99 protein-coding genes (1 of these 99 only partly in view) are annotated in these 115,343 nt (G+C 35.5%); 41 read left to right on the top strand and 58 right to left on the bottom strand.

The window, feature by feature from the left end:
• From GN105_RS00770 to GN105_RS00760, 3 genes are all read left to right on the top strand, one after another.
• Positions 1-945, top strand: the 3' portion of a protein-coding gene (locus GN105_RS00770; protein WP_227977371.1) for a SusD/RagB family nutrient-binding outer membrane lipoprotein. Its footprint begins 897 nt before the window's first position; the window shows 945 of its 1,842 coding nt (coding positions 898-1,842); its start codon lies off the left edge, out of view; the stop codon is at positions 943-945.
• 218 nt (positions 946-1,163) lie between these two features.
• A complete protein-coding gene (locus GN105_RS00765) occupies positions 1,164-1,490 on the top strand; it encodes a DMT family transporter (protein WP_155283557.1) in 327 nt (108 codons plus the stop codon).
• A gap of 37 nt (positions 1,491-1,527) precedes the next feature.
• Entirely contained in the window at positions 1,528-2,223 is a 696-nt protein-coding gene (locus GN105_RS00760; RefSeq protein ID WP_155283556.1) for a metal-dependent hydrolase, read from the top strand.
• Positions 2,224-2,358: 135 nt separating this feature from the next.
• On the opposite strand, the gene GN105_RS00755 is transcribed toward GN105_RS00760, so the two are convergent.
• A complete protein-coding gene (locus GN105_RS00755; RefSeq protein WP_018278964.1) occupies positions 2,359-2,604 on the bottom strand; it encodes a hypothetical protein in 246 nt (81 codons plus the stop codon).
• 473 nt (positions 2,605-3,077) lie between these two features.
• Here GN105_RS00755 and pckA point away from each other — a divergent pair, with 473 nt between their 5' ends.
• Together pckA and GN105_RS00745 are read left to right on the top strand one after the other, a co-directional pair.
• Positions 3,078-4,658: a phosphoenolpyruvate carboxykinase (ATP) gene (pckA, locus tag GN105_RS00750; protein WP_155283555.1), complete on the top strand. Its 1,581-nt coding sequence runs from the start codon at positions 3,078-3,080 to the stop codon at positions 4,656-4,658.
• 170 nt (positions 4,659-4,828) lie between these two features.
• The gene (locus GN105_RS00745; protein WP_155283554.1) at positions 4,829-5,842 is read left to right on the top strand and encodes a hypothetical protein; all 1,014 of its coding nucleotides are present in this window, start codon (positions 4,829-4,831) and stop codon (positions 5,840-5,842) included.
• An 85-nt stretch (positions 5,843-5,927) separates the two neighbouring features.
• On the opposite strand, the gene GN105_RS00740 is transcribed toward GN105_RS00745, so the two are convergent.
• The 3 genes from GN105_RS00740 to GN105_RS00730 form a co-directional block, all read right to left on the bottom strand.
• Entirely contained in the window at positions 5,928-8,606 is a 2,679-nt protein-coding gene (locus GN105_RS00740) for an AsmA-like C-terminal region-containing protein (protein WP_155283553.1), read from the bottom strand.
• Between the two features lie 54 nt (positions 8,607-8,660).
• Positions 8,661-9,419 (bottom strand): carboxypeptidase-like regulatory domain-containing protein, encoded by a 759-nt coding sequence (locus GN105_RS00735; protein WP_155283552.1) that lies wholly within the window; start codon positions 9,417-9,419, stop codon positions 8,661-8,663.
• A gap of 181 nt (positions 9,420-9,600) precedes the next feature.
• Positions 9,601-11,361 (bottom strand): DEAD/DEAH box helicase, encoded by a 1,761-nt coding sequence (locus GN105_RS00730; RefSeq protein WP_155283551.1) that lies wholly within the window; start codon positions 11,359-11,361, stop codon positions 9,601-9,603.
• A 103-nt stretch (positions 11,362-11,464) separates the two neighbouring features.
• On the opposite strand from GN105_RS00730, the gene lpxK reads away from it, so the two are divergent.
• Both lpxK and GN105_RS00720 read left to right on the top strand, forming a co-directional pair.
• Positions 11,465-12,463, top strand: coding sequence for a tetraacyldisaccharide 4'-kinase (lpxK, locus tag GN105_RS00725; protein WP_155283550.1), 999 nt, complete (start codon positions 11,465-11,467; stop codon positions 12,461-12,463).
• Positions 12,464-12,504: 41 nt separating this feature from the next.
• Entirely contained in the window at positions 12,505-13,239 is a 735-nt protein-coding gene (locus GN105_RS00720) for a biotin--[acetyl-CoA-carboxylase] ligase (RefSeq protein ID WP_155283549.1), read from the top strand.
• A 71-nt stretch (positions 13,240-13,310) separates the two neighbouring features.
• Here GN105_RS00720 and ligA read toward each other — a convergent pair whose 3' ends face one another.
• From ligA to GN105_RS00680, 8 genes are all read right to left on the bottom strand, one after another.
• On the bottom strand, positions 13,311-15,302 hold the full coding sequence (gene ligA / locus GN105_RS00715) for an NAD-dependent DNA ligase LigA (RefSeq protein ID WP_155283585.1): 1,992 nt from the start codon (positions 15,300-15,302) through the stop codon (positions 13,311-13,313).
• Between the two features lie 69 nt (positions 15,303-15,371).
• The gene (locus tag GN105_RS00710; RefSeq protein ID WP_155283548.1) at positions 15,372-15,716 is read right to left on the bottom strand and encodes a DUF2853 family protein; all 345 of its coding nucleotides are present in this window, start codon (positions 15,714-15,716) and stop codon (positions 15,372-15,374) included.
• A 38-nt stretch (positions 15,717-15,754) separates the two neighbouring features.
• Positions 15,755-17,428, bottom strand: a complete 1,674-nt coding sequence (menD, locus tag GN105_RS00705) for a 2-succinyl-5-enolpyruvyl-6-hydroxy-3-cyclohexene-1-carboxylic-acid synthase (protein ID WP_155283547.1) — start codon at positions 17,426-17,428, stop codon at positions 15,755-15,757.
• A 15-nt stretch (positions 17,429-17,443) separates the two neighbouring features.
• Positions 17,444-17,905 (bottom strand): hypothetical protein, encoded by a 462-nt coding sequence (locus GN105_RS00700; RefSeq protein ID WP_155283546.1) that lies wholly within the window; start codon positions 17,903-17,905, stop codon positions 17,444-17,446.
• Between the two features lie 2 nt (positions 17,906-17,907).
• Positions 17,908-18,462 (bottom strand): hypothetical protein, encoded by a 555-nt coding sequence (locus tag GN105_RS00695; RefSeq protein ID WP_155283545.1) that lies wholly within the window; start codon positions 18,460-18,462, stop codon positions 17,908-17,910.
• Positions 18,463-18,504: 42 nt separating this feature from the next.
• Positions 18,505-20,040 carry a YifB family Mg chelatase-like AAA ATPase gene (locus GN105_RS00690; protein ID WP_155283544.1) on the bottom strand — a complete coding sequence of 512 codons (1,536 nt, stop codon included), beginning with the start codon at positions 20,038-20,040 and terminating at the stop codon, positions 18,505-18,507.
• A 69-nt stretch (positions 20,041-20,109) separates the two neighbouring features.
• Positions 20,110-21,513: a TlpA family protein disulfide reductase gene (locus GN105_RS00685; RefSeq protein WP_155283543.1), complete on the bottom strand. Its 1,404-nt coding sequence runs from the start codon at positions 21,511-21,513 to the stop codon at positions 20,110-20,112.
• Positions 21,514-21,652: 139 nt separating this feature from the next.
• Positions 21,653-22,477, bottom strand: coding sequence for a purine-nucleoside phosphorylase (locus GN105_RS00680; RefSeq protein ID WP_373279384.1), 825 nt, complete (start codon positions 22,475-22,477; stop codon positions 21,653-21,655).
• Between the two features lie 142 nt (positions 22,478-22,619).
• Between GN105_RS00680 and fmt the strand changes: the two genes are divergently transcribed.
• From fmt to lipA, 7 genes are all read left to right on the top strand, one after another.
• Positions 22,620-23,567, top strand: a complete 948-nt coding sequence (fmt, locus tag GN105_RS00675) for a methionyl-tRNA formyltransferase (protein ID WP_155283541.1) — start codon at positions 22,620-22,622, stop codon at positions 23,565-23,567.
• A gap of 35 nt (positions 23,568-23,602) precedes the next feature.
• Positions 23,603-24,601: a M28 family metallopeptidase gene (locus GN105_RS00670; protein ID WP_155283540.1), complete on the top strand. Its 999-nt coding sequence runs from the start codon at positions 23,603-23,605 to the stop codon at positions 24,599-24,601.
• A 212-nt stretch (positions 24,602-24,813) separates the two neighbouring features.
• Positions 24,814-25,725, top strand: a complete 912-nt coding sequence (locus GN105_RS00665) for a tyrosine-type recombinase/integrase (protein WP_155283539.1) — start codon at positions 24,814-24,816, stop codon at positions 25,723-25,725.
• Positions 25,726-25,766: 41 nt separating this feature from the next.
• Complete coding sequence (gene hpf / locus GN105_RS00660) at positions 25,767-26,057, top strand: ribosome hibernation-promoting factor, HPF/YfiA family (RefSeq protein ID WP_095894921.1); 291 nt, start codon at positions 25,767-25,769, stop codon at positions 26,055-26,057.
• An 80-nt stretch (positions 26,058-26,137) separates the two neighbouring features.
• A complete protein-coding gene (locus GN105_RS00655; protein ID WP_155283538.1) occupies positions 26,138-27,316 on the top strand; it encodes an OmpA family protein in 1,179 nt (392 codons plus the stop codon).
• 189 nt (positions 27,317-27,505) lie between these two features.
• The gene (locus GN105_RS00650) at positions 27,506-29,881 is read left to right on the top strand and encodes a glycoside hydrolase family 95 protein (RefSeq protein WP_373279383.1); all 2,376 of its coding nucleotides are present in this window, start codon (positions 27,506-27,508) and stop codon (positions 29,879-29,881) included.
• A 62-nt stretch (positions 29,882-29,943) separates the two neighbouring features.
• Positions 29,944-30,828 (top strand): lipoyl synthase, encoded by an 885-nt coding sequence (gene lipA, locus GN105_RS00645; RefSeq protein WP_155283536.1) that lies wholly within the window; start codon positions 29,944-29,946, stop codon positions 30,826-30,828.
• A gap of 48 nt (positions 30,829-30,876) precedes the next feature.
• On the opposite strand, the gene GN105_RS00640 is transcribed toward lipA, so the two are convergent.
• From GN105_RS00640 to GN105_RS00625, 4 genes are all read right to left on the bottom strand, one after another.
• The gene (locus GN105_RS00640) at positions 30,877-31,701 is read right to left on the bottom strand and encodes an ABC transporter permease (protein ID WP_155283535.1); all 825 of its coding nucleotides are present in this window, start codon (positions 31,699-31,701) and stop codon (positions 30,877-30,879) included.
• 5 nt (positions 31,702-31,706) lie between these two features.
• A complete protein-coding gene (locus GN105_RS00635) occupies positions 31,707-32,606 on the bottom strand; it encodes an ABC transporter ATP-binding protein (protein WP_155283534.1) in 900 nt (299 codons plus the stop codon).
• 105 nt (positions 32,607-32,711) lie between these two features.
• On the bottom strand, positions 32,712-33,590 hold the full coding sequence (gene fabD / locus GN105_RS00630; RefSeq protein ID WP_155283533.1) for an ACP S-malonyltransferase: 879 nt from the start codon (positions 33,588-33,590) through the stop codon (positions 32,712-32,714).
• Positions 33,591-33,808: 218 nt separating this feature from the next.
• Positions 33,809-34,954, bottom strand: coding sequence for an OmpA family protein (locus GN105_RS00625; RefSeq protein WP_155283532.1), 1,146 nt, complete (start codon positions 34,952-34,954; stop codon positions 33,809-33,811).
• Positions 34,955-35,219: 265 nt separating this feature from the next.
• Between GN105_RS00625 and nagB the strand changes: the two genes are divergently transcribed.
• On the top strand, positions 35,220-37,163 hold the full coding sequence (gene nagB, locus GN105_RS00620) for a glucosamine-6-phosphate deaminase (RefSeq protein WP_155283531.1): 1,944 nt from the start codon (positions 35,220-35,222) through the stop codon (positions 37,161-37,163).
• 84 nt (positions 37,164-37,247) lie between these two features.
• On the opposite strand, the gene GN105_RS00615 is transcribed toward nagB, so the two are convergent.
• Entirely contained in the window at positions 37,248-38,639 is a 1,392-nt protein-coding gene (locus tag GN105_RS00615) for an MATE family efflux transporter (RefSeq protein WP_155283530.1), read from the bottom strand.
• A 108-nt stretch (positions 38,640-38,747) separates the two neighbouring features.
• A complete protein-coding gene (locus tag GN105_RS00610; protein WP_155283529.1) occupies positions 38,748-39,920 on the bottom strand; it encodes a MalY/PatB family protein in 1,173 nt (390 codons plus the stop codon).
• Positions 39,921-40,066: 146 nt separating this feature from the next.
• On the opposite strand from GN105_RS00610, the gene GN105_RS00605 reads away from it, so the two are divergent.
• Complete coding sequence (locus GN105_RS00605) at positions 40,067-41,029, top strand: Gfo/Idh/MocA family protein (RefSeq protein WP_155283528.1); 963 nt, start codon at positions 40,067-40,069, stop codon at positions 41,027-41,029.
• Between the two features lie 51 nt (positions 41,030-41,080).
• On the opposite strand, the gene GN105_RS00600 is transcribed toward GN105_RS00605, so the two are convergent.
• The 7 genes from GN105_RS00600 to GN105_RS00570 all read right to left on the bottom strand — a co-directional run bounded on the left by GN105_RS00600 (position 41,081) and on the right by GN105_RS00570 (position 49,791).
• Entirely contained in the window at positions 41,081-42,418 is a 1,338-nt protein-coding gene (locus tag GN105_RS00600) for a TlpA family protein disulfide reductase (protein ID WP_173014946.1), read from the bottom strand.
• 116 nt (positions 42,419-42,534) lie between these two features.
• The gene (locus GN105_RS00595) at positions 42,535-43,812 is read right to left on the bottom strand and encodes a DUF2851 family protein (protein WP_155283526.1); all 1,278 of its coding nucleotides are present in this window, start codon (positions 43,810-43,812) and stop codon (positions 42,535-42,537) included.
• A 6-nt stretch (positions 43,813-43,818) separates the two neighbouring features.
• Positions 43,819-44,604, bottom strand: a complete 786-nt coding sequence (locus GN105_RS00590; RefSeq protein WP_155283525.1) for a diadenylate cyclase — start codon at positions 44,602-44,604, stop codon at positions 43,819-43,821.
• Positions 44,605-44,617: 13 nt separating this feature from the next.
• Positions 44,618-45,193: a hypothetical protein gene (locus GN105_RS00585; protein ID WP_155283524.1), complete on the bottom strand. Its 576-nt coding sequence runs from the start codon at positions 45,191-45,193 to the stop codon at positions 44,618-44,620.
• Positions 45,190-46,014, bottom strand: a complete 825-nt coding sequence (gene folP / locus GN105_RS00580) for a dihydropteroate synthase (RefSeq protein ID WP_155283523.1) — start codon at positions 46,012-46,014, stop codon at positions 45,190-45,192. The genes GN105_RS00585 and folP overlap by 4 nt, the downstream gene beginning before the upstream one ends.
• A 28-nt stretch (positions 46,015-46,042) precedes the next feature.
• Entirely contained in the window at positions 46,043-47,458 is a 1,416-nt protein-coding gene (locus tag GN105_RS00575) for an L-serine ammonia-lyase (protein WP_155283522.1), read from the bottom strand.
• A 101-nt stretch (positions 47,459-47,559) separates the two neighbouring features.
• Positions 47,560-49,791: a patatin-like phospholipase family protein gene (locus tag GN105_RS00570; RefSeq protein ID WP_155283521.1), complete on the bottom strand. Its 2,232-nt coding sequence runs from the start codon at positions 49,789-49,791 to the stop codon at positions 47,560-47,562.
• Between the two features lie 490 nt (positions 49,792-50,281).
• Here GN105_RS00570 and GN105_RS00565 point away from each other — a divergent pair, with 490 nt between their 5' ends.
• The gene (locus GN105_RS00565) at positions 50,282-51,673 is read left to right on the top strand and encodes a type III PLP-dependent enzyme domain-containing protein (protein ID WP_155283520.1); all 1,392 of its coding nucleotides are present in this window, start codon (positions 50,282-50,284) and stop codon (positions 51,671-51,673) included.
• Positions 51,674-51,740: 67 nt separating this feature from the next.
• Here GN105_RS00565 and GN105_RS00560 read toward each other — a convergent pair whose 3' ends face one another.
• Together GN105_RS00560 and GN105_RS00555 are read right to left on the bottom strand one after the other, a co-directional pair.
• The gene (locus GN105_RS00560) at positions 51,741-53,432 is read right to left on the bottom strand and encodes a DUF6029 family protein (protein ID WP_155283519.1); all 1,692 of its coding nucleotides are present in this window, start codon (positions 53,430-53,432) and stop codon (positions 51,741-51,743) included.
• 2 nt (positions 53,433-53,434) lie between these two features.
• Positions 53,435-53,917, bottom strand: coding sequence for a TlpA family protein disulfide reductase (locus GN105_RS00555; protein ID WP_155283518.1), 483 nt, complete (start codon positions 53,915-53,917; stop codon positions 53,435-53,437).
• A 116-nt stretch (positions 53,918-54,033) separates the two neighbouring features.
• Here GN105_RS00555 and GN105_RS00550 point away from each other — a divergent pair, with 116 nt between their 5' ends.
• The 3 genes from GN105_RS00550 to GN105_RS00535 all read left to right on the top strand — a co-directional run bounded on the left by GN105_RS00550 (position 54,034) and on the right by GN105_RS00535 (position 57,434).
• Positions 54,034-55,035: an Omp28-related outer membrane protein gene (locus GN105_RS00550; RefSeq protein WP_155283517.1), complete on the top strand. Its 1,002-nt coding sequence runs from the start codon at positions 54,034-54,036 to the stop codon at positions 55,033-55,035.
• Between the two features lie 339 nt (positions 55,036-55,374).
• Positions 55,375-56,289, top strand: a complete 915-nt coding sequence (locus GN105_RS00540; RefSeq protein WP_155283515.1) for an Omp28-related outer membrane protein — start codon at positions 55,375-55,377, stop codon at positions 56,287-56,289.
• Positions 56,290-56,429: 140 nt separating this feature from the next.
• Positions 56,430-57,434 carry a hypothetical protein gene (locus GN105_RS00535; RefSeq protein ID WP_155283514.1) on the top strand — a complete coding sequence of 335 codons (1,005 nt, stop codon included), beginning with the start codon at positions 56,430-56,432 and terminating at the stop codon, positions 57,432-57,434.
• 464 nt (positions 57,435-57,898) lie between these two features.
• On the opposite strand, the gene GN105_RS00530 is transcribed toward GN105_RS00535, so the two are convergent.
• The 15 genes from GN105_RS00530 to clpB all read right to left on the bottom strand — a co-directional run bounded on the left by GN105_RS00530 (position 57,899) and on the right by clpB (position 72,284).
• Complete coding sequence (locus GN105_RS00530) at positions 57,899-59,290, bottom strand: RtcB family protein (protein WP_155283513.1); 1,392 nt, start codon at positions 59,288-59,290, stop codon at positions 57,899-57,901.
• Positions 59,291-59,312: 22 nt separating this feature from the next.
• Positions 59,313-59,882 carry an RNA 2'-phosphotransferase gene (locus tag GN105_RS00525; RefSeq protein WP_155283512.1) on the bottom strand — a complete coding sequence of 190 codons (570 nt, stop codon included), beginning with the start codon at positions 59,880-59,882 and terminating at the stop codon, positions 59,313-59,315.
• On the bottom strand, positions 59,863-60,219 hold the full coding sequence (locus GN105_RS00520; protein WP_155283511.1) for a DUF6794 domain-containing protein: 357 nt from the start codon (positions 60,217-60,219) through the stop codon (positions 59,863-59,865). Before GN105_RS00520 ends, GN105_RS00525 begins: the two co-directional genes overlap by 20 nt.
• 11 nt (positions 60,220-60,230) lie before the next feature.
• The gene (locus tag GN105_RS00515; protein WP_155283510.1) at positions 60,231-60,539 is read right to left on the bottom strand and encodes a hypothetical protein; all 309 of its coding nucleotides are present in this window, start codon (positions 60,537-60,539) and stop codon (positions 60,231-60,233) included.
• 156 nt (positions 60,540-60,695) lie between these two features.
• Positions 60,696-61,379, bottom strand: a complete 684-nt coding sequence (gene prfH / locus GN105_RS00510) for a peptide chain release factor H (protein WP_155283509.1) — start codon at positions 61,377-61,379, stop codon at positions 60,696-60,698.
• Entirely contained in the window at positions 61,358-61,954 is a 597-nt protein-coding gene (locus GN105_RS00505) for a hypothetical protein (RefSeq protein WP_155283508.1), read from the bottom strand. The genes prfH and GN105_RS00505 overlap by 22 nt, the downstream gene beginning before the upstream one ends.
• A gap of 12 nt (positions 61,955-61,966) precedes the next feature.
• Entirely contained in the window at positions 61,967-62,731 is a 765-nt protein-coding gene (locus GN105_RS00500; RefSeq protein WP_155283507.1) for a hypothetical protein, read from the bottom strand.
• Between the two features lie 332 nt (positions 62,732-63,063).
• Positions 63,064-63,630 carry a 1-acyl-sn-glycerol-3-phosphate acyltransferase gene (locus tag GN105_RS00495; protein WP_155283506.1) on the bottom strand — a complete coding sequence of 189 codons (567 nt, stop codon included), beginning with the start codon at positions 63,628-63,630 and terminating at the stop codon, positions 63,064-63,066.
• Positions 63,631-63,639: 9 nt separating this feature from the next.
• The gene (locus GN105_RS00490) at positions 63,640-63,996 is read right to left on the bottom strand and encodes a diacylglycerol kinase (protein ID WP_155283584.1); all 357 of its coding nucleotides are present in this window, start codon (positions 63,994-63,996) and stop codon (positions 63,640-63,642) included.
• 30 nt (positions 63,997-64,026) lie between these two features.
• Positions 64,027-64,734 (bottom strand): polyprenol monophosphomannose synthase, encoded by a 708-nt coding sequence (locus GN105_RS00485; RefSeq protein WP_155283505.1) that lies wholly within the window; start codon positions 64,732-64,734, stop codon positions 64,027-64,029.
• A gap of 92 nt (positions 64,735-64,826) precedes the next feature.
• Positions 64,827-66,089, bottom strand: coding sequence for a cysteate-C-fatty acyltransferase (capB, locus tag GN105_RS00480; protein ID WP_155283504.1), 1,263 nt, complete (start codon positions 66,087-66,089; stop codon positions 64,827-64,829).
• A gap of 318 nt (positions 66,090-66,407) precedes the next feature.
• Positions 66,408-67,106 carry a DUF6261 family protein gene (locus GN105_RS00475; protein WP_155283503.1) on the bottom strand — a complete coding sequence of 233 codons (699 nt, stop codon included), beginning with the start codon at positions 67,104-67,106 and terminating at the stop codon, positions 66,408-66,410.
• Positions 67,107-67,464: 358 nt separating this feature from the next.
• On the bottom strand, positions 67,465-68,466 hold the full coding sequence (gene capA / locus GN105_RS00470; RefSeq protein WP_155283502.1) for a cysteate synthase: 1,002 nt from the start codon (positions 68,464-68,466) through the stop codon (positions 67,465-67,467).
• Positions 68,467-68,586: 120 nt separating this feature from the next.
• Positions 68,587-69,462, bottom strand: a complete 876-nt coding sequence (gene sucD / locus GN105_RS00465; RefSeq protein ID WP_155283501.1) for a succinate--CoA ligase subunit alpha — start codon at positions 69,460-69,462, stop codon at positions 68,587-68,589.
• A gap of 236 nt (positions 69,463-69,698) precedes the next feature.
• Positions 69,699-72,284, bottom strand: a complete 2,586-nt coding sequence (clpB, locus tag GN105_RS00460; protein WP_155283500.1) for an ATP-dependent chaperone ClpB — start codon at positions 72,282-72,284, stop codon at positions 69,699-69,701.
• A 260-nt stretch (positions 72,285-72,544) separates the two neighbouring features.
• On the opposite strand from clpB, the gene GN105_RS00455 reads away from it, so the two are divergent.
• Genes GN105_RS00455 through GN105_RS00445 form a run of 3 tightly spaced genes read left to right on the top strand, consistent with a single transcriptional unit; the run spans position 72,545 to position 75,537 of the window.
• On the top strand, positions 72,545-73,477 hold the full coding sequence (locus tag GN105_RS00455) for a thioredoxin-like domain-containing protein (RefSeq protein WP_155283499.1): 933 nt from the start codon (positions 72,545-72,547) through the stop codon (positions 73,475-73,477).
• Positions 73,478-73,519: 42 nt separating this feature from the next.
• Positions 73,520-74,779 (top strand): putative DNA modification/repair radical SAM protein, encoded by a 1,260-nt coding sequence (locus GN105_RS00450; RefSeq protein WP_155283498.1) that lies wholly within the window; start codon positions 73,520-73,522, stop codon positions 74,777-74,779.
• A complete protein-coding gene (locus GN105_RS00445; protein WP_155283497.1) occupies positions 74,779-75,537 on the top strand; it encodes a TIGR03915 family putative DNA repair protein in 759 nt (252 codons plus the stop codon). The genes GN105_RS00450 and GN105_RS00445 overlap by 1 nt, the downstream gene beginning before the upstream one ends.
• A 4-nt stretch (positions 75,538-75,541) precedes the next feature.
• Here the strand turns inward: GN105_RS00445 and GN105_RS00440 are convergent, their stop codons facing one another.
• The 3 genes from GN105_RS00440 to GN105_RS00430 form a co-directional block, all read right to left on the bottom strand.
• Positions 75,542-76,174: a Crp/Fnr family transcriptional regulator gene (locus GN105_RS00440; protein WP_155283496.1), complete on the bottom strand. Its 633-nt coding sequence runs from the start codon at positions 76,172-76,174 to the stop codon at positions 75,542-75,544.
• 125 nt (positions 76,175-76,299) lie between these two features.
• Positions 76,300-76,713, bottom strand: a complete 414-nt coding sequence (locus GN105_RS00435) for a DUF6691 family protein (protein ID WP_155283495.1) — start codon at positions 76,711-76,713, stop codon at positions 76,300-76,302.
• 1 nt (position 76,714) lies between these two features.
• A complete protein-coding gene (locus tag GN105_RS00430; RefSeq protein WP_155283494.1) occupies positions 76,715-77,266 on the bottom strand; it encodes a YeeE/YedE family protein in 552 nt (183 codons plus the stop codon).
• Positions 77,267-77,408: 142 nt separating this feature from the next.
• On the opposite strand from GN105_RS00430, the gene GN105_RS00425 reads away from it, so the two are divergent.
• Positions 77,409-78,503, top strand: a complete 1,095-nt coding sequence (locus GN105_RS00425) for a CapA family protein (protein WP_155283493.1) — start codon at positions 77,409-77,411, stop codon at positions 78,501-78,503.
• A 104-nt stretch (positions 78,504-78,607) separates the two neighbouring features.
• Here the strand turns inward: GN105_RS00425 and GN105_RS00420 are convergent, their stop codons facing one another.
• The 11 genes from GN105_RS00420 to GN105_RS00370 form a co-directional block, all read right to left on the bottom strand.
• On the bottom strand, positions 78,608-78,988 hold the full coding sequence (locus GN105_RS00420) for a VOC family protein (protein WP_155283492.1): 381 nt from the start codon (positions 78,986-78,988) through the stop codon (positions 78,608-78,610).
• Between the two features lie 144 nt (positions 78,989-79,132).
• Positions 79,133-80,671 carry an RNA-directed DNA polymerase gene (locus tag GN105_RS00415; RefSeq protein WP_155283491.1) on the bottom strand — a complete coding sequence of 513 codons (1,539 nt, stop codon included), beginning with the start codon at positions 80,669-80,671 and terminating at the stop codon, positions 79,133-79,135.
• An 18-nt stretch (positions 80,672-80,689) separates the two neighbouring features.
• Positions 80,690-81,286, bottom strand: a complete 597-nt coding sequence (locus GN105_RS00410) for a DUF6037 family protein (RefSeq protein WP_155283490.1) — start codon at positions 81,284-81,286, stop codon at positions 80,690-80,692.
• 72 nt (positions 81,287-81,358) lie between these two features.
• Positions 81,359-82,150 (bottom strand): AraC family transcriptional regulator, encoded by a 792-nt coding sequence (locus GN105_RS00405; protein WP_155283583.1) that lies wholly within the window; start codon positions 82,148-82,150, stop codon positions 81,359-81,361.
• A 190-nt stretch (positions 82,151-82,340) separates the two neighbouring features.
• Entirely contained in the window at positions 82,341-83,465 is a 1,125-nt protein-coding gene (locus GN105_RS00400) for a peptidylprolyl isomerase (RefSeq protein WP_155283489.1), read from the bottom strand.
• Positions 83,466-83,510: 45 nt separating this feature from the next.
• A complete protein-coding gene (gldI, locus tag GN105_RS00395; RefSeq protein WP_155283488.1) occupies positions 83,511-84,107 on the bottom strand; it encodes a gliding motility-associated peptidyl-prolyl isomerase GldI in 597 nt (198 codons plus the stop codon).
• Positions 84,108-84,128: 21 nt separating this feature from the next.
• Positions 84,129-85,124 carry a DHH family phosphoesterase gene (locus GN105_RS00390; RefSeq protein WP_155283487.1) on the bottom strand — a complete coding sequence of 332 codons (996 nt, stop codon included), beginning with the start codon at positions 85,122-85,124 and terminating at the stop codon, positions 84,129-84,131.
• Positions 85,125-85,199: 75 nt separating this feature from the next.
• Positions 85,200-86,294 carry a Wzz/FepE/Etk N-terminal domain-containing protein gene (locus GN105_RS00385; protein WP_155283486.1) on the bottom strand — a complete coding sequence of 365 codons (1,095 nt, stop codon included), beginning with the start codon at positions 86,292-86,294 and terminating at the stop codon, positions 85,200-85,202.
• Between the two features lie 3 nt (positions 86,295-86,297).
• On the bottom strand, positions 86,298-88,766 hold the full coding sequence (locus GN105_RS00380; RefSeq protein ID WP_155283485.1) for an SLBB domain-containing protein: 2,469 nt from the start codon (positions 88,764-88,766) through the stop codon (positions 86,298-86,300).
• A 79-nt stretch (positions 88,767-88,845) separates the two neighbouring features.
• On the bottom strand, positions 88,846-89,280 hold the full coding sequence (locus GN105_RS00375; RefSeq protein WP_155283484.1) for a deoxycytidylate deaminase: 435 nt from the start codon (positions 89,278-89,280) through the stop codon (positions 88,846-88,848).
• Between the two features lie 9 nt (positions 89,281-89,289).
• Positions 89,290-89,850, bottom strand: coding sequence for an L-threonylcarbamoyladenylate synthase (locus GN105_RS00370; protein WP_155283483.1), 561 nt, complete (start codon positions 89,848-89,850; stop codon positions 89,290-89,292).
• Positions 89,851-89,947: 97 nt separating this feature from the next.
• Between GN105_RS00370 and GN105_RS00365 the strand changes: the two genes are divergently transcribed.
• The 12 genes from GN105_RS00365 (at position 89,948) to GN105_RS00310 (ending at position 106,574) form a co-directional block, all read left to right on the top strand.
• Complete coding sequence (locus GN105_RS00365; RefSeq protein WP_155283482.1) at positions 89,948-92,146, top strand: FUSC family protein; 2,199 nt, start codon at positions 89,948-89,950, stop codon at positions 92,144-92,146.
• Between the two features lie 83 nt (positions 92,147-92,229).
• Positions 92,230-93,567 (top strand): trigger factor, encoded by a 1,338-nt coding sequence (tig, locus tag GN105_RS00360; protein ID WP_155283481.1) that lies wholly within the window; start codon positions 92,230-92,232, stop codon positions 93,565-93,567.
• A gap of 81 nt (positions 93,568-93,648) precedes the next feature.
• Positions 93,649-94,311 (top strand): ATP-dependent Clp protease proteolytic subunit, encoded by a 663-nt coding sequence (locus tag GN105_RS00355; RefSeq protein ID WP_155283480.1) that lies wholly within the window; start codon positions 93,649-93,651, stop codon positions 94,309-94,311.
• Between the two features lie 3 nt (positions 94,312-94,314).
• Positions 94,315-95,547: an ATP-dependent Clp protease ATP-binding subunit ClpX gene (gene clpX, locus GN105_RS00350; protein ID WP_155283479.1), complete on the top strand. Its 1,233-nt coding sequence runs from the start codon at positions 94,315-94,317 to the stop codon at positions 95,545-95,547.
• 92 nt (positions 95,548-95,639) lie between these two features.
• Positions 95,640-96,602 carry a type I phosphomannose isomerase catalytic subunit gene (locus GN105_RS00345; protein WP_155283478.1) on the top strand — a complete coding sequence of 321 codons (963 nt, stop codon included), beginning with the start codon at positions 95,640-95,642 and terminating at the stop codon, positions 96,600-96,602.
• A gap of 269 nt (positions 96,603-96,871) precedes the next feature.
• Positions 96,872-97,822, top strand: a complete 951-nt coding sequence (locus tag GN105_RS00340; RefSeq protein WP_155283477.1) for a D-2-hydroxyacid dehydrogenase — start codon at positions 96,872-96,874, stop codon at positions 97,820-97,822.
• A 43-nt stretch (positions 97,823-97,865) separates the two neighbouring features.
• On the top strand, positions 97,866-98,498 hold the full coding sequence (locus GN105_RS00335; protein ID WP_155283476.1) for a DUF937 domain-containing protein: 633 nt from the start codon (positions 97,866-97,868) through the stop codon (positions 98,496-98,498).
• 99 nt (positions 98,499-98,597) lie between these two features.
• Positions 98,598-99,044: a nucleoside deaminase gene (locus GN105_RS00330; RefSeq protein WP_095896732.1), complete on the top strand. Its 447-nt coding sequence runs from the start codon at positions 98,598-98,600 to the stop codon at positions 99,042-99,044.
• Between the two features lie 9 nt (positions 99,045-99,053).
• The gene (locus GN105_RS00325) at positions 99,054-100,904 is read left to right on the top strand and encodes a hypothetical protein (RefSeq protein ID WP_155283475.1); all 1,851 of its coding nucleotides are present in this window, start codon (positions 99,054-99,056) and stop codon (positions 100,902-100,904) included.
• Between the two features lie 327 nt (positions 100,905-101,231).
• On the top strand, positions 101,232-103,463 hold the full coding sequence (locus GN105_RS00320) for a TonB-dependent receptor family protein (protein ID WP_155283474.1): 2,232 nt from the start codon (positions 101,232-101,234) through the stop codon (positions 103,461-103,463).
• Between the two features lie 678 nt (positions 103,464-104,141).
• Positions 104,142-105,881 (top strand): TrkH family potassium uptake protein, encoded by a 1,740-nt coding sequence (locus tag GN105_RS00315; RefSeq protein ID WP_173014944.1) that lies wholly within the window; start codon positions 104,142-104,144, stop codon positions 105,879-105,881.
• A 9-nt stretch (positions 105,882-105,890) separates the two neighbouring features.
• On the top strand, positions 105,891-106,574 hold the full coding sequence (locus GN105_RS00310; RefSeq protein WP_095896736.1) for a potassium channel family protein: 684 nt from the start codon (positions 105,891-105,893) through the stop codon (positions 106,572-106,574).
• A gap of 173 nt (positions 106,575-106,747) precedes the next feature.
• On the opposite strand, the gene GN105_RS00305 is transcribed toward GN105_RS00310, so the two are convergent.
• Positions 106,748-107,110 carry a hypothetical protein gene (locus GN105_RS00305; protein WP_155283473.1) on the bottom strand — a complete coding sequence of 121 codons (363 nt, stop codon included), beginning with the start codon at positions 107,108-107,110 and terminating at the stop codon, positions 106,748-106,750.
• 218 nt (positions 107,111-107,328) lie between these two features.
• Between GN105_RS00305 and GN105_RS00300 the strand changes: the two genes are divergently transcribed.
• Positions 107,329-110,691 carry a SusC/RagA family TonB-linked outer membrane protein gene (locus GN105_RS00300; protein WP_155283472.1) on the top strand — a complete coding sequence of 1,121 codons (3,363 nt, stop codon included), beginning with the start codon at positions 107,329-107,331 and terminating at the stop codon, positions 110,689-110,691.
• Here the strand turns inward: GN105_RS00300 and GN105_RS00295 are convergent.
• On the bottom strand, positions 110,668-110,886 hold the full coding sequence (locus tag GN105_RS00295; protein WP_155283471.1) for a hypothetical protein: 219 nt from the start codon (positions 110,884-110,886) through the stop codon (positions 110,668-110,670). The two genes, GN105_RS00300 and GN105_RS00295, sit on opposite strands and share 24 nt — an antisense overlap.
• 90 nt (positions 110,887-110,976) lie before the next feature.
• Between GN105_RS00295 and GN105_RS00290 the strand changes: the two genes are divergently transcribed.
• The 4 genes from GN105_RS00290 (at position 110,977) to GN105_RS00275 (ending at position 115,245) form a co-directional block, all read left to right on the top strand.
• Positions 110,977-111,603, top strand: coding sequence for a class I SAM-dependent methyltransferase (locus tag GN105_RS00290; protein ID WP_155283470.1), 627 nt, complete (start codon positions 110,977-110,979; stop codon positions 111,601-111,603).
• A gap of 236 nt (positions 111,604-111,839) precedes the next feature.
• Positions 111,840-112,250: an endonuclease domain-containing protein gene (locus GN105_RS00285; RefSeq protein ID WP_155283469.1), complete on the top strand. Its 411-nt coding sequence runs from the start codon at positions 111,840-111,842 to the stop codon at positions 112,248-112,250.
• A gap of 322 nt (positions 112,251-112,572) precedes the next feature.
• Positions 112,573-114,084 (top strand): RagB/SusD family nutrient uptake outer membrane protein, encoded by a 1,512-nt coding sequence (locus GN105_RS00280; protein WP_155283468.1) that lies wholly within the window; start codon positions 112,573-112,575, stop codon positions 114,082-114,084.
• A 57-nt stretch (positions 114,085-114,141) separates the two neighbouring features.
• Positions 114,142-115,245, top strand: a complete 1,104-nt coding sequence (locus tag GN105_RS00275; protein WP_173014943.1) for a putative zinc-binding metallopeptidase — start codon at positions 114,142-114,144, stop codon at positions 115,243-115,245.
• Positions 115,246-115,343 lie beyond the last annotated feature (98 nt).

Raw genomic sequence — 115,343 nt, 5'->3', positions numbered from 1 at the left:
GTGATTGATGCCTTTGCTGAAGCAAAAAAAGATCTTCCGCCTCACGTTAAAAAGCACGTAAATTTAAAACCAGACAATACATTTGATAGCTGGAAAGCACCAGGTGAACCTTGGGTACGTTACGTGGGGGTGCCTATTTCACCCGACAAAACAAATGATGCCACTTACGATGAATATTTCAAACAAGGAGAACGTAATAAAATCAGTTTAAAAGGAGTTGAAAAAACATACGCGTCAACTTCTTCTTACTCAGAAAGAAATACACGTACGGGCTATAATTACTCTTATCCAACTAAACCAGGAGGACGTGTCATTGAGGTGAAGGATAATTACCCTCCCATTAACATCGTTTTGGGATCATCTGGGGAAACAAATTTATTTTTAGCAGAGTTTAAACTTTTGGGAGCAAATCTTCCTCAATCGGCTCAAGATTATTTCAATCAGGGAGTACGTTTATCAGTTCAGCGTATGGATGCTATTGCTAAAAATAACCAATTGGCTTATTATGAAGAAGATCCTGTATATGCAACGGAGGCAGACAGGCGAGCGGGAAGTATTAAACTCAAAGAAGGAGAAATAGATAATTTACTGATGCAACCAGCATACAATGTAACTACTGACGGATTGGAGAAAGTGTATATTCAGCAGTATATCAATTATGCTACCGCTGCTTCAGGAGATATTTGGACAACAGTTCGTCGTTCAGGATATCCTAAAAAGAATAGTACTTATTTGGCTTGGGGAGAGTTAAAATCTGCTGGAAACGATTTGGTGCTTCCTCGTCGCTTCTTGGTACGTACACCAACCGAAGATGACAAAAACTACCAAAACACTAAAAAGGCAATTGATGAACAAGGATTTACATCAGGTGTGAATGATCCTCAAATTCTCAACACACAACGTTTGTGGTTTGATAAGCAAAATCCAAATTATGGAGGAAATTAACATAGACTTTAAGTAATTCAGAAGTAAAAGAAGCTGTTCGATACTTTTCGGGCAGCTTTTTCTTTTTTAAAACCATTTAAAACTCAGGATTATGCTTGTAAGAAGAAATTTTGTTTATTTGGTTTGCTTGGTTTATATTTGCATTGAGATAAAAAGTAATTTTGAATATAAGTCAAACCCCAAAAGTTGTGGTTGTTATCAAAATATAATTAAACCAAATGAATTGGATACTTCTGATTATTGCAGGGTTGTTTGAGGTGGCGTTTACTTTCTGTTTAGGAAAAGCAAAAGGAAGTATTGGAGCAGAAGCATATTTTTGGTATGGCGGATTTGTCATTTGTACCATAATAAGTATGAGTTTGCTGATGAAAGCCTCTCAACATCTTCCGTTGGGAACGGCTTATGCTGTGTGGACAGGCATTGGAGCTGTAGGGACTGTATTAGTGGGGATATTTATTTTTAAAGAACCGGCTACTTTTTGGAGGCTATTTTTCATTTCAACGCTTATTGGTTCTATAATTGGATTGAAAGCTGTTTCTAATTAAACTGATAAATTTTTAACTTAAAATAAAAGATATAATTATGAAAGTAACCTATTTAGGACACGCTTGTGTCAATATTGAAATTGACGGGAAATATTTCCTCGTTGATCCGTTCATTTCGGGCAATCCGCTCGCGAAGCATATTGATATTAAATCCGTAAAGGCAGATTATATTCTTCTCACGCACGCTCATTTAGACCATATTTTAGATGCTGAGGTTATAGCCAAAAACACAGGAGCAAAGCTTGTTACCAATCCTGAAATAATGGCATATTACAGAGAGTTGGGATTGGACGGATATGAAATGAATATTGGAGGAACACAACAATTTGAAAACGGCGAAGTGGAGGTTAAAATGACAAAGGCTGAACATTCATCTGCTTTTCCTGATGGAAAATACGGTGGAAATCCTGCTGGATTTCTTCTAAAAAATAAAAATGTTACAGTGTATGTGTCTGGGGATACAGCTTTGTGTTTAGATATGAAACTCATTCCGTATCAATATAAAGTAGATTTGGCAATTCTACCGATAGGTGATAATTACACTATGGGCGTTCAAGATGCGTTGTTGGCTGCTAAATTTGTTGATTCATATCACACATTAGGAGTTCATTACGATACTTTTGATGTTATTAAAGTAGATAAAGAATTTTCAAAACAGAAATTTGCGGATTCACATCGTAAACTACATTTACTGCCCATCGGAAACACGCTTGACGTTACAAATCTTAACTAAAAGCCGAAGTGATTTAAAAAAGAATGGATAATTTTTTTATCTATTCTTTTGTTTTTTTAAGAAAAGAAAAAATCGGTAAGTGATTCTCACTTACCGATAAAAAATTAAACTAAAAAATTTTATAACTAAAAACCATTAAGCCTTTGCCTCTGGTGCCCAAGAAGAACATAACATCTCTGAGCTAGCTTTTTGAGGGTGAGCACATTTATCAGTTTTAAAACGAACACAAGTTCCGCAGCTGATAGCTTCTTTTGCAGCAACAGTCATATCAAAACTATCGCAAGTATATTTTGCTTCTACTTTTGTTTTGTGAACACTGCAAATGTTGTCTTTTTCTAAATTTTGGCAGTTTACACAACCGCTTGTCAATCTGATAGCCATAATTGTATATTTTTTAATTAATAATTCATTTATTTTACGTTGCAAAGATATGTACAGAAACACTTAGAAACAATTTAAATAGTTGAAAATGAATTATATGTATTTAGATTAACTCTATTGTGGTGTTATTTGAAATAGGAATAAATTAACAAATTGCTCTTAAAATGAGTCTAATATATTTCACTTGTGGTAGCTTATTTGAGAGGAATTGTTTTCAAAAAAGTAGAGAATAGAACAATTTTTGTGTTTTGATTGTTGTTTTTGTTGTCCTAATAAATTTGAATAAAGCATACCAATCAGAGTTACAATTAGTTTTACTTTCTAATGTTACGTAAGTATTAAATTTTCATTTTTAGGATAAAAAAAATGTGAATTTGATTTTTTATTTCAAGTTTTTTTTTTACTTTTACATCGCCAAATTAAAAAAGGCATTGCTTAGAATTAACAATATAAATAATTATAAAATCAAAATTATGAGTAAATCAAAAACAATTTCAGTTGAGAATTACGGAATCAAAAATGCAAATGTACGCTATCAACTTTCTGCCGATGAGTTACACAAAGAAGCCATCGCAAAAGGTGTAGCAGAGGAGGCTAATTCAGGTGCTTTGTCAATCAAAACAGGGAAATTCACAGGGCGTTCTCCACAAGACCGCTTCATCGTAAAAGACGATATCACAAAAGACCGCGTATGGTGGGGAAAAGTGAACATTCCGTTTGAGTCAGAAAAATTTGACGCTCTTTATGATAAAGTAATGGCGTACCTTTCAGGAAAAGAATTATTCGTTCACGACGGATATGTTTGTGCCGACCCTAACTACCGTACAAATGTTCGTACTATTGCCGAACTTCCTTGGAGTGCACAATTCGTTTACAATATGTTCCTTCGTTTGGAAGAGAGCGAAGTAGCAGGATTTAAAGAAGATTGGTTGGTAGTAAACGCTCCGGGATTCTTGGCTGATCCGGCTGTTGACGGAACTCGTCAGTCAAACTTCGCAATTTTGAACTTTACCAGAAAAATCGCTCTTATCGGTGGAACAGGATACCCAGGAGAAATGAAAAAAGGTATTTTCTCTGCTCTTAACTTCGTGCTTCCTGTATTCAAAAATACAATGCCAATGCACTGTTCTGCTAACGTTGGTAAAAATGGCGATACAGCGATTTTCTTCGGACTTTCAGGAACTGGTAAAACAACGCTTTCTGCAGACCCTAACCGTCACTTAATCGGAGATGATGAGCACGGTTGGACACCAGAGAACACCGTATTTAACTTTGAAGGTGGTTGCTACGCAAAAGTAGTAGATTTAACACCTGAAAAAGAACCAGAAATTTTTGGTGCTATCAAAAAAGGAGCTATCCTTGAAAACGTAGTAATGCACAATGGAGAAGTAGATTTTGCAGATACTTCAATTACTGAAAACACACGTGTTTCTTACCCAATTTATCACATTGACAATATTCAACCAGGCTCAATTGGAAAAAATCCTAAAAACATTTTCTTCCTAACGTTTGATGCTTACGGAGTGTTGCCTCCAATCTCTAAATTGACACCAGAACAAGCTGCTTATCAGTTCGTTTCAGGATATACTTCAAAAGTTGCAGGAACAGAGGTAGGAATTACTACACCACAAAAAACGTTCTCAGCTTGTTTCGGAGCAGCATTTATGCCACTTCACCCAGCTGAGTACGGAAAAATGTTGGCTGAAAAAATCGAAAAATCAGGCGTAAACGTATGGTTAGTAAATACAGGTTACAACGGAAAAATGAAACGTTGCAGCTTGAAAGATACTCGTGCCTTGATTACTGCAGCTCTTACAGGTGCTTTGGACAAAGTTGAGTACAAAGCACTTCCTATCTTCGGATTCCAAGTGCCACAATCTTGCGAAGGGGTTTCTGACCAAGCTATTTTGAATCCGGAAAATACTTGGGACGATAAAGCACAATTTGCTGCCAAATCAAAAGAATTGGCTGAGGCTTTCCTACAAAACTTCAAAGATAAAGGATTTGAAAAAGGTGCTGATGCACAAGTGCTTGCAGGAGCTCCGAAGTTGTAAATTCAATTAGGAATTAAGTTCATTAAGTCATATTTTTAATAAAAAAGATTGCCTCGAAGAAAAAGAGGCAATTTTTTTGTTTTTGATTTAAAATAATTATGATTTATTAACTAAATTCGGTATAATTTTTGCTTAATATTTTTTTATTAACATTTAAAAAACAAATAAAAATGAAGAAAAAAAATTATTTTAGTATGCTATTTATCTTTGCATTGCTTTTGGTAGGTTGTAAAGATAATGATGACGTAAAGGAAAGCGACGTTATTGCAATGCCTAATTCCGAAAGTTTTCAGAATTTAAGAAAGGCAGCTTTGAGTGAACTGACTCAAACAAAGGAGTTTGAGGTTGACGGAACTGGAAGTATTGAGTTTACATCTAAGAAAGGTGTAAAAGTAAATATTCCGGAAGGTTGTTTGTCCCTTAAAGGAGCTCCTGTAAAAGGAAAAGTAAAGTTTGATTTCATTGAACTATTTGACAAAGCATCATTGCTTACCACTGGTATTGCTACGATGGGGTGGGATACCAATGAAAATGTTGCCAGATTTTTGGTTACAGGAGGAGCCTTTTTTCTAAAATTAACTCAGGATAATCAGGAAATAGAGGCTTACAACTATTGTAATTATACAATTGAAGTGCCTACAAGCTTAACAGGAGGGGTAAAACCAGAAATGGGGCTTTGGTATGGAAGTTTCAATGATAAGGGAGAACTGATTTGGGAAGAAGTTGTCAATGAAGAATATCGAAACCCTGAAACAGGAGAGATAATGGAAGGACCTCCACCCCTCGGAGTTTGGGCTAAAGACGAAGTGTACTACACAGTCGTGAATAAATTTGGCTGGGTAAATTGTGATTATTTTTATAGCGACCCTCGTGAAAAAACCACATTAACAGTTAAGATACCTGTTGAGTATAATTATAAAAATTCTATGGTTTATATTTCGTACAAAGACGTGCCTGGACTTTCCACCGCTCGGTATAATGAAACCGAAAAAGTTTATGACGATTCCTATTTGCCAATTGGTTTAGACGTTCACGTAATTTTCGCTTCTGAAAGTAATGGAAAATGGGCTTATGCCATAAAAAGTGCAAAAATTACGAAAGACCATCAAATAGAGTTTTTGAAATCTGACTTGAAGGAAGCTACACAAGCCGAATTTGAAACAGCTATAAAGGCTATTAAATAAAAGTTAATTTGTTGATAATAAAAAAAGCTCGAATTAATTTCGAGCTTTTTTATATGTGAAAAAATCTATTGTTTATTCTTTGTTATTAACCTCCTAATCCTTTTAAAAAGTTGTTTATTTGTTTTTTAGCTTCTTTTTTCACCTCTTCTTTTGCTTTCTCTTTAACTTCTTCTTTTGTTTTATTAATGACGCTATCTTTATTATTGATTAATCCATCAACCATTTTGCCAGCTTTTCCTGCTGTTGTAGAGTCTGTTTTTGATGAAATTAAACTTTTTATTGCATCAGTTCCTTTGTTCTTTAAATTATTAATCTGACCTTCAGCTATTTGAGAGACTAAGTTTGTGACAGCTTGTTTCATATCAGTTGATACCTTAGGAGATTTAAAAGTTCCTTCAACAGAGGCAATTACAGGAATATTACTGATTTTCTTCTGATTCTCAGGAGTTAGTTTTGATAGTAGAGAATTAGCTTCATTTCCTAACATTTGAGGCGGAACATTAAATATTAGTTGATAATTCATCGTTTGGTCGAAGCCGTGTGAGCCATCTACATTAATCGCTACATCCTTGTATTTCAGAGTGAAAGGTTTGAATTTTACTCTGCCATTTTCAAACTGTAAAGACGCTTTCAAATCGTTCAAGTTTAGATTAGATAAATTTAAACCTGAAAAATGTGAATCTAAGGAAGAAAGCAAAGGTGATTCTTCACTTTTAATTCTGGAATTAATAAGTGAAGCCAACAAATCTCCTGAAATGGTATTCAAATTTGGAGTTAAATCGTCATTTAATTCTCCACTAACAGAGATGTTTGTATTTACAAAACCTTGAACAACACTGGCAATCGGAGCTATTTTCTTTAACATATCAATATGTGTGAAAGCCTCGGGTACATTCAATTTGTTCATTAATAGTTTAACATCAAAAGTAGGGACGTTTTCTTTAGTGGAAACATTTCCGCTTATGGCAATTTCTCCTCCAAAAATATCTGTTTTCAAATTTTCAAGTGAAACTTTTTCATCTTTGATAATTAATTTTCCGGCGACATTTTTTAGATGTAAATTATCGTAAATCACGGTATTGGCACTGGCAGAAAAAGTACAATCCAAGAAAGAAGGAACTTTTAATGAAGTTTTGTCAGTCTCTTTCGAAGTGTTTTCTATGGTTTTAGCTTCAGATTCTGTACTTTTTGAAGCTGATGAAGGTTGTAAAAAGTCATTTACAGCCAATTTATCTGATTTCATATTAAAATTTCCTTTCAAAATCTCTTTTTTGAATAGAAATCCGTAGAGATTGTCAAATCTTCCTTTCAGATTGATGTCTGATTCACCCGTTTTTGCCGAAAAGCTACTCAGTTCAATATGCGAAGGACTGAAATTTAATCCAGCTTCATTGATATGAAAAGGTTTTACAAATTCTTCACCGTCATATACAAATTGCTGTAATGAAGCATTTCCTTGACTTTTTATATTTTGATATTGTTGTCTTTCAACAGAATTCATATCCAATTGAGCAGAAACATCCATTTTTAAAATTCCTGATAATTTTTTATCCAAAGAGATAGGATATGCTTTAGAAAGATTAGCTAAGTTTATAACTCCTTTTAAATCAGTATCTACATAAGGATTTTCAATAAGGTTACTGACTTTTGCTCTGGCAGAAAAATGGTCTTGGTCAATGGTCATTGTAAATTTGTTCAGGTCGATTTTGGTGTCATTCAAAATTCCTGTTTCGTTATTTACCTTCAAATCGATATTAATATTTTGGATTGTTTTGGGCAAATCAGGATATTTAAGTGATGCGTTTTGTGAAAACATTTCAATTCCGAAAGCCGGAATACGTTCTTTGTTAAAATCTCCTTTTACTTTTCCATTAACCGTAAAGTTGCCCGTAGTTTTCACATTTTCAATACTTTTTGAATATTCTTCTGGAATTAAAGCCAAAAAGTTTTGAAAGGAAGAGGAAGGTGTATTAAAAGTTAAATCGTATCGTTGTCCGTTTTCTAATAGCTGAATAAATCCGTCAAACACCAAATCTAATCGGTTAATGACAGCTTTATTTTCCTTAAAAGTGTATTTTTGTTGGTTTAAATCAATTCCTAAAACAGCGTCTAATGAAATGGGAATCTTATTCATAAAGTTGCTTTTATCCATTGAAAAAGAGAGGTTTGCTGTGCTTTCTGTTTTCAAATCTAAAATTTCATTGGAAAAATTTCCTTTTCCTTTATGATTGATTTTATCAAGAGTTAAAAGTATGTTTCCATCATCATCTTTGAAGGTAAACTTCATATTTTCAACGGTATAGGATTGTATTTTTAAGTCAAAAGCACTTGATTCACTGTTTTTGTCTGTTGCGGTTTCAGAAGGAATGGCAATATCGTAATTTCCTCTTCCTTCTTTGTTAAAATGTATTAAAACAGAAGCATCTTTCAAATCAAAACCAAGAATATTATAATTTCCTGAAATTAAATCTGTTATACTTAGTTTTAAATTCATCTCTTTGGCTGAAAACAATGTATCTCCGGCAAAAGGTTCTTTGTTGATAATCTGAAAGTTAGCAAGAGAAACAGATGCTCTTGGAAAGTTTTTGAACAGACTTACGGAAACATCTTCCAAAGAGGCTGTTGCGTTTATATTTTTGTTTATGGAGGCGATTGCTTTTTCTTTAATCGTATCTTTGAAAAGATAAGGAATTGCTATCATTGCTAAAATGATAATAATCAGAATGATACCTCCGATTTTAAAGATTTTTTTTGCTGTTTTCATCTAAAATTGTGTTTTTGTAAAATTTTTTGAATAAGAAAGAAGACAATTTTTGAATTATTTCTTTTTTCGATTTAATACTCGATATTCTTCATAACAACTACTGATTGCCTCAAGTATTTGTAAATCATTGGCTGACATTATAAAATCGCTAGAATAATTACACGAACGAATGATTTCTTCAAGTTCATTTCGGTCTATTTGCAGAAGTTCCAACAATGTTTCTCGGTCGTATCTTGTGGCAAGAAGGTCGCTTAATTGATTGTCTTCCCGCATTTTTTGGAGTTTTCGCATTTCTCTTCCTTTTGAACCGAATGTTCGATAAAGTAAATCAACAGGATTGAATATGGAACTAATTACACGCCCCACAGCACCTGAACTTCCTCGACTTTCGTAACCAATTTCTAACCCTGAAATACTATAACGTTTGTTTTCGTTTATAGGAACGTTTTTTGCGTCAATATCTAAGAAACCAGTTAATTTATAAGGAGTTATGACTACTTCTTCCAAAGCGTACGCAAGTTCTGTCATTCCAATTTTTGTACCCGAAAACTTGAGCATATCATTGGTTACCTGCACTTTCATTGATTTGTGTCCTAAAAAAGAAAAATACAAGGTGTCATTTATCGCAGCACGAATACTGAAATTTCCATTGTTATCAGTGGTTGTCCCTCTAACCTTATTGAGGTTTAAAATGTGTACATTAGGAATTGGTTTATTCGTATGTACACTAAATACATTTCCTTGAACTTCAGTTTCTTGAGCAGTTGCAAGATGAGCAAATACAATTGTTAGTATAAATAGTATTTTTTTCATATAATGTTTTTTAACTTTAAGGTTCTATGATTTCATCACATAATCAAAGGATAAAGGTATAAAAATAAAAGAAATAAATTAGGAAATGGCTTTACTTTTTGTTTTTATTTAACAAATTTTGTAGAGTATTAAAAAAGAGTGAAGATTTCTCTCCACTCTTTGTTTTATCATTTATAGCTGATTATTTTCGTCTTTTCCTTTTATTGAAAGCTTTTTCAAAGGCTTGTGAGGTTTTTTGCTCTCTTTTTCCTTTTGGAGATTGTTTTTCAGCAGAACGAGATTTTCCATTGCGTTTTTTGCTTTTTGAATCTCTGTTTTTTTCTCTTTGACCTTTTCTGTTTCGCTCTTTTCCTTCTTGTTTTGAAGAAATTTCGACATTGATAAAGCGACCATCCATTTGAAAATCATTGAATGTATTCATCACTAAATCAGTATTTTCTGCTTCAGTGTTGAAAAAAGAGAAACTATTTTTCACATCTACTTTGAAAATATCGTCTTTACCTAAATCAAGAGTTGCTTTTAGGAAGTCTTTCAAAGTTTTCCAATCATAACCATCTCTTTCACCTACATTTATAAAAAATCGAACTTCGTCATTATTTGAGTTAGAATCTTTTCCTTCTGAACTGTTCAAATCCTTTGAATTTTTATAATAGTTGAAGAATCGGTTAAATTCCACAGCTACCATTTTTTTGATAAGTTCCTCTCTGTCAACTCCTTGTAGAACGTCATTTATAGCAGGTAGATAATCCTCAATTGCCTGATTTACAGTAACATTTTTGATATTATTAGCTAAATGATATAATTGTATTTCACAGATTTCGATTCCGCTTGGTAACTTTTTCAGTTCAAAAGGTTGCTGAATGATTTTCTCAATGGCTTTGATTTTTTTTACTTCACTCTTAGGGATAATAACCATTGAAACTCCTGATTTTCCGGCTCTTCCGGTGCGTCCGCTTCGGTGAGTATATGTTTCTATTTCATCAGGAAGTTGATAGTGAATAACGTGAGTAATATCATCAACGTCAATTCCTCGTGCAGCAACATCTGTGGCGATTAACATCTGTATTTGCTTGGCACGGAAGGCTTTCATTACCAAATCACGTTGGTTTTGACTCAAATCACCGTGTAATGCGGCTGCGTTATAACCGTCTTCGATTAGTTTTTCTGCAACAGATTGAGTGTCTTTCTTTGTTCTACAAAAAACTACAGAAAAGATATCGGGATTTGCATCAGCCAATCGTTTTAGAGCCTCGTATCTGTGCCGTCCGTTTACCATATAGAACTCGTGGCGTATGCTGTTGGAAGCCTGATTTCTTGTTCCTATTGTGATTTCCAGGGGTTTATGCATAAACTGACGAGCAATTTTTGCTACTTCATTAGGCATTGTAGCCGAAAAAAGCCACGTGTTTTTCGTTTCCGGAGTATGAGATAAAATTGACGTAATATCTTCGTAGAAGCCCATATTTAACATTTCGTCAGCTTCATCTAATACGCAAAATTCTATATTTGAGATGTTTACGAAATTTCTGCGAATCATATCCTGCATACGTCCGGGAGTAGCAACTATGATTTGAGCTCCTTTTTTTACACTACGAGCCTGTTCTTCAATACTTGCTCCACCATAAATTGCAACAACATTTATTTTAGGAATGTACTTTGAGTAAAGTTTTAATTCTGAGGCAATTTGCAGACATAGTTCACGAGTGGGAGAAAGAATAAGTCCTTGTGTTTCACGGTTGTCAGCGTTGATTTTTTGTAAAAGAGGAAAGCCGAATGCTGCCGTTTTTCCAGTTCCTGTTTGTGCTAAAGCAACCATATCAGTGTCTTCAGAAAGTAGTGAAGGGATTGCTTTTTGTTGTATTTCAGAAGGGTTTTCAAAGCCCATATCATCTATGGCTTTGATAATAGGCTCATTAAGCCCCAATTGTTTAAATGAATTCATATATAATTTTCTACGGGGCAAAGGTAATCAATTAATTGAGAAAAAATCATTAATTTTTGGTTTTTATTGTTCTAAATAATTTTACTTTTGCACAAAAACGAAAATGATACAATTTTTACGTTATTTGCTTTTTCCAGTTTCCATTTTATACGGAATGGTAATTCGTCTGCGTCATTTGGCATTTGATTATGGAATATTCAATTCTGTAACTTTCAATGTTCCAATTATTTGTGTGGGAAATTTGAGTGTTGGAGGTACAGGAAAAACTCCAATGGTGGAATATCTGATACGCAAACTCAAATCTCAAAAAAGAGTGGGAGTTGTTAGTCGTGGATACAAACGTAAAACGAAAGGCTTTGTTTTGGCGAATAAAAATTCAACGGTTTTTGATTTGGGAGATGAGCCATTTCAATTTTGGAAAAAGTTTCCTGAAATTATTTTAGTAGTTGATTCTGATAGAGTTAGAGGTGTTGGAGAATTATTGAAACTAAAAAATGCTCCTGAAATTATTTTGCTTGATGATGCTTTTCAGCATAGGAGAATAAAAGCTCAAAAAAACGTATTATTAACTTCCTATAATAGTTTATATTCAGATGATTATCTTCTTCCAACGGGAAATTTGAGAGACGTTGTTTCAAGAGCTGAAAAAGCAGATGTAATTGTTGTTACTAAATCTCCGACTAATATTTCAGAAAAAAAACGCATAGAAATTACAAAAAAATTACAAAAAAACGAAAAACAAAAGGTAGTTTTTGCAACTATTTCCTATTCTGAAAAAGTATATTCGCAAAAAGAAGTGATTGATTTACAGGATTTTTTAAAAAAGCCTTTTCTACTTGTTACAGGAATTGCAAATCCTCTTCCGTTAATTCAGTTTTTAGATGATAATCAGGCTAATTACAGGCATTTGGAATTTCCTGACCACCATAATTTTTCTTCCTCAGAAATAGAAAAATTAAAGAAAGAACCTCGAATATTGACTACTGAAAAAGATTTCGTACGCTTGCAAAATCAATTGCCTGAGATTCATTATCTCCCCATAGAAACTGAATTTGTGAGTAAATCAGATGAGGATATTTTCTGGAAAATGTTGAAAAGTTAATCGTAGTTTTTGTTAGTTTTGTCCGCATTTTGTAATTAAATATGAATATTATTAAGCTTGATACGGTAGATTCTACTAATAATTATCTGAAAAAGTTAGCAAATTCGGAAGAAAATTTGCCAAATTTCTTAACCGTTTGGACTCCAAATCAAACCAATGGAGTAGGGCAGTACGGAGCCAAGTGGCTGACAGAATCATACAAGAATTTGACATTCAGTGTTTTATTTTTACATAAAAAATTTCAATTAGAACGATATTTTCTGTTGAATATGCTTACGGCAATTGTGGTTGCACAAACTATCGAAGAAATGCAAATTCCGAGTGTAAAGATAAAATGGCCTAATGATATTTTGTTAGAAAAACATAAAATAGGCGGAATTTTAATCGAAAATGTAATTAGAGGTACGAATATAGAAAAAAGTGTCATAGGCATAGGGCTGAATGTGAATCAAACAGACTTTTCCGGCTTGCCAAAAGCGTCATCTCTTCAAAAAATAACTCAAAAAGAGTTTGATATAGAGTTGATTATGAAATCCATTATTCGTAATTTACGGAAAGAGTTCATAAATTTGGAACAGGTGCAATTTGCCGAAGTTTATCCAGTTTATGAAAAATATCTTTTTCAGTTGAATAAAATTTCTGCTTTCCGACCGAAAGAAGGAAAAGATTTTTCAGGAATTATACGAGGAGTGCTTCCTTCAGGAGAGCTTCTAGTTGAAATAGAAAACGAAGAAATTAAGCAATTTGCATTAAAAGAAATACAATTACTATATTGATTTTTAATGTTTTATAAAAAAATCGACCTCAAAAAAAGAGGTCGATGTAAAATAGAGAGGTTTAACAATTATTACAATTCAATCATTTGCTGAAAATCGGTTTCACTAATCATCGGGATGCCTAATTTCTCAGCTTTTTCTTTTTTACTTGGTCCCATATTATCTCCCACAATTACATAACTGGTTTTAGATGAGATAGATGAACCAACTTTCCCTCCGTTTTGTTCGATTAAGTTTTTAAGTTCATCACGTGAGAAAATTTGAAAAACTCCTGAAACAACGATAGTTAAGCCTTTGAGTTTATCGGTGTGATTTTGCATATTTTCTTCGGAAAGAGAAAATTGTAATCCGTGATGTTTTAATCGCTCTATAAGTAATTGATTTTGAGTGTTATTGAAGAAGGAAATTACGCTTTCTGCAATACGATTTCCGATTTCATCAACTTTTGTAAGTTCTTCTAAAGTAGCTTTTTGTAAATTTTCAATATTTTTATAATGGCGTGCTAATTTTTTTGCTACAGTTTCTCCCACATAACGTATTCCAAGAGCAAAAAGTACACGTTCAAACGGGATTTCTTTTGATTTTTCAATACCTTTTACCATATTTTCTGCACTTTTTTCAGCCATACGTTCCAAAGGCAATAATTGCGGAACGGTAATTTCATACAAATCCGCATAATTCTTTATAAGTCCTTCTCGGAAAAGCAATTCCACTGTCTCTCCGCCCAAGCCCTCAATATCCATCGCTTTTCGGGAGATGAAATGTTGTATTTTTCCGGTAATTTGAGGAGGACAAGTATTAGAATTAGGGCAGTAGTGTTGTGCTTCGCCATCATTGCGAATTAAATCTGTTCCGCATTCCGGACAGTTTGATATATAGATAGTTGGGATAGAATTTTCAGGACGTTTTTCAAGGTTTACACCCACAATTTTTGGGATAATTTCGCCTCCTTTTTCTACGTACACCGAGTCTCCAACGCGAACATCCAACTTTGCGATTTGGTCTGCGTTATGTAGCGAAGCTCTTTTCACGATGGTTCCGGCTAATAAAACAGGTTTGAGGTTAGCAACCGGAGTGATGGCTCCTGTGCGTCCTACTTGGTAGGAAATGCTTTCTAAAATGGTATCTACTTGTTCGGCTTTGAATTTGTAGGCGATTGCCCAACGCGGTGATTTTGAGGTATATCCTAATTCTTCTTGTTGTTGAATGTCGTTTACTTTTACTACCACTCCGTCAATTTCATAAGGTAAATCGTGACGATGCTCATCCCAATAATTAACAAAATCCATTACTTCTTGAGTGGAATGGCATAATTTAGATTCTTTAGGAACCTTAAATCCCCATTCGCGTGCCTTTTGTAAACCTTCGTATTGTGTTGATATCCCAGTATTTCCGATTAGAGAATAAAGCAAGCAATCCAGTGGACGTTTGGCTACTTCTGCTGTGTCTTGTAATTTAAGGCTTCCGCTGGCGGTGTTTCGAGGATTCATATATGGGTCATCTCCCGCTTCCACGCGTTCTTTATTCATTTGTTCGAAACCTTTTTTGGGTAAAATGATTTCTCCACGTATGTGAAATTTTTCAGGATAATTGCCTTGTAATTGCAAAGGTACACTTCTGATAGTGCGAACGTTAGCTGTAATTTCATCACCCTGAAAACCATCTCCACGTGTGGTTGCCTGTACTAATTTTCCGTTTTCGTAATGTAAGCTCACCGATGCTCCATCGTACTTCAATTCACAAGTGAAAGCGATTTTGTCAGTTCCAATAGCTTTGATAACTCGCTTTTCCCAATCTTCCAAATCTTCTTTAGAATATGAATTATCAAGCGAATACATCCGAAATTCGTGTACAATGGTCTTAAAATTTTTGGTGATTGTTCCGCCCACACGAACCGTCGGAGAGTTTTCATCATAAAATTCTGGGTGATTTCTCTCTAATTCCTGTAATTCCTGTAATTTCAGGTCAAATTCATAGTCGGAAATAGTTGGATTATCTAAAATATAATAATTGTAGTTATGTTGATTGAGTTCTGTTCTGAGTTGCTCGATTTTCGTTTTTATACTCATAAAATTGAATTTATAAATCAAAAAAAGCTATCTTTTTGATAGCTCTTTTCTAATTTTTAAGTTTTACTTTTCGTAAACTCCTTCTTTTTTGAAATGTTTTGCCAATAAGTAGTAAATAACTGCACGATATTTACTCTTGTTTGATTTTCCGTAAGTTTCGATTACAGATTCAATAGCACTATCCAATTCCGGACCGTCTTTTAAGCCAAGTTTTTTAATCAAAAAATTTTGTTTTACACGGTCTAATTCCGTTTTGTCTGAACCCGCAACTGTTGAAGCATCAGCGTTGTAGATTGAAGGACCTAAACCAATTGTTACTTTTTTTAAGAAATCTAAATCGGGAGTTACTCCACATTTCTCTTTTAAGTCTTTGGCATACAATTCAATAAGTTCGTCTCTTTTACTCATATTGACTTTTGTTTTAATAATTAAAGTGTAAAACTAAATCAATTTTTCAAGAAATGAAAGTAGTTTAACAAAACTTTATCGTTTTTCAATCGAGGTGTGTTGATTTCCAATAATTTAGGATGCTCAGAATCATCAAAAAAGTTTTTTAATTCAGCTTCAAGAGACTCTAAATCATTCGTCTGAGAATAGCCCCATCCGTACATTTTGCAGAGATGCTCTGCAGTAAGTTGGTGGGGCGTTTCGAAATATGTTTCAAAATTTTTGTCGGATTTATCCCCCGGTAAAATTCTGAAAATTCCTCCTCCTTGATTGTTAATCAGTATGATACGGAAACTTTTCGGAATATATTTATTCCAAAGTCCATTGCTGTCATAAAAGAAACTTAAATCTCCGGTAATCAGTAAAGTAGCGGATTTGCTTCCTACTGCGGCACCAATGGCGGTGGATATGCTTCCGTCAATTCCGCTTGTTCCTCGGTTACAAAAAATTTTCCAAGAAGGGTCTGATTTAAAAAGTTGTGCATAACGAACTGTGGAGCTGTTACTCAGTTGAACTAATTGATTTTTAGGGATTTTACTGAAAATTAGTTCGTATATTCTCAAGTCAGAATACGGAATTTCGGAAATATATTCCAAATGTTTTTTATGAATTTCTTCATTGATTTTAAGCCATTTACTTCTGTATTTTGTATTGTTTTTTTGCAATTCAGGACTTAAATTATTAAAAAAGAAATTTATATCTGTTTGAAAATGGTTTGTCAAGCAAAAATATGAATCGTATCCTTTTTGTAAATCAATATGATAGTGAAATTTAGGCTGAAATTTACGCAAAAATTGTTTTATTTTTTTTGAAACAACCAAACCTCCAAAAGTAAGTAATAATTCAGGGCGTAATTTTTCTTTTAGGGTTTCATCTTTTTCTGTGAAAGTCAATAACTTATCAATATAAGGAATGAAATTTTCGTTATGAAGATTTGAAGTTGTTTCGGTTAAAACTAAAACGGAAGGATCATTGGCTAAAAGATTTATGTATTTATTTTCCAAACTGTTAGGAGATAAAACTCCGACTAAAACCATTTTCTTTGATGATTGATTCCAATTTTTAATAAAATCCGCTTTTTGTTTGGGATTTATGTAAGGCTTTCTTTTTTCAATAGGCTGATTTTCAAAATAAAAAGATTCTTCTGTAGTTAAATACAAAGGTTCTTCAAAAGGAACGTTTATATGTACGGGAGCTTGACGTTCTATGGCAGTATTTAAAGCTCTATTTAGCTCATATTCATTACTTTTATTGCTAAATTTCCTGTCTGACAAATTTGCATTATAAGCACTGTGATTGGCAAAAATATTTTGCTGACGGATAGTTTGACCATCTCCGATATCGATTTTGTCCAAAGGGCGATCAGCAGAAATTACAACTAAAGGAATATCACTGTAAAAAGCCTCACTTACAGCAGGATAGTAATTCAACAAAGCCGAACCGGAAGTGCAGACCATCGCCACAGGATGTTTTATCTGTTGTGCAATTCCTAAGGCAAAAAATGCAGCACAACGTTCATCAACAACACTGTAGCACGTAAAAAAGGAATCGTTTGAAAATCCGATGGTTAAAGGAGCATTTCTCGAACCGGGTGATATTACAATATGTTTGATGTTTTTTGCTTTGCAAGCAAGAATAACCATTTGTGCAAGTTCTATGGCGGGTCGCTTCATAATATTTTGAAATGTTTAATCTTGAATGGATTCTTGTTCCAGATTTTTTAAAGGATTAAGGGGAGTTTCTTCTTTCTTATATTTTTTGAAAAATAGAAAATACAAACAAGTTACAAACCAACTTAACCAGAATAAATAGAAACCGGAATGGAAACTGAATTTCATCATTTTATGGCTGGTGGTTGTAAAATCAAGATATGTAAGATATGTTCCTATTATTCCTATGATAATGAGTAAAATACAAACGAAAAATTTAAATTTTTGATTTATCTTTTTTGAAAATTGCATCGTCAGGATTAATATAAATTGAACGGCAAAAAACAACAGAGCTGTTTTCCACCACGTTTTGAAAATCAAGTATTCACGATGCATTGTGCTAATACCAATTCGCCCAATGAAAGACATTTTTGAAATTAAAATGCTCGAAATGACACTTGAAAGAGCCTGAAAAAGAGTCAGAATAATTAAATTTTTCATATTTATTTTACAATTTTCCAGCCTGAATTTTCATCATATTTCAATTTGAATTTACGACTGATAAACGTCAATTTTGGATTTGGGTCTTTACCAAAATGGTAGAAAGGAGTTTTTTCCTTGTCTAAAATAACTGTACAGACAGCTGTTTTTTCGTTGTTTTTTTCAATATTTATTTGTTCTTCATTTAGTTTGTAAATGATTGTCTTTACAATTGAAGTTTTTTTGTTATGACTTATAATGTAAGGTAATGCCAGCTTTGTGAGCGTGGGTTCGATGATGTGTACGCTATCTTTTGAAAACCATTTTTTTCTGATTTTTTCGTTGTTGATTTCAACATAGCCATCATCAACCAGATTTTCAATAGCTTTGATGAGTTCTTTATCTTTTTTTGCTTCAAGACGTTGTTTGTCCGTGCTGAATTTTCCTGTTTCGTATAAGGGTTTTTCTTCCAAATATGCTGAAATCAGGTATTTGGCATCACTTGAACTTAGTTCTTTATCTGATTTACAAGATATTGAAAATAAAGCCAGAATGATTATTGAAAGATAAGTTTTCATAATATTTTTGGGTATTTAAATTAAAGTCAAAAATTTGAATTGTTATCCCAGCCAGCCTTCCCTGTCCAAACTTCGGTACTGAATTGCCTCGCCGATGTGATGTTGTTTCACACTTTCAGATTTTTCCAAGTCGGCAATGGTTCGGGCTACTTTTAGAATTCGGTCGTAAGCACGTGCAGAAAGATTCAGCCGTTGCATTGCATTTTTCAGAAGTTCTAACGAAGCTTCGTCTAATTTGCAATATTTTCGGATTTGTTTGGTATTCATTTGAGCATTGTAATGAATGTTTGGATATTCTTTAAATCGCTCAGTTTGAATATTTCTTGCTTCAATCACTCGCTGGCGGATAACGTTACTACTTTCGGCTTTTTGTTCACAAGAAAGTTTCTCGAAAGGAACAGGATTTACCTCAATATGAATATCGATTCGGTCTAACAAAGGTCCTGAAATTTTACTTAAATAACGTTGCATTTCGGCGGGCGTTGATGTTACGGGAGCGTCGGGGTCGTTGAAATAACCGCTGGGGCTGGGATTCATACTTGCCACCAACATAAACGAAGCCGGATATGTAACCGAAAATTTAGCTCGTGATATGGTTACTTCTCTGTCTTCCAAAGGCTGACGCATCACTTCCAAAACCGAACGTTTAAATTCAGGGAGTTCATCAAGGAAAAGCACTCCGTTATGAGCCAGTGAGATTTCACCCGGTTGAGGGTAAGCTCCGCCGCCTACTAAAGCTACATCCGAAATGGTGTGGTGCGGACTACGAAACGGACGATTGCTCATAAGTCCGCTGTCTTTTATACGCCCAACGACGCTATGTATTTTGGTGGTTTCCAAGGCTTCGTGCAAGGTCATTGGCGGAAGAATGCTGGGTAATCGTTTGGCTAACATTGTTTTTCCTGAACCCGGAGGACCAATCAAAATAATGTTATGCCCGCCTGCAGCTGCAATTTCCATACATCGTTTTATGGATTCTTGCCCCTTAACATCGGCAAAATCAAATTCGGGGAAATCTAAGTTTTTGAAGAACTCTTTTCGGGTGTCGATTTCCGTTTTTTCGAGTGTTTTTTCTCCATTGAAAAAATCAATAACATCTTTAATATTTTCAACTCCGTAAACTTCCAAATTATCAACTATGGCAGCTTCTTTGGCGTTTTGGGCAGGTAGGATAAAGCCTTTAAAACCTTCTTTTCGTGCTTGTATGGCAATGGGTAAAGCTCCTTTTATGGGTTGTAAACTTCCGTCCAAAGAAAGTTCTCCCATAATGATATATTGCTCTAAATCATTAGCTTGTACTTGTCCGTTAGCAGCCAAAATCCCGATAGCGAAACTCAAATCGTATGCCGAGCCTTCCTTACGCATATCGGCAGGAGCCATATTGATAGTAATCTTTTTACCCGGAATCTTGTAGCCGTTGTTTTGTAAAGCCGCCCCAATACGGTAGCTACTTTCTTTAATGGCAACATCGGGCAAGCCCACCAAATGATAACCTACGCCTTTGTCGATATTTACTTCAATGGTGATGGTGGTGGCTTCTACTCCAAAAACAGCACTCCCGTATATTTTTACAAGCATAAATTGAAAATTTAAGCACAAAAATACTCAAAAGAATACATAAAAACAAGCACTTTTTTAGAAAGACTTTTAATTATTCAGAAGAATTTTTTCTATGTTGGGGCTAAAGATACCTTCAAAAGCTGTAATAATCCGAGCATCTCGACCAAGAATAAAAGTTTGACTAATGTTATTGATGAGAAATTTACGTGATAAATCTGTAAAATCAGTTGCGTGGAACTGCTCAATTCCTTGAACTGAAGGAGCTTTTTTAAGCCATTCATCAACATTTTGCCCTACATCAATTCCGGTAAATTGAGCTTCAGGAAATAATGTTCGTAGCTGTAAAACTCTATTGAAAATCAAACTTGACATTTCAGGCTGATTTACAGACCAAAAGTAATAAACAGTAATTTCAGGTTTTACTATTTTTGATAAGGATTTACGATTTTTTTCAAGGTCAATAATTTCAAAATCAGGAGGAATACTTCCCGTTTGTAAAGCGATTGTACTTTTAAAGAAAGATTCTAATTCTGATTTATGTATGTTATTCTCATTATATTTATTAAATTCATCAACATAACATTGACATTCGCCATTGTGTTGAATATTAAATACATAAGAATAAGCAGCATTTCTGTACAAGTTATCTCTCATACTTCCAGAAGGGAAAATGCTATCGATAACTTTAATTTTCTTCAAATGAAAGTCTTCTTCTCTGTTTACATCGGTACGCCCCGATTTTAATCCTAATTTTTTTAAGGCTAAGTTGTTGGTAAACATAACCATATATCCATAATAAGGACGGAAATATTCTAAAAAATTATCATTAAAATTGATTTTCTTTCTGTGTTCGTAGAAATTTTTGGGTAGAAGAAAACTTGTAACAGGATTTCGATTATCTTTTTGAAATACAAACGCATAAGTCTCTATTTCCTTGTACAAAGGGAAAGTAGCACTCACCAAAGCTATATTTTTTGCTTTTTCAGATAATTTCGGATTATCTTTCAGAAGGGCGTCATACATCTGCATCTTAGCATTGTACACGGAATCCATTTTCTTTTTATAACTGTCCGGTTGCAACAGATTGAATTTCTTTAGAGTAAGGTTTTCCTTCTCATAGTCATTGATTTGTTGTGATACAAAGCTGTTAATAGCCGAACCTCTTCCAGAAAATGATATAGTTTGATGGAAATTTAGTGTATTAGCAGAAATAATTAAGCTATCGTTTGGCTCCAAAAATACGTATTGGTAGTTGTTATCAATCTCAAAATGATACAACTTAGCCTCACTAATCTCCAAATTTAATGAGAATTTCTTGTTTTCATTAAAGAAAACCGTATCAACAGGTTTATTGTTATGATACAATACTACTAATGAATCCTTTGCATTAGGGAAAAATCCTTTCAAAAAGGCACGATTTTCATCTTTAGTGTTTTTACAAGAAATTAAAAAAGAAGGGAGTAGTAGTAAAAGTAGTAGCCTGTTCATCATTTAATCATCTCATCAACTGAGGTGCAAACATAGAAAAAAGGTGATTTACCTTGTGTTATGGAAAAGTTAAAAAGAAAAATTCTGATGAAAGATTGTGAAATTTTATCTTTCATCAGAGTTTTTTAACATTTTATATGTATTATCTATAGTTTTTTATAAGATTCTTTACTAATAAAATCACATTGGGCATAGCTTTATTTGCAGCATTTAGCACCTCTTCGTGGGAAACATTTGGTGAAATTTCCGGACCTCCTAAGTCTGTGATTATAGAAACTGCACAAACGTCCATATTTTGGTGACGAGCGATAATCGTTTCAGGTACAGTACTCATTCCTACAGCATCTCCGCCTAAAATTCGAATCATACCATATTCAGCGGGAGTTTCAAACGAAGGACCCTGTAGCCCAACATAAACACCTTTATGTACCTTTATATTATTGTTTTTTGCTATTTCCTCCAGTTCGGCAATCATTCTGTGGTTGTAAGGTTTGCTCATATCAGGAAAACGAACGCCAAAATGGTCTAAATTTTTTCCTCGCAAAGGATGTTCCGGAAATAAATTAATATGGTCACGAATAATCATAATATCTCCGATTGAGAAGTTCGGATTTACTCCTCCGGACGCATTTGAAAGAATTAATCGCTTGATACCCAGTTTGTGAAATACGCGAATAGGGAAAGTAACTTCTTGCATAGAGTATCCTTCATAATAATGAACCCTACCAGCCATCATCAAAACGTAACGATTTTCAATCTTTCCGTAAATTAATTTTCCTGTATGCCCTGATACTGTTGATTTTGGGAAATTTGGGATATGTGAATATTTTATTTCAGAAATAACCTCCACTTCATCTTGTAATTTGCTAAGCCCTGAGCCTAAGATAACTGCAAATTCAGGAGTATGTTCTGAAATGTAAGATTGTATGATGCGTGCGGTTTCGTTTATTTTTTCGTTGATTGCCATAATCTTTATTTTTATACGATTCTATTCGCAAAGATAAGTAAAAATAAACACTTATACAAATAATAAGTTTCATAAAAAATAGTATTTTTGCAGAAGGTTAATTATAAATTTTACAATTTAAACTTTTTAAAAGAGATAATTAATGAAAAATCTTAGAATAATTTTTATGGGAACTCCTGATTTTGCATTGGAAAGTTTAAAACAGTTAGTTGAGAATGAGTACAATGTGGTTGGAGTTGTTACAATACCTGATAAAAATGTTGGTCGTGGACAAAAATTGCAATCTTCACCAGTGAAAATATATGCCGAAAAGAATCAAATACCTGTTTTTCAGCCAACAAATTTAAAAAATGAAGATTTTGTTAATTCATTAAAAGAATTAAACCCTGATTTACAGATTGTTGTTGCTTTCCGGATGTTGCCAAAGGTAGTCTGGCAATTGCCAAAGTACGGAACATTTAATCTACACGCTTCATTATTACCTAATTACAGAGGCTCTGCACCAATCAATTGGGCAATCATTAATGGTGAGGAAAAAACAGGAGTTACCACTTTTTTTATTGATGAAAAGATAGATACGGGAGCCATTATTCTACAATCAGAAACAGTAATTTCGGAGAAAGAAACCGCTGGTAGTCTGCACGATAAGTTAATGATACAAGGGGCAGAATTAGTGTTAAAAACTGTTGATGAAATAGAAAAAGGAAATCATAAAGTAAGGAAACAGCCTATGAATGATGTTTTTGCAGAAGCACCAAAGATTTTTAAGGAAACTTGCAGAATAAATTGGGAGAAAGAAGGAATTGCTATTGAGAGGCTGATACGGGGAATGAGTCCGTACCCAACTGCTTGGACGATTTTGCTTCACAAAGGAGAAGAAATGAATATAAAAATATATGATGCCACTTTTCAGAAAGAAAGCCATTCTCTTCCTAACGGAAAAATAAAAATACAAAACAGACAAATATATGTAGCTGTGAAAGAAGGTTTTGTTAATCTGTTGGAATTGCAAATTCCTGGAAAAAAACGTATTAAAGCCAGTGATTTGCTAAACGGGTTTTCTTTTGATGAAGAAGCGAAGTTCATTTGAAAATAAAAAATAAACAACCAAAATTAGTTTTAAAGATGAAATATATTTATTTATTTTTAATGTTTTGTTTTTCTGTTGGTTACGCTCAAAAATCTCTTCAAGATGGATTGAAAAGTATCAATAGACAATCGGCAGAAGCACATATTGATTTTTTGGCAGATGATGCTTTGGAAGGACGTGAATCAGGATTTCAGGGCGGACGCATAGCTCGAAATTACATTGTTTCACAATTGCGACAAATTGGGATAGAACCATTTTTCTCTGATGGATATTTGCAACATTTTTCTGCGTATAGAGTTGATAGTCAGTCTAAAGAATCGAAAAGATACACAGTGGTCGATTCTGTTATCAATCGTTTGAAAAACAATACTCATTATCGTTTGGAGATGGCAAATGTTTTGGGGGTGATAAAAGGTAAAAAAACAGATGAATATGTTATCGTCGGAGCTCATTATGACCATTTGGGAATGGATAAATATCTTGAAGGGGACCAAATATATAATGGTGCGGATGACAATGCTTCGGGTGTTTCGGCGGTGTTGCAACTGGCAAAAGCTTTTAAGATGTCAGGAGAGCAGCCTTTGCGAACGATTATATTTGCTTTTTGGGACGGAGAAGAAAGAGGATTGCTTGGTTCTAAGTATTTTACGAATAATTGTTCTTTCCGAAATCATATTAAAGCGTATTTGAACTATGATATGATTGGTAGAAATAATCGTCCGGAACAGCCCAATTACGTTGTGTATTTTTATACGGCTTCACATCCTGTTTTTGGAGATTGGTTAAAGTCAGATATTCAAAAATATAAGCTTGATTTACAGCCGGATTACAGAGCGTGGGATAACCCTGTTGGAGGGAGTGATAATGGTTCATTTGCAGTTCATAAAATTCCGATTGTGTGGTTTCATACTGACGGACATCCTGATTATCACAAACCTACTGACCATAGTGATAGACTTAATTGGGAGAAAATCGTAGAAATTACAAAAGCATCTTACTTGATTTTCTGGAAATTAGCAAATGACAAGTATTAAAATATTTATTTTTGCTAAGAATGTTGTTTTCTTTATTAAGTCAAATCATTTTTTTGATTACAAAGCGTTAATGTAATTTAAAAATTAATTATAAATCCTAAAAATTAACTATTTATTAACGCATAATTACTTTTCTATTTTCTATCTTCGTAGCAGAAAAATCCAAGTGAGGGAGGATATTATTTAATCGTATAATTAAAGTAGTTGAAGTAATGTGTGTTGAATTTATGGATTACCTCTCCATCGAGAAAAAATATTCAAAACATACGATAGAGGCTTATAAAAATGACCTTAAAGCTTTTGCAAAGTTTGTGAAGAATATTTATGGTGAGAGTGAAAAGGAACATAGTTTAGAAAATGTTTCCTATGAGGATGTTAGAAGTTGGATTGTTGAACTCTCAAATCAATCAATTGCGTTTAGGAGTATCAACCGAAAGTTATCAGCGTTAAAGGCTTATTATTCGTTTTTGAAGAAAACAAACCAAATTGAAGTTAGTCCGTTTGAAAAAGGAATAATGCCTTTAAAGATAGAAAAAAGAATAAAACTTCCTTTTTCAGAAAAAGAGATAGAAAAGGTGTTGTCTTGTTTTTCAAACAAAAACAAATTTGAAGAAATTCGAGATAAGGCTATTATAGAGGTTCTTTACGCGACAGGAATGCGGCGTTCGGAGTTGATTTTATTGAAAGTTAATGATTTGGATTTCAGTCAGAAACAAATTAAAGTTTTGGGTAAGCGAAATAAAGAAAGATTAATACCAATGCTTCCTCAAATTGAAGTTATTTTGGAAGAATATCTTAAAAAAAGAGAGGAAGTAGTTAATGAAAATAGTAAAGATTTCTTATTTTTAGCCAAAAATGGTAAAAAAATATATCCAACGCTTGTTTATAGAATAATTAATTTGTACTTTAGTGCGGTGACTACAAAGCAAGATGTTAGTCCGCACGTGTTAAGACATTCATTTGCAAATCATTTGCTCGATAATGGTGCCGATTTGAATACAGTTAAGGAATTGTTGGGGCATTCGAGTTTGGCAGCGACTCAGGTTTATACCAATACAAGCTTAGCCGAACTCAAAAAACAGTATGGAAAGGCACATCCCAGGGCAAGTGGTGGAAAAATATGAAAAATAAAGTAGATTGTTAAACCTTTTAAAAAGTTTAGTTTATGAAAGTTTATGTACACCCAGTAGATTTTACAGTAGATCAAAAATTGGTTGATTTTATTCAGAAAAAAATGGATAAGTTGGATCATTTTTATGATAGAATAATAGAGGCAGATGTTCATTTAAAATTAGAAAACACAAGTTCAAAAGAAAATAAAATTGTAGAAATAAAAGTACACGTACCAGGAGAAAGTTTGGTAGTGAAAAAGCAATTCAAAACATTTGAAGAGGGAGTTGATAGTTCAATAACTCCTTTGGAAAGAATGTTATTAAAATATAAAGAAAAACGTTAAAAAACGGTTAAAACATTTTTTTTAAGTTAAAAAAATGTATATTTGCCCCAATCAATAATTTAAAGTAATTTAAAAATAGTATGAAAAAACACATTTTTGCTTTGGCTTCACTGGTTTTTGTTGGGGCACAAGCTCAAGAGAATTACAATAAGTGGTCAATTGACTTCAACGGAGGAATAAACAAGCCTATAGCTCCTTTTTCAGCACAGCATTCGGCTTCTACACCAAGTTTGTGGGGAGCAAACGCGGGAGTTCGTTATATGTTCAATAACAAATTCGGGCTTCGTTTGGGAGGAGGATATGATTCTTTCAAAGAAGGAGATAATAGCAATAAATTTGAGTCGAATTTCTGGAATGTTAATTTGCAAGGAGTTGCGAACGTGGGGCGTGTTCTGTCTTTTGAAGAATGGACAAGCGATTTGGGATTGCTTGCTCACGCAGGGGTTGGATACGGACAGCTTAACAGCGACGCACTTTCAAGTGCAGACCAAGTTGCTTTCATCGTAGCAGGTTTGACACCTCAGTTACGAATCTCTAACAGAGTAACTTTATTGGCAGATGCATCTATCTTCTTCAATGCAAGACAACAAAGAACATTCGATACTTTCTCACAATCAGACAGAAGAGGTATTCAAGGAGTTAATGTTGCAGCAACTATCGGGTTGCAAATTGCTTTAGGAAAACACGGAAAACACGCTGATTGGCATCACGAAGGAAGCAAATTCGAGAAAATTGAAGAGCGTTTAGCTTCATTGGAGGGAGATGTTTCAGGATTGCAGCAAGAAGTTGCTAATAAGCAAAATAAAATGAACGATGCAAACGGAAATGGTGTTCCTGATGAGGTTGAAAACTATGTAAACGATAATTATGCAACTAAAGAAAGCGTAAAATCTTTGACTGAAGACGGAGATATGGCTGCGGACTTAATCAGAAAAGGTTATATAAGTACGTATTTTGACTTTAATTCATCAAAACCACAAATGTCTTCAACTTGGGCTGTTGATTTTGTTTCTAAGTTCTTGAAATCTAATTCTAATGCAAATATTAATATTGTAGGATTTGCTGATGAGCTTGGTGGAACTGATTACAACCAATTACTTTCTAACAAAAGAGCTGAAGCGGTTAAGAAGTTGTTAGTTGATTTAGGTGTTGATGCTTCAAGAATTTCTACTGAAGGAAGAGGAGAGGATACATCAGTTAATAAAACTTCTCCGAGAGCACGTCAAATTGCACGTAGAGCAACTTTCGAGTTGAAATAAATAAAAAAAATAATGACCGTATGTGTCAGTATGCGAAAATCCTAAGAAATTGTTTCTTAGGATTTTTGTTTCATTATTTATTTTGTGAAAAATTAGTCTTTAGCGGATTTTACTTAGGAATAAATTATTTTATCTATGGAAAAACCAACCTTACTTATTTTTTTGTTGTTGTGTTGCTTTACAACAAGTATGAAAGCTCAAAAACAAGACGTTTCTGTTGTATTTGATAAGCCCGCAAATTATTTTACTGAAAGTCTTCCTATTGGCAATGGACGTTTGGGAGCGATGATTTTCGGTAAAACTGACATTGAGAAGATTGTACTTAACGAAATTTCTCTTTGGTCGGGAGGACATCAAGATGGAGATAATCATCAGGCAAATTCTTACCTAAAAGAAATTCAAGATTTACTTTTGAAAGGCAGAAATTTGGAAGCTCAGCAAATATTACAAAAACATTTTGTTGCTAAAGGAAAAGGCACTTGTTTTGGTAAAGGAGCAAATTGCCACTATGGTTGCTATCAAATTTTAGGAGAATTAAAAATTGACTGGAAATCAAGTGATGCTGTAACAAATTACAAACGCATTCTTGATGTAGAAAAAGCAATTGCCAGGACTTCTTTTGAGCGAGAGGGAAATCAAATTCAACAAGAGGCTTTTGCTGATTTTGCCAACGATTTAATTTGGATTAAATTTTCAGGGACAAAACCGCTGAATTTAGATATATCGCTTTTCAGGAAAGAAAACGCTGCTGTATCTTACGAAAGTGGCAAAATAATTATGAAAGGAACGCTTCCTAATGAAGAGGAAAAAGGAATGCAATTTGGAACTATCGTTGAGTTACACACTGACGGAAATTTGCAAGCACAAACTTCACATATAGAAGTTATTTCTGCAAAAGAAATAGTTTTAAAGATAAGTGCTTCAACTAATTACAATAACGAAAGCGGGCAACTCAATAATGAAGATGTTTTGGCTAAAGCAAATAAATATCTTGAAAAAACAGCGAAGAATTTTAATCAATCTTTGATAGAAAGTCAAAATGAATATCAAAAAATATTTAATCGTAATCGTTGGGCAATGCCAAATAATGCAGAACTTGAAGGTTTGACTACTCTGCAACGATTAGAAAGATTTTACAAAGGAGAAAAAGATGCGTTATTACCTGTTTTGTACTACAATTTTGGTAGATATTTATTGATATCATCATCTCGAAAAGGATTATTGCCTGCTAACTTGCAAGGTTTGTGGGCAGAAGAATACCAAACTCCTTGGAATGGAGATTATCATCTGAATATCAATGTACAAATGAATTATTGGTTGGCAGAATCTACAAATTTATCTGACCTAACTGAACCTTTGCACCGTTTTACAAAGAATTTAATTCCTAATGGAAAAAAGACGGCAAAAGCATATTATAATGCTAATGGTTGGGTGGCTCACGTGGTTAGTAATCCTTGGTTTTTCACCTCTCCGGGAGAAGGTGCGGGTTGGGGTTCTACACTTACAGGAGGGGCTTGGCTTTGCGAGCATATTTGGGAACATTACAAGTTTACACAAGATACTAATTTCTTGAAAGAATATTATCCTGTTTTAAAAGGAGCGGCACAGTTTTTTGAGGATATTTTAATCAAAGACCCCAAAACAGGGTATTGGGTTACAGCTCCTTCAAATTCTCCTGAAAATGCCTATATTTTACCTGAACTGAAAGATGGCAAAAAACAAACGGGCTTTACTTGTATGGGACCAACAATGGATATGCAAATCATTAGAGAGTTGTTTTCCAGTGTGTTGGAGTCATCTGAAGTTTTGAATGTTGATGCAGATAAACGCAAACAATGGAAAAACATCATAGAAAATACCGCACCAAACACCATCGGTAAAAATGGAGATTTGAACGAGTGGCTTGACGATTGGGATGATGCTGAGCCTACACATCGTCACGTTTCGCATTTGTACGGATTGTATCCTTATGATGAAATTACTCCTTGGGATACGCCCGAACTTGCTAAAGCTGCACAAAAAACTTTGGAAATGAGAGGTGATGGAGGAACAGGCTGGTCAAGAGCTTGGAAAATCAATTTTTGGGCAAGATTGCAAGACGGAAATCACGCTCTTACATTGATAAGACAATTATTGAAACCTGTTAGTCCTGAAGTTAAAGGAGGTCAGCTTGGTGGAACGTATCCAAATTTATTCTGTGCACATCCGCCATTCCAAATTGATGGAAATTTTGGAGGAGTTGCCGGAATTTCTGAAATGTTGTTGCAAAGTCACGGAAAAAATAACACGATTCGCTTTTTGCCCGCATTACCTACACATCCTGATTGGAAAGAAGGGGAAATGAAAGGAATGAAAGCACGTAACGGATTTGAAGTGAGTTTCTTATGGAAAAATCATTCTTTGCAACAAGCTGAAATAGTTTCTTTAAGTGGACATAAATGCAAATTATTTCTACCTGCCGGGAAAAGTGTTTATTACAAAGGAAAATGTGTTGTTAAAAAACAAAAAAGGGATAGAGAAGCTGAATTTAAGACAGTGAAAGGAGCTAAATACATAGTTAAGTAAGTAATATTGTTATTTCAGAAAAAAGCTGTACTTTTGGGGATTGTTTACAAGAGTAATAAATTATGAGTATAGATAGTGCTACAATGGAGAAAAATGTTTTTCCTCCAAAAGGCAAACCGAAATGGATTCGAGTAAAATTACCTACAGGAAAAAAATATACGGAACTCAGAAATGTAGTTGATAAATATAATCTTCATACAATTTGTACCTCAGGAAGTTGTCCTAATATGGGAGAATGCTGGGGAGAAGGTACGGCTACATTTATGATTTTAGGAAATATTTGTACACGTTCTTGCGGATTTTGTGGCGTTAAAACAGGTCGCCCTGAGAGTTTGGATTGGGAAGAACCTGAAAAGGTGGCTCGTTCTATTAAGTTGATGAACATCAAACACGCTGTGATCACTTCGGTTGACCGTGACGATTTGAAAGATATGGGAAGCATAATGTGGGCAGAAACTGTTAAAGCCATCCGCAGAATGAATCCTGAAACCACATTAGAAACGCTCATTCCTGATTTTCAGGGAATAGAGAGGCATTTAGACCGTATGTTGGAAGTTTCCCCTGAAGTAATTTCTCACAATATGGAAACCGTACGCAGATTAACCAGAGAAGTACGCATTCAAGCAAAGTATGACCGAAGTTTGGGAGTTTTGAAATATTTAAAAGATAATGGGGCAAAACGCACAAAATCAGGGATTATGCTCGGTCTTGGTGAAACGGAAGAGGAAGTTATTGAAACGCTTCACGACTTGAAATCGGTTAATTTGGATGTACTTACCATCGGGCAATATTTGCAACCATCAAAAAGGCATTTGCCTGTTAAACAATTTATTACACCTGATCAGTTCGCTAAGTATAAAGAAATAGGGGAGTTGTTAGGCTTCCGACACGTTGAAAGTGGAGCTTTAGTTCGTTCATCTTACAGAGCCCACAAGCACGTTTTGTAATTAAAAAAGGGTCGGAAATTTATCAAATTTCCGACCCTTTTTCTTATCTTATAAATCTCTTCGTTTTATTAAAAAGTACGAAAAGTAAATAAAAATTCCTATCCAGATGGAAGTTATCATAACATCAATCAAGCTTACGCCATATTCGCCACTTAGTTCCACACCAACTTGATTCGCAGCTATTTGTACGCCCGACATTCGGGTAAAAGGTTCTTTTATGAGGTTGCCCATAGTTTTCAAAGGAAGAATTCGTACAAGAAAATTTAAATTATGGTCGTTATAAGAAGAAATTCCCGAAATAATACTTTCTGCAATGTACCAAAGTGTTAGAAATCCTAAGGAAAAAGCAGATTTTTGCGTGAGTACTGCAAAAAATAAACAAATGCTAAAAAAACCTACCAGTTTTAAAAAGTAGGCGGGTAAAAATTCCATTTGTGAGAAAATAATTCCTAATTCATCAAAACTTGAATATATCAGCCCCAAAATCATTGAAATTATAAACACCATAACAGTTGAAATTAAGGCGAACAAAACGGTGGTAAGAAATTTTGAGAGTACAAATTCTTTTTTGCTTAATCCGTCTATGAGGTTCTGTTTCAGTGTTTTATTACTATATTCATTAGCAATCATTGACACGATGACAATGGCAAGAAATAACTTGAAATAGTCGGCAATGTAAGTGTTAAAATGCCAAATGTATGGAAAATCAAAAATTCCTTGTTTTGCCAAATGAAATTCAAAATCGCCAAAATCAATCTTAACCATTGAAAATAAGAAAAGTAACATAAGTAATCCGAAATAGGAAATTATTAAAAATCGGCTACTTTTGTTGCTCCATATTTTGATAAGTTCAATTTGTAGTAATCGTACCATAATGTTTAATTTTGATTGTTGGTTAGTTTTAGGAATTGATTCTCAAGGCTTTCTTTTCGTTTTACTAAATGTGAAAGAAAAAATCCTTTTTCAAAAAGTAATTTATTTAAGTCTGAGGCATTCAGATTTGTTTTCGGAAAGACTTTGATAATTCCATTTTCTGAAATAATTTTATTAAAATCAGAGCTATTTCTCAAAAAATGAAGTAATTCTTCATTATTTTCAGAAGATAATTCAATGAAACCGTTACTGGTTACCATCTCATCAACCCGTCCGTTGTAAAGCATTTTTCCCTGTTGCAAAACAATTACGTGTGAGCATACTTTTTCAACTTCATCTAATAAATGTGAAGCCAAAAGTACAGTAACCCCTTGTGAAGCGATGTATTGTATTAACTCTCTGATTTTGTGTATTCCTTGAGGGTCAAGACCGTTTGTGGGTTCGTCTAAAATTAATATTTCAGGGTCATTTAGCAAAGCTGAAGCTATTGCCAAACGTTGTTTCATTCCTAACGAAAAAGCCTTGAATTTACGGTCTTTATATTCCCATAAACCTACGAGTTTCAGCTTGTTTTCGATTTTTTCAGCAGAAATTTCTTTGATTTTGCAAACCAATTTCAAATTTTCATAAGCTGACATATACGGGTAGAAATTAGGACGTTCAATAATTGCACCTATTCTTTTGAGAGCCTGTTGGTTAGAAACCTCTCCTCCAAACCACAGATACGTTCCGGAGGTTTTGTTTACCACATTAAGAATCATTCCTAAAGTGGTTGATTTTCCACTTCCGTTAGGTCCCAGCAAACCATACACATTTCCTTTTTCAATATGAAAGGAAATATTGTCAACAGCTTTGAATCTGCCAAAATTTTTAGATAAATTAGTAACTTCTAAAATTGTTTTCATATAAATTTTTTCAACTGATAAAAAAGGATATTTTTAAGTAAATCAAAGTCAAAGTCATAGCAAGATAACAATAACTTTGACTTTGATTTTGGGTTGAAAATGAGTTTATTCTGCAGAACTAACGATTGCTTCTTTATTTATTTTCTTAACCAAACCTTGTAGCACTTTTCCAGGTCCTACTTCAATAAATTCTGAGGCACCATCTTGAATCATTTGTTGTACACTTTGCGTCCATTTTACGGGTGCTGTTAGCTGATTAATTAAGTTTTTCTTGATTTCATCAGGATTATTAACCGCTGTTGTAGTAACATTCTGATATACTGGGCAAATAGGTTTGTTAAAGTGTGTACTTTCAATGGCTTTTGCTAATTCTTCCTCTGCAGGTTTCATCAAAACTGAGTGAAAAGCTCCGCCCACAGGCAAAATTAAAGCACGTTTGGCACCAGCTTCTTTCATTGCTTCACAAGCTTTTTCAACGGCATTAAGTTCACCGGAAATTACTAATTGCCCAGGACAATTGTAGTTTGCAGGGGTAACAATTCCTTCGATTTTTTTACAAACATCTTCAACAACAGCATCTTCCAAGCCTAAAACGGCAGCCATCGTTCCCGGTTGTGATTCACAAGCCTTTTGCATTGCCATTGCTCGTTTGTACACCAATTGTAATCCGTCTTCAAAAGAAAGAGTTTTATTGGCAACCAATGCAGAAAATTCACCTAATGAATGTCCCGCAACCATTTGGGGTTGAAAAGATTCTCCTAAAACTTTACTCAAAATGACTGAATGAAGAAAAATAGCAGGTTGTGTAACTTTGGTTTGTTTTAAATCTTGGTCAGTACCTTCAAACATAATGTCAGTGATTGAAAAACCTAAGATTTGGTTTGCTTGTTCAAATAAATCTTTTGCTTTACTTGATTTTTCGTACAAATCACGTCCCATTCCTACAAATTGAGCTCCCTGACCGGGAAAAATATATGCTTTCATATTCAATTAAATTTTATTTTTACAAACCTATTTTAAAAATTTTTTAAATACAAATTTTTTATGAAATAATTAAGAAAAACCACTTTTGTAAAGATTTCTGTTTTAGGAAATTTTAAAGAAAAAAAGTAATGTTATTATAAATAAAAAGGAAAAAGCCATCAAAAAAATTAATTTTTTGATGGCTTGAAATTTGCTTTAACTTAATGATAGAGAAGAAATTATTTTTCCTCTATTGTAGCGATACTCACACGATTCCACTCTGGTTCTGAGAACATATCACCAATACCATTTCCTTGAGCAGAAATGCGATTAGCATCAATTTTGTAACGTGCGATAAGGACTTTTTTCACAGATTCGGCACGTGCATTAGCTAAGGCGATGTTTTTTTCTTCATTTCCTTCCGGAGAAGCAAAACCTTTGATAACCACACGGCTATTCGGATATTTTTTCAAGTATGTTGCAATACGCTCAACATTAGGTAATTGAGAAGCATCAACAGTTGATTTTCCTAAACCAAAAGTAATAACAGACTCCAAAGTTTGTTTTGTTTTTGTTATTGTTTGTATTTCAGGTTCTTTGTTTTTAGCCTCTTCCAGTTCTTTTTCAAGTTGAGCGATACGTTCTTGAGCACTGTTAATCTCTCCTTCTTTACTGCTTACTTGATTTCGTAAATTATTGATATTGTTATTTAACTGGTCAATTTCAGATTGATTTCTTCCTTCAATTTCGGTAAAGTGATGTGCTCCGTTACTTCCTTTAAAACGATATACAATACCAACGTTTACTTGAGTCCAAGAGGTATTGATATTGAGGCTGTTAGCTGCGTCTGAACTTGGCGTGTCGATGCGATACAAAATCGACGGAGTGAGTTTTACAGCCCAAGCTTTGTTAGCTCCAAAATTGTACATAAAGTTAGCTCCAAATTTGGTTGTCATCGTGTTGTAATTGTTATTGTCTCCTTGGAAGAAGTGATGCATCCAACCTGGTCCGGCAAAGGCTTCCACTTCAAACTTACGGGGTTCGCCTTTGTAGCCTGCAAAAAGATTGTTTAAATTGAGTGCACCAATTACAGCTACATTTGTGTGTTCAATAACAAGAGGATTTCTTTCTTCCCAATTTCCATTTAGGTAAGCATTTGCATCAAAACCTAATCGGAATACGGGAGAAATTTGTTTGCTCAATTCTGCTCCGAAATTAAAACGAACATCTTCAATTAAGTCATAGCCTTTGGTAGGAACATATCCACCTACGTTTGCCCCTATTTGCCAATTGTCAAAAAATTTACTTTGGCTGAGCCCTTTTTCCTGTGCAGAGGCAGTCATAGCAATTCCAGCTATCATTGCCGATAAAATAATTTTTTTCATAAATAATTGTTACAATTAAAATTTTCTGCAAAAATACGAAAAAAAATAATTATAAAAAAAGAGTTTTGGGGATAATTTATTTAAAAATAAGTACTGATTTTTGAAAAAAAGAGATATTTCATAGTTGATATGATTGAGAGCTTTCAAATATTATTCTTAAATATTTTGTAAAAATAAATAGTTTTTAATTATTCATATCTGTAAATAATTTTGTATCTTTGACCTCGCTTTTAAGATAACATATATACAACCAAAAAAAATAAAAATGAGTACAACTATCCAAAAAAATGAACAATCCATTCAGCATCAACCAGCAGGATTGTTTGAAGACACACGTTATGAGAAAATCCATAATGTTATTTTTTCCGACTCTGTAGAGGCTTCTCAAGCAGTGGCTCACGAAATAGCGGATTTGATTAGAAGTAAACAAGCCGAAGGAAAAACGTGTGTTTTAGGTTTGGCAACAGGCTCATCTCCTGTCAGAGTATATGATGAATTGGTGCGTATGCATAAGGAGGAAGGGCTTAGTTTTAAAAATGTTATTACTTTTAACTTAGATGAATATTATCCTATGGAGAAGGATGATGTACAAAGTTATTGGTATTTTATGCACGAACATTTATTCAATCACATTGATATTCCAAAAGAAAATATCAATATTCCTGACGGAATGGTACCAAGGGAAAAATTGGTTGAATATTGTTTGAATTATGACAAAAAGATTAAAGGATGTGGAGGAATAGATTTCCAACTTTTGGGAATTGGAAGAACAGGGCACGTTGGTTTCAATGAGCCTGGTTCACACAGAAATTCAGGAACTCGTATCATTACTTTAGACCACATCACACGTGCCGATGCCTCAGGAGCTTTTCACGGAATTGCAAATGTACCGGAACAAGCCATCACAATGGGAGTAAGAACTGTGATGAAGGCTAAGAGAATTGTGCTTTTGGCTTGGGGAAGTAACAAAGCCGATATCGTAAAAGAAGCCATTGAAGGAGAGATTTCATCTGAAGTTCCTGCAACTTATCTGCAAGAACACGACAATGCTACTTTTGTGATGGATACAGAGGCTTCTGCTCAACTTACACGTATCAAAACTCCTTGGTTGGTAACCGATTGTGATTGGAACGAGGATTTGAAAGCCAAAGCCATCGTTTGGTTATGTGAACATCTTGGAAAGACAATTTTGAAACTTACCGATAAAGATTACAACGAAAACGGTATGTCAAAATTATTGGCTGAATCAGGACCAGCTTATGATTTGAATATTGCGATGTTCAATCGTTTGCAACATACAATTACAGGATGGCCGGGAGGAAAACCAAATGCAGATGATTCAAATCGTCCTGAGCGTGAGTATCCTCACAAAAAACGTGTTATTATTTTCAGTCCGCACCCTGATGATGACGTAATTTCAATGGGAGGAACTTTTGACCGATTGGTATCACAAGGACACGAGGTGCATATTGCTTATCAAACCTCAGGAAACATTGCCGTATCTGATCACGAGGCTTTGAAATTTGCTGAAGTTTTCAAAGATTTATTAAAAGAAAACGGAGGAGATGTGAAAGTTCTTCAAGAAATTATTAATGCTCTTAACAATAAGAAATCCAACGAGATGGATGCTCTTCCGGTGCGTATGTTGAAAGGGAATATACGTCGTCACGAGTCATTGGCAGCAACACGTTATGAAGGAGTTCCCGATGAACAAGTACACTTTTTAAATCTGCCTTTCTATGAAACAGGTGCCATTAAGAAAAGTCCGTTAGGAGAGGCTGATATTCAAATTATTATGGATTTGATTGAAAGAGTAAAACCTCATCAGATTTATGCAGCGGGAGACCTTGCCGACCCACACGGAACACATAAGGTTTGTTTAGATGCTATTTTCGAAGCACTAAAACGTATGAAATCAAAAGATTATATGAAAGATTGTTGGGTTTGGTTATACCGTGGAGCTTGGCACGAATGGGACATTCACGAAATTGAGATGGCTGTTCCGATGAGTCCGGCACAAGTATTGAAAAAACGTCAGGCGATTTTCTTCCACCAATCTCAAAAAGATGGTGTAATGTTTCAAGGAGATGATTTACGTGAGTTTTGGCAACGTGCCGAAGCACGAAATAGCGAAACTGCTAAACGTTACAGAAATTTGGGTATGGCGGATTATGCTGCAATTGAGGCATTTAAAAGATGGATTTTTTAATTCAAATAATAAATATAAACTAAAAAATCGGAGATTCTCAAAATCTCCGATTTTTTTTTGCATTATATTTTACTTTTAAAAATTTTATAAGCTATTTTGTCGGAGGATTAATCTTTTGGATATTAGGTTAAAACGCCACAAAAGCCAAACGGCAGCCACGGTAAGTCCGGCAAGGAGTCCTATCCAAATTCCCATTGTTCCCAATTCGGTTTTAAGTCCTAAAAAATAGGAAATAGGAAAACTTACAACCCAATAAGCTACAAATGTGATGTACATTGGTGTTTTGACGTCCTGTATGCCCCGCAAGGCACCCAAAGCCGTAACTTGCAATCCGTCCGAAATTTGAAAAATGGCTGCAATCAATAACAACTGAGCTGCTTCAGCTATCACTAAGGTATTGTTAGTCAGCTTTCCGATATCGTTCATATCCAAGTATAAAGAAGGTAGCCAATGCCTGAAAACAGCCAATAAAATTGCAAAGAAAGATTGTGTGAACAGTACCAATAAAAATACGGAAAGTCCAATACGTCTTAAATTTAAATAATTCTTTGCTCCTAATTGGTTTCCTACCCGAATCATTGCGGTTATTCCCAGTCCGTTAGCAACCATAAATGTCATTGTGGCTAAGTTTAGAGCTATTTGATTGGCAGACAGTTGGTTTTCTCCCAAAATTCCGCTCATCCAAATGGCAGTTGTGAAAATTCCTACTTCAAAAATCATTTGTAATCCTGATGGGATACCTAAGGCAGTAATTCGTTTAAATTTTGGTATTTCAAAAACACGCCAATTAAAACCAGTGACCAAATCTCGAGTTTTATTTAAATTTTTTAGCATCCACCACAGAAGTATGGGCATTGCAAAGCGTGAAGCTAAGGTGCCAATTCCCGCTCCGATAATTCCCAATTTTGGAAATCCGAAACTTCCGTATATGAATAAATAATTGAGAACTACATTGATAACATTTCCGGTCAGGGTTACGTACATTGACTGTTTCGTTAAGGAAAACCCATCGGCAAATTGTTTTAATGCAGCAAAAAATCCTAAAGGAATCAGGGAGAAAGCCACTAAATTGGTGTACGGAATGGCGAGTTTTATCACATTTTCAGGCTGTCCTGTCAGGTACATCAATGGTTTTGCAAACAATAACAATAGAAAAAGAAAGAGTGATAAAACAACATTCAGAAGAATACCGTGTTTTAAAATTGATTTTGCTTCTTCTTTGTTGTTCTCCCCATCGGCTTTTGCAACTAAAGGCGTAAGTGCGGTGGAAAAACCTATCCCGAATGACATTGCAATAAAAACAGCACTATTACCCAATGCCACAGCAGCGAGTTCCGTAACACCTACTTTTCCTACCATAACATTATCAATAAATCCTACAAAGGCGTGACCTAACATTCCAAAAATGACAGGATAAGCAATTTTGAGGTTATTTTTGAATTCTTTTGTATAGTCTGAAAACTTTTCTAATATCACAATTTGAAGTTTTTAAATAGCAAAGATAAATTATTTTTAAAAAAGATTAAAAAAGCCAAAGATTTTATGTCTTTGGCTTCGTTTAAGTTTTTCTGCATTATAGAAACTTTATGCACAGTCATCAACGGCTTTTTTAAGTTGGGTCAATGCTTTTTCAATTATACTTCTTGGACAAGCCAGATTAATACGCATAAAACCTTCCCCTTCTTTTCCGTACATAGCACCATCATTTAGAGCAAGAAAAGCCTTTTCTGTACATAAATCAACAATACTTTTGTGGCACAGATTTAAATCTCGAAAATCTAAAAACACCAAGTAAGACGCCTCGGGAACGATTGTTTTTACCCTTGGAATATGTTTGTGTACATAATCTACAAGAAAATCAATGTTTCCTTGTATGTAAGCCAATAATTGTTTTAACCATTCTTCGCCTTCTGTGTATGCAGCTATAACAGTTTGAAAAGCAAATACATTTCCATCACCAAGCATATTTCCATCTACATAGCCTTGAAATTTTTTACGTAATTCAGGATTTTCAATAACTGCGTATGAAGTTGAAAAACCGGCTAAGTTGAAGGCTTTACTCGGAGAGCCGAACATAATGGTATTCATACGGGCTTCCTCACTTACACTTGCAAAAGGAATGTGTTTGTGTGGAGGTAGAGTCAGGTCGGCGTGAATTTCATCGGAAACAATTACAACGTTGTTTTTGTGACAGATATGAGCTACTTTTTTGAGTTCTTCACGTGTCCAAACACGACCACCCGGATTGTGCGGATGGCAAAATAGGAACAATTTGCAACCTTTGATATCTTTTTCTAATTTATCGAAATTAATCTGATACTTTCCATCAATGAGTTCAAGCGGGCTGTTTATCAAAACTCGGTCATTATTCTCTACTACAAGTGAAAAAGGTTGATAAACAGGTTGTTGTATTAATACTTTATCTCCTTTATTGGTGAAGGCTTGTACTGCCATAGCCAAAGCGGGAACTACACCGGGTGAAAAAGAAATCATTTCGGGGGTAATTTCCCAGCCAAAACGGCGTTTTTGCCAATTTACGATTGAATCATACCAAGCTTTTGGTTTTGCCGTATAGCCAAAAATTTCACACTCCATACGCTTTTTTAGTGCATTGATGATGAAAGGAGGCGTTTTGAAATCCATATCGGCAATCCACATAGGAAGTAAATCATTTCTTCCCCAACGAGGTTCAAGTGCTTCTAATTTAAGGGCATCGCTTTTGCTACGGTCATTAATTTGGTCAAAATTATATATCATAGGTCTATCAAAGTTTATTATTTGGTTATTAATAGCAACCCCCAAAGATACAAAAATTAAATAATGTTGCAACATTTTTGAAAATAATTTAGATTTTTCAGATTTCTGCAATTTTCGTATCTTTGTCCTTATAAAAAGTAAAAAGAATGAAATTAAAAGCTGGGGTTTTGGGTGCGGGGCACTTAGGAAAAATACATTTACGATTATTGAATCAATCGGAGAAATACGAATTGGTAGGTTTTTATGACCCCAATTTGGAAAATGCTCAAAAAGTAAGTCAAGAGTTTGGTTATCAACTTTTTAATTCTATTGAAGAATTAATTTCAGCTTGTGATGTGGTGGATGTTGTTACTCCAACTTTAAATCATTTTGAGTGTGCAGAAAAAATTATAACAAAGGGGAAGCATTTATTTATAGAAAAACCAATCGCCAATACGGTTGAGGAGGCTGAGAAAATTATTGCTTTGGCAAAGAAATACAACGTAAAAGGGCAAGTAGGACACGTGGAACGTTTCAATCCTGCGTTTCTTGCTGTGAAAGAGACAATTACCAACCCGATGTTTATAGAGGCTCATCGTTTGGCTGAATTTAATCCGCGAGGTACGGATGTTCCTGTAGTGTTGGATTTGATGATTCACGATATTGATGTGATTTTGAGTGTAGTGAAATCAAAAGTGAAACATATTTCTGCAAGTGGAGCTTTGGTTATCAGTCAGTCGCCTGATATTGCCAATGCACGAATTGAGTTTGAAAACGGTTGTGTAGCAAATCTGACAGCAAGCAGAATTTCATTGAAAAATATGCGAAAATCACGATTTTTTCAGAAAGATGCCTACATTTCTGTTGATTTTTTAGAGAAAAAAGTGGAAGTTGTTCGGATGAAAGATGCTCCTGAGGTTCCTGGTGATTTTGATATGATTTTGCAAAATGCAGAAGGAAAGAAGAAACAAATTTATTTTGAAAATCCCGAAATAAGTGCCAATAATGCGATTTTAGATGAGTTGGAAGAGTTTGCTGATGCCATAAAAAATGACACTGTCCCCATAGTTACATTGGAACAAGGCACGGAAGCATTGCGAATTGCTAAACAAATTACGGAAAAGTTATAAGTAATTAAATGAATGAAATAAAAAGAGGGCTACAACAGCCCTCTTTTTAATTTATAAGTTATCGTCTATAAGTTTTTTAATTTCAGGTTCGGAAGGTCTTGGAGCATCGGCATTGATGATGTTTCCGTTTTTGTCAATCAATATGAAACGAGGAATGGTTTTGATTGTATATGCTTTGGAGAAAGTAACCTCTGCTTCAAAATCAGCGTGTAACTGAATTCCGTCAAGTTTTTTTGCTTTTTGATAATCAATCCATTTCTGTTTGTCCTTGTCCACTGAAATGCTTACAAAAACGATGTCTTTTCCGTGATATTCTTTTTCAAGTGCTTGAAGAGCAGGAAATTCGTTGAGACAAGGAACACACCAAGTTGCCCAAACATCAATGTACACCAATTTTCCTTTCAGACTTTCAAGTGAGGTTTTTCCTCCTGCAAAATTCTCAAAATTAAAAGAAGGAGAAGGAGCTTCCGGTCTTAACTTTTTGAAATTTAGGAAATCTGTTTCGGCAAGTGTAACTAATTCCTTATTTTTGGATAATTCCTTGATGGCATCAAATAAAATTTGGTTTGTCTCAAAAGAATTGCCAGCCGACATACCTTGAACCAGAAACTGAGATAAATGACTTTTGATATTTTCGGATTTCAGACTGCGAATATAACCAATTACAGAATTCCAGTCGGGGTTTGTAAAATCAAATTTTGAAAAGAAATTTTCATCAATCAGTCGCTTGTATTCATCAAACATACTGAAATCATCGGCATTGTCATAGTCTATTTTTGCTATTTCAGCTTCAAATTCTGCTGGAAGTTTAATTTCCGTTCCGGTGAGGCTATAATGAAATTGAGGATAAATAACTTTTAAATGTAAATCTATGAATTTGTTTGCTCTTTCTTCCAAAGTGATGAAATCTTCCGGAAGCCCTTTGTAATTTTTTAAGAACTCACCATATTTTTTGTTTATTTCATTCAGGGAAGATTTGAAATTCGAAACATTTTTTTCAAATAAATCGTTAAATGTATTTTGTAACTCTTTTGTTAGTTTACTTTTTTCCCGTAAATAGACGCTTGCGATGGTGTCTTTCCCTAAAAATTTGGTTTCGAGAGGATTTTGGTCGTCGATAACGATGTTTATTTCTCCTCCTTGTGGCAGATAAACAGGAACATAGTGTCCGGATTGACCGGAAATCGTGTAGTATCCTGCTTTTGTCAATGTATCGGAAAAGCTGCCATCAGGGTTAATTTTCAAATCACGTTCAATATCTCTGCCAATTAATTGAAAATTAGTACCATTATGGTTTTTGATTTGCCCCGAAACAGTAATATATTCGTTCTTCTTTTCGCAGGCAACAAAACTCAGTGTAGCGAGTGTTACAATAAATAATTTTTTCATAATGCTGAAACTTGTCATATAAATTTTAGGCGAAGGTACAACAATTTTCGTTATGTACAGGAAGAAATCAATAGATTTTGTGAAAATAATTTATTAGTAACTTATTTACAAAAGAATCATACGATTGGTTCGTCTTTCAAAAGAAAAATTCCGATAGCACAATCAAGGCAACGTTTTGGTAGACAGTAATTTTTGTATTGTTGTAATATGATTTGAGTGTCAAAAGCTGATTCTGAATGTTTTCCCAATGTGCAGAATTTTTCTATGATAGTATTTTTTTCCGGTGCGATATTTTGTAGGCTCATCATTAATGATTTAGAAATATCTTTGCCTATTGATTTGAAGTACAGGTATTTTATAGGAACTATGGTGTTTATCCAGATAAGCTCAACAAGTGAAGAAGTTATTTTTTTCTTTGCTTTTGGGGACGTTTTTCCGAAGGTATAGTGAGTCTCCCAAAATTCAGAAGTACTTACGGAAAAAATCTTCTTTAAATCATTTATTTCCTGAATTTCAATAATTTTTGAGAATAAACTTTCCGTTTTTTCGTACAGTTGAGCCAATTGCGATAGCCTGATAGTAGGAAAACTCTGCGGTCTTAGCTTGGAAAAATATACGCTTGTTACGGAGGATTTTAAATTGTATTTACTTTTTAGATATTCATATTCTTTGGATAAATTTTTAAAATAGAAATCTTCGTATTTATCTGATAATAAGTTTGATTGACCAAAAAAGAGAGCTTCCAAATTAAGAGGAATGTTTTTTTCTTTACGAATAATAGAAAAGTCAATGGCTTTTCCCATTTCAAGAAAAATATCGCCATTTACAGTTCCTCCAAAATTCTTTAAAAGCATCAAAAACAGCACTTTTTCCCAGTCGGAGTGTGTTTGTAGCAAGAGTTTCGTTACGTAGTCGGATTTGTGTTTTAGCCGTTCCGAAAACAAAAGTTCATTCCACGAATCAGAAACCATTTTGTCAGCTTTTGAATAGTATTTTTCACAACTGATGAAGTTATTCTTCGACAGAAAAAGTTTCTCATATTTATTTATAATTTCTATATCAATTTGATTTTTAAGCTCTAAGGTAGGAATTGTTTGATGGTTACTGTTAAAAATTTCAACATCGTGCTCCCAAACCACGTGTAAAATTACGTTATTGTAAGTCTTATCCTGTTCGTGCCGATGTGCATACCAATATGATGATTTTAAGTGTATTTCAACGTTTCCTGCCCATAATTGCTCGCCGATTTGTAGTCGGGCATTGAAAAAGTCAGGACCTGAAAGGCGATTGCATTCTCCCACTGAAAGAATGGATAAATTTTCTCCTGAGGTTAAGGTGCAACTTTGCGGAATTTTTCCATATTTCCAAAGATATTGAAGAAAATCTTCTCTCATATAAGGTTAGTTCAAATCTTTTTCAATGATTTTGATGAGCTCCTCATCGTTTTTGAAGGTTACGAAATTACCATTTTTGATGTACGAAATTTTTCCTGTTTCTTCGGAGACGACAATTGCACTCGCATCGGTTTTTTCTGAAATTGAAGTAGCTGCTCTGTGTCTTAATCCGTAGTGCTTAGGAAGTTGGTTTTCTCCGGCAACGGGTAAAATTACTCGAGTTGCCACGATGAAATTTCCGCTAATTACGATGGCTCCGTCGTGTAATGGGCTGTTTTTGAAGAAAATACTCTCAATAATAGGTTCTGAAACCTGAATATAAACATCATCTCCTGTTTTTTTTATAAAATCCAGAGGAATATTTCGTTCCAACACAATTAACGCTCCTGTATGTGAAGAACTTAATTTTTTACAGACATTGATGAGCTTCTGTACATTGAGGTTTGATGTGCTTTTGGCAGCTTTTAACGACTGAAAAACTTTAAAAAATTTGTTTCGAGCGGCAATATTTGTAGAACCAATCGTAAGTAAAAATTTTCGTATTTCTTCCTGAAAAACCACAATCAGAGCGAAAACTCCCACACCGATGAATTGCCCCAAAATACTGCTGAGCAATTGCATTTGCAAAGCTTCGGTAATTTTCCAAATTAGATAAATAATCACGATTCCCATAAAAATATTAATAGCAACCGTGCCACGAGCTAATTTGTAAACGTAGTAAAGTAATAACGTAACTAAAAGAATATCAATTACATCTACTGCGGTAAAATCTAAAATATCAAATATTTTCAAAGGATTTATATTTTTAAATGATAATTATATTTTTGAAAAAAATACCTTCATCTTGAATTTTTTGTAAAAATACAATAAAATCTTGAAAGGAAACATTTCCACTTATTGAAATTGTATCAGATATATTGATTTTTTTGTTTTTAATATTGCCAGAAAAATCGGATAAATCTTTTTCTTTCAATATGTTATCTGTATTATTTTTATCTTTCGAAAGTGAAAAATGTGTTTTGGTAAACTCAAGAAATTTCAATTTTTTGTCGTTCATATCAGCTACCGAGAAAAAGTTTCTGGAATCAGGATTTTTGTGAATGTTAGGGGCGTCTTTTTTTTCTTGAAGTTCAACAATGTTTTTTCCTGCTTCGGTGAGTGATAAACGTCTGTCGATATTGAAAACCCAATGAGTTGAAGTTATCAAATTGTTTTTGTTTAAGTCAGCTTTTTGCGTAGTTTCATCAAAAAAAATATAAATTACGGAATAATCGTTGATTTCTGTCATCAAATTGCATTGATGAACTTGCGGGAGCCAAACATCACGTTTGTTGCAGGAAATTAGAAACAATATAAATATGATAAGTGTAATTTTTTTCATTTGATAACGATTTTATTAAAAATTTTGACACACTGCTTGGCTTCTTTTACATCGTGCACTCTGAGAATGTTAGCACCTTTCATCAGAGAAATAGTGTTTACAACCGAAGTAGCATTAAGAGCTTCATCTTGATTGATTTTCAATAAATTGTAAAGCATTGATTTACGGGAAACTCCAACCAAAATAGGGCAATCCAATGTTTTGAACAGATTTAATTTCTGTAATATTTCGTAGTTCTGGTCTAATGTTTTAGAAAATCCGAAACCAGGGTCAATGATAATATCATTAATACCGAAACTTTGAGATTTTGCTTTAAGTTTAGAAAAATAATAAATCATTTCGGTAATGATATTTGTATAATTTGTGTGGCTCTGCATTGTTTGTGGCGTCCCAATCATATGCATAGCTATATAAGGTACTTGAAACTCTGCTACAACTTCAAATATTTGATTGTCAAGGTTTCCTCCAGAAATGTCATTGACAATACAGGCTCCCTCAAGTAGGGACTGACGAGCCACTTCACTTCGGAATGTATCAACAGAAATTTTTATTTTTGGAAAATGTTTGACCACCGATTTCACAATGGGAGTTACTCTTTTCAGTTCTTCTTCCTGTGATACTTCTTTTGCGTTGGGGCGAGAGCTATATCCGCCAATGTCAATAAAATCAGCTCCTTGCGAAAGCATTTCTTCTACCCGATTTAAAACATCAATTTGAGTAACACGACTGCCCTGAAAAAAGGAATCAGGTGTTACGTTCAGAATTCCCATCACTTTGGGAGTTTCCAGTGAAATCAGTTCTCCGTTACAATTGATATACATTTTTTTGAAAAATCAGAAAGAAATAACATTAACAATCCGCAATATTCACAGCTACAGCCAAACCACCTTCCGAGGTTTCTTTATATTTGGAATTCATATCTTTGGCGGTTTCCCACATAGTGTTTATTACCTTATCAAGAGGCACTTTTGCATTTTTTGGGTCGGTTTCGATTGCCAGTTCAGCAGCATTAATAGCTTTGATGGCTCCCATCGCATTTCTCTCAATACAAGGCACTTGCACCAATCCTCCAATAGGGTCACACGTTAATCCTAAATGGTGTTCCATCGCAATTTCGGCAGCGACCATAACCTGTTCGGGTGAGCCTCCCATTACCTCGCATAAGCCGGCGGCAGCCATTGCTGAAGAAACGCCTATTTCGGCTTGGCATCCTCCCATTGCAGCGGAAATCGTAGCTCCTTTTTTGAACAGACTGCCAATTTCGCCTGCAACCAGCAAAAATTGTTTTACATCTTCCTCCGTAGCATTGTGATTCTCAATGACTAAGTAATACAAAAGCACGGCGGGAATTACACCTGCACTTCCGTTGGTCGGAGCTGTAACCACACGCCCTAATGAAGCATTTACTTCATTGACAGCCAGAGAGAAGCAGTTTACCCATTTTAAAATTTCTCGAAATTTGATTTCGGTTTTTTTGATGGAAGTGAGCCAACTTTTAGGGCTGTCGTAGGTAACTACCCCAATCAGGTTTTTGTGAGTATCGTAAGCACGTCGGCGTACATTTAGTCCTCCCGGAAGAATTCCTTCGGTATGGCAACCGATGTAGGTGCATTCAAGCATTGTATTCCAAATGCGAAGCAATTCGTTATGGATTTCTTCATCTGAACGCAATGACCTCTCATTCTGATAAACGATTTCAGAGATTTTTTTGCCTTCTTTGTGGCAGTAATCTAAAAGTTCAGTGGCTTTTTCAATAGGGAAAGGAAATCTTTTCGTGTCCTCAGTGATAGGAGCGTCTTCTCCCTCTTTGACAATAAATCCCCCGCCAATGGAATAGAAAGTAGATTGATATTCAAAACCTTCACCCCAAGCAGTAAAAGAAATTCCGTTGGAATGAAAAGGCAAAAAATTTCGATTAAAAACGATGTCTTCCGCGGGGTTGAATTTGATAATGAATTCGTTACCCAAACAAATTTCTTGATTTTTATTTATGGCTGTGATGATTACATCTAAACTTTCAATGGGAACATACTCAGGGTCAGCACCGCTAAGCCCGAACATTACCGCCAAATCCGTTGCGTGTCCTTTTCCTGTTAAGGAGAGAGAACCGTACAAATCCACACGTACTTTTTGGGTTCTATCGAGTAGTTTTTCCGATTTTAATTCTTTCAGAAAGGCTTCGGCAGCTCGCCAAGGTCCTAATGTGTGTGAACTTGAGGGTCCAACACCTATTTTTAACATATCAAAAACGCTGATACATTCCATAAAAATCAAAGTTTATTTACGAAGAGGCAAATATAAAGTTAAAAGTTAAAATTGAAAAGTGAAAAATAAAAAGAATATAAAATATTTTCCATCTATTATTTTTAAAACCAATAACCTACGTTGAAAAACCAGATAGCTTTCTTAATTTCAGGAGAATAGGTACATTTCAGTTCAATAGGCCCTAAGACGCTATCAACACTGTAACCGATTCCATAGCCCGAAAAGTCAGGGTAGGACTTCCAATTTAAGCTATCGAAGAGTTTGTTATCTACCTTGGCAAAATTTGCGTGAAGCAATATATGATGTTGCTTGAAGTGATTGATATCAAGCGTAATATCAGCTTTTAAATAATTCTTTTCACCAAAACTTAAAAAGTCATATCCGTAAAAAGGAATGTAATTACTGAAAGCATTTTTGTTGTATCCTCCGAAAAAGAAATCCAAGGAATACACATTTGTTCCTCCGAGAGTGAATCCTCCGCTAAAATCCAAACGTGTTGAAATCCTTGAAGATAAAGGAATTGCGAAACCTAATTCTGTTTTTCCCATTGAAAATTGATTGAAGTTCTCGTACGCACTTCCTAATAAATACAAATTAAAAACCGAGTTGAAATAAATTCCTTTGGTCGGGAAAAAAGCATTGTTGTACGAGTCATATTTCAGATAGGCGTACGTGCTTCCGAAGTGTGAATTTTCTCGATAGGAGGAGTTGTTATAATTTGTTTTTGAGTAAAATACGTTTTCAGTTTCGATTTTAACTTTTCGATGTTCCAAACCTAATCCGAAAACAAATCCGTTGCCTAAAAGTGTCTGAAAATAAACTTGGTTAATCCAATCGGCTGCATCAACGTTCAATTTATTGATGTTTGAAACCTCAATATCGTAATTAGCAACTAAACTGGGATTGATTTTTCTGTCAAATTGACTGAATTTTGACCGAATTCCGTAACTGATATAAAAACCCTTATCTACAAAATAATCAAACTGATAGCGTAAATTATCTCCCAAAACAATATCTAACGACAGAAAATCATCGGTTTGCAGAGCGTAATGCTTTGTATAGTTGAACAGAAAGCCTGTTTTGAATAAATTATCGTAATGTAATCCGAATTTCAAGAAAGTGCGTTCAGGATTTTCTTTTATCACAAAATCAATGTGTTCGCCCTCGTACGTATGCCGAATTTGATGATTGATAGAATGAAAATTTCGGGTAGCCATTAAGTTGGAAATTCCTTCTTCAAGTTCTTTGAAAGAAATTTTTCTGTCGAGTTCTTTCAGGTGTAGTTTTCCTCTTAAATAGCTTCGGGAATAGTGCTTATTTCCGTGAAAATGAATGTTTTTTAAGTAAAAAGAATCTATTTTTTCAACTCTTTCTCTCGTGTAATTTTCCTTTTTTTGAAGAGAAGCGATTTTCTTTAGGCGTTCTAAAAACTGTCTTCCGGCAATCTCTCCGTTTTTGATGATGGTATTTCCTTTGTCAAAAGAAACTACATTGAATCCGTGTATGTCAGGTTTTATGTAAATATCTGTTTTCTCGGCTTTTTCGGTCATATCGTTTACCATTGGGAAAGAGCTTATTTGTGATAATATCCCGAAAACGGAAGCGAGTTCTTCCCTTGTATATAAAGGACTTTGGACGTCAACTCCTATGATAATATCCATTCCTTTGGCTTTAACTTCATCGATAGGATAATTATTTACGATTCCGCCATCTGTCAGAAATTTTCCGTCAATTTCCACCAAATCAAACAATGAAGGAAAAGCACCACTTGCCATAATGGCTTTGGGCAGAAAACCTCCTTCCAGATGCATTGCTTTGCCCGTTTCGATATCCGTTGCCACACACAAAAACGGAATGGGAAGCTTTGAAAAGTCGTAAATATCGCTCACGGGATACAATAATTTAACAAATTCGTTGTATAAATTTTGCCCTTTTGAAACGGAACGAGGGAAGCCCAGTTTGAAGTTGTTGAACGGAAGAGCCACAGCATATCTGTCGTGTAAATATCTCTCGTGCAGAGATTTCGCTCGTCTGGAGGTTTGGTCTTGCAATAGTTTTTTAAAGTCCAATTGCTGAAAAATAGAATCCAATTCTCGTGCCGAGTAACCAGCGGAGTACATTGCCCCCACGATGGCTCCCATACTTGTCCCTCCGATGTAGTCAATGCGTACGCCTGCTTCTTCCAAAACCTTCAGAACGCCAACGTGAGCCAATCCCTTTGCACCGCCACCGCTGAGAACAAGCCCTACTTTTAAGTCTTTTTCGGGTTTAACATTCTGTGATACAACGAAATTGGAGATAAAAAAAACGAATATGAATAGAAATTTTCTCATCTTTTTAAAGATTTATGCGAAGATACAAAAAAATGATTGCAAAAGCAAAATTTTTTTAAGTGTGATTTGTTTTAAAAAAGTAGAAAGACAAAGGGTTATACTCTCTCAAGTTCGAAAAACAAGTAACTTAGTGAAAATAAAATTTATATGGGTTTTATTTTATTTTTTGAAGAAAATATTTAATTTTGCCTCGCGTGTGCTGTAATGTCACTATTTTTATGTAGAAAATTGACAATCAATTGAATAATAGCTTAAAATGAACGTTGTATTTTTTGAAAAAATAAGCATATCTGATACTGTTTTTAAAATAGATTGCTCATTTAATTATTTTCGTTCGGATTTGATTGAAAAACAACGAAATCAAGCCCGAATGAAAGGTTTGTCTCCTTTGCGTATTTGAATGTTTTTCAGGATTTAAAGGATTGATTTCCTTTGCAAAAATGATTGAAAAACAATTGTTTATTTTATTCTTCAAATTATATTTAAAACAATGAAAAACAAATACATAGACTTAATAGACCAAACTTATTATTTTCCGCAAGAAGAGTTCAGATTAGAAGGAGATGAGCTTCGCTTTCACGACATTGATTTGATGGAGCTTGTTCGTCAGTATGGGGCACCACTCAAATTTATGTATCTTCCAAGGATTTCCGAAAATATTCAACGAGCAAAACGCTGGTTTGAAAAAGCTATCAAAAAACACAGATACAAAGGAACTTACAATTATTGTTATTGTACTAAAAGTTCTCATTTTAAGCACGTTATGGTGGAGGCTTTGAAAAATGATATTCATTTGGAAACTTCATCTGCCTTTGATATTGATATTATTAATAATTTAATAAAAGAAGGACGAATTACCAAAGATAACTATATCATTTGCAACGGATTCAAGCGTAATGGCTATATTGACGGTATCGCCGATTTGGTAAATCGCGGGTTTGATAAATGTATGCCGATTATTGATAACTATGAGGAAATCAACCTTTTTGATAAAAAGATTGAAGGACAGTACAATATAGGTATCCGCATTGCTTCAGAAGAAGACCCGCGTTCAGAGTTTTATACCAGTCGTTTGGGAATTGGTTATAAAAACATCGTTCCGTTTTACAACAGAGAAATCAAAGATAATAAAAAGGTAACACTTAAGATGTTACACTTTTTTATCAACACGGGAATAAAAGACAATGCTTACTATTGGAACGAGCTTTTGAAATGTTTGAAAGTATATATTCAGCTCAAAAAAGTAGCTCCTGAACTTGATAGCCTAAACATAGGAGGAGGATTCCCGATTAAGAGTTCTTTGGCGTTTGAATACGATTATGCTTATATGGTTGATGAGATTATCCGTCAGATAAAAATCGCTTGTGAGCAAGAAAAAGTTCCTGTACCTAATATTTTTACAGAATTTGGAAGTTTTACAGTTGGAGAAGCGGGCGGAGCAATTTATGAAATTATGTACCAAAAGCAACAAAACGACCGTGAAAAGTGGAATATGATTAATTCATCTTTCATTACCACATTGCCTGATTCTTGGGCTATTAACAAAAGATTTGTGTTGCTTCCAATCAATCGTTGGTATGATGAATATGAGCGTGTATTACTTGGCGGGCTTACTTGTGACGGAGACGATTACTACAACAGTGAACAGAATATGAACGCTATTTACTTGCCTAAATATAACAAAAACAAGCCTTTATATATTGGGTTTTTCAATACGGGGGCTTATCAGGATACTATTGGTGGAGTAGGCGGACTACAACACTGTTTGATTCCACAACCAAAAATCATTTTAATTGATAAGGATGAAGAAGGAAAAATAAGTACACATTTATTTATGGAACAGCAAAAAGTTGAAGAAATGCTGAAAATATTAGGATACTAAAAAATGTATGAGCAAAAAAAGTGGAAGTTTCAAAACTTCCACTTTTTTGTTTTGCGATGTTTCTACCTTAAAAATTGGTGGTAATGTTAAGGGTAAGACCCGCTGATTCTGGTACGATACGGCAAACTCCACCTACGCACAAAACGCCACCACGTTGTCTTCCGTAGCTTAGAGCCACTCGCGTAGCTTTGTAGGAGAAGGACGTCCCGACGTTGTAATAATGAATTCTTTTGTCTTTGTCATCGTTTCCGTAATTGTACAAATCACTTACAAAGAACGACCATCTTGCATTGGGAATGTATTCCAAAGTATTGCCTATCCAATTTTTCAAATCTTCATTAGCCCATTGGTGTTGCACTTCCAATCGAATGGACTGTGTATCAGACATAAAATAAGTTCCTTCGGCAGAAAAAGTATGAGCTTTTATTTGATAAGGTTTAAAAACAATGGCTTCGCTATTGTAGTATTGATTCAAGTAAGAGAATATGGTAGTGAAATTATCCGAAAAAGGCTTTCGGTATTCGATAGCAATGTCGTGATAATATTTCTCTCCGAACCCGATAATAGGGCTGCTAAGTGCTACTTCTTCATTTTCGATACCGTATTTGTCGGTTACAATGGTGGTTTTTACATTGTTTTTAATTCCTGCCCAATATGAGCCGTTTATGGCAAAACTTGCCCCGGTTGAACCGCCTAAAAATGAACCGGATGGAGCTTCGTAAAAGAGGTCAAACTGCCCGCCGATTTCTCCTTGCTTTTTAAGATAGCTATAGTAAGCCATTTGCGGTTGAGCCTGATATACATATATGTTTTGCAAGCTGTGCTCATACTGTTTGGTTAGTGCGGGAATGTAGTTTATCATTCCGTAATTGTAAATATTGTCCACCAAATTTCGTTGTGAGAAAAATCTGAAATTTTCCAATCGACGAAGGTTTAGGTTGAAAGCAACATTGTCGCCGTTGTTGTATCCCATATTGAGTAGCAGGGCATTACCGGCACGATTGATTTTAGGAAAAAACTCTTCTTGTTCGAAGTGAATATCTTTGGTTTTATATAAATATTCTCCGCTGAAATTGAATTTTTCTCCGCTGTAATCGGTTCTAAAGCCAAAAATGGAAGTATTTTTCTCTGACAAAGGTTGTTTTTTGGAAATATCTTCATTTCGAATCGTGAACGAACCTCCAACTTTAAGCGTATATTCTTCTTTTTTAAGTAATTGACTTATATCCAATTCGGCATCACTTCCCACAATGAATCCTTTGGAAAAATCAAATCCCATACCGATGCGTTGCCTTCCGCCGAGAACTTTTAGTTGGAAAATATCCGATAGATTCCATTTGATACGTCCGCCGAAAAGGGCGTTGTTGATGCCCAAAGCACGGTCTTCCCAAAAACGAAGTGCCAATCCGCTCCCGAATTGCTCGTAAAAATGTCCTGCCGTGATGTCAATTCCTTTTTGAAGATTGTTATAACGAGCGAAAGCCGTACCGATATGATAATCTTTTAGTTGCGGATTGTAATGAAGCAACGCTTTTGGTGCGTACGACTCGCCTTGTAGCCCAAATTCAAAATTTTTGATACGATAATCAATTTTCAGATAGTTATTGGAACGGAATCGATTTTCGGCTTCAAATTCATCTAATTTAATTTGATTGTCATCGATGTAGTATTGTGAATTTGATTCAAAACCAACGCGGAGTTGCGAAAAACCCACTGCCGAAACCAAACAAAATCCGGAGGTTAGTAAATATTTACGCATAATTATTTTGATAAAGATTGTAATTTCTTATAAATTTCAGTTTCGATACCCGGCGTGTAACCCGAATGCACGAATACCACTTTGCCTTTGTGCAAAATAAGTGTGTACGGAATGTTGGCAACGTTTAAGGCTCTTTTCAGCTCGTGGTTATCGTCCATAAGTATGGTATATTGCCATCCGGCTCCTTTCACTTGTGATTTTACGCGATTTTTGGTTTTGGCATCGTCTGTGGAAACAGCGATGAGCTCTGCACCGAACTCATCTTGCCACTGTTTGTAATGTTTGCTGAATGTTTTCAGTTCTTTGATACACGGAGCACACCACGTAGCCCAAAAGCTCACGATAACGGGATTTTGTCTAGAATTGTACTCGGAAAGGTTTACGGTTTTTCCCTGTAAATCTTTCAGTTGAACATTGGGTAGCGACGCTTGTGCGAAGCCAAGAGTACTAAAAAGTACCACTGTGAGTGTAGTTAAAATTTTCATTGTTATTATATTTTTTCTAATAAAAAGCCCGCAAAGGTATATAAAAATAGAGAAAATACATTAAAATCTGCTTTTAATTTTTATCTTTGCACCCGCATTTAAATATTATAGTAACAATGAGAAAAAGTTTTTTATCAAGTTTAGCCATTGTAATGGCTTCTTTTTTAGTAACTTCTTGTAGTAAAGAAGATGATTCTTCAAAGGAAACAGATAGAAGAAGTGAAATTGTAAAGGAAGAAATTTCCAAAGAGGAAGAAACGCCTAATCAGGGTGGTAATTCTGACGAGAATAATTCAAATCAAGAAAACAATACAACTGAAAACAACTCAAATCAGGATACTAATTCCAATGAAAATAATACAGGAACGAATGATGAAGAGGGAGAAAATACCGGTAAGATGTTCGTATATAAGGCATATTTGGAATATCTTACGGGGTCGTGGTGTTCTGTTTGTCCGAGAGTAGCTGAAACTATCGAAAAACTCAAAACCTCAAATATTTTGAAAAATAGATTTGTTGATGTTGCCATACACAGTAGAGACCATATGGGTATTAACAAACAATGGGATTTAGAAGAACATTTTGGAACGCTTCACGACTCTATTAAGTTCGATGGAAGTTTAATCCCTTGGTTTAGAATGAATAGGAATCAGTGGCAATATGGGAGTTCAGCCGCTCAAGGACATCTTGGTCATCTTTTGAAAAAGAAACCCCATTCGCCTATCGGTATTAAAATAACTTCTACACTTGGTCAGACCAACGGAAAGGTATCTGTTAATTTCAAATTCAAAGAAAATCTAAATAATTTGAAGTTTAATGTTTTTATAGTAGAAGATAAGTTTATTGCACCTCAAAATATGGGAAGAGTGTATCAAAATAAGCAACATATGGGCATACTGAGGGAAGTCTATGGGAATGTTTCAGGGAATGATTTAGGAAATGTAACTCAAGGGCAAGAAATATTAAAAACGGATTTGCCCGTGTCGTATGACTTACTTACAAAAAAACTGGATAATGTGAGAATTGTGGTATTCGTTACCGATGCTAATACTAAAGCAGTCCTTAACGTTCAGGAAGCTAAAGCTAATGAAACTAAGGAATATCAGTACGCAGAATAAGAGGTAAATATAAGGAGGTGATGTAAAAAGTATGATGCCTTAAAAAAAGAAGTGTTTTTGTCAGGCTGAGCGTAGTCGAAGCCCTGTAATGATAAGGCTTCGACTACGCTCAGCCTGACAATCAGAACCACCATCATACTTTTTATAACACCACCAAATACAATAATAAAATAAGTAAAACGCTTTGATGCTTAAAAACATCAAAGCGTTTTTTTGTAGGTCAAATGCAAATCTTTGCTAAAAGTAAATTCATACGTTTGCTCTATTTTTTAGTTTTAAATAAAAATCGTTCTGTATTTTTTACTACCTTTGCACCCGCATTTAAATATTATAATAACAATGAGAAAAAGAATTTTATTTAGTTTAGCCATCGTATTGACTTCCTTTTTTGTGATTTCTTGTAGCAAAGATGATGCTTCAAACGAGGTAGAGAAAAGGAATGAAACAAAAGAAGAAACTCCAAAGGGGAACGAGGAGAATAATTCAAACCAAGGAAATAATACAACTGAAAACAAACGTTTATTTGTTTACAAGGCTTTAGTGGAAGACTTTACAGGAACGTGGTGTCCGGCTTGTCCTGGTGCTACTCGTATGATACAAGGAGTTCAATCCATTGACAAATATAAAGAAAGATTTATACCTGTAGCGATTCATTTGTCCACATATGGTTATAATGATAAAATGCAGATAAATCAAAGTTATCCGTTATTTAATTATTTCAGAAAAGAATTTTCTAAGGGGAAAGAGGTAGGGTTACCTTATTTGATGTTGAATAGAAAGACGGAACTTTCCCATTTATACCGAGGGCATATTGCTATCATTGAGGATATAAACGCAAAACCAACTTCTCCGATAGGGATAAAAATTGCTTCTGATTTGAAAGAGAACAACGGAACTGTTACTGTTACTTTTAAATCTTCACAAAAAATAGATGGTTTGAAGTACCACGTGTTTATCGCAGAGGATAATATAATAGCACAGCAAAATGATTCGGGACGTTATGTAAATGATTTTGTTCATAATCACGTATTGCGTTGTGTATATGGAGATTTAAAAGGTAACAATTTAGGTTCAGTAAATAAAGATGAAGAAGTAACCAAAGAAAATTTGCAGGTAAATTATAGTTTGCTGAGTGCCGGAAAGCTAAGCAATGTTAAAATTGTAGTTTTCGTTACCAATGCTATAACTGGAGAAGTCCTTAACGTTCAGGAAGCCAAAGCCAACGAAACTAAGGATTATCAGTACGCAGAATAATAAAACACAAAACATAAATTAGCAATAAGTCTTGATGTGAAGCATTGGGGCTTATTTTTTTATATCTTAAATAAAACCCAAAAGAATAGCTTTTTTGTTTATAAAAGCGTACATTTGCCTGAACAAAAAAATAAAAAGATATGAAAAAATTACATCACTTCAGGCTGTTTATTGTGCTGGCGACAATTATAACGGCGTTTTCTTGTACGAAAGACAACAACAATTCGGGGGAAGGGTACTATTTCAAAGCGAAAATTAACGGCTCCAAAACGCAAGCCCTCTTGCATCACGCAGCTGTCGGGGAGGCGGACGGAAAAGCAGTTTTGTTTCTGTATGGCAGATGGGGCGAAAAACTCATTCACGGAATAGACATCAAGCATTTTGATTTTCCCAAAGAAGCAGGAACTTATTCCATTGATAACGAAGCCAAAATAGTAAAAGCATCATATCGAACCAATAAAGAATTGTTCGATTCTTCCAAAGGAAAACTTATCATTGAAAGCATTACCGACAAAACCATAAAAGGAACATTTGAGTTTACTTCAGGAGATGCAACTATCACAGAAGGAGAATTTTATCTTCCTTTGCTGAATGTGGGAACCGTAAACACTCCGGAAATAGAAGTGGAAATCAAAAGCATTCTTTCCGAAATAAAACCTGAAGACCTTGAACGGCTTAAAGAAGGAGGAATGGCTATTCACGAAGGAAACAATCCGCCAAATATTGAGGGTATCTATTTGTCTTCGCCTCACATTTTGATGCAACCATATCCGGGCGACAATTACAAAAAAGGACATCAATGGAACGATTACACTTACCGAATTTCAATTCAGAAAAACGGTCACGCCACTTTGGATTACAAAGCATCTGATGCTAATCTCAGTGGTGCGGGCGTTTACATCACCGGAAGCGGTAATAAATTTACGCTTTATGCACGAGTGTACGGGCAGGAGAGAGAAGTAAAAAATGCTAATATCGTAGTGATTTCGGGAGAAGTTACTCCCGAGGGAATTAAGAATTTCACCTCTTCATACGTGCTTATATGGAAAGAAGGCGACAGCTCCAACTCCATACTAATGCCTATGGGAGCACATCGTGTAAGTGGCGATAAGGACGGAATGGCTCAGAGAGTGAGTACGTATTAAAAGTTCCGGTTGGCAACACCGTAAGCTTGAGTGTTTTCCATAACCAAGAGAAGAAAAAATGTATCGGGAGCTTGGAAAGAAACTTTTCTTGATATGATTTGCCTCACTATATTTCATAAAGCACTCGAAACGATAAAACAAATCACAAAACCGACTGAAAAGCAGTCGGTTTTTTCTGTTGATTGATGTTATGTAGTTTAAGAATTGTTAAATTCTTTAACAGAAAAATCTCAGCACTTTTACTTATTGTCAATACACTTGCTGTTATTTTTTGTTGTTTTTTAGAAAATGACATATTTGTTAAAACAACTAATTTATAGACTAATAACCAGTATGAGTCTGTCACCATACAGTGGGGTTTTAGTATGAAGTTTGTCCAAAATTTTGTTCAAAGTCCCTACATCAGTTGCTTTTCCTTACGAAAGATAAAAATACTTCGTCCTTTTTGTGTTTTAGTTAGAAAATTACCTGTCCATCCGTACAATTCTCGGTTGAAAGCGACCTAAAATATCCACTAAATCGGTCTGGGCATTCATCACTTCATTGATGTTTTTGTATGCCATTGGAGCTTCTTCGGCATTGCCTCCGATGAGTGTTACTTTCTTGTTTTTCAGCTCTTTTTTGATGTCACTTTGCGTGAAAAGTGTTTTGCACGCAGCTCGTGAGTGAAGTCTTCCCGCACCGTGCGATGCCGAACACAATGAATCCGTATTTCCTCTTCCTCGAACGATAAAACCTTTTTCTGTCATTGATGCGGGAATAATGCCGAGTTCTCCCTCACCTGCGGGAGTCGCCCCCTTACGATGCACAATAACTTCTTTGCCGTTATGAACTTCTTTCCAAGCAAAATTATGATGATTTTCAATCCTTGCTTTGAGTCGCCCACCGATGGCTTTTATCAGTCGGCGATGAATATCGTAATGACAAGCCGAAGCATAATCTCCGGCAAGGTTCATCGCTGTCCAATACTCCAAACCGAGATGCGTACTGAGGTCGAGCCACGCAAATTGCTGAGCTTCTTTAGGTAATGGGCACTGTTCTATTGCTTTTCGCACGTAATATTGAGCGATTTCCGCCCCGAAACCTCGCGAACCACTGTGCGATAAAATGCCCAAATATTTACCTTTCGGTAATCCGATTTGTGAATCTTCCTCCAGAATTTCCACCTCTCCAAATTCCACAAAATGATTACCTCCACCCGAAGTTCCCATTTGCTTGATAGCTTTGCCTTTCAACCTTTTGAGGATTGGAATAAGGTCAAAAGTATCTCGGTCGAAAATTTCGTGTTCAATATGTGATTTATGCGTTTCATACATCCCGAACTTGGTGTGTTCCACGAGCATTTTTTCGTATTTATCCTTCGCACCATCAAGATACGAAATAGGTATATCCAAGATACTCAAACACATACGGCAACCAATATCCAATCCCACACCATACGGAATTACCGCGTTTTCCACTGCCAAAACGCCTCCGATGGGTAAGCCATAACCACTATGGGCATCGGGCATCAACGCTCCACTTACTGAAATTGGCAATTTTAAAGCTGTGTAAAGTTGATTTTTAGCTTCTTCCGAAATATTGTTTCCAAATATTTTAAAATCAGCTCTTTGGGCATTGAGTTGGCGTTTTTCTGTCTTTTTGGAAGAAAGCAAGGCTTCAGCGATTTGCCCAAAAGTCAGATGTTTTTCAAAGGCTTTTGGGGTAGCCAAAATTTCTTTTAAGAGCGATTTTACATACGCTTGATTTTTATCGTTAAAATTGCGTTTTATCACTTCTAACGCTATATTAACCGATTGATTATTAGGGTATCCTAACTTTAATATATCTTTTCCTTTTAATTTTAAATTTCCCATTGTTTGTTTTGTTAATTTATTTTCACTCTGCAAGTTTTTTGTAAGGATTCAAAAATCTTGCAGGAACTTCATCAGTAAGCCAAACACCATTTTCCGAAAGATAAAACACATACCCTTCATTTAGCATTTTGCAAGTATCTATCTGAAAAACAAAAACTTCTCCGTGTCGGCGACCTACTTTTTGAGCGGTTTCCAAATCTTTGCTCAAATGTACATATTGCCTGTTTTGCTTTTGAATCCCTTGTTTATAAATACTTTGTACAAAACGCTGAGCTGTACCGTGATACAAAATGGCGGGAGGCTTCTGCGGAAGTAACTCCAAATCTACCGAAACCGAATGTCCTTGATTGGCTCTGATTTTGGTAAAATCGGCTGAGAAACTGTATCGTTGCTTTTCATCAGAAGCGACAATTTCTTTCAGAATGCTCAAATCAATACCAAATTTCGGATAGAGTTTTTTTATTAAGGTTTCAGTGTTTGTCCAGCCATTTTTGTCCAATGTTATTCCGATAATTTCGGGGCTGTGTCGCAGTACCAAACTGATAAATTTACTGATTTTGTTATGATTATCTTTATTTCTTAGTTTTTTCATTTTTTTCTTTTTCCCAGTATGCTTTATAATATTCTAATTGTCCCTGTAAATCAATGGGTTTTCCTATAATATTTCGGTAATAACTTATTAAAATAATACTTGATATATCATCAAAATGAGAAATTTCCATTTCATAAAAATATGCTAATAAAGGAGAGTTTTCTTTCCGTAACCATTGATTTCTAATGCCTGAACCCAAGCTGAAGTGAGTTTCTATCAAAAAATTATCTTCAGTTAAGGTTTTTAAATACAGTTTATCTTTGTTTGACAAGATTTTATCTAACAATGTCAAACATTCTTCCAATGTATTAGGGATTTTACGGATTTCTTTTTTCATTTTTAAATTTTCTATCCTGTAATGTTTTTGATAATCGCTTGATATTCCGCTCCTCTGTCAGGGTTTTCTTCGGATAATATCACTAATAATTTTTCTATTTCACGCATTACTTTTGTTTGATAAGTTTCTGCTTGTGATTGTGTTGAGAAAAAATCTGTGTGCATAAATTCTCCGTACACACCCAGCGTTACCGAAAAAGGGGCAGTCAATCCGCCTTTTTCTATCGTTATTCTGGCTCCATCGCTGTGTTCCAAATCAGAAATAATAATTCCTTCTTCCGAACCTCGTTTTCCTATATTTTTTCTATTGTTTTTCCACATTTTTATAATGGTTAATTGTTAATTATCAATGGTTAATGATTTTTTTGTAAAATTACTGACAAACGCTTTCGCCACCAAGAAATGAGCGTCTACAAAGTATCTACAAGATGATAATTTTTAATAATTAATGGTTGATGATTAATTAACAACTGACAATTATTCATCAAAATTGATTTTTTTATTTTTTGCTCGTTCTTTTTTGTAAGATTTATCCACAAAATTTCGTTTGAAATCCGTTTCGTGAAAAGTGCGAATGGCGTTACCTCTTGCTACTTGTTGGTGGTTGTTCCACTGATTTTGAGCCTGTTGCTTGAGTTTCTCTAATTCAAAAAGTTGTAATTTTTCCTTAATTCGGCTGATGGCTAACTTCTTGTTTTCCAATTGCGAACGCGTGTCTTGCACAAAAACGCTCACTCCCGAAGGTTGATGCGTAGCCCGAACCGCTGAGTTTACTTTGTTTACATTTTGTCCGCCACTACCTTGCGAACGCACCATTTGAAACGAAATATCGCTTTCACGAAACACCATTTTTTCCGACGCAGAAAGCTCAAAAACGCCAATAAACCAGTTCGACCGTTTGTGAAATTTTCTAAAAGTTGATTTTCCCACCCAACAAACCGAGCCGAGCCAATTCTTCAAAAAATCTTGTAAATCAGTTCCTTTTAAAAGAAGAGTGGCAGATTTTAAAGTTAAATTTTCGTCGCCTTCCTCCCGATAAATGATTTCGGTTTGTATGTTTTTTTCTTTGGCTTCTTGCAAAAATATTTTTAACACTTTTGCCACTACCCATTGGCATTCCAAAGGTCCTTTTCCTGAAGTTATTTGTATGATTTTTTCCATTTTTCTAAGATTTTAAGTACAATTTCTTTGTTTTTCTTGATTTTAATAAAAGTTGGGAGTTTTGCTACCATTGTCATTCCTTTTCGAGGACGCAAATCCGAACTGATGTAATTTTCTATTTCCAACAAATGTTTATCATTCTTCGCCCAAAACAAATTCCCGCGAACATTTTCCTGAAAGAAATAGGGCAGACCGAAAGTATTATCGCACATCAGTCCGTTTACTTTGTCTGCATAAAGTGTTGAATAATTGGGTTGATAACGAGGCTTTACGGAGAGTAAATTATCACATTTTCGGCATTTGATATTGATTAAAGATTGTTTTTCTTTCACATTTGCTTGTTTTATTTCAATAGAATTTCCACAAAACGGACAATTGAGCTTAATAATGAGGTTAAAAATCAATAAATCACCACTTTTTTTGACCAAACCACAGTGATTACACTTCAAAATGGAGTGATTTGAAAAAAAATCCCCCGTATAGTGAATAATAGCATTTTGCTGACAATCAGGGCAAATCACCCAAGTGCTGTTTTCCCAAAGATGAGTGTATTTTTCTTTATATATCTTTTTCATTTTCAATTTCTTTTAAAAAGTTTCTTCAAAAATAGAGGCTATTTCGGTAGCGGAAAGTCTCATTTTTGATAAATTATTGTTTCTTAAGTCGTTGTATTTGTATTTTTCTTTGCCTTTTTTCTTCTCAACATCTTTCCAGCCGTAGTTTCTGCCAACTATTTTCTTTTGTATAATTCCACGAACTTTATGATTGTCCAGAAGTTTATCCAATTGTGCAAGTTCTCGCTCCAAATCCAAGTCCAATGGACGATAATGCGTTATCATATAAGGTTTTACACGCAACACAAATCGCCAAGGGTCGCAAAATTCATAATAAGTTTCAAAAACTTTTCGATGTGGATTGTATTCTTCAGTTTTCACAAAATACATTTGCTCCTTATAGTTGAATTCCAACTTTTTATATTTTGGGAATTGCCATTCGATGATTTTACGCAACTTTTGTTCGCGTGGAACTTGTATTTTTTTGCCTCGTTTTCGTTTCTTTTTCAAGAATTTACGATTGTCGGAATATTGATACGTATTGATTTTATCTAAAATTTGGTTGAAAAAATCGGCACTTTTACTCCGAGCAATATCGTCCCGAAGCACAAAAAAACGAACAAAACCCTTTTGATAAGGTTCAGGCAGAGGTACCAAAGGAATGTTTCGCTTTTGATTCCAAAGTTTTCTCCATAATTTATTTTGCTGGCGAACATATTTCTCGAAAGCCTTTCTCACTAATCGTTTTCGTGTTCGTAGGCTTCTCAATCGAGAATTTTCCATAAATGAATTTCCCATTACTTACTTTTTGATTATCAAATGATTTTAAAAAGATGTTCAGGGAATTTTGTTTACTAAGGATAATTTATCCCAATTCGGATAAAAAAGAGAAGTGTCATAAACAAAATAAAACCCGAAAATCTGCTGACTTCGGGTTTTGGATATTTCATTTATACTATTTTTCTAAGAATATGCAACAACACGAAGCCGTGCCACTGAGAATGGCAAATAAGCGGAGGTATTTTGATTGAAATTTAGCATTTTACTTCGTGTTTTTAATTTTGTTAAACAAAAATTTCTTTGAAATCGGGGCAAATGTACAATAAATTTTTAAAAAAGCAATTAATTGGCTAATAAATTTTGGGATTCCATTTTTCAGGATGCCTTGGAGTGATGCCTTTGTAGTATGTTTCCAATTCGTCCATAATACTTTCAAAGGAACGTGTTTCCAAATCTTGCACACTGATTTTCTTTCCTATATATATTTTTTTGGTTTTAAAATCGGCGGTAGCTAACACCAACGGAACTTTAGCATTCAGAGCGATATGATAAAAGCCCAGCTTCCATTTTGCCACCCACGAGCGCGTCCCTTCGGGAGTTATTACCAAGCTAAAATCATCTTTCTTGAATAAATCGGTTACAAAGTTTACCAAATTATTTCTTTGTGAGCGATTGATGCCTATTCCGCCTAACCATTTAACGATGAACCCATACCACGCCTTTGTGTGAGCGTCTTTAATGATGACTTTTAATGGCTTTTGAAATTTCCAATAAACCAAATTCCCCAGCAGGTATTCAAAATTGCAAGTGTGCGGAGCTACTACCAATACACAACGATTCAGGTCGTTAGTATCTCCTTCCAAAACTACTTTCCATCTCAATAGTTTTAATCCTAATGTTCCGATTATTTTTTTCATAGCTTCTTTTTAAAAGAAATAAGGATAGTAAATTACTCCCAAAACAATAGTTGCCGCACCTACGGCAAAGCCCACAGCTCCTGCCGAAATGTCTTTAATGGTTCCTATCGTTTTATGATGTTCAGGATGAATAAAATCACAAATTTTTTCAATGGCAGTGTTAAGGCTTTCAACAGTTAAAACAATACCACAAACCAAAATCTGAATCATCCATTCAGTGCTTGAAATATCAAAATAAAATCCCAAGAAAAAGAGAAGTAAGGTAACGCAGGTATGCACAAGAATTGGCGGTTCCTTACGGATTAAATACCAAACTCCTACTAACACGTAATACAAACTCCTGATTCTGCCTTTGATAAATTCAATCATCTTTATATGGAAAAGTGGAGGGCAAAGTTAAAAAATATTTCGTAATTTCATAGCAATCACTCCCCAAATGGCTTCTTTGATGATGCTTCCGTTCATTTTGGATTTTCCTTTTGCTCTGTCGGTGAAAATGATGGGGACTTCCGTGATTTTAAAGTTTTTAAGATAAGCTTTGTATTTCATCTCGATTTGGAAAGCATACCCCACGAATTCAACTTTGTCAAGTTCAATGGCTTCAATTACTTTTCGGGAATAGCAGATAAAACCGGCGGTGGGGTCGTGAATTTTCATTCCTGTGATGATTTTTACGTACAAAGACGCTCCGTACGAAAGCAAAATACGTGAAAGAGGCCAATTTACAACATTAACTCCTCGTATATACCGCGAACCGATAGCCATATCACTTCCGTTTTTGGCACATTCCTCATATAAACGCAGCAAATCGGCAGGATTGTGCGAGAAATCGGCATCCATTTCAAAAATATATTCGTAATTATGCTGTAAAGCCCACTGAAATCCGTGAATATAAGCCGTTCCCAAGCCTTTTTTCTCTGTTCGGACTTCTAAGAAAAGCCTTTCGGGAAAGAAAGTTTGAAGTTCCCGCACTTTTTCGGAAGTTCCGTCAGGAGAATTGTCATCAACCACCAAAATATGAAACCTTTCGGATTGCTCAAAAACCGCCCTGATGATGGCTTCAATATTTTCAATCTCGTTATATGTGGGAATGATTACAAGCATTCGTTTTCTGTGAAGATATTTTAACAATTAGTAAGGGCGAACCGCAATTCGCCCCTTACATTACCATTATATTTGTTGTTACGTACAATTCGTTACATATGTCCCATTTCTTGGGCAAGTGCTTCGTTTTGTTTGCGATAGACACCGCTTTCTAATTTCTCGCGAATAGCCGAAAAGGCATTGAGTGTCTCTTCAATGTCTTTCATTGTGTGAGAAGCGGTCGGAATCATTCTCAGTAGAATCATTCCCTTCGGAATTACCGGATACACCACAATAGATAGGAAAATACGATAATTCTCACGCAAATCATTTACCATTGCCATCGCCTCCGGAATGCTTCCTTCCAAGAAAACAGGCGTTACGCAAGTGTTGGTATCACCAATGTTGAATCCGCGTGATTTGAGTCCGTTTTGCAGAGCATTTACATTGTCCCATAGTTTCTGTTTCAGTTCGGGCATCGTGCGAAGCATCTCCAAACGTTTTAAAGCTCCTTTTACGTAAATCATCGGTAGGGATTTGGCGAACATCTGCGAACGCAAATTGTACTTCAAGTAGTCAATGATTTCTTTATCTCCCGAAACAAATGCCCCAATTCCTGCCATTGATTTGGCAAAAGTAGAGAAATACAAGTCGATTTGGTCTTGAACACCTTGTTCTTCACCGGCTCCGGCTCCTGTTTTTCCGAGCGTTCCGAAGCCGTGAGCATCGTCCACCAAAATACGGAAACCGTACTTTTCTTTATATGAAAGAATTTCTTTGAGTTTACCTTGTTGTCCTCGCATTCCGAAGACCCCTTCGGTAATTACTAAAATACCTCCGCCTGTGGTATCCGCCAATTTTTTAGCTCGTTCAATGTTTTTGGCAAAACTCTCCACATCGTTGTGCTTATAGGTAAAACGCTTACCGAAATGCAAACGCACCCCGTCAATAATACAACCGTGCGAGTCCACATCGTAAACAATCACGTCATTTTTGGTTACCAACGCATCGATGATAGAAACCATTCCCTGATATCCGAAGTTAAGCAGGTAGGCGGCTTCTTTGTGAGTAAATTCCGCCAGATTTCTTTCTAACTCCTCGTGCATTGAGGTGTGTCCACTCATCATTCTTGCTCCCATTGGGTAGGCGGCTCCGTATTCGGCTGCTGCTTCGGCATCTACTTTACGGATTTCGGGGTGATTTGCTAACCCCAGATAGTCGTTAATGCTCCAATTGAGGATTTCTTTCCCCTGAAATTGCATTCTGGGTCCCAATTCGCCTTCCAATTTTGGGAAAACATAGTATCCTTCGGCGTGTGAAGCCCAACGTCCGATATTTCCTTTGTCGTTTTTTATTCTGTCAAATAAATCTTTCATCTTTATTTTGTTTCTTTAATAATAACTCCTTTTTTGAGGCACAAAGATACGTGCATTTTTTGGATTTTTCAGGATTGCTCGGCTCAAAATTCATCGGTGGAAGAGCAAATATTGTAATTTCTGTCCGCTAACTCAATGAACCGTGCCAAAAACTCCGAATCCTTTATGTTTGATTACAATGTTTTAGCGTATTTCCATCGTCATCGTTTTCACTTTTATGCACAAGCCACCCTTTAGGAAAAATACCTTTACGCAAAGTACGTTCCGCAATGTAGTCAAACGTTATTTCCGTTATGATTTTTGCCGGATTGCCTGCTGTTATTTCTTGCTTCTTCCTCGTATTACGTCATTGACACTCTCGATGATTTTTGAAGCAGCCGAAATAAAACTCCCGTATTTGGAATTGTCCGCAATTTGCATCGCAATCAGGTAGGGGATAATCTTTTTATTGACAATTTCCAGCAATGGTTTACGCAGAGAAGTTGCCGAGGGCTGATTTTCCCACTCGGAGCGTGCTTTTTCGTACTCGGCACGGGCTTCGGCAAACACATTTTGCTCCTTTCTCAGGTTATCGAGAGCTTGCGAAACGCCCGCAAGGGCTGACACGGAGGCAACTGCTTCTTCCGTTGCAAAATCTGCCAATAATGATTCAATGAGGTTCGATTCGCTCGAATAATTTTCGTCCGTGATTCCTACACCATACTTTTTGAAAATCGCAGCAAGCCTCTCTCCGTGCGGTTTGAGCGTTTGTTCGGGAATGTTTTCATATCCCGTAAGCAGTTTTGAGAGTACCCGAACGGCATCATCACGTCGTGAATCAATTTCTTTCAATTTTGAAAGCACACTATCGCGTTTTACGGCAGCAGTAATGGCTTTGCCTTGCTTTTCCAGTTCGGAAAAGTGGGTGGAAAGGAAATTGTCATCTTGTAAGGCGGTTGTTTTTTTGTAAAGCTCTGACAATCGGTTGGCAATATCGCCAAGTTCGGTAACACGAGCAGATGTAATTACTTTTTTCATAATGGTATAATTTAATGTTAGTGTTACGTTTTCAAACAGAAATTGACAGCTTATTATTTTTATCAATTTCTAAACAGAAATTTATTGTTCCTGTTTGTTGATGGCAAATTTCTAAACAGAAATTCGGTGTTTTGCTTTCTTTTTAGTCAATTTCTAAACAGAAATTCATTGTTCTTGTTTGCTGACAACCAATTTCTGTTTAGAAATTTATTGATTTTATTTTTCAATAGAAAATATATTGATAAAAATGCTTTGTTATGAATTGATTTTTATCTGTTTTGAAAGAGATTTTATGAGAATCTCTTTGTGATTTCCTTATTTTTGAAAATATGCTAAAAGCCCGATTCGGTTATAAGGATTATTCCAAAAAACCTTGTGCTTTCATCCATTTGTCACTGTAAATTTTGCTCATATAACGCGAACCGTGGTCAGGGAAAAGAATTACCACTATGCTGTTTTCATCAAAAGTTCCCTTCTGAGCATATTTTTCTGTTGCAACAAATGCCGAACCGCTGGTATATCCGCAGAAAATTCCCGTTTCAGTGGTAATTTTGCGAGCTGCCAAAGCACTTTCTTTGTCGTTTACTTTAACAAATTCGTCAATAATATCGAAATCGGTAGCGGTAGGGATAAGATTTTTGCCCAATCCCTCTACTTGGTAAGAATGCAACTCTGCCGGGTCAAACTCGCGGGTTTCGTGGTATTTTTTTATGGCAGAACCTTCGGCATCTACTCCTAAAACTTTTACATTTGGGTTCTTTTCTTTCAGATAGCGTCCTATTCCTGAGATGGTTCCGCCTGTTCCGCTACAAACTATCACGTGCGTTACTTTGCCGGCGGTTTGTTCCCAAATCTCTTTTCCTGTGGAGTGGTAGTGGGCGTCAATATTCTTCTCGTTGAAATACTGATTGATGTAAATAGAGTTGGGTGTTTCTTTGTGAAGACGCTCGGCAGTTTTGTAATAGGAGCGAGGGTCATCAGCCGGAACGCTTGCCGGACAGACGTGTACTTCCGCACCCAGTGCCCTGAGCATATCTATTTTATCTTGCGATGATTTGTCGCTGATTGCCAAAATACAGCGATAACCTCTGATAGCACTAATCATCGCGAGGCTGAATCCTGTATTGCCTGAGGTATTTTCGACGATAGTTCCGCCGGGTTTTAGCTCTCCGCTGCGTTCTGCTTCGTCAATTAAATAAAGTGCGATACGGTCTTTTGCTGAATGCCCCGGATTGAAGGCTTCCACTTTGGCAAAATAGTGTCCTTTTAGGTGTTTTGTAATTTTTTCTAAGGAAATTAAGGGTGTATTTCCCATTAATTCCAATACATTGTTATAATATTGTATTTCGTTCGTTTGCATTTGTGTTATAAATAAGTAATTTGTTATGTATAATTTAAAGTTTTTAGTAATTGTGAAACAAAAAAATAAAAGCAGAAGTTCCTTACACTGAATTCTGCTTTTGTACATACTTAAAAAGAATTATGTTTTGATAACTTCGGCTACTTTTTCACCTATTTTTGCTGGAGAATCCACTACGTGAATGCCACATTCTTTTAATATGCGTTTCTTTGCTTCGGCGGTGTCGTCAGTACCTCCTACGATGGCTCCTGCGTGTCCCATTGTGCGTCCTTTCGGAGCTGTTTCGCCGGCTATAAAACCAACGACGGGCTTTTTATTTCCTCCTTCTTTAATCCAGCGTGCTGCTTCGGGTTCCAATTGCCCTCCGATTTCTCCAATCATTACGATACATTCGGTTTCAGGGTCGTCCATCAATAGCTCTACGGCTTTTTTGGTGGTTGTTCCAATAATCGGGTCGCCTCCGATACCAATAGCGGTACTGATTCCCAATCCCTGACGTACGATTTGGTCAGCGGCTTCGTAGGTCAGTGTTCCCGATTTTGAAACAATGCCTACTTTTCCTTTTTTGAAGATGAATCCCGGCATAATTCCTACTTTGGCTTCTTCGGGAGTGATTACCCCCGGACAGTTAGGACCTACCAAGCGACAATCTTTCCCTTTTATGTAGTTGGCTACCTTAATCATATCTGCTACGGGGATTCCTTCCGTAATGGTAATGATAACTTTGATTCCCGCATCGGCAGCTTCCATAATGGCATCGGCAGCAAAAGCCGGCGGCACGAAAATAATGGATACATCGGCTCCGGTTTTGGTAACGGCTTCTTTTACCGTATTGAAAACAGGTCTTCCCAAGTGTTGCTGACCGCCTTTACCCGGAGTGATGCCACCAACTACATTTGTGCCATACTCAATCATTTGTTCTGCGTGAAAAGTTCCTTCACTACCAGTAAATCCCTGAACAATTATCTTTGAATTCTTATTAACTAATACACTCATATCTTATGCTTTAAGTACCGAGCAAAGCTATATCTTTTTATCGAAATTTCAAAATTATTTATAAAGAAGTTGATTTATAGAGGTTTTTCTTTCGTTTTTTGATTAATGTAATATTCCTAAAAACAATTAATTACTTTGCATAGAAATATCAAAAACAAAAACTTTGTCAGAAATATTTTTCTGACAAAGTTGTATTGTGAATAATTATGCACACTAACCATTTTAGTGATTTTCTGTTAGTTATTTCTAAAAACCAACTGATTGCCAAATGAATCTAAAAGAATGGCACTATCTTTATGTACTTTTCCGCTTAAAATCTCTTTGGAAAGCTGGTTCAGCACTTCTTTTTGAATGGTTCGTTTTACGGGACGAGCTCCAAACTGCGGGTCGAAGCCTTTTTCTGCCAAGTAATTGATTGCCTCATCAGTAGCGTCAAGTAAAATGTTCTCACGAGCCACCATTTTGATGATGGAACGTAACTGCAAGCGTACAATACTTCGGATATTTTCGCGAGTGAGTGGCGTAAACATCACAATATCGTCAATTCGGTTAATAAACTCAGGACGAACACTTTGCTTTAATAGTTGCAAAACCTCATCTTTGGCAATTTCCGTTGCTTTTTGGATGTCATTGGCGTGTTTTTCAAAACTTTCCTGAATTAAATGGCTACCAATGTTGGAAGTCATAATAATGATGGTGTTTTTGAAATCGGCGGTGCGTCCTTTATTGTCAGTTAGGCGACCTTCATCTAAAACTTGCAGTAAGATATTAAAGGTGTCGGGGTGAGCTTTTTCGATTTCGTCCAACAAAATCACCGAATACGGACGACGACGAACGGCTTCGGTAAGTTGCCCACCTTCATCGTATCCGACATATCCCGGAGGTGCCCCTACCAATCGGCTTACTGCGTGGCGTTCCTGATATTCACTCATATCGATACGCGTCATGGCATTCTCATCATCAAACAGATACTCGGCAAGAGCTTTGGCAAGTTCGGTTTTTCCTACCCCAGTTGTCCCTAAGAAAAGGAATGAACCGATAGGTTTTTTCGGGTCTTGCAAACCTGCTTTGCTTCGGCGGATGGCATCGGAAATGGCTTGGATAGCTTCTTCCTGTCCCACAACACGTTTGTGTAATTCGCTTTCCAATCGGAGTAGTTTTTCACGCTCGCCTTGCAGCATTTTCGTTACGGGAATTCCTGTCCACTTAGCAACTACTTCTGCGATGTTTTCCGAAGTAACTTCCTCTTTTATAAGCGAATTGCTTTGAGCTTCATCTAATTTTTGCTGCAAAGAAATTAGTTTATCCTGTGCTTCTTTAATTTTTCCGTATCTGAGTTCGGCTACTTTGGCATAATCGCCTTCACGTTCGGCTTTTTCAGCTTCGAGTTTATAATTTTCGATGGCTTCTTTGGTAATTTGCACCTCATCGATAACTGATTTCTCACTTTGCCATTTGGCGAAAATTCCGTTGCGTTCTTCTTTCAAATTTGCCAAATCTACGTTGAGAATTTTGAGTTTGTCCTCATCATTTTCACGTTTGATGGCTTCGATTTCAATTTCCAACTGCATTATTTTTCGGTCGAGAACGTCCAATTCTTCGGGTTTGGAATTGATTTCCATACGGAGTTTGGCTGCGGCTTCGTCCATCAAGTCAATGGCTTTATCGGGTAAAAATCGGTTTGTAATATAACGTTCTGAAAGTTCTACGGCAGCGATTATCGCCTCATCTTTAATACGAACTTTATGGTGTGTTTCATATTTTTCTTTGATTCCTCGAAGAATAGAAATGGCACTTTCCGTATCGGGTTCTTCTACCATAACTTTCTGGAAACGACGCTCTAAGGCTTTATCTTTCTCGAAATATTTTTGGTATTCATCGAGCGTAGTTGCCCCGATGGCACGCAATTCACCCCGAGCCAAAGCAGGTTTTAAGATGTTGGCGGCATCCATTGCACCTTCGCCACCGCCTGCCCCCACGAGTGTATGAATCTCATCGATGAAAAGAATGATATTTCCGTCAGATGAAGTAACTTCTTTCACTACCGATTTCAGCCGCTCTTCAAACTCACCTTTGTATTTTGCTCCTGCGATAAGTGCCCCCATATCCAGCGAATAAATTACTTTATCTTTCAGATTTTCAGGAACATCTCCTTGAACGATACGATGTGCTAATCCTTCGGCAATGGCTGTTTTTCCCACACCGGGTTCACCTACAAGCATCGGGTTGTTTTTGGTTCTTCGAGAAAGGATTTGCAATACACGACGGATTTCCTCATCACGCCCGATAACGGGGTCGAGCTTTCCGTTGTCAGCCAATTCATTCAGATTTTTGGCGTATTTATTGAGCGAATTGTAGGTTTCTTCCGCCGAAGCCGAAGTTACCCTTCCGCCTTTGCGTAATTCCTGAATGGCTTTTTCGATGTCTTTCTCTTTAACGCCTTGGTCTTTCAAAGCCTGACCTATCTTGCTGTTTGACTTGAATATAGCTAAAATAAGATGCTCGATGGAAACATACTCATCGTTCATTTTTTTAGCGATGTTAGCCGCCTCGTTGAGCATTGTGTTTGCCTCCCGAGAAAGCGACATTTGTCCGCCACTTACTTTCGGAAAACTTTGCAGAGCTTTTTCTAAAACATTGCTTAGTTGTTCCTTATTGATATTCAGTTTTTTTAATAGAAAAGGCAATACATTTTCATCAATTTCCTCAATGGCTTTGAAAAAGTGTTCGTTTTGCAATTCTTGGTGTCCGTATCCTTGTGCAATTTGTTGTGCCCTTTGTACGGCTTCTTGCGATTTGATGGTATAGTTGTTAAAATTCATAGTTTTAAAAAATTATTTTAATAATTGTGTTCACCGAGGTATTTTCAACTTTTGTGCCGATGTTATTTGTGTGACATTTTGTCTGTGTTTTGTGTGGGATTTATTAGTGGTTAAATTTGAATGATAAATTTTAAATATCTGTTTATTAATATTTTAAATTGACTTTAACGTTTTGTAGGGATAAATAAATGACTTTTTGTCAGTATTTTTATTTGTGATGAACTTGAAATTATATTATCTTTGCTGAAAATTTTCGTACTATGAAAAGAGCAGAAAACATTCAGCGTTTGGCATCAGGAATTTTTGTATGCGTAACGGCTTTCGGAGTAATTTTTTTGTTAGCGAGATTGCTGGGAATACATCAATTGAGGACTTTAAAGTGGCTTCCTATTTTGATGACCTGTGTAGGATTTTATCTTGCCGGATTTGTCAATCAGAGAACGAAGTTGTCTTTAATTCCCTTTTTGCTGATGGGACTTTTTGCGTTTGTTCCGGTGAAGTTTTTTTATCTTCCGTTTATTTTCATACTGATTTTATGTGCCGTTTTGGCTCTGTTACTTTCTCGAAAAGAAATTTCACTCAAAATTCGTTTCTTATTTTTGATTCCTTTATTTGGGATTTTTGGATATTTTTTGCTATCACAGCCATTGATAGTCAGGAAGAAAGGATTTTATGTTGATGAAATGGGTAATTTACATAACGTTAGCGTATTATGGGATTTTAGAGAACCTTCTTCCACAAAATTACCTAAATATACATTTAATGACATAAATGGAAACAACGTTCAATTAACTGATTTTAAAGGAAAAACAATTTATGTAACTTTTTGGGCTACTTGGTGCAGACCTTGTATGGCTGAAAAACCAAAATTGGAAGAAATTAAGGAAATGTTTAAAAATGATGAAAATCTTATTTTTATAGATGTTTCTTTGGATACGAAACGCTCTTGGTGGGAAAAATATATATCAGAAAAAAATCCTGCAGGAATTCAATTAAATTCAACCAATGACAGGCAAACGAGAGAAACTTTTCAAATAGCAGGAATTCCTCATAATATTGTGATAAGTAAAGATGGCTGTTACAAAAGCTTTAGTCGTCCTTCAAAAATCACTGAAAATCAGTTGGAAATACTTAAAAATCCTGAGAAATTGGAAAGTTATGTGAAAACTACTGTAAAATATTTTGAAGAGTAACAAGCAAATAAATCCTAAACAATAATATTGAAAAACTATTCTATGAATTTTGATCGAATCAACGAAAAACTTTCCATATTAGCCGATGCAGCGAAATATGATGTTTCTTGTTCTTCCAGTGGAGGAAATAGAAAAAATAGTAAAGGAGGATTGGGAAATTCCTCTTTTTCAGGAATTTGCCATACTTATACGGAAGATGGCAGATGCGTTTCTTTGTTGAAAATTTTACTTACAAATCACTGCATTTACGATTGTATTTATTGTGTTTCCAGAAAAAGTAACAATATTCAGCGGGCGGCTTTCACAGTTGAAGAGGTCGTGAATTTAACGATTAATTTCTATAAGAGAAATTATATTGAAGGATTGTTTCTAAGTTCGGGAATCTTCAAAAGTCCTGATTATACGATGGAACGTTTGGTGCGTGTAGCGAAAGAACTCAGATTAACACACAAATTTAACGGATACATACACTTGAAAACCATTCCGGGAGCTTCCGAAGAGTTGCTTCTTGAGACTGGTTTGTATGCAGATAGATTAAGTATAAACCTTGAAATTCCTACTGTTTCAGGATTGAAACTTCTTGCTCCCGAGAAAAATCATCAGGAAATGATGAAGCCGATGGATTACGTGAAAAACGAAATTATTAAGCACAAAGCCGAAAAGAAAATCATCAAATCTACTCCGAAATATGCTCCGGCAGGGCAAAGCAGTCAATTTGTTATTGGAGCAGCCGGAGAGACTGATATTCAGATTATAAGAAGTGCCGATTACTTTTATAAAAAATTTAATTTGAAGCGGGTTTATTATTCTGGATATGTGCCAATAACGGAGGATAATAGGTTGCCGGCTCTTTCCACACCTGTGCCAATGGTTCGGGAAAATCGGTTGTATCAAGCCGATTGGTTGATGCGTTTTTACGGATTTCAGGCACAGGAAATTCTTGAACCTAACAATCCTTTTTTGGATTTAGAGATTGACCCGAAGTTGGCTTGGGCATTAAGAAATATAGATAAATTTCCGGTGAATTTACAAATAGCTCCTTTAGAAATGATTTTGAGAGTACCCGGAATAGGGCAAATTTCAGCCAAAAAAATAGTTAATGCACGAAGGTTTCAAACTATTGGAATAGAGCATCTTAAAAAAATGGGAGTAGCTGTAAACAGAGCTAAATTTTTTATTGATTTTTCAACTTCTAATCCTTTTTTAAAGCATTTGGATACGGTGTATTTGCGTCAAATTATTCTGAAAAATTCTCAGTCAAAATATAAAAAAGATTTTTCGCAACAATTGAGTTTATTCTGATGATACAAATGATTTATGACGGTAGTTTTGAAGGATTACTTACTGCCGTTTTTGAGGTGTTTGAGTACAAATATGATGATGTTGATATTGTAGATAATCAGCTTGTTACGTCTCATTTGTTTGCTGAAAAACATTTCGTGATTACTAGTTCGGAAAAGGCAGAACGCGTTGTAAAAGACATTGAAAAGTACGCAGGCAAAACGGCTGTGAAAATGTTACTTTTGGTTTTTCTGTCAGAAAATGAAATCCGAGAAAAATTGATTTTGTACGCAGTAAAATATCTCGTTCAGGAAAAGAGAAACATTTTCCAGAATTTTGCAGATAATTATATAATGCAGATTTCCAAAATAATAAAATCCGTAAGAAGAGAAAAACATCGTATGGAGGCTTTTGTGCGTTTTCAGCAACTTCAAGATTCTTCGTTTTACGCTCATATTGAGCCGGATTTTGATGTTTTGCCTCTTATCGTTCCACACTTCAAAAATCGATATGCTTCTCAAAAATGGATGATTTATGACCTTCGAAGAGCGTACGGAGTTCATTATGATTTAGAACAAATTGATTTCTTTGTGCCTGATGCTCAGATGAAAATGAACCTTCACAATCCTTCACATCTTTTGCACGAAAAAGAACATAATTTTGAACTGCTTTGGAAGAATTATTTCAATAGCACGAACATTAAAGAACGCAGAAATAAAAAACTTCATCTACAACATCTTCCCAAAAGATATTGGAAGTATCTCACAGAAAAGAAGTAAAATCTTATAAAAGCTCAATGCTATTTCTGTTGAGTTTTATTTTTTGCTCTTTTTCAAAATTTTTCAACAGTCGGGAAATAACAACGCGTGAGCTATTTAGCTCTCCTGCAATCTCTTGGTGTGTTTTGTTAATGATTTTTGAATTTTCAATTTTGCTTCGTTCTGTAAGATAGTTGTATAGGCGTTCATTCATATTCATAAACGCAATGTTATCTATGGCAGAAAGTAGTTCCTCAAAACGATTGTTGTAACTTTCAAAAACAAAAGCTCGCCAACTTCTGTATTTTCCTGACCATTCTTCCATTTTTTGAATAGGAATCATCGCTACAATTCCGTCTGTTTCGGCAATGGCTCTGATTTCACTTTTTTTGTTTCCTGTGCTACAACCCAAAGTCATAGCACAAGTGTTGCCTTTTTCAATAAAGTAGAGCAATAACTCACCGATATCAAAATCTCTTCGCATAACTTTGATGGTTCCGCATAAGATTAAAGGTACCGCCTTGATGTACATCCCGATATCCATTATAACATCGTCTTCCTTAAATTCCACAAAGTGAGCGACATCAACTATTTCAGAAATTAATTCCTTTTCAAAGGTATGATTATAAGCTTCTGTAACTAATTCTCTGTAAGTCATTTTGTTACTGTTTTAGTCAATAATTTATTCTGATTTTCTGAACTTATCAACAAGGAAAATTTATAAGATAAATACAGAAAAATCTGCTTGTGCAAATTTACGATATTATCTTGAAAATGTAGCAATTAATGAGGTAATTTATCTTTTAAAACTCCGTACAGATACGTTCCAATCAAGGCACCCACAATAGCAATCAAAATTGACCAAACACCAGCTCCTAACAATACGAACATTGGTCCCGGACAAGCCCCGACTAACGCCCAGCCTAACCCGAAGAAAGTTCCACCAATTAAATAACGAGCAATTTTTCTTTCTTTAGGCTGAATAACAATAGGTTTGCCGTCAAAATCTTTTTCGTTTGTTCGTTTTATGTATTGAATTCCTAATACTCCAACAGCTAAAGCTCCTCCGATAAATCCGTACATATGAAATGATTGAAAGTGAAACATTTCATAAATTCTGAACCAAGATGCAGTTTCGGTTTTGTACATTATGATACCGAAAATAATTCCTAAAAGTATGTAAATCAGATTTTTCATTTTATCCAAATATTAAAGGTAATAACAAATGAGACATTATAAGCCCTCCGATAAAGAAGCCTATTACAGCAATCAAAGAACCAAATTGCAGGTCGCTTAATCCTGAAATGGCGTGTCCTGATGTACAGCCTCCGGCGTAACGTGTTCCGAAGCCAATAAGCATACCGCCAATGAGCAGAATTAATATATTCTTCACAGATAAATCATTGAAAAGCTCTGAAGGTGAGTACATTGTTCCAGCACTTTCAAAACCAAGTTGTTTGAGTTCTGAAATGGTTTGTTCAGAAATTGCAGGAACTTGATTGTCAGAAAGGAAGTAAAAAGCAATTGTTCCTCCTAAAATTGAACCCACCAAAAATAATAAATTCCAACGTTGAGATTTCCAATCGAAATTGAAGAAATTGCACGATTTACCCGCTCCCATTGCTGAACAAAGCGTTCTGAAATTAGAAGAAAAACCAAAACTTTTTCCCATTAAAATCAGTAAAATCATCAGTAAGCCAATTAAAGGTCCGCCTATGTACCACGGCCAAGGCTGTGTAATCCATTCCATAAAAATGTGTTTTGTATTTAATCAAAGGCAAAAATAACACATCAAAAGCAATGATTCTGTAACAAAAGTTACATAGAGTAGGAGCAGAGAAGTAAAATACTTGATTATTGAAGATTTTACTATTTTTGCGAAAAAATTTGCAATGAGAAAAATCTTTTTTTCACTACTATTAATCTTTGTTTTCAAGATAAATGCTCAGCAATCAGGCAATACAATGTCTCTTTTGTTTATGGGAGATGTAATGGGGCACAATCCGCAAATTGACGGAGCATATAATTCTGAAACAAAAACCTATGATTATCAGCCTGTTTTTGAAAAAGTGAAACATTTATTTGAAAAGGTTGATTTTGCAATTGCTAATTTGGAGGTAACTTTGGCAGGAAAACCTTATAAGGGATATCCACAATTTTCGTCGCCCGATGCCTTGGCAGTTGCTTGCAAGGAAAGCGGAATAGATGTATTCGTTACGGCAAATAATCATTCGTGTGATAGAGGTAAAAACGGAATAATCAGGACTTTAGATGTTTTAGACTCGCTTGAAATAGCTCACACAGGAACTTTCCGAAATCAAGAAGATTTTGATGAAAATAATCTTTTAATTTTGTCAAAAAATGGAATAACTGTCGGGATTTTAAATTATACGTATGGCACAAATGGTTTGCCTATTCCTGAACCTACCATAGTGAATTTGATTGATTTAGAGAATATTAAATTAGATTTAGAAAAGGCAAAGGAGCAAAATCTTGATAAACTAATTGTGGTAATTCATTGGGGAGTGGAATATCAGCAAAAACAGAATAAAAAGCAGGAAGAAATTGCGGATTTTTTATTTTCTAACGGAGTTGATATAATTGTTGGAGGGCATCCACACGTTTTGCAACCAATGTATTACACCCCGATGACAAGCTTGCATAACGAACGTTTGGTAGCATATTCTTTAGGAAATTTTGTTTCAAATCAGCGAAAAAGTCCTTGTGATGGCGGTGCGATGTTGGAAATAAAATTGTTCAAGGACGGACAAACAACTCAAATTATTGACCACGGTTATCATTTGGTTTGGGTAAATAAAACCCAGAAAATCAACAGTAAACATCATCTTTTTGAAATACTTCCGTGTAAGGAGTATGAATCTGAAAACTTCAAAGATTTAGATGAAAAAGCAACAGAATCAATGAATATTTTTATTGAAAATTCACGAAACTTGTTTAAAAACAATATCTTAGTTCAAGAAAAATAGAATTTATCGGAATAGAAAAATATATCACTTGATATAAGCAATTGATTATTAGATTTGTATTGATACGAATGTATAGAGACGCCATATTTGGCGTCTCTATTTTTTTATTTATCAGGTTCTGAATAAGTTACTATGTCTATTCCGATGCCGTTGGGGTCCTTAATGGCGAAATGGCGGTCGCCCCAAGGTTCGTCTCGTAATTCAATCTCAATCGGAATATTTTTGTTTTTCAGTTCCTTATAAACTTCATCTACATTTTCTACTTCAATGGTTAGATAAACACCTTTATTTTGAAACGGTTGATGAAAAATAGGCTGTTGGCTCGGGTGGTTGGGAAGCAAAAAACTGATTTCAGCCTCTCGGTTGGGTGTGTGGAGCAAAAGGTAAAATTCGTTTTCGAAGCTCACGCCAAAGTTTAAAATTTCGGTATAAAAGGCTTTAGTTTCTGCCAATTTTTCGGTGATAATTCCTGCGTTTAATTTCATTTTTTCTGAATTTTTATTTGATTTATAACAACTTATACTCACAAAAGATATAAGAATCCCTAAAAATAATTTCTTCATATTTGTTTGAATTGGGGCAAAATTATGGAGAGTAATGAAATTAAAATAGGAAAAAAGGGACATTCTTCATAAAAATTCATTTAAAATAAAACTTACTTTATTCTTCTTTAAATCTTTATAGTGATTTTTTAATTCATTCTGAGTTAAAACTTCATAACAAAATAACCAATATCTACCAAAATCATCATTATAATACTCTATTGCTAAATCTTTGTATTCTTTTAAATATTTCTTATCCCGATATTTTTTATCATAAAGATATGCTAATATTAAAAAAATACAATCACTCGAATTTATAGAATCTTCCTTTAGTTTATTTGAAATCTTATCACTTAATCGAAACTTATATCTTAGTGAGAAATATATAACATAGGAGCAAATTTCATGGTTTTTTCGAATGTTACCTTGTTCGTATAAATCTTCCGATATTTCTCTAATTTTTTCTTTACCTATATTATGTTTCTCAAAAATATCTTTTTCTAACACTAATACTAAATAAGGAAACAACAACACTAAATGATGAATTTTATCAATATAATACTCCTTAGCTTTGCTTCCTAAATGCTTATTAGAGAGCATCTTTATCATATAATTTAAAATAGCAGAGTTATTATCATTTTCTGTCATAATTTTTACAGAATAATCAATGAAATTTCTTAATTCTGATAATTTTAACCCTATTTTTCCATTTATAGTATGATACTCATCCTTAAAATAATAGTGATTAAGCTGTGCTACCCAATTAGTAACACTCGCTTGAGGTAGTTTTGTTATTTTTGTTTTCTTACTATTTAGAGACAATTCATATTTCTTCAACTCTTCGGTTATCTCTATAATAAATTTTTCAGCTTTTGCATAAGAGTTTGTATAGCAAATATAATCATCAATATTTCTGTAAAATTTATATCCTAATTTGCATAGCTCATAATCTATACAACACAAAATTATTTCTGAAATAATACTTGATGAATGTGGTCCTATTAAAATTCCATTAGTTTCTCCAAATTTTAAATTACGAGTATAAAAATCAATTTGATTAAAATATTCATTTTCAAAATTTTTACCACTTTGTTGTTTAGCGATATTTTTGCCTATTAGAGCCCAAGAAATAGAATGACTGTAAATACTTGGAAAACAATTTGATATATCTACATTTATAACATATTTATTTTTTATAAATAATTTATTTTCAGGATTACCATCGTCTTCAAAGTTTTTATAATTCATTTCAAATAGAGATTCCTTATCATAAAGGTTTCTTATATGAATCCTGCTTACTTTATGATTTTGGTTATTACTCTTTGTTTTAAAATGCTCTTTAATTTTTACCCAATTTTGTTTTATTATTTTAACCTGATTAGCATACGAAAATGGATCAGGAATGGATAAAGGTCGGGGAATATTGATATTCCTCATATTTGAATATCTTATATAATCTGTTGGTTTCTTATCACCATATGGAAATTTTTTTGTTTTTATATACTCAAAAAACTTTTCTGATGATAGAAAGTTGGGTATTTTTTCGGAAAATAAACCAAAAGCTAAAAGTCCCTTAAATAGTTTATCTTCATCTATTTCTTCATAAAATTTGTAATAAGGTTTCATATTTCTGATTCAGCATATCTAACCAGTAATCCTCTGTATTGTTTCTTCTATTAAATGTTTTTCATCATTTTTCTCAATGTGAGTGTATCGTATGCTCACATTTTCTCTTTTACACCAGTCATAGAGCTTAGGATATAGAATTCTAGTTTTTTCAAGATTTTTATAAGTTACTTTTTTACCATTTTTTATTTTATTCCACTCTATAACTCCGTCGAAATAAAGTTTATCTGCTTCTTCTATATCATTCTGATAGAATGCTAATAATTCTCTTTCTTCTTTTTTTCTGAATTGGTAATTGGGGATATTTAAATTGAATTCTTCAAAAAAAGATTTTGTACTAAAAGGATTATTTTTTGATAAAGATAATCCTAAAACTTCACAAAGCCCTCTATATGTTTGAGAATCTAAAAAGAGATTTATTTTAAAATTTACTTCAACATCTATATGAAATGAAAAGTTATTCTCTCTTTGTAAAAAATGTAATTGAAAAGGAGTGGGGAATATATCAAATAAGACTTCAAAACAAACTTTGTTTTTGACAAAATTAAATAGATAGTATGTTTCTTTATTCAATTTTAGATTATCGTAAATATTTGTTAAATTTCTTAATATCATTTGTTTTCATTAATTTTAGTAAGAAAGTTTCTTCCTGCAAAATTACATTTTTTTATATCTCAAGCATAATTTTTACAAAATCTTCTTCGGTGTTTCTCCATAAAAAGCTTTAAATTCTTTGATAAAGTGCGATTGGTCGTAATAACCCATATCGTAAAATGATGGATTATCATTATTTTGATTAGAAGTTTTAGCCTTCAAAAAAGACTGAAAACGAACTACTTGACTAAAAGTTTTTGCAGTGTCGCCAATGTAAAATTCAAACAATCGGCGGAGATGACGAGGGCTAATTCCCGTATCTAAATCTTTGATTATACGTGTGTTACCTTGTGATTTTAAGATGATTTCCAAGGCTTTGTAAAATCGGTTGTCCATACTCAAATCAGCCTTTTCCAAATGTTTAAGAAAGAATTTATCTAATTCATTTTTAATCTGTTTCATATTTTTCACATTGTCGAATTTATGAGCAATAAATGTTGCTAAACCGGATAAAACCAAATTCAAACGAATGTCATTATTGCTCAATTCTTTGGCATTTTGTCTGAAAATTAGTGGAAAAGCAGAAGGTAAAAATCGAATTCCCACATAGTTAAATTGCTTACCTAACGGAAATTCGGTATAACTTTTACAAAAGCCCATAAGGTAACTTTCTTCGGGATTTTCTAATTCAAAAAAGACATCAATACAACCGTCGGAAATCACTCTATATTGATAGTTTTCAGTAAGTTGTGTTTTTGTTTTAAATTGCCAATAGCAGTAGATGAAAGGCAATAGTTTTTTATCGGGGAAAAATTCCGTATAAGAAACATTATCAGCGAGTTGAGATACTGGCTGAAAAGGTTTGTAAAAATGACGTATGTTCAAAAGTGATTGCAAAATTTCATATTTTTAGCAAAGATACAATGTTTTAGCCAAAGTTCTGATACGTGAAAGATAGTTCAAAAATGAAAAAACGCTACATTGTAGCGTTTTTTTGGAAATATTATTGTAGTGCAATTTATTTTTTAGTGATAACTAAAATCACACTGTTTTTGTATTCAAAAAGATTGTATTTTTATTGTGCGATTCCCACAACTTCAATATCAAAAATTAAATCGCTATTTGGTGGAATAACTCCTTGAGCTCCTCTTTCTCCGTAGGCTAAGGCAGAAGGGATAAAAACACGTGCTTTTTCTCCTACTTTTAAAGTAAGTAAAGCTTCTTTAAACCCAGGGATTAATTGTGCAGATTTGCTGTATTGCATAGGAATTGGAGCGTATCCATTGCCTCTGTCGCGAGCTATGTTGTATTTTCCGAAAGCTTCTTCAACTTGTTTTACATTTGAGTCAAATAACGTACCGTCAGTTAGATATCCTGCATAATTTACCAGAACTTGTTGTGTGTGTTTAGGAGTTTCTCCATTACTTTCTTTTAGAGTGAAAATTTTTACTCCAGAAGGAAGAACTTTAGCCTTAGGCTCTTGTTCTTTTACTTGAGCTAAGAAAGAATTTACAGCTTGTTTAATTTTATTTTCTTTTTCTTTCTCTCTTTTTTCTGCATTGGCAAAATAATCTTCAATGGTTTTTATAGCGTTGAATTTTTCAGCTTCTTTTCCGTTGCGGATAATCAATACTTTGCTAATTTTCACATCTTCAATAGGTCTGTTCGCTTCTGCAGTAGCCACATTGGCAATGGAGTCAATTACCTCCAAACCTTCAACAGTTTCGCCGAAAACGGTATGTCTGCCATCCAAATGAGGAGTTGGCACGTGAGTTATAAAAAACTGGCTACCATTGGTTGCAGGACCGGCATTTGCCATTGAAAGAATTCCTTTTTTATCGTGCTTTAAGTGATCAATAAATTCATCTTCAAAACGATAACCAGGGTCGCCCATTCCTGTTCCTGTTGGGTCACCACCTTGAATCATAAAATCCTTGATAACACGATGGAAAATTACGCCATTGTAATAAGGTTTACCTTTAAATTCACTTTTAACAAAAGAGTTTGTGCCTTCAGCCAATGTTACAAAGTTTGCCACCGTAACGGGCGTTTCTTTATAATTAAGTTTTATGACGATATTGCCTTTATTGGTTTGAATATCAGCAAATAATCCGTCTCCTAAGTTAGAAGTTTTTTGTGATTTACAACTGCAGAAAATAGCCGTTGCAAATAACAACATAATTACATTCATTCGTTTCATAAAATATTGATTTTTAATTAAATTTTACTTGAAAATTCGATTGATTTAATTCGATTTCTGAATTGTATCTTTTTGATTATTATTTATTTCTTGTGTATTATTATTTTTTTCAATTTTTGTTACTCGTATTTTTGCAATAATTGGCTGATTACTTTCGATTTTATCTTTATCTCCACGATATCCGTAAGCAATTTCGGAAGGGAAAAAGAAAACACCACTTTCTCCTTCTTTCAAAATTTTTAAAGCAGACCGAAGTCCTAAAAAAAGTTCTTCTTTTTCAACAAAATATTGATAATCAATTTCTTTTGATTCTTCGTAAATTTCATTTCCATTGATGTCGGAAATGCTGTAGTTGTAAGTTACCTTGTCTCCAAACTGAGCTGTGTAAGTAGCCTCAGGATTTTGCTGAGTGTAATAAAACTTGAATCCGTGCTGTGAATCAATAAAATTGTGTAATGTATCCTTTTTGATAATGGAGTCAATGAGAGCTTCTTCAGAATTGAGTAACTTTTTGTTTTTCTCCGCTGACTCTTTTAGAAAAGTATTGCCACTTTTAACAGAAATAGGACGACGAGCCTGTTTTTCACTACAAGCTATTCCTAAAACGGCTATTATAATCAAAAAAATACATTTTTTTAACATACTTTCTTTACTTTGCGATTATTAATGAAATTCAGGTAATACTTTCAGAAAAAAAGCAGTGGCTTCTTCCATTGTGCCATCAAATCTACCTCCGGCAGCATTAATGTGCCCTCCTCCATTGAAAAATTTTCGAGCAAAAGCATTTACATCGTGCTGATTTTTAGAACGAAAAGAAATTTTTATATAGTTCTTTTCTTGGATAAAAATAGCAGCCAATTTTGAATCTTTAATGGTTAAACCATAATTTACAAAACCATCAGTATCGCCTTTTTGGCAATTATGATTAGCCAATTCCTCTGAAGTCAGTGTAATGTAAGCGGTGTTGTGTTCCTTTAGGTAAACCATATTTTTAAGAGCTACACTCATTAGTTGTATTCTGTCATAGGAATTATTCTCAAATACATTACTGTTGATTTGGCTATTATTAGCACCTTTTTCAATCAAAAAAGAAGCTATTTTGAATGTGTTACTTGTGGTTGAGGCATATTTAAAATTGCCGGTATCGGTCATAATGCCTGTGTATAAACAAGTAGCAATGGTTTGATTTATAGCGTTCTTATCTCCCATAGCGTCAATGAAAGAATAAATCATTGAACACGTGGAACTTGCATTAGGGTTAGAAAATGTGATTTTTGCGTAATCCTCAGGAGCTTGATGATGGTCAATCATAATGAAAGTAGCCTCAGAAGATTCCAATAATGGAGTTAGCGTATCAGCTCGCTTGAGTGAATTGAAATCCAGCGTAAAAATCAATTTTGATTTTTCGATTTGTTCAGTAGCAGTTTTTGGGTCATTATCATAAATGATAATATTCTCCGACTCAGGAAGCCACTTGAAAAAATCGGGAAAATCATTAGGAGATACTACCTTAACATCTTGATTATGAGTTTTTAAATAATGATACAAACCCAAACAACTTCCTATTGCATCGCCATCAGGATTTTTGTGAGGGATAATGCTTATTTTCAATCGTTTATCAAGCAATAATTTTATAGTTTCAATGTCGTAAATATTCATACAGGTTGCGAAGATACAATAATATTTTATTTATCAGAATAAAGATTTATCTTTTTGAAAAAGTTTGCTCAATTTTTACTCATTATTGATATTATTACTCTTGATTTTTTTGATGAAATCTTTGATAAATACGAAACTAGTTCCTGCCACAAATCCGAGGAAAGTCCAGATGGCTACAGTCGTCGCTCGTTTTGGCTTTGAAGGCTCGTTTGGAACACTAACAGGCTCAATAATCGTGAAAATAGGATGTTCTTCTTTTGCTTTTATTCGTTTGGCTTCCAGTTGTTTGGCTAATTCAGAATACACACTAAAAGAAATGTTGTAATCGGATTGTAGCTGCTCTAGTTTTGTTTGAGGTAATAAGGTGGATAGGTCTCTGTTTTGATCTTGGAATTGTGCTAAAGCAAACTGTTTTGCTTTGAAGTCGCTTTTAGCTTCTTCGTACCGTTGTTTTATAAATTCTAGTTCATCATTAGCTTTTTGAATTTTAAACTCAGTAATCGTTTTCTGCAACAATACTTGCGTACTTTGCAGCATTTGGGCAGCTGGCAAGGCTTCGGGCATTGAATATGAAAGTACTATTACGCCTTCTTTTTCACTGACATCGATTGCTAATTGACCACTAATACCGTCAAGTATAGTTTTGTCCTCATCGGACAAAGACCAAATGGAATCCGTTTTACCAAAAAGTTGCTTTTCGTTTTTATCTTCCTTACCAAACAACAAACTCGGCAACCCGATTGTGTATTTTTTTATATTACTAAGGATACCGGGTTTAGCGTATTTTTTACAGTATTCCTCATAGGAAATCACTTCATTTAAATTGTCGAACTTTAATGGAGTTTGTAAGAGTTTTTTTCTGAAAGGAATACTTTCTACTATTTTAGGATAGGTACTCACAGGAATGGTTTCTGTTGAGTTTCCGCCTAAATTAATCCCAGCCATAGCGGCAAGCCCTCCCAATCCACCAGCAGATATTTTGTCACCAGAAGTTTGAGGAATCATAACAGTAACGGCTGTATATTGTTTGGGAGAAATCAAAGCGATGATTACTCCTAAAATGAAGAAAAATAATGTGAATTTTAAAATAGATTTTCTTTTAGCCCACAATTTGTGAAATAATTCAAGCAAATCTATTTCGTCTTCCTTTTTATGCTGATTATTATCCATTTATTATTTTTTTAATACATTAAAAATCAAAACTCCCATTGTTGTAATTGCAGAGATAATTCCAATAGTTTCAGAAGTTGAAAGTCGTTGACGTTCAGGCTTTGAAGGTACAATGATTATAGCCCCTGGTTCCAATTCCGGATAATTTTTAAAGAAAAGAGAATTATTGGTTGATTTAATATCTCCGTTAGCGTACATCACGTATATAGAACGTTTTTTTGCTCTGTCAGAAAAACCTCCTGCTCGGTTTACGTATTCTCTTAAAGATAATCCTCTTTCGTAACGTACTAATGACGGTGCCAAAACTTCTCCTTTAATTTCAATGGTTTGTTTTTCAGAAGGAATCAGCAAAACGTCTCCTTCGCTCAGAATCAAATCGTATTTACTATGTTTGTTTTCTAAAATCTTTTTTAAATCAATCCCGATTCGGTATTCAGTTGATTTTTTTTCTATCTTTTTTAAAGCTTGATTGTTATCACTTCCAATGTTACTTGCCATAATCATTTCATCAAGAAATTGTTCTTGCTTGATGTCACCTTCATCTAATTTTTTACGAACGAGAGTCGCTCCTCTGATATAGGCATAAGGCGAAAAGCCTCCCACTCGTTCAATGAGGTCAGAAATGCGTTCATCTTTGCTACGAATACTGTATATTCCCGGATACAAAACCTCTCCCTCCACAGTAATAGTTTGCATTGGAGTGTAACCCTTTATATATCTAATTGATATAATATCATTAGGTTGCAATTTAATGGAATCGCCTTTTGCTGGTATTAGTTCATTGTTAGCAGAAACTTTGAAATCTTGACTTAATTTTCTGAAATCGCCGTCATTGATTTCTCGGAAAATATCAATTGTTGAAGCATCTGCCCCTTGTGAAAGTCCGCCTGCCAAAGCAATAACGTCCCCAACAGTCATATTTTCCATAAAGGGAAGTTCTTTTGGTTTATTAACAGCTCCTTCTACTTTAATGAAACGAGCCATTTGAAGAGAATCTTTGTAGAAAATGTGAATACTATCGTTATCTATCAAAGGAATATTATTTTTTTCTTCAATTAAATCTTTCACAGAAAAATTGATAGTTTGATAATCCACACGATTTAAAGTTCTGAATATTAATCCTCTATCTAAAGAAGCTTCTTTTCGTACTCCATTAGCCCGATTTAACAAATCAAAAGCAGTCATTCCTTCTTTAAATTCATACGTACCTGGCTGATAAACAGCTCCTCCGATGCTTAGTCTGTTTTGATATTCGTTTGTAATTGGGTGTACTTTGAGTTTATCTCCATTTTGCATTAAAAAGCTTGAAATATCCTCAAAAGCTACTTCTTTTACCTCTCGTTTTGCATTTTTGATACGCTCAACAACCAAAGTGTTAGTAAAAGCATCGGAAGTAAAACCTCCAAAGAAAGTAATTAGGTTTGCCAAAGATTCTCCCTCTTTGGTTTCGTAGGCTCCTTTTCGTTTTACTTCTCCCTCAATTAATACCCGATTCAAATAAGGAGGAACTATGATAACATCTTGATCTTTAAGAGGTAAATTTCCTTTTTCGCTTCCGTGAATTAAGAATTCATAAACGTCAAAAGTAGCTATTTTTTGTCCGTTACGAACCAAATTAATTTCCCTGAAAGAACCATTTTCTGTTGGACCTCCACAAGCGTACAAAGCATTCAAAACAGTCGATAAAGCACTTAAGGAATACGTACCGGGAACAGTAACTTCTCCTATTATATTCACTTTCACAGTTCTTACTTGAGTGATGGTAACTCCCGTATAAACTTTGTTATAACTGCCATTGGGTGCGGAAATACCGGAGTAAATTCGTTTCAAATACGAGTTGACTTTTGTTTTAACATCTTCAAAAGATAACCCTGAAACGTTAATTTTCCCGATAGCATTTATGAATATATTGCCTTGTGTATCAACTTTTTGTTTGAAAGAAGCTTCTGTAGCTCCCCAAATCTCAATTAAAAGCTCATCACCTGGTCCTACCTGATAGTTTTCAGGAGTTGCCATATTCATATTTGGAGTGAATGAAATTTTAGGATTTTTGAAAAAATTCATTCCGAAGATAGAATCTTTTTTATTTTGAAGTGTTAAAGAATCTTTGTTTTCATTTCCTGTAAATCCGAAAGATTCTTCCTCTTTGTCTTGGAAAGAATAGTCCTCAACCTGATTACCAGATTTTTTGCTGGTTGAAAGTTGCAAAATACGTTGTCTTAATTTCATTGCTTGTATGTCTGACATACCTCGCATTCTGGCAGCTGTAATAAGTTGGTCTAATGTATATCCTTGACTTTGAGCCTTTATCCAATAAGTCTTGAGTTGTTCATCTGATATTTTATCAAGATTTATCGAAGAAATTTGCTGAGGGTCCATATTTACATTGTTACCATTGTTATTTTGAGATACAATTGTTTGAAAACCTCCAACAAAAAGAAAAAATATAATTAAAAGTTTAATTTTCGGCATAATACTTTAATTTGTCCGCAAAAATATAAAACTTATTTTAAAGTAAAAAAATAATGCTTTTTTTACATCTGATTTGTAATCATTCTACATCCGAAAGATGCACAATTTCAACTCCTGCTTTTTCAAGAAATGCAATTCCTTCATCATCCTTGTAGGCATCTTTGTAAACTACACGTTTAATCCCCGATTGATGGATTAATTTGCTACATTCTTTACAGGGTGACATTGTGATGTAAAGCGTTGCTCCTTGTGAAGATTGAGTTGAAGAAGCTACTTTCATAATTGCATTTGCTTCTGCGTGAAGTACATACCATTTGGTGTCGCCGTTTTCGTCTTCGCAACAATTGTCAAATCCGGTTGGGGTTCCGTTGTATCCGTCCGAGATAATCATTCTGTCTTTCACAATAATAGCTCCCACTTGTTTACGTTTACAATGAGAGAGTTTCGCCCATTCCAAAGCCATTCGCATATAAGCCTTGTCATATCGTATTTGTTTGATATTCTGTTTGTTCATATATTTTTCTTATCTTAAAAATTCTATATTTCCTTCTGAATCAAAACGTACCAATTGAGAGGGGTTTCGTTTTTCTGTATCGTTTTGCCGATGTTTTACAACATAGTCACACTTTTCTATAATATACGAATTTACATCACTGAAAATATGAGGAGTAGGTTCTCCACTAATGTTTGCTGATGTTGAAACGATGGGTTTTCCGAAGTTTTGGATTAATTTCTGGCAAAAATCATCTTGAATTAAGCGTATTGCGACTGTATTTTCTGATGAAATTACATTTTTTGCCAAATTTTTCGGATTGGAATATATGATTGTAGTTGGATTTTGAACTGTTTTAAGGAAATTCAGTACAAAATTAGGAATTTCTGAGATATATTTTTGTAACATCTCTACGGAATCTACCAAAATAATCAAACTTTTGCTTTCATTTCGTTGTTTTATTCCGAAAATTTTAGAAACAGCTGTAACGTTGGTAGCATCGCAACCTAATCCCCAAACGGTATCCGTAGGATATAATATAACTCCTTCATTAATAAGTGTTTCAGTGGATTTTTTTATGTCACTATCCATAAATTATATTTATTATTTGGATTTGAATGAGCTGAAAATTCTGAAATTATACGATTTCAGAATTACTTTGTATTTTTGTGGCGAATATAGTTAAAAAATGCATTTAAAACTCATCTCTTTTCTAAAAAGTTTTTCTTTTTTTAAAGGTGTACTGAAAACGGTTGCCGTGCTTCTTCCTATTGGTGTTGGTTGGTATTTCGATGCTCTTGAAATAGGTATTCCTGTGGGATTGAGTATAATAGCTATTTCTCCGAGTGATATTCCGGGCAACAGAAAGCATCATATTGGCGGGCTTCTGGTGGCTACTTTTTTGGCGATGGTTAGTTCTTTTTTTGTGAACATAACTTATCCGTATCCTTATTTACTTGAGCTGACAATCTTTATTTTAACATTTTTCAATGCCTACATTTCACTTTATGGATTTCGGGCTTCGATGGTTGCTTTTTCAGGTTTGTTTTGCATCGCTTCAACATTGTCTCACATTCAAACGGGCAAGGGGATTTATTCGTACTTGTTGTATATTTTTATCAGCGGAATGTGGTATATATCGCTGGTTTTGTTCTATTTATCGATAAAATCCAGACAGTATAGCGAGCAACTTTTAGGGAAATGTTTTTTATTGACATCAGAATTTTTTTCTGTTCGTTCGGATTTATTATTATCAGAAAATAGAACCGAAGGTTTTAAAAAAATGATTGATTTACAGACTAATCTGAACGAAAATTATGAGAAATTGCGGGAAGTAATTCTTGATTCACGAAGTAAGTCAGGTAAAACGGATTATCTGCAACGTCAGTTTTTAATGTTCATAGAATTGGTTGATATTTTTGAGTTGGCATTGGCGAATCCTGTTCAATATGAAAAAATTGATAAGGAGTTTGCAGAAAATAAAGATGTTTTGCAAATTTATGCCGATTTTCTGCAAGAACTCTCAAAACAATTGCAGCAAATGTCGGTTTATATCGGCTCTCGTAAACAAATTAAGTTAGATGATTCTCTGAAAAACTTACTTTTACAAGCAAAATTGAAAAATGAAGAGCTAAAAACACAAATCAAAACCGAATCCGACAAAGAAAAATCGCTTACACTACGGAATTTTTATATTTATATTGAAAATCAGTATAAATCGATAGAAAAAATTCGTGTGATTTTTGACAATTATTACAGTTACGATGCAGGAAAACGTGATGAAAAAACGTACAGAAAATTTGTGAGTTATCAGAATTATTCTTGGAAACGCTTGAAAGACCATATATCTTTTAAATCATCTTTCTTTCGGCATTCCATTCGGCTTTCTGTAACTACTCTAATTGCTTATCTCATAGGAAATTATTTTTCCATAAATAACGCATATTGGATTCTTTTAACAATTTTTCTGATAATGCGTCCGGGTTTTGGATTGACTAAGGAACGTTCTTTAAGCCGAATTTACGGAACGATTTTGGGTGGGGTCATTGCTTTTGCGGTGATTTTTCTGTTTCCTTATCCAAATTTGTATTTGTATTTTGGGGTTTTGTGTATGCCGATGGCTTTCGGGCTGATGCAAGAAAATTATATGTATGCGTCGATTTTTATTACAATTACGGCTATTTTTATGTTTGCTTTGATTAGCCCGGATGCATATTCAGTGATACACGCTAGGTTGCTTGACACAGCCATTGGGGTGGGGCTTGCTTTCATTGCAAATTACTTACTTTTGCCAAGTTGGGAGTCCCGAACGTATCAAGATGTGGTGCAAAAATCAATACAAGCAAATATTGATTATCTTGAGCAAGTGAAAATTATTTTTAATGAAAATCAGGGGATTACAAATACATACAAGGTTTCACGAAAAGAAGCCTTTTTAGCACTTTCAAACCTAAATGCTGCTTTTCAACGAATGTTGCAAGAACCGAAATCAAAACAAAATGACAATACGTCAATTTATGAAATCATCGTGATTCAACAGTCTTTTTTGGCTTCTGTGGCATCTTTGGGAGTTCGCCTGAAATCCAAGCGAGTAACTTTCCCTAAAGAAACATTCAACGAAACGATTGATTCTCTTATTTCGCTTCTGAAAAGAACATTGCTGTTATTCACGGATAATTTTTCTGAAGAGTTTAAGGAAAATGATTTTTCGTTGGAAAAGTTAAATGAAGAAATGCAGAAAATAGTTGAGCAACAGCAAACTTCAACCGATTCGTTACCAGTTATTTCGATGCGAGAAACACATCTTTATTGGGAGCAATTTAATTATCTTTTTGGGCTTGTAAAGAATTTAGAACAAGCCATTAAACAAATGATGAAAGGCAGGTAAGAAAGTAATTTAAAAATTTTTTAGTTTCCATATAAAATCATACCTTTGCAAACTGAAATTTTTAGATATAAATATTTTAAAAAATGAATATTACAAAAGAGCAAATTGATGCTTTGAATGCCGTGATTACGGTTGCTATCGAAAAAAATGATTATGCTGATAAAGTAGAGAAAGTACTTACAAATTACAGAAAAACAGCAAATATTCCCGGATTCAGAAAAGGACACGTTCCTATGGGAATGATAAAAAAACAGTACGGAAAAGCAGTATTGTTTGATGAAGTAAACAAATTATTGCAAGATTCTTTAAATAAATATCTTGTTGATGAAAAATTGGATATATTAGGTCATCCGCTTCCTAAAGCAAAACAAGATTTTGATTGGGATGCCGAGAACTTTTCATTTGAGTTCGAAATTGGTTTGGCACCTTCGTTTGATTTGGATTTGAAACCAACAAAAGGAATTACTCGCTATGAAATATCTGTTGAAGATGAGCAAGTTGATAAGCAAGTTGAGCACATCCGTAAGCAATTCGGTAAATTGATTTCAAAAGGAGAAGTTTTAGACCAAAATGATATTGAAATTACAGGAACTTTCTTCAACGAAGAGAAAAATATCGACAACAAAGCTACTTTCAAATTGGAAGAAGTAAACGAAAAAAATCGTAAAAAATTTGTTGGCAAGAAAATTGGCGACCAATTGCAATTGAAAACCAAAGGGTTGTTTGAAGACGCTCACAGTTTGATGCACTATTTGAAAGTTTCGCACGATGAGGCTCACCATTTGGACGTAGAAGTAACATTCACTTTGGAAGAGGTTAACGTTCGTGAAGAAGCCGAACTTAATCAGGAACTTTTCGATAAACTATTCCCTGCAGGAGAAGTAACTTCAGAGGCTCAGTTGCGTGAAAAAATCAAGGAAAACTCTGAACTTCAGTATACTGAACAGTCAAACCAACATTTCTTGAATGAAGTAACTGACTATTTGGTTGAAAATACGAAATTTGACCTTCCGGCTGAATTCTTGAAAAAATGGTTACGTACGGCAGGCGAAAAAGAACTTACTGAGGAAGAGGCAAATAAAGAGTATGAAAGTTCGGAAAAAGGACTTCGTTATCAACTTATCGAAGGTAAAATATTAAATGATAACAAATTACATCCAACTTTTGAAGAGCTAAAAGGTTTTGCAAATACGTACGTGAAAAACCAAATGTTACAGTACGGAATGCCTATTGAAGATGAATCATACGTTGACGGAATCGTAAGTAAAATTCTGCAAAATAGAGAAGAAGTAGAACGAATTAACAAACAACTTGTTTTCAGTAAGTTATTGGAGTTCTATAAAGGAAATGTTAAAATAAACGATAAAAAGGTAACTTTTGACGAGTTTATAAAAGAAGTTTATAAAACAGAAGAAGCCTAAAAGCTTTAAATCTATCATAACTGTTGAGGCGTTAAATTTGGTTTAACGCCTTTTCAGCTAATATAAAAATCAATAAAACCTATGAATTACAAAAACGAATTTAAAAAATATGCTATCAAAAAGCACGGTGTAAATAGTTTATACTATGATAAAATTGTAGCGAGTATGACTCCGTATATTATGGAGGAACGCCAACTTAATGTAACTCAGATGGATGTCTTTTCCCGATTGATGATGGATAGAATTATCTTTATGGGAACAGAAGTTCATTCACAAATGGCAAACATAATTCAGGCTCAGTTATTATTTTTGGAAAGTTTGGATAGCTCAAAAGACATTCAAATTTATATAAATTCGCCCGGAGGAGAGGTTTACGCTGGCTTAGGAATCTATGATACAATGCAATTCATCAAACCCGACGTGGCAACAATTTGTACAGGAATGGCGGCTTCGATGGGGGCGGTACTTTTGTGTGCAGGAGCAGAAGGAAAACGTTCGGCATTGCCACACGCACGCATTATGATTCACCAACCCTCAGGCGGAGCTCAAGGAGTAGCTACTGATATGGAAATCAACTTAAAAGAAATGTTGAAAATCAAAAACGAACTTTACGAAATCATTGCTAAGCATTCAAAACAATCTTTTGAAAAAGTATATGGAGATTCTGAACGTGATTATTGGATGAAAGCGGAGGAAGCCAAAGCGTACGGAATGATTGACGAGGTTCTTGTTCGAAAAGCATAGAAAATGACGAAAAAACAAGAAGATAATTATTGTTCATTTTGTGGTCGTCCTGAAGCTGAAACAGACTTGCTCGTCAACGGATTAGATGCAAGAATTTGCAATTATTGCATTGAGCAAGCTCACGGAATTCTTTTGGAAGAATTAAATTTCAGAACAGAAAACAATAATTTTTCAAATGAGGATATCACATTAAAGAAACCACAAGAAATAAAGGAATTTCTTGATCAATATGTTATAGGTCAGGATTTTACTAAAAAAATTCTTTCGGTAGCGGTTTATAATCATTACAAACGTTTGCAACAACCTGACACTGATGATAATGTAGAAATACAGAAAAGCAACGTTATAATGGTAGGCGAAACGGGAACCGGTAAAACGCTTGTAGCCAAGACTATAGCTAAACTATTGAATGTTCCGTTAGCAATTGTTGATGCTACTGTTTTAACCGAAGCAGGCTATGTGGGAGAAGATGTGGAAAGCATTCTTTCACGATTGTTGCAAGCCGCTGATTATGATGTTTCTAAAGCAGAAAAAGGCATTGTTTTCATTGATGAAATAGACAAAATTGCACGAAAAAGCGATAATCCGTCCATAACTCGTGATGTTTCAGGCGAAGGTGTGCAACAAGGATTGTTAAAATTATTGGAAGGCTCTATCGTGAATGTTCCGCCAAAAGGAGGAAGAAAACATCCTGACCAAAAGTACATTGAAGTAAATACAGAACATATTCTTTTCATTGCCGGAGGAGCTTTTGACGGTATTGAACGATTGATTTCCAAGCGGCTAAATATGCAAGCAGTAGGTTATAATTCATCAAAAGGTGAAGCTATTGACAGGAAAAACTTGATGCAATATATCATTCCGAAAGATTTAAAAGATTTTGGTTTGATTCCTGAAATTATTGGGCGTTTGCCGGTTCTTACTTATATGAATCCGCTTGATAAACATACTTTGCGAATGATTCTGACTGAACCTAAGAATGCCATCATTAAACAATATAAAAAATTGTTTGAAATGGACGGAATCAAGTTTGAAATAAAAGAAGAAGCACTTGATTTTATTGTAGAAAAAGCGATGGAGTATAAGCTCGGGGCACGTGGGCTTCGTTCGCTTTGTGAAAGCATTCTAACCGATGCGATGTTTGAGTTACCCGGTTCCAACACAAAAGAATTGACGGTAACTAAAAAATATGCGGAAGAAAAGCTCAATAAATCCGGATTACAAATAATTTCATAACTGTAAGAAACTCAAGGTTCAAAATACTGAACTTTGAGTTTTTTTATTTCTTAAGATTTAAAAATAGTAATTACTTATAAAAAAATTAATTTATGTATCCAATAAAATTTAATCCCATTCTTAAAGAAAGACTTTGGGGAGGAACAAAGCTAAAAACATTGTTTAACAAGCCGATAGAAAGTGATATTACGGGCGAAAGTTGGGAAGTTTCTGCAGTTAAGGGAGATATTTCAGTAGTTGCAAATGGTGAATTTTCAGGGAAAACATTGCAGGAACTTATTGATTTATATCCGAATGAATTACTTGGAAAACACGTTTATCAAAAATTTGGAGCTGATTTTCCAATTCTGATAAAATTCATTGATGCTCGTGAGGATTTGTCCATACAAGTTCACCCAAATGACGAATTAGCGAAAAAAAGACACAATTCTTTTGGGAAAACCGAAATGTGGTACGTGATGCAAGCTGACAAAGGGGCGGAACTCATTGTAGGGTTTAACAAAAACGTAACGAAAGAAGAATATCAGCAACATCTTGATAATGGGACGCTTACCGATATAATGAATTATGAAAAGGTAAACGAAGGAGATACTTTTTTTATCAATACGGGAAAAGTTCACGCCATTGGAGGGGGAATTATTATTGCCGAAATTCAACAAACCAGCGATATTACGTACCGTGTGTATGATTTCAATCGTAGAGATAAAAATGGAAATTTGCGAGAACTTCATACCGAGCAAGCTCTCGATGCAATTGATTATCAGAAGAAAGATGACTTCAAGGTAAGCTATACGAAATCTGAAAATGCAACCAATACAATGGTAGATTGCCCATATTTCATCACAAATTATTTGAAACTGACACAAAATTTTGAGAAAGAAATTGGTTCGGAGGATTCTTTTCATATTTATATGTGTGTGAAAGGTAGTGGAACTCTTTCGGACGGTAAAACAGAATTATCTGTAAAACAAGGAGAAACAGTTTTATTTCCGGCTATTTGCCAAAAATTGTATGTAAATACAACTGGTATGGAACTATTGGAGGTAAGATTATAGTCAGAATAAAATTTTTGAATAAAGAAGAGGTGTAAAACACATCGCGAAGTAGTTTAAGTTAGTGTTAGTGGCGTATTTTTGATTAAAATTCTACAATTTTTAATCAAAAATACGCTTTTTTATTCTTTCGAACTTTCTGAAAAAAGAGTCTATGGCTTAGAAAATAATACCAATATTTTGGAAATAAACTCTCATAAAATATGAGTTTTTTAGTGGAAAAATAGTATTTTTGCCTTTCTATTAATAAAAAAATAAAGGGATTAAAAAAGATGAGAATACTTGCAAATGATGGGATTTCTGAATCGGGAAAGCAACATCTGGAGGAAAACGGATTTGAAGTAATTACAGTAAAAGTAGCTCAAAATCAATTAGTAAATTATATTAATCAAAATAATATTGATATTCTTTTGGTGCGTTCGGCAACAAAAGTAGATAAAGATATTATTGATGCCTGCCCTTCTTTAAAATTGATTGGTCGTGGAGGAGTTGGAGTGGATAATATTGATGTTGAATATGCAAAAAGCAAGAATATTCACGTGATTAATACGCCGGCTTCGTCGGCAAATTCTGTAGCCGAATTGGTTTTTGCACATTTGTTTTCAGGGGCACGTTTCTTGCACGATTCTAACAGAAATATGCCTTTGGAAGGAGATACGCAATTTAGTCAGTTGAAAAAACTATATTCTAACGGAACGGAACTTCGAGGGAAAACCTTAGGAATTATCGGTTTTGGAAGAGTTGGTCAGGCGGTGGCTCGCATAGCCATAGGATTGGGAATGAATGTAATAGCATACGACCCTAACGTAAAAGAGGCTGAAATAGAACTTTCTTTCTTTGATGATAGAAAAGTTTCTTTTTTAATAAAAACAATTGAAAAAGAAACGGTTTTGGAACAATCCGATTTTATTACAGTAAATTCTCCTGTACAAGAAATGTATGTCATTGACGCAGAGGAATTTGATATGATGAAGGAAGGCGTGGGAGTGATAAACTCGGCTCGTGGTGGAGTAATTTCGGAAGAAGCACTGCTTGAGGCATTGGAAAGTGGAAAGGTAAGTTTTGCAGGATTAGATGTGTTTGAAAATGAGCCAACTCCATCAATCAGATTGTTAATGCATCCTAATGTTTCGTTAACTCCGCATATTGGCGCTTCAACCGTTGAGGCTCAGGGTAAAATTGGCACAGAATTGGCGGAACAAATTATCAAATTACTCAAATAGATTTGATAAGTAAAATAGGTAATAATTTTAAAAATTGATAAAAATGGCGGGAATTTTAGACTTTTTGGGTGGAGATAATCTCCAAAAAATTATCGACGGAGTTAGCAAGCAAACGGGAGTTTCTTCCTCACAAGCTTCTTCTGTGATTGAAATGGCAGTACCTTTACTAATGGGTGCAATGCAGAACAACAGTTCAGGTGAAGGTGCTACGGGATTGTTGAATGCTTTGCAAAGTAGTAAACACGACGGAAGCTTGCTGGATAATCTTGGTAGTCTTTTTGGTGATGGCGTTAGCAGCGATGTTACTAAAGATGGAGCAGGGATTTTGGGGCATTTGTTGGGAGGAAAAGAGTCAGCCGTGGCAAATGCAATTAGCACCAAAACGGGAGTTTCTTCTTCAAATGTTGTTCAGATTTTACAATCATTGGCTCCGGTTTTGATGAGTTTTTTAGGTAAAAAAGTTTCGGACAATAATGTTTCATCGGCTAACGGATTGGGAGATTTATTATCAGGATTTTTAGGAAATAACAGTAACGTTGGCGGAATGTTAAAATCGTTATTGGATTCTAACGGAGATGGAAATGTTATGGACGACCTTGCGGGAATGCTCGGAGGAAAATCGGATAAAAAAGGAGGATTAGGTGACTTGCTTGGCGGATTTTTGGGAGGAAAATAATAAAATCACATAAGTACAAATTACAAAAATAGTTTGATTTTGTTCAGAATAAGAACATTATCAAGCTATTTTTATCTGATGAAAAAATAGAATTCAATTATGCTTCAATTATTTGATGATGAATATTTTATGAGAAGAGCTTTGCAGGAGGCAGAAAATGCTTTCGATGCAAATGAAATTCCTGTTGGGGCAATTGTTGTGGCTGATAATCAAATAATTGCCAGAGCGTATAATTTAACAGAACGCCTAACTGACGTAACGGCACACGCTGAAATGCAAGCAATTACAATGGCGTCGAGTTATTTGGGAGGTAAATATCTGAAAAACTGTACACTTTATGTTACTTTAGAGCCTTGCACGATGTGTGCAGGAGCTTTGTATTGGAGCCAAATTTCACGCGTAGTTTATGGTGCAAGTGATTCATTAAGAGGATTTACGGTGATGGGAGGGAAGCTTCACCCAAAAACAGAAGTCAAAGGAAATGTACTTGAGGAAGAATGTTCGCAACTTCTGAGGAGTTTTTTTGCAAATAAAAGAAAAAAGTAACAAACGATTATGAGTCGGAAATTATATCTTTTCATAGGGATTTTCTTTCTGGGGACGGCATTTTTGTTTCCTCAGGCAACCAATTCCTTGGATATAGTTAAAAAAGACTCTACTGAAATTCAGAAAGATAAAGATTTTTATAATCGGGTAAAGAGATATTTCAGAAAATACAAATTAACAAGAAATTTAGCTTCTTTCTTTTCGGATTCATCGAAAAAATCGCCGACTTCCAAACAAATTGAAAAAGAATCGAACCTGAATTATGCAAGTTATCAGGGGAAAATTATCCGAAAAATAGACATCATAACCTTAGACCCTTTCGGATTTGATGAGAAAGATTTATCAAAAACTCCTCAAAGAAAAATAGATATTTACGGAAATGCATTGCACGCAAAAACCAGAGCGAGAACCGTTAAAAAACAACTTCTTTTTTCGGAAAACAAACCAATGGATTCGTTGCTTTTAAAGGAATCGGAGCGTGTTTTGAGGGAACAGAATTATATCAGGCGTGTGCTTATTCGTCCTGTGGAAATTTCTGCTGTTTCTGATTCTGTTGATATTCAAGTTGTTGCCTTGGATAGCTGGACGATGTTTTTCGCAAGTGATTTGACCGACAAAAGAGGATGGATACGCGTTAGCGAACAAAATCTTTTTGGGTTGGGGCACGAAGCGTACGTGTTGTACAGGCAGTATTTCAGAGGTTTTAGCGATAACGGAAAAGGATTCGGGTATCGTGCTAAAAACATTCAAAATACACACATTGATTTATTTGCTTCATATTATGGAGATTACGAAAATTTGTTTTCAAAAAATTTAGTTGCAGAAAGGCGTTTTTATTCTCCTTACACACGTTGGGCGGGAAAAATCGGGTATCACGAAAATCGGTATCACGAGGATATTTTTCTGAAAGACAGTATGTATCATCCGCCTTTAAGAACGAAAATATTTGATGTGTACGGAGGATATGCCATACCGATGAAAAAAAATACTTTTGGTTCTGTTAATAATTTTATCATATCGGCACGTTATAAAAATTTAAATTATGCAGAAACTCCTCCTGATTTTCTGAATATTGACAATTACTTTTCAGATGAACATTTGTTTTTGTCGAAATTCAGTTTGAATAAAACAAATTTTGTTCAGGATAGATATATTTTCAAGCACGGAGATATTGAAGATGTAAACATAGGTCATTCTCTTTTTCTTACTTTGGGAACATTAAAGAAAAATGAGAAATTACATCCGTATTTCGGGCTTGGATTTTCATTGGCAAAGTACACAGCTAAAGGATATTATTCTCTAAATTTGGAAGCAGGAAGCTTGCTGATGCAAAATAATGTAAAGCAAAGCGTTTTTAAGGGAGAAAGCATCTATTTTTCCAATCTTTTTTCTTTGAGTGATTGGCATTTTCGGCAATTTTTCAAAACTTCTTTCGTGATGGGATTAAACAGAAGTCCTCATCCTAAGGATAGGGTTAGTGTTAATCAAAAAGAAGGAATTTTAGGATTTTATAGCGATGTTTATGGAACCCGAAAGCTTGTTTTATCTTCACAAACACAATCATATAGCCCGTTTAGTTGGTTGGGTTTTAGGTTTAATCCGTTTTTTAATATAGATGTGGGATTTTTAGGAAAAGAAAACAAACCGTTTTTTGAAACAGACGTTTATTCAAAGGTTGCCATTGGGTTCTATATATCAAATGATTACTTGATGTTTCAGAGTTTTCAATTCTCGTTGTGTTATTTTCCCAGAATACCTATGGAAGGAAATAATATCTTTAAAATCACGAACATACAAAACGATGATTTCAGATTACAAACCTTTCAGTACAGACCTCCGAACACAGTAATTTATAAATAAAAACTCATAATCTTTTTAACACTTTTACTTCTTAATGTTTAGTTAAAACAGAAATATGTAATTGTTTTGGATTCTCTGAAAAAGTAGAATAAAAATATTTTTTTGTGATGTGTTTTTGCTACAAAAGCAATTTTATTTCAAAAAAATCAATTTTATTTGTATTTTTTGTTTCGTTACAAAGTATTAATCTTCATAATAATTACATTATTGTTTTGAAATTTTTAAGTAAAAATGTAAATTTTTAGAGGTGATTTATTTGGTTTTATTCTAAATTGATTTTACTTTTGCACTCGCAAATTTAATCTAAATTAAACCGACATACCAAATATGTACCATTATAAGATAAGTTTCTTTTTGTTTTTATCTGTGTTTGGAAGCGTTTTCGCACAGAATACCCAAGAGCAGAAGAAGGATTCCATTCAGGAGTTACAAGAAGTTATCATCAGTGCCAATCAGATTTTAGGAAATAAATTCCAAGCCCGAAATCGTACCGGTTCGGCTTATTACATTGCACCGGCGGAAATCCAAAAGATGGGATACACCGACATTAACCGAATGCTCAAAGCCGTTCCCGGAGTAAACGTTTATGAAGAAGACGGATACGGACTCCGACCCAACATCAGCCTTCGGGGAACAAAAGCCGAACGTAGCGAGAAAATTACGCTGATGGAAGACGGTATCTTGGCAGCTCCCGCACCTTATTCCGCACCTGCTGCCTATTATTTCCCAAACGCAGCCCGAATGAACGCAGTGGAAGTTCTTAAAGGAAGCAGCCAAGTGCAATACGGTCCTTTTACCACAGGTGGAGCCATCAATATGGTATCGACACCCATTCCTACGAAGTTATCGGGTAAAATGAACACTTCCTATGGAACCAATCACACCTTTAAAGGGCATTTTAACTTCGGGAATAGTCATAAAAATTTCGGATATATGGTGGAATACCTGCGTTTTCAGTCCGATGGATTTAAAAAACTGCCGGATAATCAAAAAGTAGGGCTTATCCGAAATGATATTGTGGCAAAAATAATGGCAAAAACCGATAAAGAAGAAGGCGTAAACCATTCCTTTGAATTGAAGTACGGGTATGCCGATGAAAATTCCGATGAAACTTACCTTGGTTTGTCCGAAGCCGATTTCAAAAAAACTCCCTTTCTGCGGTATGCTGGCTCTCAAATGGACAACATCACCACCAAACACACCCAATGGGCGGCGACTTATTTGATTAGTATTTCTCCGCGAATGAAAATCACCTCCAGTGCGTATTACAACACCTTCCACCGTAATTGGTACAAAATTAATGATGTAAAAGCGGGTATTACTTCTGCCGAAAAGCGTTCCATCAATGCCGTTTTGAGCGACCCTGAAACAAATCACCTTTATTTCGATATTCTGACGGGAAAAACCGACTATAACGGCGAAGGCTTAATCGTGCGAGCCAACAACCGCAGCTATTACTCGCGTGGTTTACAAACGAAATTCGATTATCACTTCTATATTAACGATATTTTTATGGATGTAGAGGCGGGCTTACGTTATCACGGTGATGCCGAAGACCGTTTTCAGTGGGACGACAGTTATGCCATCGAAAACGGAAAAATGAAACTCTTCCTACCGGCTATTCACGGCACGCAAGCAAACCGAATCACCTCGGCAACCGCTTTGGCTACATATCTCTTATCGAAATTAACCTATCGCGGACTGACCGTATCGGCAGGATTGCGTTACGAAGACATTCACTTGCATAAAAAGGACTTTACCAAAAACGATGTACGCCGTTCGGGCAAGATTCGTCGTGAGGTGAGCAATCCGGCACGTGTTTTCATTCCGAGTTTGGGATTGCATTACCGAGTTAATTCCGCTTTATCGGTTTTCTCAGGAATTCACAAAGGATTTTCGCCTCCGAGTGCCGGAATGGACCAAAAACCGGAAAGTAGCATCAATATTGAATTAGGAACACGTCTTTCCGTAGGGCAACTAACTGCCGAAGCCATCTTTTTCCGCAATAAATACAGCAATATGTTGGGAAGCGACCTTGCGGCGGCGGGCGGTAGCGGTACGTTGGAGCAGTTCGATGTGGGAGAAGCTCTTGTAAAAGGTGCGGAAGCAATGTTGCAATTTCAGCCCATTCCGAAAGGATATAAATTGAGGTTGCCCCTGCAATTTTCATACACGTACACGGATACCGAAATGCTCAATTCCTTTGAGGAAAACACTTGGGGACGCGTGTTTGTGGGCGACGAGATTCCGTATATCAACAAACATAGTTTCAATGCCGGTTTCGGGGCAGAGTATAAGGGGTTTGAATTGAATATCGGGGTGCGTTACAATGGCGATATGCGAACCACTCCGGGGCAAGGGGTACTTGCCGAGCGGAACAAAGTTCCTGCACATACTATCATTGATGCATCGGCTAAGGCACGCATTAATAAATATTTGACACTAACGGTAAATGCTGTGAATATCACCAATAAAACCTATTTGGTATCGCGACATCCGGCGGGCTTGCGTCCCGGTCATCCCTTTGGGATTTATTCCGGAGTAATAGCTAAGTTTTAAATAGTTTTGCACTGAACTTTCATAGGGGCAGTGCTAAAATGTTCATAGTAATTTTTGATTTTTGCAGATATATCTAAATTCGATGACGAATAAGTGAGGGTTTGTTCTTTCATACTTAATGAGACATCCCCCAGCCCCCTTCAAAGGGGGATTTTTGCAGGAATGTAATTTCGTTCATTGATTTTTCATAAGATTAGTCGTGTTTTAGCTAACTATTTTTTGATGCATAAGGATTTATGGAATTCTGTAAGTCTGTCCATTCCCCCTTTGAAGGGGGATAAAGGGGGATGTTTCATTCCTTAAAAATCAAAACACCGATGAAATGATAAAAATACAAAGTTACATTGATTAAAACAGTAGTGAAACGACTAATATAAAATTATATTTTTATCAAAACACGAGTGAAACACCAAAAATAAAAAGTTACATTAGCAGAAACACCGATGAAACGAATAATGTAAAATTATATTTTAGTCAAAACAGTGGTGAATCACTCATCGCAGACGCTGCGAAAGGCATTTCAGTAGTGAAATGGGCTTCGCCTAATTCAATTTTGATAGAAACACTAATGAAACAAACAAATATCAATTGATAATGGCATAAAACACGAGTGAGACAAGCAAATATCATTTGATATCCAAATAAAACATTGATGAAGAGAAGAAATTTCAGTTAATAATGGAATATCCGATAAATAAAAGTAAACTAAAAACATTTTTCTTAGTCCTCCACATTCTTTTGGTGGTGGTACTAATTGCCGACTACGGGTATTCGCTTCCGTTGTGGCTCGACTATTGTTTTTTGGGCTTTTATACATTTTCATTGGTGATTGCCATATTCTTTCACGCACTCAAATTGTACAGAAGTGAAGAAAGACATTTCCGAATTGACCTTCTTGACGGAATAAGCATCGCTTTTATTATCATTTGTTTATATGAACAGTTTATTGATGATGGTACAACGTTGGTTGTTTCCGATTGGATGCGATGGGCTACGATACTTGTACTTATCAGGGGAGCCAATCTGCCCAAAATAGGTTACAAACGTTCGGTTTTGAATCCTGCCCAATTGTTCATCATCAGTTTTATAGGTCTTATTGGTGTAGGTACGTTTCTTTTGATGTTGCCCAATTCCACTTATGGTGATATTTCGTTAGTAGATGCCTTATTTACCTCTACCAGTGCCGTTTGCGTAACGGGATTAAGCGTGGTGGATATCGGTACGTATTTTACCCGCTTTGGGCAAACTATCATTATGTTGCTCATTCAAGCAGGCGGACTCGGAATACTCACCTTTGCAAGTTATTTCAGCTATTTCTTCAAAGAGGGAGCCACTTATGAGAATCAAATTGCCCTTAGTGACATTACCGATTCTAAAAAAATTGGGGAAGTTTTCACTACACTACGCCGAATATTGGTCATAACCTTTACTGTGGAGATTATCGGGGCTTTTTTAATCTTCATCAATATCAATCCAAAACTTATTCCGCAGTTGGGAGAACGTATTTACTTCTCTATTTTCCATTCCGTTTCTGCATTTTGCAACGCAGGCTTCTCGACCTTGTCCAACGGAATGATGGAAGCAGGCTTTGTTACCAATTATCGCTTTCAGCTTACTGTAATAACGCTGTTTGTGTTTGGCGGATTGGGTTTCCCGATTGTGATAAACACCCTGCGTTACTTAAAGCATCTTATAAAAAGGTATTTTTTGTTTTTCGTTTACGGAAGAGACAATTACATTCCTTGGATATTGACACTCAGCAGCAAAATCAATCTTATTACTACTTCAATACTGATAGTGGCAGGTACGGGAATCCTTTACTTGAAAGAATATAGTTCCGCATTTGCCTCACATAGTGGCATTGGCAAGTTTGTAACGGCATTATTTACGGCGACGACACCTCGTACGGCGGGGTTTAATACGATTGATTTTAATCAATTGCAATTCTCGTCCATTATTCTCATCATTCTTTTGATGTGGGTTGGGGCATCGCCGGCTTCAACAGGAGGAGGTATAAAAACGAGTACTTTTGCCATCGGTACGCTGAATTTTTTGAGTTTGGCAAAGGGGAAGAAAAAAATAGAATTGTTTCGCAGGGAAATTGCCGACATTTCGGTACGGAGAGCCTTTGCCGTAATGTCACTTTCGTTTATTGTTATCGGAACGGGAATTTTTTTGATTTCTGACTTAGATAATAATATTGAATTGTTGGATATTGCTTTTGAATGTTTTTCGGCATATAGTACAACGGGGCTGAGTTTGGGCATCACGGGGCTTCTCAGCGATTCAAGTAAGGTAGTTTTGGTAGGAATGATGTTTGTCGGCAGGGTGTCGATGCTTACGATACTCATTGCGGTATTCAGAAAATCCAAAACATTAACCTATCGTTACCCGGGAGATGAAATATTAATTAATTAAGGCAAGAAAATGAAATTTATCATTGTAGGATTAGGCAATTTTGGGGCATCTTTGGCACAAAAGCTCACCAAACAAGGCAATGAAGTAATTGGTGTGGATTCCAGTATGGCAAAGGTAACGGCGTTAAAGGATAAAATCTCGCATACTATCTGTCTTAATGCCACAGATGAGCAAACCGTGTCCGACCTTCCGTTAAAAAACACCGATGTAGTGATTGTAGGTATCGGGGAAGACCAAGGGACGAACGTTTTGGTGAGTGCTTTGTTCAAAAATTTGGGAGTTAAGCGTTTGATTAGCCGTTCGATAAATTCTTTACACGAAAAAATACTTCGTGCCATCGGCGTTGATGAAATTGTACGCCCTGAGGAGGAAACCGCCGAGCGTTGGACAAAGAAATTAACCCTTAAAGGCGTGGTGGATTCCTTTGAGTTGAATAAAAATTATAGCATTGTTGAGGTGAAAACGCCCCGAATTTTTGTAGGCAAAACCATTGAGGAGGTTGGTTTCAGAGCCAATTATAATATTGTGATTCTTACTATTTTGAGTCAATCCGAAAAGACTTCGTTTTTGGGTAAAACCAAAACGATTACCAATGTTCAGGGCATTCCCGACCCACAAACACGCCTGCGGGAAGATGATATTTTGGTGGTTTACGGTTTCAACAACGACCTTTATGCCTTTATGAAAGCATAACAATGTTAATAACATCGAAAAATAAACGATGTAAAATTGTATTTTGATTAAAACACGAGTGAAACATCAAAAATAAAAAGTTACATTGGCAGAAACACCGATGAAACGACTAATGTAAGATTATATTTTTATCAAAACACTGATGAAATGGGCTTCGCCTGATTTGGTTTTTGTTAAAACAGAGGTGAATCACTCATCGCAGACTCTGCGAAAGGCATTTCAGTGGTGAAACGGGCTTCGCCTAATTCAATTTTGATAGAAACACTAATGAAACAGGCAAATATCAATTGATAATGGCATAAAACACGAGTGAGGAAAGTAAATATCATTTTATATCCAAATAAAACATTGATGAATAGAAAAGATATCAGTTGATAATGACATAAAACACCGATGAAATACGTGAATATCAAATGATAATGGATAGAAGCGGTAATGCAAAAATTGAAAATAAATAATTTAGGAAAGAACAATGCAATGTATTGATAAATATTTATGAAATCGGAAAAAGAAACCAATGATGAGTATAGAATCATATGGCTAACTTGCAATAATTTGTCGTTATAATTCCCCCTTTTGAAGGGGGATAGGGGGATGTCCTTTTTAGTATGACATTCTGAGTTTTTTCACGAATACTCACTTTCGTAGGTTTCCTCTTTCAAAGGAGAGTTTTACGACTTGACAATTTGAAGTGAATTAGCTATATAATATAAATTCGATAATATCAAATAACAAACAACAAAAGTTATCATTTATGAATCAATCAATGATAAAGAAACTATTATACACTATATTTTTACTTTGCTCGCAATGGGCGATGGCACAACAAGAAATAAAAGGAACTGTGGTGGACAATCAAGGAGTACCGCTATTGGGGGCAACCGTCATCGTAAAGGAACGAAATGTGGGCGTAACGACCGATATCGACGGGAAATTTACCACAAAAGCCGAAAACGGACAAACCTTAGTGGTGAGCTACATCGGGTTTCAGACCCAACGTGTAAAGATTACCTCTTCCACAGTGCATATCGTACTGAAAGAAGACGTGCAGGAACTTGACGCCGTAGTAGTTACAGGATATCAGAAGATAAAAAACCGCGTATTTACAGGGGCTTCCGCATCGGTAAAGATGGAACAAGTAAAGATGGATGGTGTGGCGGACGTCTCGCGTATGCTCGAAGGACGCGTAGCGGGGCTTTCCATACAAAACGTAACGGGAACGTTCGGTTCGGCTCCGCGTATCAATATCCGTGGTGGGGCTTCCATCATCGGGAATGTGCAACCGCTGTGGGTCATTGACGGAGCGGTGTACGAAGATTTGGTATCGCTTACGCTCGACCAATTGGTCTCGGGTGATGCCGTTACCCTTATCAGTTCTGCCATTGCAGGGCTTAACGCTGCCGATATTGAAGATATTCAGGTGCTGAAAGACGCTTCTGCAACGTCGGTATATGGAGCAAGAGCTTTGAACGGCGTGATTGTCGTTACTACCAAAACCGCCAAACGCGATACGCCCAACCGAATAACGTATTCGTACGAGCAGAGTTTCCGTCAGATTCCTTCTTACAGAGATTATGACCTGCTCAATTCACAGGAAACAATGTCCGTTTATCAGGAATTGGCAAACAAAGGCTATTTCAGTCTGCGTGATGCTCTTTATGGCAGACGTAGCGGAATTTATTATCAGTTATATAAAGGCATTAGTACCATCAATCCGCAAACGGGTGATTACTACATTGCCAATACCGAAGAAGCCCGACAAGCCTTCTTCAAGGAACGTGAGTACATCAATACCAATTGGTTCAGACATTTATTTACGGTAAATCCTATTCAGCAACATACTTTGACCTTTTCGGGCGGAGGAAAAAATACAACAACGTACGCCTCATTGGGGTTGTTTGACGATAAAGGTTGGACGATTACCGACCGCGTGCGACGTATCACAGCCAACTTAAAGAGTACGTTTTTCATCACCGATGATTTCAAAACGACGCTTTCCGTACAAGGAAATATGCGAAACCAAAAAGCTCCGGGAACATTTACCCAACGCAAAAACACCACCATAGGTTCGTTTGAGCGAGATTTCGACATCAATCCGTTTTCCTATGCTTTGGGAACTTCACGAACTTTGCGACCACGCGGAACCGATGGTAAATTGGAATATTATCGCAACAATTGGGCTCCGTTTAATATTTTAAGTGAATACGAAAACAATTACCTTGACATCAATCTGTTGGATTTCAAAATACAAGCAGAGGCATCTTACAAAGTAAATAAAGATTTGGAAGCGACCGCTTTGCTCTCTACGCGTCAGGCATCAACAAGTTCGGCACATTTTATCAAAGAACCCTCGAACGTGGTACAAGCCTTCCGTGCCAACGAAACCCCTTGGGTGGCTCAACAAAATATCTATCTGATAAAAGATAAAGATAATCCGCTGTCGCAACCCAAAATAGGACTTACGCACGGAGGAATTTTCAACAAAACCGAAACTACACTCAAAAGCTATCAAGCACGTTTGGCGTTGGATTATAACAAATCTTTGGGCGACCACGACATCAAAGCCTTCGGATTTGCCGAAATGCGTTACGCTGACCGCACCGTCAATCCTTTTCAGGGTTATGGGATTCAGTACGATAAAGGAAATCAGATATTTACCAATCCGCTGATTTTCCAAAAGCTGATAGATGAAGGCAATGATTATTTTGCGTGGCTCGAACGTTACGACCGTGGGCTTACTTTCTCTTTGAGTGGTACTTACGGATACAAGGGCAAATACATTTTCAATACGGTACTGAACTATGAGGGTTCCAATACGGCAGGAAAAAACAGTCGTTCGCGTTGGTTACCTACGTGGAATGTCGGCGGAAAGTGGAACATCGACCAAGAGGATTTTATGAAAGACCAAAACTATTTCTCGACCCTTGCCTTCCGCCTCAGCTACGGACTTACTGCCAAGATGAACGAACAGGCAATCAATTCCAATGCAGTGTATAAAAATGTAATTCTGAATCGTTTTCACTTCAAAGACCGCGAGAATGCCTTGCGTATTTTGCACTTGGAGAACCGCGACCTCACGTGGGAGAAAATGTACGAACTGAATTTGGGGATTGATGCAGGCTTTTTTAATAATCGTTTGAGTGCCACCATTGATATGTATCAACGGAATTCGTTCGATTTGATAGACCTTGTCCGAACTTCGGGCGTGGGCGGGCAATATTACAAATACGCCAACTTCGGTGATATGCGTACGCGAGGCGTGGAATTGGCTTTGAACTCCAAAAACATTCTGACCGATGATTTCAAATGGACGACCAACTTCACCATAAGTTATATGAATCAGAAAATCACCCGATTGCTCAATACTCCCAATACGTTCGATATGGTGGCAGGAGCAGGACGCGGAAACATTGTAGGTTTCCCGAAAGGGTCGTTGTTCTCGTTCAATTATCAAGGACTGAACAATTACGGATTGCCTACTTTTGACTTCGGATTGTATCCGCTCAATAACAGAGCTTATGGCAACATTGCAGGAGCGGACTTTTTAGATGCTCAATATTCCAAATCGTATCTGATTTATCACGGTTCTATCGAGCCGAATGTCAATGGAGGATTGTCCAACACGTTCAACTATAAGAATTGGGAGTTTTCGTTTTTCGTAACGATGCAGGCAGGGAATAAAATCCGATTGAATCCGTCGTTTGACCCTGCTTTTGCGGATTTGAATGTATTTTCAACCGAATATTACGACCGATGGATAGCCCCCGGCGACGAATGGCGAACCGAAGTTCCCGCACTTCCTTCGCAGGATTTAATCCGACTTATCGGGCAGGAAAATATCGAGAAGGCGTACAACACGTATAACTATTCGCAAAACCGAGTAGCCGACGGAAGTTTCGTGCGTATGAAGAACATTTCATTGGGATACAACGTGCCTGAAAGTGCCATCAAACGCTATAAAATGAAGTCGTTGAACATTCGCGGGCAGGTAACCAATCCGTTTTTAATATATTCGGATAGTCGCCTCAAAGGGCAAGACCCTGAGTATTATCGTTCGGGCGGAGTTTCGCTTCCAACTCCCAAACAATTTACTCTAACGGTGAATGTTGGGTTTTAGTCGGAATGGCTGACGGAAGTTTTTTGGCAGATAGGTTCTTTTCAGAACTTCCCGCCGAGCAGAAACTGCCGAGAAAGTGTCTTTCGTTGCTACCCGCCGAGCGGAAACTGACGAGAAAGTATCTTTCGTTGCTACCCGCCGAGCAGAAACTGACGAGAAACTGCCTTTCGTTGCTTTCCAACAGGGAAAAAGCATAGAAACTTTGTGCAGCATTCAAAATTATGATTAAATGAAAATAATATCGGAGAGTTTTCTCGAAGATAAAACAATAAAAACTAACGACAGATGGATAACAACAGTTGGATAGATAAGTGGAATAGTCATTACAAGATGGAAGATTTTGTATATGGCAAGCAACCGAATTGTTTTTTTAAAGAACAAATCGATAAAATCGTTCCGACTTCCCTTTTGTTGGCAGCGGAAGGCGAAGGCAGAAACGCGGTGTATGCCGCCACGCAAGGTTGGCAGGTTAGTGCTTTCGATATTAGCGAAATGGGTAAAGAAAAGGCTTTGCAGTTGGCTGACGAAAATGCTGTTTGTATCGATTACAAAGTAGGGGAGTTGCCTGCATTGGGTTTTTCGGAAGAAAGTTTTGACGTTATGGCACTGATTTACGCTCATTTTCAGCCAAATATAAAATCGGACTATCACAAGCAGTTGGCAAAGCTTTTGAAAAAAGGAGGAACGGTTATTTTTGAGGCGTTCGGCAAAAAACATTTCGACTATCGCAAGAAGAACCCAAGAGTAGGCGGACCTGCGGATATGGAATCTTTGTTTTCCATAGAAGAAATAAAAGCAGATTTTAATAATTTTAGCTTTGAAATGTTGGTAGAAGAGGAAGTTGAACTTTCGGAAGGGCTTTTTCATAACGGGAAGGGCTCTGTAATCCGGTTTGTAGCACAAAAGTTGTAAAAAAGAGTTTTATGTGAAAAAACAAAAACATCCTCCGTCCTTCGGACACCTCCTTCAAAGGAGGAGTATGGCGGAAATAATTCCCCCTTCGAAGGGGGAGGGGGATGTAACAGTTGGTCGTAATGGGTAATAACAAAAACATCCTCCGTCCTTCGGACACCTCCTTCAAAGGAGGAGTATGGCGGAAATAATTCCCCCTTTGAAGGGGGTAGGGGGATGTAAAAATGAAACGATAAATGACAAATAAGATTATACCATATAATCCAAAGTTGAAAGAATTTGCGAGAATATTACGCAAAAACAGTACTTTGAGTGAAGTTTTACTTTGGAAACAAATAAAAAACAAAGCGTTGGGAGTGGAATTTCATCGGCAAGTGCCTATATTGGAATATATTGTTGATTTTTATTGTCACGAATTGAGATTAGCTATTGAAGTAGATGGGAATATCCACGATTTTAGATATTTGGAAGATGCACAAAGACAGGGAGGTATTGAAAAATATGGAGTTACATTTATTCGTTTTTCCAATGAAGAGATAAAGTATAATATGTTTAGTGTTATGTTATCGCTCGAAGAAAAGATTAGGGAATTACAAAAGGAACAGGAAGACATCCCCCTACCCCCTTCAAAGGGGGAATCAGACTGAAAAAATTTTGCTTTTGGATATTTTTAGAAGATGAAAAGGTTAAATATTCTCTTTTTTTTTAGAGGAAGGACATAGCGGTAAAAGTTCCCCCTTTGAAGGGGGCTGCGGGGATGTAAAAGTTTCGTGTAGTAGTTAACAAACATCCTCCGTTCTTCGGACATCTCCTTCAAAGGAGGAATATGGCGGAAATAATTCCCCCTTTGAAAGGGGGTAGGGGGGATGTAAAGTCTAAAAAATATCCTTAGAGGATTTTAGAGTGCGACAACTTATATAAAGTTAGCTATAAAATAAAGAATTATAAAACAGATTCAAAAACAATACTATGAAGTCAATCATAAAAATAACATTAGTAAGTGTGGTATTGGCATCGTGTCAGGGTTTTTTGGAAAAAGACCCCGATTCGTCGCTCAATGTGGCTATTGATTCGGAGGAGAAAATCGCCGAATTGCTTGCAGGGGCTTATCCTGAGGCGAGCTATTTTGAATTTCTCGAAGCCCGAACCGATAATGTGGCGGAGCGTGTCAATGGCGTCCATTCCCGACTTAACGAAGCTATGTATTTTTGGGAAGATTACGACCAAGAAGATTTGGATACTCCACTGAACTATTGGAATGCTTGTTATGCAGGTATCGCACAGGCGAATAAGGCGTTGGAGCTTTTGGCTTCGTACCCTAAAACGGAAAGGGTAAAGGCATTGTATGGGGAGGCGTTTTTGCTTCGGGCGTACTTACATTTTATGTTGGTCAATATTTGGGCAGAGCCCTACGGAACGCAGAAAGCACAACAAAGCCCCGGAATTCCGTATTTGACCAAACCCGAAAAACACGCCTTAGTCGATTACAAACGCGGAACGGTTGCTGAGGTATATGAAAAGATTGAGAAAGATTTGAAATTGGGCGTATCGTTGGTTAATGATGATTATTACAAAAACCCGAAATTTCACTTCAACAAAAAAGCAGCGTATGCTTTTGCTTCAAGGTTTTATCTGATAAAAGGCGAATGGGATTTGGTTATCGAGTATGCTAATTACGTATTGGGTGCCGACCCCAAGCAGGTACTTCGCAATTGGGCAGCCTACGAGCAAAAAATCCGATTCAATCGTAAGGGGCTTTATAAAGAATACACCCACACGGAGGACCCTGCCAATCTGTTGCTTGCCGCTACTCAGTCGAGAATACAACGCAACATATCCAACGAAAAATATGGGGTAACGGGAGCTACGGTACGCAATATTTTCTACTCCAAAGGGATTGACGGTTGCGGAGAGGCGGGCAAAAACCTGAACCTTGTAACCACCTATTTGTTCTCATCGTCGGAAGATGTAATCACTAACGGATTGTATATTGCCAAGTTTGATGAGTTGTCTTTATTCGGAAGCACGGGAACGCGTCCGAAAGGATTGTACGTAACTAACGTGCTGTTTTCCACCGATGAAGTGTTACTAAACCGAATGGAAGCCTACGCAATGAAACGCGAGTACGACAAATCCATAGACGACCTGCTTGACTATTGGAGAGGGAAATACGGAGGAGCGTCTTTGTCCTGTCCCAGAGATGCTTACACTACCGTAGATAGTAAATATTACGAGACTTACACGCCTTTTTATGGTATGACGCTAAAACAATTGGCACTGATCAAAATCATTGTGGATTTCCGTCAGAAGGAGTTTCTGCACGAGGGGTTGCGTTGGTTCGATATTCGCAGGTTTTACATTCCCGTGAGCCGAAGTAGTAAAAACGCAATATATCGTCCGCTTGAAAAGGAAGACCCGCGTAAATTGTTGCAAATCCCTGCCGAAGCCATCAATCGAGGGTTAGAGCCCAATCCAAGATAATATTGTAGGGAAAAGATATATCTTTTCCGTTTGAAAACATAAATGAATAACAAACATATGATGAAAAAAATATATATCGTAATATCAATGGCGTTGTTGGGGTGTTCCCAAGAAAAACTTTCCGACCAAAGTGTGGTGGAAGCCAATATTGTGCAACGCAACTACACCGAATTGGATACGTGGATACACAATGAACTCACGCTACCGTATGGCATTGAGGTGGATTATCGATGGAACGGAAACACTGCTCAGAAAGGAAGTTATACCTATCCGCCTGAGGCTGAAAATGTTCAAAAGATGTTGGAAGCCATTAAGTTTTTGTGGCTCGAAACCTATACGCTCAACAATGTGGGAGGAAGCCATTTTATGAAGGAGAAAAACCCGATTAAGATTTATATGTACGGCGGAAAAAATTTGGACGCTCACGGTGTGGAACTACTTGCGAATCACACGGGTACTACCGCCGAGATGTTTCTGTACAACGTCAATGATTTCGACCCGAAGGATTACGAAAAAGTATATGTGCTGATGCGTAGCGTACATCATCAGTTTGCCAAACGATTGATGGAATTGCTTCCGTATGAGCGGGATAAGTTCGCATTGATTAGCAGTGGATATGTGTCTGATTCCAAGGATCTTCCAAGTAAAGAGCCTATCGGAAGATATATCAAAAAAATATCCGATTGTAGTCGTGATAAAGACAATACAGGGTTCACTTACGTGATTTCGTCCGAGCAGGATTACCAACAAGCACGTTTGGGGTTTTTCAGCGTAGGGAAATCCATCCGAACCAACGAAAAGTTGTATAGCTCTGATTGTGAGGTGGCACGTACTTCCGATGTTATCCTAACCGAAGGAGCGATAGCCAATCGCCGCGGATTTTTTACCATTCACTCAATGCTTTCCCCCGAAGATGATTTTGCTGAAATTGTAAGTGCTTATCTCACACATAGTTCTAAGGAAATTACCGATGCCATTACTCTCGGAGGTACTTCCATTAGTGGTACGGCAGACGAAGAGCAAGAGGTTCGTGTAGCCAAAGAACAATTGCTTAAAAAACAGGCGTTTGTAGAGGAATATTTTAAAAAAGAAGTAAAAATCAACCTCAAACGGATGCAGCTTTTGAGTGTACAACGTATAAAATCGTTTGTAAACAGATAATTTTTTGATATTTTTGAAAGAAAGGAAGTAAAAAGGCGACCGTATGAAGTAAAAAGATGTCGGTACGAAGCAAAAAGAAGTCGGTACGGAGTAAAAAG

It is taken from the genome of Capnocytophaga felis (assembly GCF_009684755.1).
Lineage (GTDB): Bacteria > Bacteroidota > Bacteroidia > Flavobacteriales > Flavobacteriaceae > Capnocytophaga > Capnocytophaga felis.
Note: the sequence above shows the minus strand (reverse complement) of the source record. Positions and strands in the feature narration are given on the sequence as shown.

Excerpts from the sequence above, each read along its gene's own strand:
- GN105_RS00650 (WP_373279383.1), top strand. The coding sequence starts at position 27,506 with ATGAAAGCTCAAAAACAAGACGTTTCTGTTGTATTTGATAAGCCCGCA.
- hpf (WP_095894921.1), top strand. The coding sequence starts at position 25,767 with ATGAAAGTTTATGTACACCCAGTAGATTTTACAGTAGATCAAAAATTG.
- GN105_RS00625 (WP_155283532.1), bottom strand. The coding sequence starts at position 34,954 with ATGAAAAAAATTATTTTATCGGCAATGATAGCTGGAATTGCTATGACT.
- GN105_RS00295 (WP_155283471.1), bottom strand. The coding sequence starts at position 110,886 with ATGCTTTTTCCCTGTTGGAAAGCAACGAAAGGCAGTTTCTCGTCAGTT.
- GN105_RS00670 (WP_155283540.1), top strand. The coding sequence starts at position 23,603 with ATGAAATATATTTATTTATTTTTAATGTTTTGTTTTTCTGTTGGTTAC.
- GN105_RS00520 (WP_155283511.1), bottom strand. The coding sequence starts at position 60,219 with ATGAAAAAAGAAATCCGTAAAATCCCTAATACATTGGAAGAATGTTTG.
- GN105_RS00280 (WP_155283468.1), top strand. The coding sequence starts at position 112,573 with ATGAAGTCAATCATAAAAATAACATTAGTAAGTGTGGTATTGGCATCG.
- sucD (WP_155283501.1), bottom strand. The coding sequence starts at position 69,462 with ATGAGTGTATTAGTTAATAAGAATTCAAAGATAATTGTTCAGGGATTT.
- capA (WP_155283502.1), bottom strand. The coding sequence starts at position 68,466 with ATGCAAACGAACGAAATACAATATTATAACAATGTATTGGAATTAATG.
- GN105_RS00540 (WP_155283515.1), top strand. The coding sequence starts at position 55,375 with ATGAGAAAAAGAATTTTATTTAGTTTAGCCATCGTATTGACTTCCTTT.
- menD (WP_155283547.1), bottom strand. The coding sequence starts at position 17,428 with ATGAAGCGACCCGCCATAGAACTTGCACAAATGGTTATTCTTGCTTGC.
- GN105_RS00765 (WP_155283557.1), top strand. The coding sequence starts at position 1,164 with ATGAATTGGATACTTCTGATTATTGCAGGGTTGTTTGAGGTGGCGTTT.
- GN105_RS00600 (WP_173014946.1), bottom strand. The coding sequence starts at position 42,418 with ATGAAAAAATTATTTATTGTAACACTCGCTACACTGAGTTTTGTTGCC.
- GN105_RS00565 (WP_155283520.1), top strand. The coding sequence starts at position 50,282 with ATGAAAAACAAATACATAGACTTAATAGACCAAACTTATTATTTTCCG.
- GN105_RS00380 (WP_155283485.1), bottom strand. The coding sequence starts at position 88,766 with ATGCCGAAAATTAAACTTTTAATTATATTTTTTCTTTTTGTTGGAGGT.
- GN105_RS00610 (WP_155283529.1), bottom strand. The coding sequence starts at position 39,920 with ATGATATATAATTTTGACCAAATTAATGACCGTAGCAAAAGCGATGCC.
- GN105_RS00450 (WP_155283498.1), top strand. The coding sequence starts at position 73,520 with ATGAATTTTGATCGAATCAACGAAAAACTTTCCATATTAGCCGATGCA.
- GN105_RS00640 (WP_155283535.1), bottom strand. The coding sequence starts at position 31,701 with ATGGTACGATTACTACAAATTGAACTTATCAAAATATGGAGCAACAAA.
- GN105_RS00560 (WP_155283519.1), bottom strand. The coding sequence starts at position 53,432 with ATGCGTAAATATTTACTAACCTCCGGATTTTGTTTGGTTTCGGCAGTG.
- capB (WP_155283504.1), bottom strand. The coding sequence starts at position 66,089 with ATGAAAGATTTATTTGACAGAATAAAAAACGACAAAGGAAATATCGGA.
- GN105_RS00635 (WP_155283534.1), bottom strand. The coding sequence starts at position 32,606 with ATGAAAACAATTTTAGAAGTTACTAATTTATCTAAAAATTTTGGCAGA.
- folP (WP_155283523.1), bottom strand. The coding sequence starts at position 46,014 with ATGTATATCAATTGTAACGGAGAACTGATTTCACTGGAAACTCCCAAA.
- GN105_RS00530 (WP_155283513.1), bottom strand. The coding sequence starts at position 59,290 with ATGGGAAATTTAAAATTAAAAGGAAAAGATATATTAAAGTTAGGATAC.
- clpB (WP_155283500.1), bottom strand. The coding sequence starts at position 72,284 with ATGAATTTTAACAACTATACCATCAAATCGCAAGAAGCCGTACAAAGG.
- GN105_RS00535 (WP_155283514.1), top strand. The coding sequence starts at position 56,430 with ATGAAAAAATTACATCACTTCAGGCTGTTTATTGTGCTGGCGACAATT.
- pckA (WP_155283555.1), top strand. The coding sequence starts at position 3,078 with ATGAGTAAATCAAAAACAATTTCAGTTGAGAATTACGGAATCAAAAAT.
- fabD (WP_155283533.1), bottom strand. The coding sequence starts at position 33,590 with ATGAAAGCATATATTTTTCCCGGTCAGGGAGCTCAATTTGTAGGAATG.
- GN105_RS00595 (WP_155283526.1), bottom strand. The coding sequence starts at position 43,812 with ATGAGAGAAGATTTTCTTCAATATCTTTGGAAATATGGAAAAATTCCG.
- GN105_RS00730 (WP_155283551.1), bottom strand. The coding sequence starts at position 11,361 with ATGAATTCATTTAAACAATTGGGGCTTAATGAGCCTATTATCAAAGCC.
- GN105_RS00685 (WP_155283543.1), bottom strand. The coding sequence starts at position 21,513 with ATGATGAACAGGCTACTACTTTTACTACTACTCCCTTCTTTTTTAATT.
- gldI (WP_155283488.1), bottom strand. The coding sequence starts at position 84,107 with ATGTTAAAAAAATGTATTTTTTTGATTATAATAGCCGTTTTAGGAATA.
- tig (WP_155283481.1), top strand. The coding sequence starts at position 92,230 with ATGAATATTACAAAAGAGCAAATTGATGCTTTGAATGCCGTGATTACG.
- lpxK (WP_155283550.1), top strand. The coding sequence starts at position 11,465 with ATGATACAATTTTTACGTTATTTGCTTTTTCCAGTTTCCATTTTATAC.
- GN105_RS00585 (WP_155283524.1), bottom strand. The coding sequence starts at position 45,193 with ATGAAAAAAATTACACTTATCATATTTATATTGTTTCTAATTTCCTGC.
- GN105_RS00745 (WP_155283554.1), top strand. The coding sequence starts at position 4,829 with ATGAAGAAAAAAAATTATTTTAGTATGCTATTTATCTTTGCATTGCTT.
- GN105_RS00495 (WP_155283506.1), bottom strand. The coding sequence starts at position 63,630 with ATGAAAAAAATAATCGGAACATTAGGATTAAAACTATTGAGATGGAAA.
- GN105_RS00400 (WP_155283489.1), bottom strand. The coding sequence starts at position 83,465 with ATGAAACGAATGAATGTAATTATGTTGTTATTTGCAACGGCTATTTTC.
- GN105_RS00285 (WP_155283469.1), top strand. The coding sequence starts at position 111,840 with ATGACAAATAAGATTATACCATATAATCCAAAGTTGAAAGAATTTGCG.
- GN105_RS00305 (WP_155283473.1), bottom strand. The coding sequence starts at position 107,110 with ATGATTCTATACTCATCATTGGTTTCTTTTTCCGATTTCATAAATATT.
- GN105_RS00355 (WP_155283480.1), top strand. The coding sequence starts at position 93,649 with ATGAATTACAAAAACGAATTTAAAAAATATGCTATCAAAAAGCACGGT.
- GN105_RS00335 (WP_155283476.1), top strand. The coding sequence starts at position 97,866 with ATGGCGGGAATTTTAGACTTTTTGGGTGGAGATAATCTCCAAAAAATT.
- GN105_RS00740 (WP_155283553.1), bottom strand. The coding sequence starts at position 8,606 with ATGAAAACAGCAAAAAAAATCTTTAAAATCGGAGGTATCATTCTGATT.
- GN105_RS00290 (WP_155283470.1), top strand. The coding sequence starts at position 110,977 with ATGGATAACAACAGTTGGATAGATAAGTGGAATAGTCATTACAAGATG.
- GN105_RS00425 (WP_155283493.1), top strand. The coding sequence starts at position 77,409 with ATGAGAAAAATCTTTTTTTCACTACTATTAATCTTTGTTTTCAAGATA.
- GN105_RS00275 (WP_173014943.1), top strand. The coding sequence starts at position 114,142 with ATGATGAAAAAAATATATATCGTAATATCAATGGCGTTGTTGGGGTGT.
- GN105_RS00315 (WP_173014944.1), top strand. The coding sequence starts at position 104,142 with ATGGAATATCCGATAAATAAAAGTAAACTAAAAACATTTTTCTTAGTC.
- GN105_RS00735 (WP_155283552.1), bottom strand. The coding sequence starts at position 9,419 with ATGAAAAAAATACTATTTATACTAACAATTGTATTTGCTCATCTTGCA.
- GN105_RS00420 (WP_155283492.1), bottom strand. The coding sequence starts at position 78,988 with ATGAAATTAAACGCAGGAATTATCACCGAAAAATTGGCAGAAACTAAA.
- GN105_RS00605 (WP_155283528.1), top strand. The coding sequence starts at position 40,067 with ATGAAATTAAAAGCTGGGGTTTTGGGTGCGGGGCACTTAGGAAAAATA.
- GN105_RS00500 (WP_155283507.1), bottom strand. The coding sequence starts at position 62,731 with ATGGGAAATTCATTTATGGAAAATTCTCGATTGAGAAGCCTACGAACA.
- GN105_RS00410 (WP_155283490.1), bottom strand. The coding sequence starts at position 81,286 with ATGATATTAAGAAATTTAACAAATATTTACGATAATCTAAAATTGAAT.
- GN105_RS00550 (WP_155283517.1), top strand. The coding sequence starts at position 54,034 with ATGAGAAAAAGTTTTTTATCAAGTTTAGCCATTGTAATGGCTTCTTTT.
- GN105_RS00435 (WP_155283495.1), bottom strand. The coding sequence starts at position 76,713 with ATGAAAAATCTGATTTACATACTTTTAGGAATTATTTTCGGTATCATA.
- GN105_RS00700 (WP_155283546.1), bottom strand. The coding sequence starts at position 17,905 with ATGAAAAATTTAATTATTCTGACTCTTTTTCAGGCTCTTTCAAGTGTC.
- GN105_RS00710 (WP_155283548.1), bottom strand. The coding sequence starts at position 15,716 with ATGAGTAAAAGAGACGAACTTATTGAATTGTATGCCAAAGACTTAAAA.
- GN105_RS00325 (WP_155283475.1), top strand. The coding sequence starts at position 99,054 with ATGAGTCGGAAATTATATCTTTTCATAGGGATTTTCTTTCTGGGGACG.
- GN105_RS00575 (WP_155283522.1), bottom strand. The coding sequence starts at position 47,458 with ATGGAATGTATCAGCGTTTTTGATATGTTAAAAATAGGTGTTGGACCC.
- GN105_RS00445 (WP_155283497.1), top strand. The coding sequence starts at position 74,779 with ATGATACAAATGATTTATGACGGTAGTTTTGAAGGATTACTTACTGCC.
- GN105_RS00515 (WP_155283510.1), bottom strand. The coding sequence starts at position 60,539 with ATGTGGAAAAACAATAGAAAAAATATAGGAAAACGAGGTTCGGAAGAA.
- GN105_RS00300 (WP_155283472.1), top strand. The coding sequence starts at position 107,329 with ATGAATCAATCAATGATAAAGAAACTATTATACACTATATTTTTACTT.
- GN105_RS00555 (WP_155283518.1), bottom strand. The coding sequence starts at position 53,917 with ATGAAAATTTTAACTACACTCACAGTGGTACTTTTTAGTACTCTTGGC.
- GN105_RS00525 (WP_155283512.1), bottom strand. The coding sequence starts at position 59,882 with ATGAAAAAACTAAGAAATAAAGATAATCATAACAAAATCAGTAAATTT.
- GN105_RS00440 (WP_155283496.1), bottom strand. The coding sequence starts at position 76,174 with ATGACTTACAGAGAATTAGTTACAGAAGCTTATAATCATACCTTTGAA.
- GN105_RS00370 (WP_155283483.1), bottom strand. The coding sequence starts at position 89,850 with ATGGATAGTGACATAAAAAAATCCACTGAAACACTTATTAATGAAGGA.
- GN105_RS00665 (WP_155283539.1), top strand. The coding sequence starts at position 24,814 with ATGTGTGTTGAATTTATGGATTACCTCTCCATCGAGAAAAAATATTCA.
- GN105_RS00375 (WP_155283484.1), bottom strand. The coding sequence starts at position 89,280 with ATGAACAAACAGAATATCAAACAAATACGATATGACAAGGCTTATATG.
- GN105_RS00505 (WP_155283508.1), bottom strand. The coding sequence starts at position 61,954 with ATGAAAAAGATATATAAAGAAAAATACACTCATCTTTGGGAAAACAGC.
- nagB (WP_155283531.1), top strand. The coding sequence starts at position 35,220 with ATGAGTACAACTATCCAAAAAAATGAACAATCCATTCAGCATCAACCA.
- GN105_RS00485 (WP_155283505.1), bottom strand. The coding sequence starts at position 64,734 with ATGCTTGTAATCATTCCCACATATAACGAGATTGAAAATATTGAAGCC.
- lipA (WP_155283536.1), top strand. The coding sequence starts at position 29,944 with ATGAGTATAGATAGTGCTACAATGGAGAAAAATGTTTTTCCTCCAAAA.
- GN105_RS00680 (WP_373279384.1), bottom strand. The coding sequence starts at position 22,477 with ATGGCAATCAACGAAAAAATAAACGAAACCGCACGCATCATACAATCT.
- GN105_RS00390 (WP_155283487.1), bottom strand. The coding sequence starts at position 85,124 with ATGAATATTTACGACATTGAAACTATAAAATTATTGCTTGATAAACGA.
- GN105_RS00720 (WP_155283549.1), top strand. The coding sequence starts at position 12,505 with ATGAATATTATTAAGCTTGATACGGTAGATTCTACTAATAATTATCTG.
- GN105_RS00345 (WP_155283478.1), top strand. The coding sequence starts at position 95,640 with ATGTATCCAATAAAATTTAATCCCATTCTTAAAGAAAGACTTTGGGGA.
- fmt (WP_155283541.1), top strand. The coding sequence starts at position 22,620 with ATGAAAAATCTTAGAATAATTTTTATGGGAACTCCTGATTTTGCATTG.
- GN105_RS00330 (WP_095896732.1), top strand. The coding sequence starts at position 98,598 with ATGCTTCAATTATTTGATGATGAATATTTTATGAGAAGAGCTTTGCAG.
- GN105_RS00690 (WP_155283544.1), bottom strand. The coding sequence starts at position 20,040 with ATGCTTGTAAAAATATACGGGAGTGCTGTTTTTGGAGTAGAAGCCACC.
- GN105_RS00365 (WP_155283482.1), top strand. The coding sequence starts at position 89,948 with ATGCATTTAAAACTCATCTCTTTTCTAAAAAGTTTTTCTTTTTTTAAA.
- GN105_RS00755 (WP_018278964.1), bottom strand. The coding sequence starts at position 2,604 with ATGGCTATCAGATTGACAAGCGGTTGTGTAAACTGCCAAAATTTAGAA.
- GN105_RS00760 (WP_155283556.1), top strand. The coding sequence starts at position 1,528 with ATGAAAGTAACCTATTTAGGACACGCTTGTGTCAATATTGAAATTGAC.
- GN105_RS00320 (WP_155283474.1), top strand. The coding sequence starts at position 101,232 with ATGTACCATTATAAGATAAGTTTCTTTTTGTTTTTATCTGTGTTTGGA.
- clpX (WP_155283479.1), top strand. The coding sequence starts at position 94,315 with ATGACGAAAAAACAAGAAGATAATTATTGTTCATTTTGTGGTCGTCCT.
- GN105_RS00570 (WP_155283521.1), bottom strand. The coding sequence starts at position 49,791 with ATGAGAAAATTTCTATTCATATTCGTTTTTTTTATCTCCAATTTCGTT.
- GN105_RS00385 (WP_155283486.1), bottom strand. The coding sequence starts at position 86,294 with ATGGATAATAATCAGCATAAAAAGGAAGACGAAATAGATTTGCTTGAA.
- GN105_RS00415 (WP_155283491.1), bottom strand. The coding sequence starts at position 80,671 with ATGAAACCTTATTACAAATTTTATGAAGAAATAGATGAAGATAAACTA.
- GN105_RS00475 (WP_155283503.1), bottom strand. The coding sequence starts at position 67,106 with ATGAAAAAAGTAATTACATCTGCTCGTGTTACCGAACTTGGCGATATT.
- GN105_RS00340 (WP_155283477.1), top strand. The coding sequence starts at position 96,872 with ATGAGAATACTTGCAAATGATGGGATTTCTGAATCGGGAAAGCAACAT.
- GN105_RS00430 (WP_155283494.1), bottom strand. The coding sequence starts at position 77,266 with ATGGAATGGATTACACAGCCTTGGCCGTGGTACATAGGCGGACCTTTA.
- GN105_RS00455 (WP_155283499.1), top strand. The coding sequence starts at position 72,545 with ATGAAAAGAGCAGAAAACATTCAGCGTTTGGCATCAGGAATTTTTGTA.
- GN105_RS00655 (WP_155283538.1), top strand. The coding sequence starts at position 26,138 with ATGAAAAAACACATTTTTGCTTTGGCTTCACTGGTTTTTGTTGGGGCA.
- prfH (WP_155283509.1), bottom strand. The coding sequence starts at position 61,379 with ATGGAAAAAATCATACAAATAACTTCAGGAAAAGGACCTTTGGAATGC.
- GN105_RS00310 (WP_095896736.1), top strand. The coding sequence starts at position 105,891 with ATGAAATTTATCATTGTAGGATTAGGCAATTTTGGGGCATCTTTGGCA.
- GN105_RS00695 (WP_155283545.1), bottom strand. The coding sequence starts at position 18,462 with ATGAAAACTTATCTTTCAATAATCATTCTGGCTTTATTTTCAATATCT.